Origin of the sequence: Pseudomonas sp. W2Jun17, assembly GCF_023127795.1 — a bacterium.
In the GTDB taxonomy this organism is placed as follows: Bacteria; Pseudomonadota; Gammaproteobacteria; order Pseudomonadales; family Pseudomonadaceae; genus Aquipseudomonas; species Aquipseudomonas synxantha_A.
Map to the genome: position 1 here is coordinate 158,576 of NZ_SPKO01000036.1, position 115,343 is coordinate 273,918.

The 115,343-nt window shown below is 60.2% G+C and carries 88 protein-coding genes, 1 pseudogene and 2 riboswitches; of the genes and pseudogenes, 40 read left to right on the forward strand and 49 right to left on the reverse strand.

From position 1 onward, the window contains the following. Positions 1-155 precede the first annotated feature (155 nt). The 6 genes from pepN to E4O98_RS23475 are packed head-to-tail and all read right to left on the reverse strand — an operon-like array spanning position 156 to position 6,656. Entirely contained in the window at positions 156-2,813 is a 2,658-nt protein-coding gene (gene pepN, locus E4O98_RS23450) for an aminopeptidase N (RefSeq protein WP_032875918.1), read from the reverse strand. A 13-nt stretch (positions 2,814-2,826) separates the two neighbouring features. Continuing rightward, positions 2,827-3,657 carry a DUF2797 domain-containing protein gene (locus E4O98_RS23455; protein WP_005788687.1) on the reverse strand — a complete coding sequence of 277 codons (831 nt, stop codon included), beginning with the start codon at positions 3,655-3,657 and terminating at the stop codon, positions 2,827-2,829. After that, positions 3,654-3,914, reverse strand: a complete 261-nt coding sequence (locus E4O98_RS23460) for a DUF1315 family protein (protein ID WP_005788688.1) — start codon at positions 3,912-3,914, stop codon at positions 3,654-3,656. Before E4O98_RS23460 ends, E4O98_RS23455 begins: the two co-directional genes overlap by 4 nt. Before the next feature lie 14 nt (positions 3,915-3,928). Beyond that, positions 3,929-4,798, reverse strand: coding sequence for a rhomboid family intramembrane serine protease (locus E4O98_RS23465; RefSeq protein WP_032875921.1), 870 nt, complete (start codon positions 4,796-4,798; stop codon positions 3,929-3,931). Beyond that, positions 4,795-5,769 carry a metallophosphoesterase gene (locus tag E4O98_RS23470; protein ID WP_164699547.1) on the reverse strand — a complete coding sequence of 325 codons (975 nt, stop codon included), beginning with the start codon at positions 5,767-5,769 and terminating at the stop codon, positions 4,795-4,797. The genes E4O98_RS23465 and E4O98_RS23470 overlap by 4 nt, the downstream gene beginning before the upstream one ends. Beyond that, positions 5,766-6,656, reverse strand: coding sequence for an NAD(+) kinase (locus E4O98_RS23475; protein WP_248136366.1), 891 nt, complete (start codon positions 6,654-6,656; stop codon positions 5,766-5,768). The genes E4O98_RS23470 and E4O98_RS23475 overlap by 4 nt, the downstream gene beginning before the upstream one ends. Positions 6,657-6,801: 145 nt before the next feature. Between E4O98_RS23475 and E4O98_RS23480 the strand changes: the two genes are divergently transcribed. Continuing rightward, positions 6,802-7,749 carry a DUF1853 family protein gene (locus E4O98_RS23480; protein ID WP_248136368.1) on the forward strand — a complete coding sequence of 316 codons (948 nt, stop codon included), beginning with the start codon at positions 6,802-6,804 and terminating at the stop codon, positions 7,747-7,749. A gap of 114 nt (positions 7,750-7,863) precedes the next feature. Here E4O98_RS23480 and E4O98_RS23485 read toward each other — a convergent pair whose 3' ends face one another. From E4O98_RS23485 to cobW, 4 genes are read right to left on the reverse strand one after another with little or no spacing between them, the layout of a single operon-like run. Further along, positions 7,864-8,466: a VWA domain-containing protein gene (locus E4O98_RS23485; RefSeq protein ID WP_032880973.1), complete on the reverse strand. Its 603-nt coding sequence runs from the start codon at positions 8,464-8,466 to the stop codon at positions 7,864-7,866. Between the two features lie 53 nt (positions 8,467-8,519). Further along, positions 8,520-9,518, reverse strand: a complete 999-nt coding sequence (locus E4O98_RS23490; RefSeq protein WP_148853714.1) for an AAA family ATPase — start codon at positions 9,516-9,518, stop codon at positions 8,520-8,522. Next, a complete protein-coding gene (gene cobN / locus E4O98_RS23495; protein ID WP_148853713.1) occupies positions 9,518-13,279 on the reverse strand; it encodes a cobaltochelatase subunit CobN in 3,762 nt (1,253 codons plus the stop codon). Before cobN ends, E4O98_RS23490 begins: the two co-directional genes overlap by 1 nt. 2 nt (positions 13,280-13,281) lie before the next feature. Further along, the gene (gene cobW, locus E4O98_RS23500) at positions 13,282-14,343 is read right to left on the reverse strand and encodes a cobalamin biosynthesis protein CobW (RefSeq protein WP_032875935.1); all 1,062 of its coding nucleotides are present in this window, start codon (positions 14,341-14,343) and stop codon (positions 13,282-13,284) included. Positions 14,344-14,434: 91 nt separating this feature from the next. After that, a riboswitch (cobalamin riboswitch) is annotated at positions 14,435-14,635 on the reverse strand. Between the two features lie 264 nt (positions 14,636-14,899). On the opposite strand from cobW, the gene E4O98_RS23505 reads away from it, so the two are divergent. The 5 genes from E4O98_RS23505 to cobM all read left to right on the forward strand — a co-directional run bounded on the left by E4O98_RS23505 (position 14,900) and on the right by cobM (position 18,010). Beyond that, on the forward strand, positions 14,900-15,469 hold the full coding sequence (locus E4O98_RS23505; RefSeq protein WP_248136370.1) for a hypothetical protein: 570 nt from the start codon (positions 14,900-14,902) through the stop codon (positions 15,467-15,469). A gap of 118 nt (positions 15,470-15,587) precedes the next feature. Then, a riboswitch (cobalamin riboswitch) is annotated at positions 15,588-15,802 on the forward strand. Positions 15,803-15,898: 96 nt separating this feature from the next. Next, a complete protein-coding gene (locus E4O98_RS23510) occupies positions 15,899-16,087 on the forward strand; it encodes a CbtB-domain containing protein (RefSeq protein ID WP_032875937.1) in 189 nt (62 codons plus the stop codon). Positions 16,088-16,098: 11 nt separating this feature from the next. After that, positions 16,099-16,803 carry a CbtA family protein gene (locus E4O98_RS23515; protein ID WP_032875940.1) on the forward strand — a complete coding sequence of 235 codons (705 nt, stop codon included), beginning with the start codon at positions 16,099-16,101 and terminating at the stop codon, positions 16,801-16,803. Next, positions 16,800-17,192 carry a cobalamin biosynthesis protein gene (locus E4O98_RS23520; protein WP_032875943.1) on the forward strand — a complete coding sequence of 131 codons (393 nt, stop codon included), beginning with the start codon at positions 16,800-16,802 and terminating at the stop codon, positions 17,190-17,192. Before E4O98_RS23515 ends, E4O98_RS23520 begins: the two co-directional genes overlap by 4 nt. A 71-nt stretch (positions 17,193-17,263) precedes the next feature. Continuing rightward, a complete protein-coding gene (gene cobM / locus E4O98_RS23525) occupies positions 17,264-18,010 on the forward strand; it encodes a precorrin-4 C(11)-methyltransferase (RefSeq protein ID WP_078821508.1) in 747 nt (248 codons plus the stop codon). 123 nt (positions 18,011-18,133) lie between these two features. Here cobM and nfuA read toward each other — a convergent pair whose 3' ends face one another. Beyond that, the gene (gene nfuA / locus E4O98_RS23530; RefSeq protein WP_003190728.1) at positions 18,134-18,718 is read right to left on the reverse strand and encodes a Fe-S biogenesis protein NfuA; all 585 of its coding nucleotides are present in this window, start codon (positions 18,716-18,718) and stop codon (positions 18,134-18,136) included. A 414-nt stretch (positions 18,719-19,132) separates the two neighbouring features. Here nfuA and E4O98_RS23535 point away from each other — a divergent pair, with 414 nt between their 5' ends. Continuing rightward, complete coding sequence (locus tag E4O98_RS23535) at positions 19,133-23,314, forward strand: SET domain-containing protein-lysine N-methyltransferase (RefSeq protein ID WP_248136372.1); 4,182 nt, start codon at positions 19,133-19,135, stop codon at positions 23,312-23,314. A 41-nt stretch (positions 23,315-23,355) separates the two neighbouring features. Here E4O98_RS23535 and E4O98_RS23540 read toward each other — a convergent pair whose 3' ends face one another. Both E4O98_RS23540 and E4O98_RS23545 read right to left on the reverse strand, forming a co-directional pair. Next, complete coding sequence (locus tag E4O98_RS23540; RefSeq protein WP_032875949.1) at positions 23,356-24,381, reverse strand: acyltransferase; 1,026 nt, start codon at positions 24,379-24,381, stop codon at positions 23,356-23,358. Positions 24,382-24,462: 81 nt separating this feature from the next. Continuing rightward, positions 24,463-26,754, reverse strand: coding sequence for a fatty acid cis/trans isomerase (locus E4O98_RS23545; protein ID WP_032875951.1), 2,292 nt, complete (start codon positions 26,752-26,754; stop codon positions 24,463-24,465). Positions 26,755-26,921: 167 nt separating this feature from the next. On the opposite strand from E4O98_RS23545, the gene metH reads away from it, so the two are divergent. Then, a complete protein-coding gene (gene metH / locus E4O98_RS23550) occupies positions 26,922-30,632 on the forward strand; it encodes a methionine synthase (RefSeq protein WP_248136374.1) in 3,711 nt (1,236 codons plus the stop codon). Positions 30,633-30,676: 44 nt separating this feature from the next. Here the strand turns inward: metH and E4O98_RS23555 are convergent, their stop codons facing one another. Further along, positions 30,677-37,918, reverse strand: a complete 7,242-nt coding sequence (locus E4O98_RS23555; protein ID WP_248136376.1) for an NEL-type E3 ubiquitin ligase domain-containing protein — start codon at positions 37,916-37,918, stop codon at positions 30,677-30,679. Between the two features lie 179 nt (positions 37,919-38,097). Between E4O98_RS23555 and E4O98_RS23560 the strand changes: the two genes are divergently transcribed. Continuing rightward, positions 38,098-42,945 carry a DUF6543 domain-containing protein gene (locus E4O98_RS23560; RefSeq protein WP_248136378.1) on the forward strand — a complete coding sequence of 1,616 codons (4,848 nt, stop codon included), beginning with the start codon at positions 38,098-38,100 and terminating at the stop codon, positions 42,943-42,945. A 114-nt stretch (positions 42,946-43,059) separates the two neighbouring features. After that, entirely contained in the window at positions 43,060-43,278 is a 219-nt protein-coding gene (locus E4O98_RS23565) for a DUF2970 domain-containing protein (RefSeq protein WP_032875959.1), read from the forward strand. Here the strand turns inward: E4O98_RS23565 and E4O98_RS23570 are convergent. Continuing rightward, positions 43,275-44,342, reverse strand: a complete 1,068-nt coding sequence (locus tag E4O98_RS23570) for an ABC transporter substrate-binding protein (protein ID WP_032875962.1) — start codon at positions 44,340-44,342, stop codon at positions 43,275-43,277. The two genes, E4O98_RS23565 and E4O98_RS23570, sit on opposite strands and share 4 nt — an antisense overlap. Before the next feature lie 424 nt (positions 44,343-44,766). Between E4O98_RS23570 and E4O98_RS23575 the strand changes: the two genes are divergently transcribed. The 3 genes from E4O98_RS23575 (at position 44,767) to poxB (ending at position 48,946) form a co-directional block, all read left to right on the forward strand. After that, complete coding sequence (locus E4O98_RS23575) at positions 44,767-46,425, forward strand: nitrite/sulfite reductase (protein WP_248136380.1); 1,659 nt, start codon at positions 44,767-44,769, stop codon at positions 46,423-46,425. Then, positions 46,409-46,903 (forward strand): DUF934 domain-containing protein, encoded by a 495-nt coding sequence (locus tag E4O98_RS23580; RefSeq protein ID WP_005788729.1) that lies wholly within the window; start codon positions 46,409-46,411, stop codon positions 46,901-46,903. Before E4O98_RS23575 ends, E4O98_RS23580 begins: the two co-directional genes overlap by 17 nt. Before the next feature lie 318 nt (positions 46,904-47,221). Then, entirely contained in the window at positions 47,222-48,946 is a 1,725-nt protein-coding gene (gene poxB, locus E4O98_RS23585; protein WP_248136382.1) for a ubiquinone-dependent pyruvate dehydrogenase, read from the forward strand. 51 nt (positions 48,947-48,997) lie between these two features. Here the strand turns inward: poxB and E4O98_RS23590 are convergent, their stop codons facing one another. Next, a complete protein-coding gene (locus E4O98_RS23590) occupies positions 48,998-49,555 on the reverse strand; it encodes an NAD(P)H-dependent oxidoreductase (RefSeq protein ID WP_005788734.1) in 558 nt (185 codons plus the stop codon). A gap of 227 nt (positions 49,556-49,782) precedes the next feature. Here E4O98_RS23590 and E4O98_RS23595 point away from each other — a divergent pair, with 227 nt between their 5' ends. Further along, positions 49,783-50,019 carry a hypothetical protein gene (locus tag E4O98_RS23595; protein ID WP_032875971.1) on the forward strand — a complete coding sequence of 79 codons (237 nt, stop codon included), beginning with the start codon at positions 49,783-49,785 and terminating at the stop codon, positions 50,017-50,019. 62 nt (positions 50,020-50,081) lie between these two features. On the opposite strand, the gene E4O98_RS23600 is transcribed toward E4O98_RS23595, so the two are convergent. Then, entirely contained in the window at positions 50,082-50,420 is a 339-nt protein-coding gene (locus E4O98_RS23600; RefSeq protein ID WP_032880976.1) for a hypothetical protein, read from the reverse strand. Positions 50,421-50,603: 183 nt separating this feature from the next. Between E4O98_RS23600 and E4O98_RS23605 the strand changes: the two genes are divergently transcribed. Further along, positions 50,604-51,512 (forward strand): LysR substrate-binding domain-containing protein, encoded by a 909-nt coding sequence (locus E4O98_RS23605; protein ID WP_078821516.1) that lies wholly within the window; start codon positions 50,604-50,606, stop codon positions 51,510-51,512. 8 nt (positions 51,513-51,520) lie between these two features. On the opposite strand, the gene E4O98_RS23610 is transcribed toward E4O98_RS23605, so the two are convergent. From E4O98_RS23610 to E4O98_RS23630, 5 genes are all read right to left on the reverse strand, one after another. Then, positions 51,521-52,090: a GNAT family N-acetyltransferase gene (locus E4O98_RS23610; RefSeq protein ID WP_078821556.1), complete on the reverse strand. Its 570-nt coding sequence runs from the start codon at positions 52,088-52,090 to the stop codon at positions 51,521-51,523. A gap of 23 nt (positions 52,091-52,113) precedes the next feature. Then, entirely contained in the window at positions 52,114-54,369 is a 2,256-nt protein-coding gene (locus E4O98_RS23615; protein WP_005788744.1) for an Orn/Lys/Arg decarboxylase N-terminal domain-containing protein, read from the reverse strand. Positions 54,370-54,474: 105 nt separating this feature from the next. Continuing rightward, positions 54,475-55,215 carry a DNA polymerase III subunit epsilon gene (gene dnaQ, locus E4O98_RS23620; protein ID WP_164699548.1) on the reverse strand — a complete coding sequence of 247 codons (741 nt, stop codon included), beginning with the start codon at positions 55,213-55,215 and terminating at the stop codon, positions 54,475-54,477. 84 nt (positions 55,216-55,299) lie between these two features. After that, positions 55,300-55,752: a ribonuclease HI gene (gene rnhA / locus E4O98_RS23625; RefSeq protein ID WP_248136384.1), complete on the reverse strand. Its 453-nt coding sequence runs from the start codon at positions 55,750-55,752 to the stop codon at positions 55,300-55,302. 85 nt (positions 55,753-55,837) lie between these two features. Beyond that, a complete protein-coding gene (locus E4O98_RS23630; protein WP_248136386.1) occupies positions 55,838-56,596 on the reverse strand; it encodes a methyltransferase domain-containing protein in 759 nt (252 codons plus the stop codon). 65 nt (positions 56,597-56,661) lie between these two features. Here E4O98_RS23630 and gloB point away from each other — a divergent pair, with 65 nt between their 5' ends. The 8 genes from gloB to E4O98_RS23670 all read left to right on the forward strand — a co-directional run bounded on the left by gloB (position 56,662) and on the right by E4O98_RS23670 (position 67,472). Then, positions 56,662-57,429 carry a hydroxyacylglutathione hydrolase gene (gloB, locus tag E4O98_RS23635; RefSeq protein ID WP_248136389.1) on the forward strand — a complete coding sequence of 256 codons (768 nt, stop codon included), beginning with the start codon at positions 56,662-56,664 and terminating at the stop codon, positions 57,427-57,429. A gap of 98 nt (positions 57,430-57,527) precedes the next feature. Then, a complete protein-coding gene (locus E4O98_RS23640) occupies positions 57,528-58,928 on the forward strand; it encodes a transglycosylase SLT domain-containing protein (protein WP_005788751.1) in 1,401 nt (466 codons plus the stop codon). 210 nt (positions 58,929-59,138) lie between these two features. Further along, a complete protein-coding gene (locus tag E4O98_RS23645; protein WP_148853705.1) occupies positions 59,139-60,968 on the forward strand; it encodes an extracellular solute-binding protein in 1,830 nt (609 codons plus the stop codon). Next, the gene (locus E4O98_RS23650; RefSeq protein WP_248136391.1) at positions 60,965-62,803 is read left to right on the forward strand and encodes an extracellular solute-binding protein; all 1,839 of its coding nucleotides are present in this window, start codon (positions 60,965-60,967) and stop codon (positions 62,801-62,803) included. The genes E4O98_RS23645 and E4O98_RS23650 overlap by 4 nt, the downstream gene beginning before the upstream one ends. Further along, positions 62,804-63,877, forward strand: a complete 1,074-nt coding sequence (locus E4O98_RS23655) for a microcin C ABC transporter permease YejB (protein WP_005788756.1) — start codon at positions 62,804-62,806, stop codon at positions 63,875-63,877. A 1-nt stretch (position 63,878) separates the two neighbouring features. Then, the gene (locus E4O98_RS23660; protein WP_005788757.1) at positions 63,879-64,898 is read left to right on the forward strand and encodes an ABC transporter permease; all 1,020 of its coding nucleotides are present in this window, start codon (positions 63,879-63,881) and stop codon (positions 64,896-64,898) included. A 1-nt stretch (position 64,899) separates the two neighbouring features. Continuing rightward, the gene (locus tag E4O98_RS23665; RefSeq protein WP_032875996.1) at positions 64,900-66,501 is read left to right on the forward strand and encodes an ABC transporter ATP-binding protein; all 1,602 of its coding nucleotides are present in this window, start codon (positions 64,900-64,902) and stop codon (positions 66,499-66,501) included. Between the two features lie 77 nt (positions 66,502-66,578). Continuing rightward, the gene (locus tag E4O98_RS23670) at positions 66,579-67,472 is read left to right on the forward strand and encodes an AraC family transcriptional regulator (RefSeq protein ID WP_248136393.1); all 894 of its coding nucleotides are present in this window, start codon (positions 66,579-66,581) and stop codon (positions 67,470-67,472) included. Here the strand turns inward: E4O98_RS23670 and E4O98_RS23675 are convergent. Beyond that, complete coding sequence (locus E4O98_RS23675) at positions 67,414-68,001, reverse strand: LysE family translocator (RefSeq protein ID WP_148853701.1); 588 nt, start codon at positions 67,999-68,001, stop codon at positions 67,414-67,416. The genes E4O98_RS23670 and E4O98_RS23675 overlap by 59 nt on opposite strands. A 140-nt stretch (positions 68,002-68,141) precedes the next feature. Between E4O98_RS23675 and E4O98_RS23680 the strand changes: the two genes are divergently transcribed. Next, on the forward strand, positions 68,142-68,279 hold the full coding sequence (locus E4O98_RS23680) for a hypothetical protein (protein ID WP_187432789.1): 138 nt from the start codon (positions 68,142-68,144) through the stop codon (positions 68,277-68,279). Positions 68,280-68,365: 86 nt separating this feature from the next. On the opposite strand, the gene E4O98_RS23685 is transcribed toward E4O98_RS23680, so the two are convergent. Then, entirely contained in the window at positions 68,366-70,435 is a 2,070-nt protein-coding gene (locus E4O98_RS23685) for an EAL domain-containing protein (RefSeq protein ID WP_248136395.1), read from the reverse strand. Between the two features lie 343 nt (positions 70,436-70,778). Between E4O98_RS23685 and E4O98_RS23690 the strand changes: the two genes are divergently transcribed. Together E4O98_RS23690 and E4O98_RS23695 are read left to right on the forward strand one after the other, a co-directional pair. Next, complete coding sequence (locus E4O98_RS23690) at positions 70,779-71,033, forward strand: hypothetical protein (RefSeq protein ID WP_228309798.1); 255 nt, start codon at positions 70,779-70,781, stop codon at positions 71,031-71,033. Between the two features lie 10 nt (positions 71,034-71,043). Further along, a complete protein-coding gene (locus E4O98_RS23695; protein ID WP_032876009.1) occupies positions 71,044-71,373 on the forward strand; it encodes a DUF6388 family protein in 330 nt (109 codons plus the stop codon). A gap of 8 nt (positions 71,374-71,381) precedes the next feature. Here E4O98_RS23695 and E4O98_RS23700 read toward each other — a convergent pair whose 3' ends face one another. The 15 genes from E4O98_RS23700 to tssA are packed head-to-tail and all read right to left on the reverse strand — an operon-like array spanning position 71,382 to position 88,688. Continuing rightward, entirely contained in the window at positions 71,382-72,224 is an 843-nt protein-coding gene (locus E4O98_RS23700) for a serine/threonine-protein kinase (protein ID WP_032876012.1), read from the reverse strand. Next, a complete protein-coding gene (locus E4O98_RS23705) occupies positions 72,221-72,952 on the reverse strand; it encodes a PP2C family serine/threonine-protein phosphatase (protein ID WP_032876015.1) in 732 nt (243 codons plus the stop codon). Before E4O98_RS23705 ends, E4O98_RS23700 begins: the two co-directional genes overlap by 4 nt. Then, positions 72,949-76,317, reverse strand: a complete 3,369-nt coding sequence (gene tssM, locus E4O98_RS23710; RefSeq protein ID WP_223018583.1) for a type VI secretion system membrane subunit TssM — start codon at positions 76,315-76,317, stop codon at positions 72,949-72,951. Before tssM ends, E4O98_RS23705 begins: the two co-directional genes overlap by 4 nt. 16 nt (positions 76,318-76,333) lie before the next feature. Beyond that, positions 76,334-77,194 carry a type IVB secretion system protein IcmH/DotU gene (gene icmH / locus E4O98_RS23715; RefSeq protein ID WP_148853699.1) on the reverse strand — a complete coding sequence of 287 codons (861 nt, stop codon included), beginning with the start codon at positions 77,192-77,194 and terminating at the stop codon, positions 76,334-76,336. A 5-nt stretch (positions 77,195-77,199) separates the two neighbouring features. Continuing rightward, positions 77,200-78,528 (reverse strand): type VI secretion system baseplate subunit TssK, encoded by a 1,329-nt coding sequence (tssK, locus tag E4O98_RS23720; protein ID WP_248136397.1) that lies wholly within the window; start codon positions 78,526-78,528, stop codon positions 77,200-77,202. Position 78,529: 1 nt separating this feature from the next. Further along, entirely contained in the window at positions 78,530-79,015 is a 486-nt protein-coding gene (gene tssJ, locus E4O98_RS23725) for a type VI secretion system lipoprotein TssJ (RefSeq protein ID WP_032876027.1), read from the reverse strand. Positions 79,016-79,020: 5 nt separating this feature from the next. Next, entirely contained in the window at positions 79,021-80,217 is a 1,197-nt protein-coding gene (gene tagH / locus E4O98_RS23730; RefSeq protein ID WP_248136400.1) for a type VI secretion system-associated FHA domain protein TagH, read from the reverse strand. A gap of 11 nt (positions 80,218-80,228) precedes the next feature. After that, positions 80,229-80,360: a type VI secretion protein gene (locus E4O98_RS23735; protein ID WP_078821533.1), complete on the reverse strand. Its 132-nt coding sequence runs from the start codon at positions 80,358-80,360 to the stop codon at positions 80,229-80,231. A gap of 34 nt (positions 80,361-80,394) precedes the next feature. Further along, positions 80,395-81,924, reverse strand: a complete 1,530-nt coding sequence (locus E4O98_RS23740; RefSeq protein ID WP_248136488.1) for a sigma 54-interacting transcriptional regulator — start codon at positions 81,922-81,924, stop codon at positions 80,395-80,397. Positions 81,925-81,932: 8 nt separating this feature from the next. Continuing rightward, a complete protein-coding gene (tssG, locus tag E4O98_RS23745; RefSeq protein ID WP_248136402.1) occupies positions 81,933-82,946 on the reverse strand; it encodes a type VI secretion system baseplate subunit TssG in 1,014 nt (337 codons plus the stop codon). Beyond that, positions 82,910-84,697: a type VI secretion system baseplate subunit TssF gene (gene tssF / locus E4O98_RS23750; RefSeq protein ID WP_248136404.1), complete on the reverse strand. Its 1,788-nt coding sequence runs from the start codon at positions 84,695-84,697 to the stop codon at positions 82,910-82,912. Before tssF ends, tssG begins: the two co-directional genes overlap by 37 nt. Continuing rightward, the gene (gene tssE / locus E4O98_RS23755) at positions 84,687-85,088 is read right to left on the reverse strand and encodes a type VI secretion system baseplate subunit TssE (RefSeq protein WP_248136406.1); all 402 of its coding nucleotides are present in this window, start codon (positions 85,086-85,088) and stop codon (positions 84,687-84,689) included. Before tssE ends, tssF begins: the two co-directional genes overlap by 11 nt. 14 nt (positions 85,089-85,102) lie before the next feature. After that, positions 85,103-86,581 carry a type VI secretion system contractile sheath large subunit gene (gene tssC / locus E4O98_RS23760; protein ID WP_248136408.1) on the reverse strand — a complete coding sequence of 493 codons (1,479 nt, stop codon included), beginning with the start codon at positions 86,579-86,581 and terminating at the stop codon, positions 85,103-85,105. Positions 86,582-86,608: 27 nt separating this feature from the next. Continuing rightward, a complete protein-coding gene (gene tssB, locus E4O98_RS23765) occupies positions 86,609-87,106 on the reverse strand; it encodes a type VI secretion system contractile sheath small subunit (protein ID WP_248136410.1) in 498 nt (165 codons plus the stop codon). 28 nt (positions 87,107-87,134) lie between these two features. Beyond that, positions 87,135-88,688 (reverse strand): type VI secretion system protein TssA, encoded by a 1,554-nt coding sequence (gene tssA / locus E4O98_RS23770; RefSeq protein ID WP_248136412.1) that lies wholly within the window; start codon positions 88,686-88,688, stop codon positions 87,135-87,137. 483 nt (positions 88,689-89,171) lie between these two features. Between tssA and E4O98_RS23775 the strand changes: the two genes are divergently transcribed. Then, a complete protein-coding gene (locus E4O98_RS23775; RefSeq protein WP_248136414.1) occupies positions 89,172-89,687 on the forward strand; it encodes an Hcp family type VI secretion system effector in 516 nt (171 codons plus the stop codon). A 53-nt stretch (positions 89,688-89,740) separates the two neighbouring features. On the opposite strand, the gene E4O98_RS23780 is transcribed toward E4O98_RS23775, so the two are convergent. Next, positions 89,741-90,562: an aldo/keto reductase gene (locus tag E4O98_RS23780; protein ID WP_032876043.1), complete on the reverse strand. Its 822-nt coding sequence runs from the start codon at positions 90,560-90,562 to the stop codon at positions 89,741-89,743. Between the two features lie 106 nt (positions 90,563-90,668). Between E4O98_RS23780 and E4O98_RS23785 the strand changes: the two genes are divergently transcribed. The 12 genes from E4O98_RS23785 (at position 90,669) to E4O98_RS23840 (ending at position 106,199) form a co-directional block, all read left to right on the forward strand. Then, entirely contained in the window at positions 90,669-91,163 is a 495-nt protein-coding gene (locus E4O98_RS23785; protein ID WP_032876046.1) for a DUF1543 domain-containing protein, read from the forward strand. A 107-nt stretch (positions 91,164-91,270) separates the two neighbouring features. Beyond that, positions 91,271-91,552, forward strand: coding sequence for a peptidylprolyl isomerase (locus E4O98_RS23790; RefSeq protein ID WP_005788801.1), 282 nt, complete (start codon positions 91,271-91,273; stop codon positions 91,550-91,552). A gap of 130 nt (positions 91,553-91,682) precedes the next feature. Continuing rightward, entirely contained in the window at positions 91,683-93,542 is a 1,860-nt protein-coding gene (locus tag E4O98_RS23795; protein ID WP_248136416.1) for an extracellular solute-binding protein, read from the forward strand. After that, a complete protein-coding gene (gene yejB / locus E4O98_RS23800) occupies positions 93,542-94,600 on the forward strand; it encodes a microcin C ABC transporter permease YejB (protein WP_248136418.1) in 1,059 nt (352 codons plus the stop codon). The genes E4O98_RS23795 and yejB overlap by 1 nt, the downstream gene beginning before the upstream one ends. Then, positions 94,600-95,622: an ABC transporter permease gene (locus tag E4O98_RS23805; protein ID WP_248136420.1), complete on the forward strand. Its 1,023-nt coding sequence runs from the start codon at positions 94,600-94,602 to the stop codon at positions 95,620-95,622. The genes yejB and E4O98_RS23805 overlap by 1 nt, the downstream gene beginning before the upstream one ends. A gap of 10 nt (positions 95,623-95,632) precedes the next feature. After that, positions 95,633-97,204 carry an ABC transporter ATP-binding protein gene (locus E4O98_RS23810; protein ID WP_248136421.1) on the forward strand — a complete coding sequence of 524 codons (1,572 nt, stop codon included), beginning with the start codon at positions 95,633-95,635 and terminating at the stop codon, positions 97,202-97,204. 22 nt (positions 97,205-97,226) lie between these two features. Next, on the forward strand, positions 97,227-98,630 hold the full coding sequence (locus E4O98_RS23815; RefSeq protein ID WP_248136422.1) for a sigma 54-interacting transcriptional regulator: 1,404 nt from the start codon (positions 97,227-97,229) through the stop codon (positions 98,628-98,630). 280 nt (positions 98,631-98,910) lie between these two features. Beyond that, positions 98,911-100,302: a GntP family permease gene (locus E4O98_RS23820; protein WP_005788811.1), complete on the forward strand. Its 1,392-nt coding sequence runs from the start codon at positions 98,911-98,913 to the stop codon at positions 100,300-100,302. Positions 100,303-100,309: 7 nt separating this feature from the next. Continuing rightward, positions 100,310-101,083: a 3-hydroxybutyrate dehydrogenase gene (locus tag E4O98_RS23825; RefSeq protein WP_248136424.1), complete on the forward strand. Its 774-nt coding sequence runs from the start codon at positions 100,310-100,312 to the stop codon at positions 101,081-101,083. A 162-nt stretch (positions 101,084-101,245) separates the two neighbouring features. Continuing rightward, positions 101,246-103,201: an acetoacetate--CoA ligase gene (locus tag E4O98_RS23830; RefSeq protein WP_248136426.1), complete on the forward strand. Its 1,956-nt coding sequence runs from the start codon at positions 101,246-101,248 to the stop codon at positions 103,199-103,201. A 141-nt stretch (positions 103,202-103,342) separates the two neighbouring features. Next, entirely contained in the window at positions 103,343-105,880 is a 2,538-nt protein-coding gene (locus E4O98_RS23835) for a PAS domain-containing protein (RefSeq protein WP_148853689.1), read from the forward strand. Between the two features lie 43 nt (positions 105,881-105,923). Then, positions 105,924-106,199, forward strand: a complete 276-nt coding sequence (locus E4O98_RS23840) for a peptidylprolyl isomerase (RefSeq protein ID WP_003174397.1) — start codon at positions 105,924-105,926, stop codon at positions 106,197-106,199. A 109-nt stretch (positions 106,200-106,308) separates the two neighbouring features. Here E4O98_RS23840 and E4O98_RS23845 read toward each other — a convergent pair whose 3' ends face one another. The 8 genes from E4O98_RS23845 to E4O98_RS23880 all read right to left on the reverse strand — a co-directional run bounded on the left by E4O98_RS23845 (position 106,309) and on the right by E4O98_RS23880 (position 112,896). Then, positions 106,309-107,214 carry a sugar kinase gene (locus E4O98_RS23845; RefSeq protein ID WP_248136428.1) on the reverse strand — a complete coding sequence of 302 codons (906 nt, stop codon included), beginning with the start codon at positions 107,212-107,214 and terminating at the stop codon, positions 106,309-106,311. 109 nt (positions 107,215-107,323) lie between these two features. Then, positions 107,324-108,532: an amino acid deaminase gene (locus E4O98_RS23850; RefSeq protein WP_005788824.1), complete on the reverse strand. Its 1,209-nt coding sequence runs from the start codon at positions 108,530-108,532 to the stop codon at positions 107,324-107,326. A 9-nt stretch (positions 108,533-108,541) separates the two neighbouring features. Next, the gene (locus tag E4O98_RS23855; RefSeq protein ID WP_032876076.1) at positions 108,542-109,306 is read right to left on the reverse strand and encodes an IclR family transcriptional regulator; all 765 of its coding nucleotides are present in this window, start codon (positions 109,304-109,306) and stop codon (positions 108,542-108,544) included. Positions 109,307-109,473: 167 nt separating this feature from the next. After that, complete coding sequence (locus E4O98_RS23860; protein WP_005788829.1) at positions 109,474-109,863, reverse strand: RidA family protein; 390 nt, start codon at positions 109,861-109,863, stop codon at positions 109,474-109,476. A gap of 15 nt (positions 109,864-109,878) precedes the next feature. Then, complete coding sequence (locus E4O98_RS23865) at positions 109,879-110,661, reverse strand: amino acid ABC transporter ATP-binding protein (protein WP_248136430.1); 783 nt, start codon at positions 110,659-110,661, stop codon at positions 109,879-109,881. Further along, positions 110,658-111,320: an amino acid ABC transporter permease gene (locus tag E4O98_RS23870; protein ID WP_248136432.1), complete on the reverse strand. Its 663-nt coding sequence runs from the start codon at positions 111,318-111,320 to the stop codon at positions 110,658-110,660. The genes E4O98_RS23865 and E4O98_RS23870 overlap by 4 nt, the downstream gene beginning before the upstream one ends. Positions 111,321-111,332: 12 nt before the next feature. After that, the gene (locus E4O98_RS23875) at positions 111,333-111,995 is read right to left on the reverse strand and encodes an amino acid ABC transporter permease (protein WP_005788836.1); all 663 of its coding nucleotides are present in this window, start codon (positions 111,993-111,995) and stop codon (positions 111,333-111,335) included. Between the two features lie 52 nt (positions 111,996-112,047). Next, positions 112,048-112,896, reverse strand: a complete 849-nt coding sequence (locus E4O98_RS23880) for a transporter substrate-binding domain-containing protein (RefSeq protein WP_005788838.1) — start codon at positions 112,894-112,896, stop codon at positions 112,048-112,050. Positions 112,897-113,221: 325 nt separating this feature from the next. Between E4O98_RS23880 and E4O98_RS23885 the strand changes: the two are divergent. Next, positions 113,222-113,494, forward strand: a pseudogene (locus E4O98_RS23885) (thioredoxin family protein); the annotation flags it as partial. A gap of 37 nt (positions 113,495-113,531) precedes the next feature. On the opposite strand, the gene E4O98_RS23890 reads toward E4O98_RS23885, so the two are convergent. After that, a complete protein-coding gene (locus E4O98_RS23890) occupies positions 113,532-115,100 on the reverse strand; it encodes a TerC family protein (RefSeq protein ID WP_032876087.1) in 1,569 nt (522 codons plus the stop codon). Positions 115,101-115,343: the final 243 nt, after the last annotated feature.

Below are 115,343 nucleotides of genomic sequence, written 5' to 3' on the forward strand. Positions count from 1 at the left end.
GCTTTTCCAAAAGTGACCCGCTGTAAAAGCGGAACCAATATCAGCCGTTACCGCAGCAATGGATATGTACTCGGTATAACTGTGTCGGCTGCCTGGCCGCCTTCGCGAGCAAGCCCGCTCCCACATTTTGCCCCCGGAACATCAGGCAGAAAACGTTACGCCAGGCTCTTGCTGACCACCTCATACACATCGCTGGACAGCTCGCCACACGCGAGAATGCGCTCCAGTTGCGCCTTCATCAGCGCCTGGCGTGCGCTGTCATACTTGCGCCAGCGCGTCAGCGGCGCCAGTTGGCGCGAGGCGATCTGCGGGTTCAAGGTGTTGAGCTCGATCACCAGATCCGCCAGGAAGCGATAACCCGAACCATCCGCCGCATGGAAGTTGACCAGATTCTGGCCGGCGAATGCGCCGATCAAGGCGCGCACCTTGTTCGGGTTCTTGATGGTGAACGCCGGGTGTTCCATCAACGCCTTGACCCGCGCCAGCCCGCCCGGCAACGTGCTGCCGGCCTGAACACTGAACCACTGGTCCATGACCAACGGGTTGTCCTTGAAGTTCTCGGCAAACACCGCCAGCGCCTGGGCCTTTTCCGCTTCGAACGGCGAGTTCACCAGCACCGCAAGGGCCGTCAGGCGTTCGGTCATGTTATCGCTGGTGTCGAACTGATCCAGGGTGGCCGCCAATACTTCTGGCTTGCCGCTGAGCATCAGGTACGACAACGCGATGTTCTGCAAGGCACGGCGGGCAAAGTGCTCGGCCTCTGCCACGTACGGCGTTTGCTTGGACAGCTCACGATTGGCCTGGTAGCGCAGCCATAAGCCTTCGAACAGGTTCTCGGCCAGTTGCTTGCGGGCATATTCACGGGCCGCGTGGATCGCATCCACATCCGCCACTTCGCTGATTTCCGTCAGGTAGGCTTCACTTGGCAGCGAGAGCATTTCCGCGACCATGGCCTGGTCGAGACTTTCGTCGCTCAATACCGTGCGCAGCGCATCGATCAGGCGCTGGTCCAGCTTCAGCGGCTGGCCTGCCTGATGCTGGGCGATCAGTTCCTGCAACACCTGCACCGACAGCTGCTGGCCGGCATCCCAGCGGTTGAAGCCGTCGCTGTCGTGCTGCATCAGGAACATCAACTGATCGCGGTTATACGGGAAGCTCAATTTCACCGGCGCCGAAAACCCACGCAACAGCGAAGGCAACGGCTTTTCAGCGACATCGACGAAGGTGAACGTCTGCTCGGCTTCAGTCACCGAGATCACTCGTGAGGTGCCTGCAGCTGTAGCCTCACCGGCCAGGCGCAAGTTGATTGCGGCGCCCTGCCCGTCCAGCAGGCCCAATTCCACCGGGATCACGAACGGCAGTTTTTCGACCTTGTCCGGCGTTGGCGGGCAGCTCTGGCGGAAGGTCAGGCTGTAGGTCCTGGCCGCCGCGTCGTAGGACTCGCTCACCGCCAAGCGTGGCGTACCCGCCTGGCTGTACCAGCGTTTGAACTGGCTGAGGTCGGCGCCATTGGCGTCTTCCATGGCCTTGATAAAGTCGTCGCAGGTCACGGCCTGACCGTCATGGCGTTCGAAGTACAGGTCACTGCCTTTGCGGAAGCCTTCGGCGCCGAGCAAGGTGTGGATCATGCCGACTACTTCCGAGCCCTTTTCGTAAACGGTCAGGGTGTAGAAGTTGGAGATCTCGATAAAGCTGTCCGGGCGCACCGCGTGGGCCATAGGGCCAGCGTCTTCGGCGAACTGGTGCGTACGCAGATAGGCCACATCCTGAATGCGCTTGACCGTGGCCGAGTTCATGTCGGCGGAGAAGCCCGAATCACGGAACACGGTGAAGCCTTCCTTGAGCGACAACTGGAACCAGTCGCGGCAGGTCACGCGGTTGCCCGACCAGTTGTGGAAGTATTCGTGGGCGACGATGGCTTCGACGCGCTGATGGGCGGCGTCGGTAGCGGTTTCGGCGCGGGCCAGCACGGCGCTGGAGTTGAAGATATTGAGGCCCTTGTTCTCCATGGCGCCCATGTTGAAATCGTTGACCGCCACGATCATGAAGATATCCAGGTCGTACTCGCGGCCGTAGGTTTCTTCGTCCCAGCGCATTGATTTCTTCAGGCTGGTCATGGCGTGCTGGCACTTGTCGATGTTTTCCGGCTCGACGTAGATGCGCAACGCGACTTCGCGATGGGTCATGGTGGTGAAGCTGTCTTCGACGCACCACAGGTCACCGGCCACCAGCGCAAACAGGTACGCCGGCTTCTTGAACGGATCTTCCCAGGTCGCCCAGTGCCGGCCGTCTTCGCCAGGGCCACTGGCAATCGGATTGCCGTTGGACAACAGCACCGGGTAGCTATGCTGCTCGGCGATCACCGTGGTGGTGAACACGCTCATTACGTCCGGGCGGTCGAGGTAGTAAGTGATCTTGCGAAAGCCCTCGGCCTCGCACTGGGTGCAGAACATACCGCTGGATTTGTACAAACCTTCCAGGGCAGTGTTGGTTTCCGGATGGATCTTGACGGTGGTGTCGAGGGTGAAGGTCTCACTCTTTGGCTGCACGGTCAGGTGGCTGTCGGTCAACTGGTAGTCAGCGTCCGTCAGCGGCCGGTCGGCCAGGTTGACGCTCAACAGCTCAAGTTGCTGGCCGTCGAGTACCAAGGGCGGCAAACCGGCGCCGCGCTCGGGGTTGCGGCGCAGCACCAGCTGCGCGTGGACCAGGCTGTGGTCCTCGAACAACTCGAAGGTCAGGTGCGTCTCGTCGATCAGGTAGTCCGGCGCCTGATAGTCCTTAAGGTAAATCATCTTCGGTTGTTCGGTGCGCATGCTTGGGATCCTTCTACTGATGCACGGCGAGCTGGTAGGCCGTGTATTTACGAATATTGATGACGCCGGTATCGAAGATCAGGTATTGGCCCTTGATCCCCAGCAGCGTGCCTTCGGCAATCGGGTTCTTGTCCAGGTTGAAGCTGACGATCTTGGTCGGATACTGCTCGACCGGGTAGCGGATTTCAATCGGCTCGATGTCGGCAATGGTTTGGATGGCTTGCAGGCCAAAGCGTTCCTGCAAACCCAGCAAGCCTTCGGCGCAGGAGGCGAACAGCTCATCGCGCACCTGCTTGAGGTCCACCGATTGCGCGTCGCCCTTGAGCAAGGCGCGCCAGTTGGTCTTGTCGGCCACCTGGCTGCGGAACAGGTCTTCGACGAAGCCGGACTGCTGGCGAGTCGACACGCGCATGATCGGCAATGCCTGGCTGGCACCCTGGTCCAGCCAGCGGGTGGGCAGTTGAGTAGCGCGAGTAATGCCGACCTTGACCCCCGACGAATTGGCCAGGTACACCACATGGTCGGTCATGCAGAATTTTTCGCCCCAGCCTGGATCACGGCAGGTGCCGGCGTCGTAATGGCAACGCTCGGGGCTCATGATGCACAGGTCACACTGGGCCAGCTTGGTCATGCACGGGTAGCAATACCCTTGACTGAAGCTGGTCTTGGTCTTGCGCCCGCAATGGCTGCAATGAATGGCACCCAGGTACTCCAGGCGCACATGGGTGCCGATCATCGGATTGACCGGCACCTCGACATCGCCCAGGCGAAACGCATATTGAACGGTCGGCTCACCAAGTTGCGCCGACATTTTGCTGACTGCACCGCGACCAATTTCAATCAATGGATCGCATCCGACTTGAACAGGATGTTCGCCACCGGCTCCGACTTGGACGCGCATTCCTGCGGGCCCATATAGCCGGTACGCTGCTCTTCGGGCAGGTTCTGGATCTCCCAGGCGATCATCGCTTGCAGGGACAATTCGCGCTGTTCGGCGGTGAGCTTGCGGCCATCGGACCATTTGCCGATTTCCACGGCGAGCTTGAGGCTTTCGTAGATATCGGGGGTGATGTTTTCGATCATTTCAGCAAAAGAGGACATTCGGCTCTTCCTTATCAAATAGACGATTTGCGACGGTTGTACAGCCCGCCGAGCAAACCGGTGAGGCAACCGATAACCAGGCCGCCGACATGGGCCGCGTTGGCGATTTGGCCGAAGCCGATCATCGAGACCAGCCCCGACAGGCAGAGCAGCAGCCACACCAGCATCATCACCAGCACCCCCCGGGGCAGGCGATAGGCTGGGTTGGGTGACAATAGTTGAAAGATCCAGCAATGCCCGAGCAGGCCATACAACACACCGGACAAGCCACCGAACAGGCCAGGGCCGCCATAAGCGTATTGCGCGTAGTTGGAGACCAGGCTGAACAACAGGGTCAGCCCCAGCAAGTTGATACTGCCCTGGCGCGCTTCGATGCGCCGGCCCAACTCCCAGTACCACATGCCGTTCATGGCCAGGTGCAGGATGCCGAAGTGGATCAGCATCGGCGTGACCAATCGCCACCACTGCCCTGAAGCGAGCGTGTCGGCCAGCGGTGTGAACTGGATGTACTCGCCCAGCACCCGGAACGGCAGGAACGTCAGCCAGGCCATGGCTTGCAGGTTTTCGCCGAGCAGGGTCACGGCGCCGACAATCAGGCTGGCCAACAGCACCAGCGCCGTGACAGGGCTATGACGCAGCTGCTGGACGAAACCTGGCCGTGCAACTGGCGCCTGTTCAGGAATATCCAGCTGCTGGTCCGGGTCGCCGGCAGGAAAGCGTTGATACAACACGCGCACGTCATCGCTGATGGTTTCAGGCACCCACAACACTTGCTCACCCGCCTCTTCACTGACGCGATGGGGCACTTGCATGCGTTGCAGCAACTTGACGAAACCACCCAGGTCGACACTCAGGGGCAAGCGCAATACGGCTACGGTACTCATGGAATGGCCTCGGGTCGCTCAACGTCGACCCATACAAATTTACGCGGATCCAGTTGGGTTTCCTGGTCGAGTCGATACGCCACCAGCTTGCCGTACAGCACCGCGCTGTAGTCCAGGCAAGCCAGGTTCGGGCGGATCGGCGCCGGTTTGCCACTGCGCCAGTAATGGCCGACGAACAACAACGGCTCGTCGACGCCGTAGCGCAGCAGGGAATTCTTTTCGGTGGACGACAACGGCGTGCGCGCCACCGGCTCTGGCAAAGCGTCGGGCTGGAACACGATGTCACCGTAGGTCTTGGGGTCATCTTCCCAGAACTTGGTGCGGAAGAACGACCGCGTCAAGCCATCGCCGCCGGTCAGGGTCAGGCCGTCGGGCAGGCGCATATCGGTGCCGCGCAACAGCCGATCGAAGGCGTTGCAGGCGAAGCTGCCCGGTACGGCGGCGGCTTGCAGGAAGTGCTGGTCGATGCAGCCATCCGGGAAGGTGGCGCGCAATGGCTGGATGAAGCCTTCATCCCAGCACGCGTGCACCACGCGAAAACGCCCGGCATCGACAAACAGCGGCATGTCGTAGAACCAGCCGAGGAAGTCGTGCCAGTCGGCCGGGTGGTGCTCGAACTGGGTCAGGGTCTCTTGGATCAACCGCGCATGACGTGGGTTGTGCTCGCGCACGAACTGCCTGCCGCTGCCGGGTGGTGCCGGAGTGGTCCAGCCCAGCGCATTGAACTCATGGTTGCCCATGATGCACAGCGCCTGCCCGGCCTCGGTCATATCATGGACGATATGCAGCGCCTCGCGGATACGTGGGCCACGGTCGATGATATCGCCCAGGAACACCGCCATGCGCGACGGATGGCGCCAGGTGCCGCCCTGCTTGTGGTAACCCAATTGGTCGAGCAAGTGCTCAAGGGTATGAGCGCAACCGTGCACGTCACCAATCAGGTCGTAGCTACGCGCGGGATCGAGCATCAGTCGCCCCCACCCCCCAAGCGGCTGCCCCAGCCCAACTTGGTACGGCACACTTCGTAGTAGTTGTGATCCAGCGGGTGGATCAAGCGCAACTTCTGTGCCTTCTTGCTCACGGTGATGGTGTCACCGGGGGCGCAGGTGAAATGGTTCTGCCCGTCGCAGGAGACTTGCGGGTAGATCTGCATGTCTTTGGACACCACGATTTTCAATTCACTGTTGCCATCGACCACAATCGGTCGACTGGACAACATATGGGGGTACATCGGCACGACCACAATGGCATCGAGCTTGGGATGCATGATCGGGCCACCGGCCGATAGTGCATACGCGGTGGAGCCGGTAGGCGTGGCGACAATCAGGCCGTCGGCCTTCTGGCTGCACACAAACTGGCCGTCGATATACAGCTCGAACTCGATCATCCGCGTGGATTTGCCCGGGTGCAGCACCACATCGTTGAGGGCATCGCCCTGGCCGATCGCCTCGCCATGGCGGCGCACTTCGGCTTGCAGCAGGAAGCGGTTTTCCACCAGGTAATGGCCGTCGAGCACCTTGGCCACTTCGACTTCCAGCTCATCGGGGCGGATGTCGGTCAGAAACCCCAGGCTGCCGCGGTTGATCCCCAGCACCGGCACGTTATGCCGCGCCAGCGCCCGGGCGGCGCCGAGCAGGCTGCCATCGCCGCCGACCACGATGACCATGTCGCAGACCTCGCCGAGCATCTTGCGCGACGAGGTCTGCAGGCCGTGGCCCGGGAGGATTTCGGCGATGGTGTCTTCGAGGATCACATGCAGGTGGCGCTCGAGCAGAAACTTCTTCAGCCGGCGGACGGTGTCCAACACCTGGGTACTGCCCAGGCGACCGATAATGCCGATATTGCGAAATTGCTCCATGGGGCTCCTGCGGGATTTGGGGTGCGGCAAAAAAGAACGATTATGGGCGAAAGGCCGCGTCAGGCAAAATCCTTTGTCGCCGCCGCGCCTTGATGACAATGGTTCTCAGGCACCTTCACCCGGCTGAAAAGGCTATGCTCGGACCATGACCGTGTTCCCTGACTTGCACAACTTGCCCCGCCAATTGCGCCACCCCGAGGTGCGCGACCTGGCGTGGGTGATCCTCGCCCCGCCCATGCTGGCGCAAACGCCGTGGCCGCAGCGCCACCCGCTGGCCGGCAGTGACTGGGCGCAGGCGCCACACCGGCTTGAGCATTGGCTGCGTGCGCTTGATCAGGACAGCAGCGCCCTGCAGCAGTGGCTCAGCCTGTCGCGCACACGGCGCCTGGGCCTCTATTACGAGCGCCTGTGGCAGTTTGCCGTGCAGCACGCGCCGGGTGTGGAATTGCTGGCCGCCAACCTGCCGATCCGCCGCGCCGGGCATACCCTGGGCGAACTGGACATGCTGTTACGCGACCGCGATGGCGTGCACCATCTGGAACTGGCGATCAAACTCTATCTTGGCCCACAGGACGGCAATGGCCAGGACACCGCGCTATGGCTCGGGCCGGGCTGCCATGACCGGCTGGACCGCAAGCTGGCGCACCTGGCCGAACATCAACTGCCGATTTCTGCGCGGGCCGAGAGCCGCGACGCCTTGGCGGCGCTGGATATCCAGGTGTTCGATGCGCATTTGTGGCTGGGCGGTTATCTGCTCTATCCCTGGCCTGGCACGGCGCAACCCCCAATCGGCGCCCACCCGCAGCATCTGCGTGGTTGCTGGTTGCATCAGCGTGACTGGTCGGATTTTGTCAGCACCCGCCCACCCGGCCACTGGCAACCCCTGCCCCGCCACGCCTGGTTGGCACCTGCGCATTACACGGCGGATCAAGTGTTGAGTGAAGCGCAGATGCAAAGCTGGCTGAAGGACCTGGATCCGATGGCACCGGCGCAGTTACTGGTTCGGATGGTGCAGAACGGTGAGGACTGGGAGGAAGCGGAGCGGTTGTTTCTGGTGGCGGATCTTTGGCCGAATGTGCCGGGGGCAGGCTGATAAATCCTCGGTGTATTCAAGGCAGCCATCGGGGGCAAGCCCCCTTCCACAAGGTAGTGCGGCGCACTGAAAAATGTGGGAGGGGGCTTGCTCCCGATGTCGATTGCCCAGGCACTACACATCATCGATATGCTGATAATCCAACTGCAACCCCATCGCCAACTCCTGAGCCCGTCCCAACCTGATCGGCCCGCGCTCAATGTCTACCAGTAACCCCGGACACTCCAACGGCGGCAACCCATCAATGGCTTTGAGCCGACCATCAGTGATCACCAGCAATCGCTGTTGCTGCGCCGGGTAACGCTTGCGCCGCGCTTTGAGCCACTGCCCGGCCTCGCTCAAGGCGGCGAGCAATGGCGTACCGCCACCGGCGCCTAACTGCTCCAGCCAACCCGTCAATCCCTTTGCCGCCTTCAAGCCCTGCACCTGCCACTTCGGCGCTGATCCGCTGGCCGTCAACAGCGCCATGCGCGCCCGTTGCCGATAAGCGTCGTCGAACAGCTGAGCCAACAAACCCTTGGCATCGGTCAACGCCCGATGGCGCCGGGTGGACGCCGAGGCATCGACGATTACCAACCACAGTTCCGGCGCCGAACGGCTACGCAGGTGGAACAGCAGATCATCACGGCATTGTGGCCGTCCACCGAGCAACGTACCCGGCCAATTGATCCTGCCTTTCTGTGCGCTGCGCGCCTTGCCCTGCCTGCCGTTGTCCAGTCGCCCCGCCTGGGGCCGGGCATCCGCCCCCGCGTCAGGTCGGGGGCGAATGCCTAGGGCTTTTTTGGCCAGGCCGGCACATCGCGGCGGGCGCCCGTGGGCAAGGCCGGCGCAGGCATATCGCCCCATTGGCCTTGGCCGGGCGAGCTTTCAGACGGTTTCGACGACTGCCCTTGATTCGGCGGTGCGGCCGCGGGCGTTTGCTGCTGACGGCGATGGCGCAAGGCAAACTCGGCCACCGCTTCGATGTCTTGCTCGGCAATGGCTGACGCGCCTCGCCACGCCGCATGGGCCCGGGCACCACGCAGCCAGACCAGGTCGGCGCGCATACCGTCCACGCCTGCGGCAAAGCAGCGTTCGGTAATCTGCGCCAACGCGTGATCGTCCAGGTCGATGCTGTCGAGTCGCGCCCGCGCCTGCGTGCAGCGTTCGCGCAACTCGGCTTGCGGCGCGGCCCACTGCGCGCAGAAGGCCGCCGGATCACTGTCGAAATCCAGACGACGACGAATGATCTGCCCACGTTCGGCGGGCAAGGTCTGCCCGCTCAGCGCCACATTGAAACCAAAGCGGTCGAGCAACTGCGGGCGCAACTCCCCCTCCTCCGGGTTCATGGTGCCGATCAGCACAAAGCGCGCCGAATGCCGATGGGAAATACCGTCGCGCTCGATCAGGTTGGTGCCGCTGGCGGCCACGTCCAACAGCAGGTCCACCAAATGGTCGGCCAGCAAGTTGACTTCATCCACATACAGCACGCCGCCGTCAGCCTTGGCCAACACGCCGGGGGAAAATTGTGCACGGCCTTCGCCCAGTGCGGCTTCCAGGTCCAACGTGCCGACCAGGCGTTCCTCGGTCGCGCCCAGGGGCAAAGTCACGAACTGGCCACTGGCGAGGAGGTCCGCCAGCCCACGGGCCAGGGTCGACTTGGCCATGCCTCGCGGGCCTTCGATCAGCACGCCGCCGATGCGGGGGTCGATGGCGGTCAGGCACAGCGCCAGTTTCAGGTCGTCAGCACCGACCACGGCGGACAGCGGAAAATGGGAAATCTCGGTCATCAGCTGTCTTCTTCTATATCCAGCAAGAGGTTTTCCAGTGCTTCGCGATAAGCCCCCGGCGCCTGCCACATGCCCCGCTGCTGGGCTTCGAGCATACGCTCGGTCATGTCGCGCAGGGCATCGGGGTTGTGCTGCTGCACAAACGCCCGGGTGTCAGGGTCCAGCAGGTAGGCATCGGCGAGCAGTGCATATTGATGGTCGTCGATCAACGCGGTGGTGGCGTCGAAAGCGAACAGGTTGTCCACGGTCGCGGCCATTTCAAACGCGCCTTTATAGCCATGGCGTTTCACGCCTTCGATCCACTTGGGGTTGGCGGCGCGGGCGCGGATCACCCGGTTCAGCTCTTCCTTCAAGGTGCGGATTCTGGGCAAGTCCGGCTGACTGTGGTCGCCATGATAACTGGCGGCCTTGTCACCGCTGAGGGTTTCCACGGCGGCGAGCATACCGCCCTGGAATTGGTAGTAATCATTGGAATCGAGCAAGTCGTGCTCGCGGTTGTCCTGGTTCTGCAACACCGCCTGCACTTGGCTCAGGCGCTGGGCAAACTGCTCGCGGGCGGCGGTGCCTTCATCGGAGCCCCCGTAGGCATAGCCGCCCCAGTTGAGGTAGACCTCGGCCAAGTCCTCGCGGCTCTGCCACAGGCGCCCGTCAACCGCGCCCTGCACGCCCGCGCCATAGGCGCCCGGTTTGGCGCCGAAGATGCGCCAGCCGGCCTGCTTGGCCGCAGCCTCTGCATTCAGGCCCGACTCAACCAGCGCCTGGCGCTCGCTGCGCACCTTGGCGGCCAAAGGGTTCATGTCGTCCGGTTCATCCAGGGCCGCCACCGCCTGCACCGCTGCGTCGAACAGGCGGATCAGGTTGGCGAAGGCATCGCGGAAGAAGCCGGACACGCGCAGGGTCACGTCGACACGCGGGCGATCCAGCAGGCTGATCGGCAGGATTTCAAAATCGTCGACCCGCTGGCTGCCGGTGGCCCATACCGGGCGCACGCCCATCAGCGCCATGGCCTGGGCGATATCATCACCGCCGGTGCGCATGGTGGCCGTGCCCCATACCGACAGGCCGAGTTGGCGCAAATGATCGCCATGATCCTGTAGATGGCGTTCCAGAATCAGGTTGGCCGATTGGAAACCGATGCGCCAGGCTGTGGTGGTTGGCAGGTTGCGTACGTCCACGGTAAAGAAGTTACGCCCGGTCGGCAGCACATCCAGGCGTCCGCGACTGGGCGCACCGCTGGGCCCTGCCGGGACGAAGCGCCCGCTCAAGGCATCGAGCAGGCCGCGCATTTCCGCCGGGCCGCAGGCGTCCAGGCGTGGCGCCACCACGATGCGCAGGCTTTCGACGACCGACTTGACGTCCTCCCAGCCAGGCTCTTCCAACTGCTCGACAGGGCCTTCCAGCGCCTGCTCGATCAAGCGCGTTGCGTAAAGCTCCAGGCGTTCGCGGGTATCGCCGGCGGTGCGCCACAACTGCCCGTCGATCTTTTGCAGTACCAACGGGCGCCGTCCCGTCCATGGTTCGGCCAAGGCGCAATCGAGCGGATCGAAGCCCAGTTCGAAGGCCTTGGCCAGCACCCGCAACAGGCTCGATTGCGGGCCACGGCCATCGCCACGCGGAATGCGCAGCAACGCCAGCAAGGTGTCGATGCGCAAGCGGCCCTCGGGCGACTCGCCAAAGATATGCAGGCCGTCGCGGATCTGCGACTCCTTCAAATCGCACAGGTAGGTGTCCAGGCGCGGCAACCAGATGTCGGCGTCAGTCTCGCTGTCCAGCTCCAGCTCCTGGTCGATGCGGGTTTCGCGCACCAGCTTGAGAATGTCTTTTTGCAACTCAAGGGCGCGGCGCGGGTCGAGCAATTGCGCCTCGTAATACTCGTCGGCCAACAACTCAAGGTTACGCAACGGGCCGTAGGTTTCGGCACGGGTCAACGGTGGCATCAGATGGTCGATGATCACGGCCTGGGTACGCCGCTTGGCCTGGGCACCCTCGCCCGGGTCGTTGACGATAAACGGGTAGATGTTCGGCAGCGGCCCCAGCAATGCATCCGGCCAGCAGTTTTCCGACAGGCCCACGCCCTTGCCCGGCAACCACTCCAGGTTGCCGTGCTTGCCCACATGAATCACGCCGTGTGCGCCGTAGGTGTGACGCAGCCAGAAATAGAACGCCAGGTACCCATGGGGCGGCACCAGGTCCGGGTCGTGGTACACGGCACTCGCGTCCACCTGGTAACCCCGGGCAGGCTGGATGCCGACGAAGGTCAGGCCCAGGCGCAGGCCGGCGATCATCATGCGGCCGTCGCGGAACATTGGATCGTTTTGTGGAGCACCCCAACGTTCCAGCACGGCCTGGCGATTGGACTCGGGCAGTCGATCGAACAACGCCTGGTACTCGGCCAGGCCCAGGCTTTGATGGCACGGGCGCTGGTCGAGGCTGTCGAGGTCGTTGGTGACACCGCCGAGCAGCTCGTGGATCAGTGCGGTGCCGCTGTCCGCAAGCGCCGGCGCCACCGGATAGCCTTCAACCTGCAAGGCCCGCAGGATATTCAGCGCCGCTGCTGGCGTGTCCAGGCCCACACCGTTACCGATGCGACCGTCACGGGTCGGGTAGTTGGCGAGGATCAGGGCGATGCGTTTGTCGGCATTCGGCACCCGGGCCAAGTCAACCCAACGCCGCGCCAGTTCAGCGACAAAATCCATGCGCTCGGGCGCTGCGCGGTAGCACACCACGTCAGACTGGCTGCGCTCGCTGCGCCAGGCCAGGTCCTTGAAGCTGATCGGCCGGCTGATGATGCGCCCATCCAGCTCGGGCAAGGCAATATGCATGGCCAGGTCGCGGGGGCCGAGCCCCTGTTCGTTGGCCTCCCAGCCGGGCTGGTTATCCTGGGCGCAGATCGCCTGGATCACCGGGACGTTGCGCCGAAACGGTCGCAGATGCGGCGCTTCGGGGCTGGATTGGGCAAAGCCTGTGGTGTTGAGGATCACCGCGACTTGCACGTCGTCCAACAGGTCCTCGACCACTGTGAGGCAACCGGGCTCTTTCAAACTGGCCACTGCGATGGGCAATGGGTTCAGGCCCGCTGCCTGCAAGCGCTGGCAGAACACATCGATAAACCCGGTATTGGCCGCCTGCAAGTGGGAGCGGTAGAACAGCACCGCGGCCACGGGAAAGTCGGCGCGCCAATCCGCCTGCCAGTCATTGAGGCGGGCATTGGCTTTGTGCGGGTGATAGATCGCCGTACGCGGCAAGGTTTGTGGCTCGGCCCAGGCATAGTCGCGGCCCAGATGGGCGCTGGCCAGGCAGTGATAAAAGTCCAACGCATTGCCAAGGCCGCCCTGGCGCAAAAAGTGCCACAGACGCTCGCGCTGTTCAGCAGCAACAGTGCTCAGGCCGCTGAGTTCCGGGTCTGGACGATCATCCCCCGGCACCAGGATCAACGTGACGCCACGCTCGGCCAACTCCACCAGGCGCTCGATGCCGTAGCGCCAATAACCAATGCCGCCATGCAAGGAAATCAGGATGACCTTGGCGTGACGCAACACCTCATCGACGTACAGGTCGACCGAGGCGTGGTTCTGCACCTGCATCGGGTTGGCCAGGCGCAGGCTGGGGTAATCCTCGGGCAACTGCTGGGCGGCTTCGGCCAGCAGCGCCAGGCTGGAGTCACCGCTGCACAGGATCACCAGCTCGGCGGGGGTTTGGCCAAGGTCGGCAATATTGTCGTCCGCGACGAAACCACCGGGTTGGGTCCTGAGCAGGTGCATGGTTAAACGCTGAGGGCAGCGCGCAATTGCGCTTCAAGGCCAGCGGCGTCCAGCTCCTGACCGATCAGCACCAGGCGCGTGATACGCGCTTCATCGGCACCCCAGGCACGGTCGAAGTGCTTGTCAAAGCGTGTGCCCACGCCCTGGATCAGCAGGCGCATCGGCTTGTTCGGGATAGCAGCAAAGCCTTTGACGCGCAAAATGCCGTGTTGCACCACCAATTGGGTCAGGGCGTCCAGCAACAGTGCTTCGTCGGCTTGAGGCAGGTCGATGGAGATGGAGTCGAAAGCATCGTGATCGTGGTCGTCTTCGCCTTCATGGTGATGATCGTGATGGCTGTGGCGAGCGTCGATATGCTCTTCGGAGCCGGCACCCAGGCCGATCAGCACGTCCAATGGCAGGCGACCGCTGCTGGCTTCGATGATCTTAACCGCCGGCGGCAGCTCCTCGGCCACTTCCAGGCGCACGCGGGCCAGGTCTTCGGTGCTGATCAGGTCGGCTTTGTTGAGGATCACCAGGTCGGCGCTGGCCAGTTGGTCGGCGAACAGCTCGTGCAAAGGCGACTCGTGGTCCAGGTTCGGGTCCAGTTTGCGCTGGGCGTCGACTTGATCCGGGAACGCAGCGAAAGTGCCGGCGGCCACGGCCGGGCTGTCGACCACCGTGATCACCGCGTCAACCGTGCAGGCGCTGCGGATTTCCGGCCACTGGAACGCTTGCACCAAGGGTTTTGGCAAGGCCAGCCCCGAGGTTTCGATCAGGATATGGTCAAGGTCACCACGACGGGCGACCAGTTCGCGCATCACCGGGAAGAACTCTTCCTGCACGGTGCAGCACAGGCAGCCGTTGGCCAGTTCGTACACGCGGCCGTTGGCTTCTTCTTCGGTACACCCGATGGAGCATTGCTTGAGGATTTCGCCGTCAATGCCCAGTTCGCCGAACTCGTTGACGATCACGGCTATGCGACGGCCCTGGGCGTTATCGAGCATGTGGCGCAGCAACGTGGTCTTGCCCGAGCCGAGGAAGCCGGTAACGATGGTGACGGGGAGTTTGGCCAGTGTTTTCATCGGATGCCCTTTGGGGCGGGCATACGGGACGACAGGCCCTGCGGCGCGCGCAGCAGCGGATTTCGTCACCGGATCACCCCGCCCGGTTGAATTGGAAAATCGGTGACGAGGCAGGTCTCCTGGCTTGGGGCGTGCAGGTCTTGTGACCAACGCTGACTGCGCCTTCCCGCCGTCTCGGCAGTGGCGTGGCAGTCAACTGAACCCTTCACAGTTGCGGGGGCAGCCGCGGCTTGAACCGCGTTCCCTTCTTAGCTCCGACCTGGGCCGAAGAACCTCGAGGGTGCAAGGCTACGCAGTGCAACGGAGCGGGTCAATGTCGCGCCGCCTAAAGCATAAACTTACCCAGCCTGTGCCTTGACCAACTCAGTCTTTGTAAGGCTTGCGCCGATCCCGCAAAAGCGCCCTGCAATATGATGTCATATTCAATACGGAACGGACGCGCAGAACGACACCACGCAGCAGTGCTCATTTCATACAGAGACTCCTGCCATTTCGCAATTAGCGGAGTGTTTTTGAAATGTGGCGAATTTTAATCCATTGGCTTCAGGAATGAATCATGCTGATATCGACTTCTAACGCGCCCACCCCCCTCGCTCTTTTTAACAATACGGGTGCAATCAATAACAAACAGCCCGTCAGTGCTGACGCTGTTGGGCGTGCGCCGCTGGATTCTCAGGACAACCCTCCCGCAGCCCTGAACGCTCGCGGCAACTTACCGCGATTCAAACGATCAGAGCCGCTTATGAGCAGCCTTGTGGAACAAGGGATCAGCAAACTTGGCCCCCTACTCCATTGCTTCCAAGACGATCTGATAAATGGGATAAAAAAGCACTTTCGTGAGTACGCCGCAGGCGAAAACGACCGATTTGTAAACTTTAACGAATTGAAAGAAGCGGCAGGTCAAATACCAACCACCAGAGCTTTTTCCGCCGAGGCAACCCTCTATGCCAAAATACTCCTGCAGAACCCTCGGGTACTTCGTGAGTTAGATATCGGAATTGGTGACCATGGCCGGCCCGGCGCGGAAGATGGGAGATTTGATATTGAAAACATCGAGCACATGTTAACAAAGCCAACTTATATGGGAGAGCACTTTGCGATTTTGCTGGATTACCGACTCACCTGATTAGTTCGGTCAGATACAACACAGTCGGCGGTGCTTGATACAAGATGGCAAGGTTTCGACAGGCAAGCTGCGTTCGTCACTACGTATCAGTTTGACGCACATCACTGCGTCATGCTCTCCTACACATCTTGTTTCGGGTGCCCTTCACAGGGTGAAACGGGAAACCGGTGCGTCATAGACTTATGGCCAGTCCGGTGCTGCCCCCGCAACGGTAAGCGAGCGAAGCGTCAAATCCACTGTGCTGTGCATGGGAAGGAGACGCTTGTCAGGATGGACTCTATCAAGAGCCGCCCCTCGCAAGCCCGGAGACCGGCCCGAAAATATCAGATAACAAACCCGCGGTGGGCGGGCGCTGTTCAGAACCCTGCGTGCCTGGCTCGCGGGGTTTTCATGCGCTCGTTTCACCCTGATACCTGAAAGGGACGCGCCATGTCGATCATCAGCAGCACTTCGCACTCCGCCAGCAGCACTGCCACCTTGAGCCAACGCCTGACCGCCGCCATCGGTGCGTCAATCCTTGGTGCGTGCCTGGTGTATTTCGCCGGTTTCTCCCATATCGAAGCCGTGCACAACGCGGCCCACGATACCCGCCACAGCGCCGCGTTCCCGTGCCACTGAGACCTGCCGACATGATCAAGCGTATTGCCCAAACCGCAGGGTTCACCGGCTTATTGGCCGCCCTGCTGCTGACCCTGCTGCAAAGCTTGTGGGTCGCGCCGTTGATTTTGCAGGCGGAGACCTTTGAAAAGGCTCCAGCTGTTGCCGAAGTCCCCCATGAACATGCTGCTGGCACCGCTGCCCACACCCACGACGCCGAAGCCTGGGAGCCGGAAGATGGCTGGCAGCGCGTGCTGTCGACCACCGGTGGCAACCTGGTCGTTGCGGTCGGGTTTGCGCTGATGCTGGCCGGCCTGTACACCCTGCGCGCACCAACCCGTACAGCTCAAGGGCTACTGTGGGGCCTGGCCGGTTACGCGACATTCGTACTTGCGCCGACCTTGGGCCTGCCGCCTGAACTGCCGGGCACCGCCGCCGCTGATCTGGCGCAACGGCAGATCTGGTGGATCGGCACTGCCGCGTCTACCGCTGCTGGCATTGCTTTGCTGGTGTTCGGTCGCGGCTGGTTGCTCAAAGTGCTGGGCGTGGCGATCGTCGCCGTACCCCACGTGATTGGCGCTCCGCAGCCGGAAGTCCACTCCATGCTGGCCCCGGAGGCCCTCGAAGCCCAGTTCAAGATCGCGTCGCAGTTGACCAATGTGGCGTTCTGGCTGGCCCTTGGTCTGATCAGTGCCTGGCTCTTTCGCCGTAACCGCGACGAACACTACTCGGCATGACCCTCGTCGTCGGCCTGGGTTGCCAGCGGGGTTGTGATGTCCGAACCCTGCTGGAACTCCTTGATAGCGCCCTCGCCGAAGGCGGCATTGAACGCCAACGCATTACCGCGCTGGCGAGCATTGATCGCAAACAGGCTGAGCCGGGGTTGGTGGCCCTGGCCCAATTATTGAGCCTGCCCTTGCAGTGTTTCAGCGCCGAACAACTGGCCGGCTTTGAACATCGGCTGAGCCACAAATCAGACGTAGCATTTAGCCATACCGGCTGTTACGGCATCGCCGAAAGTGCCGCATTGGCCTTGGCCGAGCAACTCGCCCACGGCCCTGCCCACCTGCTCATCACCCGCAAGAAAACCATCCAGGCCACCCTTGCATTAGCCTGCGCCGGTTAAAATCCCGATAATTGCCGCTCTCGATCATGAGCAATCTTCATGCTCGCCCGTTTTTTCAACAGGAATTCCCCATGACCGTCTACTTCATCGGCGCAGGCCCCGGCGACCCGGAACTGATTACCGTCAAGGGCCAGCGGCTGATCCGCAGCTGCCCGGTGATCATCTACGCTGGCTCGCTGGTGCCTGCGGCAGTACTGGAAGGTCATCAGGCACGCCAGGTGGTCAACAGTGCCGAGCTGCACCTGGAACAGATCATCGACGTGATCAAAGCCGCCCATGCGCAAGGCCAGGATGTGGCGCGCGTGCACTCCGGCGACCCGAGCCTGTATGGGGCGATTGGTGAGCAAATCCGTCACTTGCGCGAGCTGGGCATTCCCTTTCAGATCATTCCCGGGGTCACGGCGGTGGCTGCCTGCGCGGCGTTGCTGGAAACCGAACTGACCCTGCCGGACATTGCCCAGAGTGTGATCCTGACCCGTTATGCGGATAAAACCAGCATGCCGGCGGGTGAGGACTTCGACAGCCTGGCCCGGCACGGCACGACAATGGCCATTCACTTGGGGGTCAATCATCTGGACAGGATCGTCGCTGAGCTGCTGCCGCACTATGGTGCAGATTGCCCGATCGCCGTGGTGCACCGCGCGACATGGCCGGACCAGGATTGGGTGGTGGGTTCGTTGAGTGATATTGCCCAGAAGGTCGCGACTAAAGGCTTTCGGCGTACGGCGCTGATTGTGGTCGGGCGGGTGTTGGCAAATGATAGCTTTGGCGAATCCTCGCTGTACCGCGCAGGTCACGCCCACCTCTATCGTCCTTGAAGATATGGACTGAACCACAGCCAATCCAAACTATCAGACAATCATCATAGCTGGCTGAATTTAGAGCATAAAAAAACGGCGCTCACGGGGCGCCGTCTTTTAAGCTCGCAGTGAACACCTTACTCAGTAGTAGGCGTTTTCTTTCTGCGTGTGATCAGTCACGTCGCGCACACCCTTGAGCTCAGGAATACGCTCAAGCAAGGTGCGCTCGATGCCCTCGCGCAGAGTCACGTCCGCCTGGCCGCAACCCTGGCAGCCGCCGCCGAACTTCAATACCGCGATACCGTCATCCACTACGTCGATCAGGCTCACCTGACCGCCGTGGCTGGCCAGCCCCGGGTTGATCTCGGTTTGCAGGTAGTAGTTGATCCGCTCATTGACCGGGCTGTCGGCGTTAACGTTGGGCACCTTGGCGTTGGGCGCCTTGATAGTCAACTGGCCGCCCATGCGATCGGTGGCGTAGTCGACTACAGCGTCGTCAAGGAAAGCTTCGCTGAAGGCATCGATGTACGCGGTGAAGCTTTTCAGCCCCAGGGCGGTGTCTTCAGGCTTCTCTTCACCAGGCTTGCAGTAGGCAATGCAGGTCTCGGCGTACTGGGTGCCGGGCTGGGTGATAAAGACGCGGATGCCGATACCCGGGGTGTTCTGCTTGGACAGCAGGTCAGCCAGGTAATCGTGGGCGGCGTCGGTAATGGTTATGGCAGTCATGGAAACTCCTCACAGGCTTGCCGGCAGTTTACGCCAAATTATTACGCAGGTACAAAGTCCGAGCATTTTTGTCGGAAAAGCCCCCTATCCCCCTGACCGATGGCGAACAACCGCCCCATTGCCCGTGAAAACAGATCGATCGCCAACGCCTGCCTTGCACCTAGTTATATAGGCCTCCCGCAAAATCATGCTGAATATAGTGAATCCTCTTCGGCTATTGGTTGTGAGGATTCAATGAATATTGCTATGCAGAGTTTCCATTTCAAGGGTTTGCCTGAACAGCCAGCGCATCTGGACCATTTGATTGATTACGTGACCGCACGCATCCCACTGAAGTCGTCACCCGCTTCTGATTGTTATTATTACCCCCCGCAAGATTCCGCATTGGGTCGCGAGTGCAAGGAAGCCTTTCGGGTGCTGAAAAAACTGCAGGAGGATGAAGACTTTCAACAGTTCCTCTGCAAGAAACCAGAGCCTGACAATTCCGTACTGGGGCGGGACTTTCTCTACGACCTGCTCTCGACAATGCTCAGCAGCACCCGCCCGCCGATGCCCGCTCTTCCCGAAGTTTTCAGCATCGACGACCACGCCGTGGTCCTTCGACATGTCCCCACTTATTGGTCCATCGACGTCGATGTATTGCTCGACATCAACCGCCGCGTGGGCAATGGACTCAAAGCCGATGGCTCGGTAAGGCTTGATCTGGTCTTCAAGTATTACTCCATCGCCCCCCCACAGCCCAAGACCACCGCACAGTGGAAATCGGTGCTCTATGGCCTGCAGGAGCACCGCGTTCTGCAGCGACTAGGACACGACGGCCACGTAAGCGACTTGGAGCATTTGTTGGATGCACCGGCCGACGAAACTATCAAGGAGGTGACCCGCCAAATCGAAAAGGAAACCGGCCGATCTCTGTTCCGTACAGTATTGCCTGAGCACTATTCCCCATCGCAGCAGGAACTGCTCGCAACGACACCAACGGTCTTGCTTGAGCAGATTCTCAACAGCCCGCAGAACCTGGCACTGGCCGAACGGATAGCCACGGCGTTGGGCTGGTATGGCAGCCAAAAGCACGAAAGTTGCCCACAGCCGGTTCTAGTGAAATTACTCTGGCGCGCGCTATGGCTGACGATCATCCCCGCACCTCAAGCGTCCATTGATAATGAATTGAAGTTGTTCATCTCAGCGGGAACTTATTATTCGTCGATCCGCAATTCTTTGGCCCGGCGCTTTGAAAACGCCCTGTCGATCAGCCCTGAGTCGACACCCTTGGTGATGTGCGTGGCCAAGGCCAATATCGCCAGCGAGGTATGGGTCGCCGATATTCCCCAGGACCTGCCCTACGGTGTCACCACTGCCTGGGTCAACTTCAGAAGCGGTTTCCTTCTGGCCGAAGCGCTGGCACCAGGCTCATCGCGCCACATGACCTTCGAACAATTGCTCAACCTGCCAGCGGCACACTATAGCGCCCATGCCAACAGCCCCGAGCAACAAGCACTGGTAGCGGCCGCCAAGCTCGCGCCGAGCGTTTACTGGGCGCAAGCCAACGGGTTGATTGCCACTCGGCAGTCAGGCCACTCCCGTGAGGAACTTGCCCAAGCCGTAGCCGCCCTCGAGCAACATGAGCATGAGGTGTTCAACGCAGTCCGCGATCTTGCGCTCAAGCTGCCCAGTCGTTGGCGCTCGGCGTCGGATGCCGAGTACGACAAAGCTTTCCGTGAGGCCCTTGAGACGCCCAGGAACGCCTACAAGGTCTTGATCCAATCCCTGCTTGCCCACCTGGGTTCTGACACCCTTAATGTGGATCAAGACGAAATCACGGTGTACTCATTGCGAAAAGCCCTGGACAAGGTTCCGGTCGAATATGAAGACAAACGCAAGACCGATGCCGTTCGTTACCGGGCAGGTTTCATCCTTCGAATCGTAAAACCACGCCAGCCCTTCCAGGCCAACTACATCGAGGTGTTCCCCCTCGCCGGATTGATTCGTCGACGTCCTGACATCAAGACCCTGCCGCTGGACGGCAAGGTCGTAGAACTACGCGATGCGATGAGTTGGTGTAAATACAGGTTGGCCACCGAAGTCCCCTTTGATCCGAATGCCTACAAGGAGAGCAATACCCCTGTTGCAGGCCGCAAGGCCGAGTTGATCGTTGAGCAAGTCGGCGAAACATTGCCGGCCATCGATGCCCTGGGACGTCGAATCGAATCGTTCGCCCCTAATACCCTGTATGCCCCGCGCAGTGAACAATTGGCGAGTATGATCGCCCGAGAGCTGTTTTTCCGCGACGAAGAAGCGCTCCTGGAACAGACCCGCAAAAGCACACGGGAAATGGACATCGGCCGCGATGTACTGGAAGACATGACGTTCTGGGGCAAGGTATTTGTTCCCTTCTGGGCCGGCATTGACGACCTCGCATCCGGGGATCCCCAGCGCATCAAACCGGGGATCGCGAGCCTGACCATCGACTTCGTGTCTTTTGCCTTGCCGGTCGGAAGGTATGTTGCCGGCTCCAGCCGTCTGATCATCCAGGCCGGGAAAACCGGGTTGCGCCTGGCCTTGCCAAAACTCGCAAAACTGACAGGCACGCTGGTGATTTCAGTTCTGCAGGAACTCAACCCCCTGGCGGCGGTACCCAGCCTGCTCAGGCTGGCGCGCTTTGGACTGGTCAAGCTTGGCCGTATTGCCATGCGCCAGACGAAACGCGGGGTCGCCCTCCTACGCGATGGAACCCTCGCTGCCCGCCACATGAAGTCAGTTGACCCCACGACCTGGAAGCCACTTCAGGCCGGCGATCGACTCTTTACCGTCGACGGTTTCCCTGACATTCCGATGCGTAACGTCGGTAGCCTCGACGCGCCAGATTTTCGCCTCATCGATGCCGCGTCCAATAAAGCCTTCGGCCCGCGTTATCGCGAACCGATCACGGTGATCAGCAACAGCAGCCCGTTGATCCGTCAATACGCCGTCGACCCTCAGTTGATCAGCGGTCTCAAACCCGACGCACGCGGTATCTTCTCCCGCGCGGACTACAACCAGAAGTTCATCTGCAATGTCGATGACAAGGGCAAGATCGCGGTGTATCAGGTACGTGACAATTCCTATGGATTTATCCAGGAAACCGCCGCGGGCGCCGACAACAGCTTCTCGGTGGTCATGGTCAACCCGAAGAACAATCGCGACCTGTCGATCACGCTATCCTCCGTAGAACCGGGGCATTGGTACTCAAGCCAGATCAAAGTCACGGGTGGCGCGCCGGATGTCACGAACGTCGTGACCCCCTCGATCCTGCAGAAATGGACCGAATCCAGTGAACACGCCTTGAAAAAAACCCTGGACACCTTCATCAAGACCTACAATCTGGACCCCACCGCATTCCGCCAATTTGTCAAAAGCCGCGACACGTTGACACCCCGAGGGCAACAGATGCTCGACCGTGCGGGAACCGCCCGTACCGCCATTACCCACGACCATCTGGAGCATTGGCGCAACAGCTCGCAACGAGAACGCAACAGCCTTACCCTTGAAGGCTTCGCCGCTGACCATAACCTGGACCCACGGGATTTGGCACAGTACGTCAACCTCGATGGCAGCTATCGCGCCGCCGGCAAAGTGCTCGCCAAGCATGCCAACGGTGGAGAATTCACCGTACTGACACCTGAACACCTGGACGAATGGCACAAGCACTACATTACCCCTGGTTCAAGGCATTCCGTGCTCACGTTTGTCGATGAGAAAAACCTCAATCCGGTGATCTGGAGCGCCTACGTCAATGACAATGGCAGCATGACCCGCGCCGGCAGGGAAATGTTGATCTTCGGGCAGAGGAGCCCGCTGGATCAACCGATCGCCAGGAAACGCCCCGCTCCGCCACCTACGGCAGGCGGCTCGAAACATCCGCGCCTGGATGAAGAGGCCGTCCCTGCCCGCCGGCGCTCCACTTCAATCACGGCGTCCTTTGACCATAAAATCAACAACAACGCACCGATCCTGCAGGACCCAAACGATGTCAGGCGCAGCTTGACCCTGGAACTGGAAGGCCCACTGCAAAACATCAAAATTACCGATGCCAACGGCTTTTTCGATGAGTTCATCGGCATGCAACATGTGGAAGTCAAGGAGGCTGCCACCAAGAGCATTCGCGAATGGATCTCCAAGGAGGGCAACCATCATCGCAAGCTCGATCGATTGCTGGAGGTCAAGAAACTCAACGAGGGCACGGAACGCGGACTCTCGGTCGTGGCCCGCACCGACATCAAGCGGTTCGATGTGCTGGGGCCGTACACCGGCAAGCTGCACTTGGACCAAGCTTCGGTGAATACCGAAATACTTGAAAAGGGTGAAGCGGCGGTCGGCACATATCTATTTCAGACCAACACCAGCGGTGCCAGCATTAGCGGCCACGGCAACAGTAATACGCTGAGCCTGATCAATGCGGTCAAGGTACCGGGCATTACCGATGTCGGTATCGAGAACGTCGGCTCCCTGTGCGTAGGTAAATACATGGTATTTATTGTCGCGTGGCGGGATATTCCGGCCGGGACCGAGTTATTGATGGACTATGGCAAAAGCTATTGGAAGTACTTGAAGCCCTGAGACCGGCCACTTGTAAAGCGCTTCGCCGACCAGATCCCTGGTCACCGAGGCGCTGTCGAAAGGGGTGCCGGAGCATCAACGCCAAACCAGCGTGTGAGCGTGCGGTAGGCAGGCCTCTCCAGCCATTGGTAACTCACAAATGCGCCCAGTCCGATGATGACGATACATCCAGGCAATATGGCGTAAGGGTCGATCCCCGTGCGGTCGGCGATCCAACGCCCGGCGCTGAGCACCAACACGTGGAGTAGATAGACCGAGTAGGAGCAATCCCCGAGCACCTTCAACAAGCGCGCGCCCTGGAAGTAAGGTTCCAGTGCCACGCAACTGAAGACCACTATCGCGCTGGGCACTCCCCACTCCAGGGCTCGGGGTATGTCCGCGCCATGATCAATAGCCACCAGGGCCGCTGCGATACCCAACAATGCCAGCCACGGCTTGGCCCGGCATAGGCCGCGCCGATACAGCATGCCGATCACCACGCCCATCAGGAACTCGAAAATAATGTCCTCATGGTAGAAGCCACTGGCCAGGTCAACGGCGGGAGTGATGATGTAGCACACCAGATACAGCAGCGCTGCTACCACCCACAAGCGATAGGCCGCGGGCACCAGCAAGGCAAAGGCAAACAGGCAATAAAACAGCATCTCGAAATTCAGTGTCCACCCGACATCGAGCAGTGGGTAGACGCCGAAGCCTCCCGGGTTTTGGGCCGGTATAAAGAGCATCGACATGAGTACATGACCGGGTTCGAGCCGAGCCTCTGGAAAGATCGCAGGCACAACGGCAACCACGAGAATCATGAGCAGGGTATAGAACCAATACGCCGGAACAATCCTCGCCACGCGCATCAGCATGAAACGCCCGGGGTTCAGCGCTTTGTCGGCAGTCGCCAGGTAAATCACCAAGCCACTGATGACAAAGAACACATCCACCCCAATGGCGCCTTTGTCGACAAACAGAAATTCCAGCGCGTTGCTGGCTTCAAAGTTGAAAAACCCTTGCATGAAATGGTGGCCCACCACACTCCATGCCGCCAAGGCGCGTAGAAACTGCACTGAAATCAACATCGGTGTCCCCTGTCCAGTCCGTAGGTAGGTATCCGACTGCTTCAGCGCTCACTTGGAGAAATGACCGGACCAATACAGTAGTTATAGATTCTCGTAGCGGTTCATGTCCAATACACCCTCTTCCACTGGCGTGGTTTCACGAATGTACCGCGACAAATCGTGGAAGTATTGCCAGAACTGCGGATGACTGCGGCGTACCCCCCAGCGATCGACTATTTTCTCAAACCGCTTGGCATCCTTGGCCTGCTCCATTTGCGTGACGAATTGCGGCACCTCTTGAGCTGGAATGTTGAACATGAAGTTCGGGTAACTGCTCATCACCCCCGGATAGATGGTCAGTGTGTCGAGGCCCGGCTGGTAGCGATAAGCCTCACCCAACAGGAAAGCCACGTTACTGTGGGCACGGTTACGCAGCATGCTGTAGACCACGCGCTGGCCACTCTGGGTTTCGATGCGCAGCATGGTGGCTTCGGGCAACTGGTCGATCACCTTGAGCCCCGCCGCCGGGCGCGACGTCAGGCGGCTAAGCGCCTGTTCGGCGTCCTGCAAGGCCGGGTCGATACCGGTGCGCGAGCAATAGGCCCCGGTGCAGCGGTTGATCGGGTCCGGGCTGACGTTCAAACCGCCGTAACGCGTCAGCAGTTGGTTGGCAAAATCGCGCTTGGGATCTTTCTCGTCCAGATGCAGCCCCGTGGGCTTGTCGTCATCAATGGCTTCATAGTCCAGCCACAGCTTGAGCTTGCCACTGTTCTGGTACCAGTCGTCAAGGAAGTCCTCGCGGGTGTCGGCCGGCATCAGACGCAGGAAGTTCTGTTCGGCGCCGTTGCGGATCAGGTCGAAGTACAAGCGCGTCTGGGCCTGGTGCGACACATTGCCGAACACGTCGAAGTTGACTGCCAACTGGTAATAAGTGCGCTCCAGCAGTGGGTAATCGAACAGCCACATCGTCTGCGGCACCTCACCGATCAGGCCCTTGGTCACCGAGGCGCTGTCGAAATGGCGAAAGATGGTCAGCAAGGCATTGTCATTACCCGCCCACAAGCTCGACCAACTCGGCGGCGGCACATCTGCGTAGCTATCGCGGCGCAACGCCTCATACTGATTACGCTTGTCGCGATAGGCCAGCCACAGGCCCAGCACACTGCCCACATCATCGTTTTGCCCAGGCATGGCCAACAATGGCGTGGCCTGGCCGCGGTAACGGGCATCGGTGATGTACAGGTCATGGTCCGGCTCCTGGAACAGTGTCCAGAAGTTGTCACGGATCACGTCCGTGGCGATCTGCCCACGGCATACAGGACCGCGGATGAAGGTGCGCACGAAGTATTCGGCGTTATCCAACATGAACTGATAACGCGCCTTGGCCGGTATGGCTTCGAAGGTTTCGAACGGGTTGGCACGGCGCCCCGGTCCGTAGCCCGGCAAGGCGCTCACCTGCCAGTCACCGGAATAGAACAGGTCTTTGATCCGTGCCATTTTCGCCGCGCTGAACGGGTAAGTGATGTGGGTTTTATGCACGATCACGCCCTGTACCGGCCACAGGCGGTAATAGACCTGAGTGCCTGGGTCATCGTTAGGACGACGGGTCGCGATCAAGTCGATCGGCTGCCCGCTCGGCGTACGCGAACGCACCCACTGGAAGTAATGCCCCGGCTCGCCGTTTTCGAAGTAAATGTGGGCGAGGAACAAATGCTCGTACAACCAGCGCGCCACCAGGCTTTGCCGGGCGCCCGGCTGGTTGAACAGGGTTTCCCATTGCTGCACCTGCAAGGCTTCCCTGGTGCTGGGAGCCAGACTCTGCTCATCAATCGGCGCACCGGAGGCCAGCCAGCGTTGCAGGGTCTGGTATTGCTGGTCGGTCAGGCCGGTGACGGCCAGCGGCATGCCCTCCTTGGGATGGGCGCCGGCATAGGCGTTGAACTCGCCGGGCGTCGCGCACATGTTTTGGCGGTTCAGGCCCAATACAATCTCGTCGGGCAGTTTGGCATTGGGTGGCAATGGCGCGTTATGCCCCAGCTCCAGCATACGTGCCATCAACGCAGCCTGGCTGCCCTGGGCATCCAGTACCGAATAGAAGCCCTTCTGCTGCCAGGCTTGTTTGCCGAACGCGTCATAGAACAGCCGTGTAGTCGGTGTGGCCTGGCTACGCTCGCCGTCGTACACCGGCACCTTGCTCGCGCCACGGGCCGCGCCCTCTGCGCTGCCAAGGTTGAGTTGGCAAGCAGAGTCGTAGCAGGCATGGCAGGCCACGCACTTCTCGGTGAAGATCGGTTGGATATCGCGGGTATAGGAAATCGCCGAAGCGCGGCCGTCAGCCTGCGCGGTACTGGCTATCAAGGCCAGGACGGCGCTGACGATCAAACGAAGTGACATGTATCGGGTCCCGATTCAAGGCGTGCGGTCTGTGAAGTGGCGGTGATTCTACCGGGCCATGACTGCCGACAACATGAGCGATATTCATGCAGAACCCTGACATGCTCTAAATCGGCACAGGTTTGCTATGATTCACGCCCTCCGTAATGCCTGACCAGAGTAGTCCCATGCCCGATCGTAGCGCTCGCCTGCAAGCCCTTCACAAAGCCCTCAAGGACCGTATCCTGATCCTCGACGGTGGCATGGGCACGATGATCCAGAGCTATAAGCTTGAGGAGCAGGACTACCGAGGCAAACGCTTCGCCGACTGGCCAAGCGACGTGAAGGGCAACAACGACCTGCTGGTCCTCACTCGTCCCGACGTGATCGGCGGAATCGAGAAGGCTTACCTGGACGCCGGCGCCGACATCCTTGAAACCAACACCTTCAACGCCACGCGGATCTCCATGGCCGACTATGGCATGGAAGAGCTGGCCTATGAACTGAACGTGGAAGGCGCCCGCCTGGCGCGCAAGGTGGCCGACGCCAAAACCCATGAGAACCCCGCCAAGCCGCGTTTTGTCGCCGGTGTACTGGGCCCGACCAGCCGTACCTGCTCACTGTCCCCGGACGTGAACAACCCTGGCTACCGTAACGTGACCTTCGATGAGCTGGTGGAAAACTACACCGAGGCCACCAAGGGCCTGATCGAAGGCGGTGCCGACCTGATCCTGATCGAAACCATCTTCGATACCCTCAACGCCAAGGCGGCGATCTTCGCCGTGCAAGGCGTGTTCGAAGAACTTAATATCGAACTGCCGATCATGATCTCCGGCACCATCACCGATGCCTCCGGCCGTACCCTGTCGGGCCAGACCACCGAAGCGTTCTGGAACTCCGTGGCCCACGCCAAGCCGATTTCGGTCGGCCTCAACTGCGCCCTCGGCGCCAGCGAACTGCGCCCGTACCTGGAAGAGCTGTCGAACAAAGCCAACACCCACGTTTCGGCGCACCCCAACGCCGGCCTGCCCAACGAATTCGGCGAATACGACGAACTGCCATCGGAAACCGCCAAGGTCATCGAAGAGTTCGCCCAGAGCGGTTTCCTGAATATCGTCGGCGGCTGCTGCGGCACCACACCGGGCCATATCGAAGCCATTGCCAAGGCCGTGGCCGGTTATGCGCCCCGCCCGATCCCGGACATTCCCAAGGCCTGTCGCCTGTCCGGCCTGGAGCCGTTCACCATCGATCGCAGCTCGTTGTTCGTCAACGTCGGCGAGCGTACCAACATTACCGGCTCGGCCAAGTTCGCTCGGCTGATCCGCGAAGACAACTACACCGAAGCCCTGGAAGTCGCCCTGCAGCAGGTGGAAGCCGGCGCCCAGGTGATCGACATCAACATGGATGAAGGCATGTTGGATTCGAAGAAGGCCATGGTCACCTTCCTCAATCTGATTGCCGGGGAGCCGGACATCTCCCGTGTGCCGATCATGATCGACTCCTCCAAGTGGGAAGTGATCGAGGCCGGCCTCAAATGCATCCAGGGCAAGGGCATCGTCAACTCCATCAGCATGAAGGAAGGCGTCGAGCAGTTCATTCATCACGCCAAACTGTGCAAGCGTTACGGCGCTGCGGTAGTGGTGATGGCCTTCGACGAAGCCGGGCAGGCCGACACCGAAGCGCGTAAAAAAGAGATCTGCAAACGCTCCTACGACATTCTGGTGAATGAAGTCGGCTTCCCGCCGGAAGACATCATCTTCGACCCGAATATCTTCGCCGTCGCCACCGGTATCGAGGAGCACAACAATTACGCCGTCGATTTCATCAACGCCTGTGCCTACATCCGCGACGAACTGCCGTATGCGCTGACCTCCGGCGGCGTATCCAACGTGTCATTCTCGTTCCGCGGCAACAACCCGGTGCGTGAGGCGATCCACTCGGTGTTCCTGCTGTATGCGATCCGCAACGGCCTGACCATGGGTATCGTCAACGCCGGCCAGTTGGAGATCTACGACCAGATCCCGGTCGAGCTGCGTGACGCCGTGGAAGACGTGGTGCTTAACCGCACGCCGGAAGGCACCGACGCCCTGCTGGCGATTGCCGACAAGTACAAAGGCGACGGCAGCGTCAAGGAAGCCGAGACCGAGGAATGGCGTGGCTGGGACGTCAACAAGCGTCTGGAACATGCGCTGGTCAAGGGCATCACCACGCATATCGTCGAAGACACCGAAGAGTCGCGCCTGTCGTTCGCACGTCCGATCGAAGTGATCGAAGGCCCGCTGATGTCCGGCATGAACATCGTCGGCGACCTGTTCGGCGCCGGCAAGATGTTCCTGCCTCAGGTGGTAAAGTCCGCCCGCGTGATGAAGCAGGCCGTGGCCCACTTGATCCCGTTTATCGAGCTGGAAAAAGGCGACAAGCCGGAGGCCAAGGGCAAGATCCTGATGGCCACGGTCAAAGGCGACGTGCATGACATCGGCAAGAACATCGTCGGCGTGGTGCTCGGGTGCAACGGCTATGACATCGTGGATTTGGGTGTAATGGTGCCTGCCGAGAAGATCCTGCAGGTGGCCAAGGAGCAGAAGTGCGACATCATCGGCCTGTCCGGCCTGATCACGCCGTCCCTGGATGAAATGGTGCATGTGGCCCGCGAGATGCAGCGCCAGGACTTCCACCTGCCGTTGATGATCGGTGGCGCGACCACCTCCAAGGCGCACACGGCAGTGAAAATCGAGCCCAAGTACAGCAATGACGCCGTGATCTACGTGACCGACGCCTCGCGCGCCGTGGGTGTGGCCACGCAGTTGCTGTCCAAGGAACTGAAGGCCGGTTTCGTCGAGAAAACCCGCCTGGAATACATCGACGTGCGTGAACGCACCTCCAACCGCAGTGCGCGTACCGAACGCCTGAGCTACCCGGCGGCCATCGCCAAGAAGCCGCAGTTCGACTGGAGCAGCTACACCCCGGTCAAACCGACCTTTACCGGCGCCAAGGTGCTGGACAATATCGACCTCAACGTCCTGGCCGGGTACATCGACTGGACGCCGTTCTTTATCTCCTGGGACCTGGCCGGCAAGTTCCCGCGCATCCTCGAAGACGAGGTGGTCGGTGAAGCCGCCACTGCGCTGTACGCCGATGCCCAGGAAATGCTCAAGAAGCTGATCGACGAGAAACTCATCAGCGCCCGCGCGGTGTTCGGTTTCTGGCCGACCAATCAGGTGCAGGACGATGACCTGGAAGTCTACGGCGACGACGGCCAGCCCATCGCCAAACTGCATCACCTGCGCCAACAAATCATCAAGACCGACGGCAAGCCGAATTTTTCCCTGGCCGACTTCGTCGCGCCCAAGGACAGCGGCGTGACCGACTACATCGGTGGTTTCATCACCACCGCCGGCATCGGTGCCGAGGAAGTGGCCAAGGCTTACCAGGACGCTGGCGACGACTACAACTCGATCATGGTCAAGGCCCTCGCCGACCGCCTGGCCGAAGCCTGCGCCGAATGGCTGCACCAGCAAGTGCGCAAAGAACACTGGGGCTATGCCAAGGATGAACAACTGGACAACGAGGCGCTGATCAAGGAGCAGTACAGCGGCATCCGCCCTGCCCCCGGCTACCCGGCGTGCCCGGATCACACCGAGAAAGCCCAGCTGTTCCAACTGCTGGACCCCGAGGCCCGTGAAATGCACGCCGGGCGCAGCGGGGTGTTCCTCACCGAGCACTATGCGATGTTCCCCGCAGCAGCAGTCAGCGGCTGGTACTTCGCCCACCCGCAGGCGCAGTACTTTGCCGTGGGTAAGGTCGACAAGGACCAGGTCGCCAGCTACACCGCGCGCAAAGGCCAGGACCTCAGCGTGACGGAGCGCTGGCTGGCGCCGAACCTGGGGTATGACAACTGAGGTTAAACCCCGACCACCCGGTTCGGCGCTCTTAAATTGCCGCTTCAGGGACGCCAGGACGGACCGGGCTGGGGTGACGACGGAGCGGGCGTGGCAGGTTCCATGCCCGATAACCGTTGTATCTCCGCCCGGGACAGCTCCATGCGTTTCTGAGTACGGGCGGCGGCCCGTTCGATCTCCAACTGGCCTATGGCTTGCTCATAGCGCGCCATGCTCTGGGCATCGCCCCGATCACTGTGCGCGTCCTCCAAGGCTTCATAACGGCGTGCCAGTTCGTCCTCAAGGGCCTCGAACTGTTCGGCGTAACGCTCATCCAGATAACGCAACCAGTACTCACGTTGAATCAGGCTTTCGACAAACGCATCGGTACTTTCAGTTGCCAGGATTTGTGCGCGTAACTGTGCCTGTAGCTCGGCATTGATCGGGTTTGCGAACGCCATGTAGGTCGGCTGCCCAGGCAGCTCCAGGCCGTCGGGCCAGCCGCGGGTCAAGCCGATCCGGTAACTCAAGCGCACCTCGGCCCGGTCCATGCCCACCGCGGCGGCTTCTGCGAGTTGATCGGCCCTGCTCAACCGAAACAACTGCCGCGACAGGTTCAGCAGCGCCCGGCCCCTGAGGTCGAGCCGCTGCTGTGGGATATCGCGCAAGGCGCGGTATTCGAACACCCGCACTTCCATCTCACTGAACGTGAGGATGCGGCCATCGATACAGGTGCCATGGGTTTCGGCTTCGATGAACAGGGTACCGCGCAACTCGGCATTTTCTGCGGCCCCCGCGATAACGCCCCATACCCGTTGCGTGAGGCTTGGACGATTGAGGTTGAATTCCGAGGTCAGGCGCAACAGCGAAATGAGGTGGAAAAACCGATCATGATCCTGCGCCTGTGCCAGTTGATTCCACAGCGCTGTTCGTTGTGTCGCCAACTCCGCTGAGGTATCGGCCAACCAGGGGTCAAGTGCCGGCTGCGCGGTATTTTGCAGCGGGTTTTCAATGCTCTCAGCCGGCAGGTAGCCGGCGTCCGGATCACTATCATCGTCGTCAGAACCAGAGCCCGAATCAGCATCGGAGTCGGAGTCCGGGTCCGACTCAGTGTCGGACCCGCCATAATTGCGACGATGGGCGCGGTCGAGTTCTGCTCGCGAAAAGCCCATGACCTCATTGGCCTCATGCGCCTCGGCGTAATTGCGCATTTGTTCAAGGGCTTGCGCGGTCAGGTTATGGTTATCGGACAGGTCCGTACCTGACACCAAGCCGTCGTGCGCGCCTTCGAGTAAAGACTGCGGGAAGGACACCAGCGCATTGCCGCTCAGGTTCAGCCGGGTCAGGTGCTGCGACTCCAACGCACCCTCGGGCCAGCTTGCGATGTCGTTGTAGCTCACGTCCAATGTCTCCAGGCGACTGAAGTCCCGCATATCAAAGGCCTGCAGGTTGTTATGATTCAAGTCCAACCAACGCAAGCGCTCACTGCGCAATCGAGCAGGCAACGACGGCGCTTGCGTGAAGGCGTTGTAGGCCAGTTCCAGACGCTCAAGCTGCTCCATGCGTTGAACGGCTTCGGGCAGTGCTGTCAGCTCATTACCACTGAGTATCAACCGGTTCAATGGGCCAAAGGCGGCTAAAAATCCGTTGCTGCCTTGCGCAGTGAGCTTGACCCCCGTCAGATTGAGGCTGCGCACATGGGTAAACGGCACGGAGAGCGCGGGAAAATCACCAGGTTGGGTCGCCTGCAAGCTCAACGTCTCGACCTCGCCAGCCGGGCGCCCTTCTACCACAGCCCGAACCCAGGATTCGCGGATCGCCTGTGCGGGGGTTACTCGCTTCAGACTGTCGAGACTGTCGCCAAAAGCGCGCGCCTCGCGGGTAAACAACCAACCATTCAACTCACGCGTCAGCACGTCGTGGGTCTGATACCACCGAGCGACCTGCGTATCTATTTGCAGGTCGCTCAGCCCCGTCTCGCGCAGTTGCCTGACCCTGGCCATGGCTTGCTCTTGCGTCGAGAGCGGGCTTAACGCCCTTATCGCATTTTCCGGAACACCCTCAAAGTGTCCACTACCCGATGGCAAGGGCAGCAAATAGTGCGCTACCGAACCTGCGGTGTGCTTCGGGGGAAACACCAGGGGTTCCTGATCCAGCGCAAACCGACTCAACGCTCCCTCAGGCAATCCTTTGGTCGTCTCGACCCGACGCCGCGCTGCATTGAGTACCGTCGTGCCTTCGACGCTCAACGGGTTGCCTGCCAACTCAGTGCGCATCAACACATCTGAATCATCAATCGCAAGCGGTGCAAGGCTCGTCAACTGATTGTCACGTAAGTCCAGGCAAGCCAATTGCGCGAGGTGTTCAGCGCCTTGCGGCCATTCCCGTAGCATCGATTCGCGCAGGTTCAGCGCCGTCAGACGGGTGAGTGCGCTGACGTCGAGGGTGCCCAGCCGGTTGTATTGCAGGCTCAGCACTTGCAGCCTGTTCAACCCATTGAATTGAGCCTGTACTGCCGGGGTCACTGCGATCTGGTTGTCGGACAAGTCCAGGTGTGTCAATTCCGGCAGGATGTCCGCACTGATCGGTACCTCAGTGAGGCGACTGAAGCGCAGTTCAAGGCTTTGCGTTCCGGCGAACGCCTGGATGAAACCACTGAGCTGATCAGGCGGCACATCCTCCAGCCAATTCACCTTTAACGTTTTGACATGCGAAAAGGTACCGGCCGGCAACACCGGCAATTCGCGGATTTTTTCAGCGACCAGGGGATTGGTCGGCGACATCTTTGGATCCGGCAGTTCAAACATCGAAATATCGATATCGGTCGGCAGGCCATAGCGTTGGCATACCGCCCCGCGCCAGCTTTTCTTCAGCAACGCCAGGATGCTTGCATTCTGCCCGTCCCTCCAGCGCACCCGGAGTACGGGGACCAAAGAGGGTTCGTAGAACGGCTTGAAAATGCCGAGGTGTTCTTCACGCAGCGCTTGCACGGCGTTCATCCGCGTTTGTGGTGTGTTCCACAGGCCCATGACCACGTCCGTCATTCGACGGCCGACAGGGACCTCGCCCATCAGCAGGCTCAGTTCTCCGCGCGCAAAGCCTCTGACCATTTCGTCCAGGTTCGCCAGGTGTGGCCCGAACGACCCCGCATAATTCCTGACGTGCTCATAGGCTGGCTTGAAGTCTTCATAGCTGAACGTCGACCAGTCCAGCGATAACCCGCTCCATAACCGCTCGTACCCGCTATAGAGCTCGGCAGGCAACGTGGCAATGGCGGTCTGGGCCAGATCCAGTCGCTCCAGAAGCGGCAGTTTCTGCACATAGGCGGGCCATTGCATTGGCACGTTGGGCGCCACGATCTTCAAGCGTTTCAAGCGTTGCAAGGGGCTTAAATCCAGGCCGTTGAGGACGTGGCCGTCGTAGGCGAAATAACCGAGCTCCAGGTGTTCAAGGCCGGCCAGTGCCGTCAATTGCGACGATAACTGCGCGGTCAACTGATGTGCATCGAAGCTGACTGCCAAATGTTTGAGCCCTGTGAACTGTGCCAACACCTGGGGCACGCGGGTCAACTTCGGGCTGGCATCCGTGGTTTCTACGGTTGGGAAATAGGGCGGCCGCAAGGTCAGTTTTTCGAGAGAGGGAAACTGGCTCAGAAACCCATCGATATTGGTGTCATGCAGGGCCGTACCGAGAACAGATAGTTCACGCACGTATGAAAAGTTCGCCGTCAATGAAGGCAACGGTTCATTGAGGGTCAACGCCAAGGCATCGGCACTCGGCACTTTCCCGGCCAACCAAGAACGGCCCCAGCTACGCTTGAGCGCTTCCCCGGCGAGGAAATTGCTCTGACGATTGGCTACCGACGAGCGATTGACCCAATGATTGAGCGCGTCATGCAGCGCCTGGCGCTCTTCAAACAGCGCTTTCAACCTGCTGACGATTGCTCGGCCATCGTTCCCCGCCCGTACCAGCTCAAGGAAAAACGCATTGATCTGCACCTCATCCAGATCCGGATAGATTATGCGCACCTGATGAGCCAGCAGCGGGCTCACACTCGGCCCCCGCCCACTGGCCTGATAACCTATCAGCGTGTCGTTGATGCGCACCGGCGGCTTGAACCTGGGCACTTTTGGCTCCAGCCACGCCGAGGCCTCCAGACGATGCGCATCGGCTTGCTCGATCAGTTTGCGTTGCAACACGGCGTGTTGGCTGACCTGCGGCACTCCCAGGCTCTGGCGCGCCTCATCGGGCAAGGCATGCATCAGCGAGGCGAAAAAGTTGTCGCCCTCCGGTGCCAGACTGTTGAGTGCTTCGCCCCGCTCATCGAACGCCTGGTAGCTGGGGCCGTGCTTGACCAAGTATTTTTTCTGCGCCGCGGTGGGCGCACCAATGCTGTCGATCAGCGTGCCACGCGTGTGGGTGCTGCGCACTTCCAGGCGCAACGTATCCGGCCAGCCCGGCAGCGTTTGAAGGGCATGCAGCGCCAGCCGTCGGCTGTCGGCCGCGGCAATCGTCTCGCTACGCAGCCCGGCGTAGGCTCGGGCCAACCGTCCTTGTCGCGCATACCAGCGAGCTTCCTCGAGCATGTTCAAGGGTACGCGCGCGGTGGCGGCTAGCCGTTCAAGCTCATCGACACGGGCGTGGTCGAGCACCGTTTGCGCTGCCGCCTTGCTGAGCCCCGGGCAAGTGCGTTGCAGCAGGCTGATACGCTTGTCCAGCGGCTCGGTGCCGCCGTAGATACTGTCGAAAATCGCCGGCCTGCGCTCGCGCGCATAGTCGGCCAGTCGCTGGTTGAACCTCGCCTTGCGCGCGTCGAGGCTGCCTGGGCCGTCGGTGCCGAGCAACTGCACCCGCTCTGAATCGTCCAACGCCAATAGAATCCGCGCAGGCACTTCGCCGCCGAGAATATCGCTGCGCCCCACCTTGATCGGCAGCGCTGCGCGCCCACCTTTAAACGAGCGGTGAGCACCATACTTGACCGACCGGCCGAAGGTACCAGCCCCCTCGAACACTTCCAGTACGCGCCCTCGCGGCCAACCGGGCATTTCAACGATCAACGGCAGCGCATACAGGTACAGGTCATCAATATCACGGGTACCCTCTAGTTGCTCGATCACCCGTGACACATCTGCATCCGCCTTGAACAGGCGCAGCGTATCAATCAGCTCGGGCGGCGCAAGCGTATGGTCCATATGCATCTTGCGCAGCGTGTTGTCGCTGACGCCGCTGACATCGGCGATCTTGAGCAACTCCTGGTCAGTGAATACCTCGGTTTGATGCCCCATGCGCCGCAACAGCGTCAACCGATCCCACTCCAGCGGGCGCTCCAGGGTATGCCGCCAGGCGCCGTGACCGTTGTGCTCAAGCACCGGTTGGTAGGCCTGGGGGTCGGAGGGGTGCTTGATCCGCCACTTCTGAATTGACTCGTCAAAGTATTGCTCGTAAACCTGAGGGCCTTGGCGGATATAGGTCCTGCCCTCTTTCACATACTGCCCTTGGGCGTTGGGGTAGGCGGCGCGGTCCAGGGTCACGGGGTGTTCATAACCACTCAGGCTCGGCTTCCACAAGCGTACCTGGCCATCGGGCCGCTTAACCTCGCTCAGTGCCTCGATCACCGGCTCGGCCTTGGCCGCTCGCCAGCGACTGACGCCCGCCCCCACACCGGCCATCACGGCGATCTGTGCCAGGTTCTCGGCCACGTCAATCAAGTGCGCCTTGGCCGCCTGGCGGTCACCTTCGCCCCATTCAATCGCACCTTCCAGGGTTTCATAGAGCAACTGCCCGGCCATCACCCCCATCATGACCTCGCCCAGCACCGGTACGAACATCGACACCATGTTCAACCCCAGCATGCCGATTTCCAGCAGGTGCGCCAGCTTGGCGTCACGGGCCTTGGCATCCACGTCCGCGGTGGGCACGGCATGGGCCCGTGCATCTGCGATTACCTGCTCGCGGTGTTGCTCGTAGAAGTACTGCCAAGGGTCGATGTTCGCCGCCCAGATCCCTTTACCGCGCCGCGTGCGCGTTGAGGGATCAAGGAAAGGGTCGGGGTTGGGTTCAAGCTTGGCAGGCGCCTCGGGCGGCAACTCCTTGATGCCGGTGATGAAGTGCGGCGTGGTGAAATCCAGCAATTTCTTCCACGGTGAGCGCCAGATGTCGGTGGGTGAGTCGGCGGCTTTCTGGGTGAACTGGCTGAAGTAATAGGGCCGCTTGTCGTAGGGCACGAAGCGACTGAAAAACTGCTGGTACGGCGTCGGCGAGGGATCATTGGCCTTGGCCGGGTCGCGGGCGGTGAACAGGCGCTTGAATTCAGCCTGCATTTGCCGCCAGCGGTAGCGCTTGAGCGGATGCTCAGGGTCCTGGGGCACATAGATGATCAGCTCGTCCGGGTAGCTGTATTTCTTGCAGATCGAGAACACCATGCAGCCGGTCATACGCAGCCGCATCAGGCCCAGGGTCCTGAACCAGACCTGCTTGTCGCCCATCCAGGGATGAATTTCACCCTCGATCACCGACAGCAGCATGCGGTGATCGGCCGGCTCGATATCGCCGGTCAACAGTGCCTGCTCGGCGGCGGCCCTGACGGCGGCCTTCTGATTGGCGATGAACTGGTCACGCAGGGTGACTTGCGCGCTGGCGTCTTCGGGGTAGAAAAATGATTGCAGGTAGGCCTGGTATTTGGCGCCGATATTGAGGTTTCGACACAGCGTCAAAAACTGGCTGACCTTCAGGTTGATCGCCACCGAGTGGTAGGTGCCGGAGGTGCCGGTGGCTTGCATGAACCCGGAGGTCTTGTGGTAAGCGCCCTCCTTGCACTCGTAGGCCTCAAAGTTGTGCAAGGCCGCTTCCAGCAGGGGCAGTTTCAAGAACTCGAAATCCCCCGCCTCGACTTCGGCAATCCCCACCGCCAGCGGGCGGCGCAGGCACAACAGGGTTTTGTCGACATCGAGGTCCAGTCGGTACTGATCCTTCAGGGCTGTGAGCAGCAAGGGCCGGGCGAAGTCGTCGATGCCCTGGAAGGAGGCCATCGTCTTGTCCAGTTGCGTCTGGGTGGTGAGGTTGGCAAGAAAACGGCCGGTCACCTCATTGCGTTGCTCAGGCGTGGCGTTCGCGAGCCACGCTGGCATGACCGTGCTGGCGTCCTTGAGCGCCTGCTTGCGGGCCGGCGTCGCGCTGATCAGCCAATCAGGACTGCTGCGCTCCAGGAAGTCACCGTGCAGGCTTTGGGTGGCGTTGAGCTTTTTCACCGGCTCAGGTACGTCGTTGGTTGGCACGCCCGGCGAAGAAAGCTGGGATGAAGAGTCCATCGTGTCACTCCTTTGAAATGGACTGACAGCACATCACGGCGCCCGCTAGGCCAGGCGGTGCATATATGACGTCGTGCGCGTTCGGGGCGGGGCGCCGGCAGTGGTATTCCTGTACCGCCTGCGGGGTCACCACATTCGATTTCCTGTCGCTTCTCTCAAACAGGTAAAAGGATTTCATCATGCCCACCCCGAGCACCCCCACGACCCTGAGCCAACTGCCCGCCCAGGCCATCCATGCGCATTTCGCTACGCGCCCGGCCTTGTATTCCGTGGTGTTCAATGCCCTGCGCGACCGTATCCTGGAGCGCTATCCATCGCTCAAGCTGGACTTGGCTACCGTCAAGCTGGCCATCCCGCACCCCGATGGGGTGTACACCTACCGGTCGTTGATGGAAGTTGCCATCGCCCATGTGCTCAACCCACAGTTGCTCGACCTACGGCCCAAACACGGAATGGCGTACTACCTGACGCAACAGATTCCCACGATCCTCAAGCCTGATGCCGCGCCGCAGATCGACATGCAGGCAATCGCAAGCATCATTGATGAACTGCCCGAATCGATTCACCTGTATTTCCAGGCTGCGCTGGCCGACTACTGGAGCGAAACCGACAGCCATGGCAGCAGCCGCTGGCAGTGGCTGGGCGAATTTCTCAACGGCCGGATGACGGCAATAGCCGCCAGCCAATCGAGCTTGAACCCGACCCAGCGGGACATGCTCAGGGTCGTCGCTACCTGGCCGGTGCAAGCCGAGCGCCTGCCCCAATCCTCACCCGCCACCTATGTTTATTTGATTGAGAACACATTCACCCATGCCGGCGAACAGGTCAGCCTGCTAACCCCCGACCTGCTGCTGGTGCGCGACAAGCAGGTGCTGCTGTACAGCGTGGCCGGGGATATCCAGGCGTTTGACGGCCTCGATGACTTCGGTGTTGCCTGGGGAGCCAGGATGCAGGCGCGCTTCCAGTTCGACAGCCTTACGTGGCGGCGCAACGAACCGGACGGCAATGTGTTCGAGCAACAGGCCGGCCTGATCCTCAATCAGCAACTGGAAGATCTGGCGACGTTGAAATTTCAGGGCCAGGACGAAAGAACGCTTGAACGACGCCTGGGAAAACTCACCGATCCGGCGCTGCTGTTTACCCAGGTGCCGACAGCCGCTGAGCCGACCTTGCAAAAGGTCAATGAGCAACTGCCGCCATGGCTCGCCCAGGCCAGCGCCACCGACCGTTTTGCCTACCATCGCCACGTACAGGACATGGCGCAGGTGCTGCAACGCAACCAGGGCCGCTCGTTCAACGAGGGCATTGAAAACATCTACGGTTTCAGCCGCGCCGCGCTGCGCAAGCAGATGCAAGCCGATCATGGCGACTGCGACCCTGACGAAGTGGTGCTGGACTTTGCCGTGGCCGCCGGTTATCCAGGCGGCGCCGGTATTATCGAGCATGTGCGCATGTCGCTGACGGAGTTGGCGCTGAAGAACCTGGCCGGCAAACCTAAAGGCACACTGACGCTCTCAGCCAAAGGCTCCCAGGCGCTGCCGACCTGGCTGGACGAAGACTACCTGCTGGGCAGTACCGGGCTGATCCAGCGTGTCGATATCGGCGCCACCTATCCACAAACAATCAAAGACACCTTGTTGTCCGACACGGTTGACGCACGCCGCCGGGAAACCCTGTTTACCCGCGAACTCAAGGTCAAGCTGCCAATGCAGGCACTGGAATACAAGATTCGCGGGCAGCATGGCGTCACCGTCACCGGTTATCGCTACGTCAAAGCGTTGATGGGTGAAATGCCCTCGGACCGAATCGTCGACGAACAGGAGATTGTCCTGCGCCCATTGGCCCTGTGCCGCAAGCCCGGGGCCGCACCGGATGAAGTCAACAACGCGTTCATTATCGAGCCGCGTGATACGAGTGTCGGCCCGCACCTGCTGTACCAGCCGCTGTATGCCGAGGCCCTGCATGAATACCCGACCCGCCAGGCCTTGCTCGACGCACTGGCCGCGCCCGGTGCGTTGCAAGACACGGTGCTGGCGTGGCTGAGCGACACGGCCCGCCCCATCTATGACCATGGCGGCATCAAGGAACCGCACATCATTCGTTTCCTGCCCGGGGATGAATTCAGCATCCCTGAAAAGCCAGCACCTGCGACGCTCGCCGTCGATGAAGGCGCGGGCGAATGGCTGCAATCGCAAGTCAACGGTCAACTGCTCAATCATCTGTTCGGCAGCACGGCACGGGCCTTGGTCGACCTGGCGGACCGCGAGTCGGTGTCCAACCACGAAAGCCGCTGGGCCGTCGTGATGGAAGGCGCGTGGTTGCTGTTCAATACCCTGCTGTTACCGCTGGTACAGGGCCCGGCCATGCTGGCTGGTTGGTTCATGGTGCTGGTCAGCAGCCTGGAGCAGGATCTGGCCGGCCTGGACAGCAACGATCCCACCACCCGTGAGCTGGCCCTGATCGATCTTTTGCTCAACACCGCCATGGTGCTGCTGCACGCCACTGCCCGTTCCGATCGGTCTCGACAGCCGTTGTCGGAGCCCTCCGCGCAGGAGCATGCCCTGCACCTGGAAACGTGGCACCGCTCGGCGGGACTGCCCGCTGCGCAAGAAGCGCCCTTAGTGCGCCATGGCCCAGTATCGCTGCCCGGTGAACCACCGGCGACCGGCCACACGGCCCTGGACTTCGGTCACTCGATTGCCAGCCCTCAAGCCGGCGCGAAGTTGCTCAAGGCGCTGCTCGATGTGCAAGTTCCGTGGCCCACTCCGCTACCCTCCCCTCTAACACACGGTGTTCTCAAAGGGCTGTACTGGATTGACGGCAAGTGGCACGCCAGCATTGGCGGGTTGTTGTTTCAGGCGAACGTGGTGCCGGGTTTCAACGAGGTCTATCTGGTGCATCCGGACCATCCCCAGCATCCCGGCTTCAAGCTGGTCAGCGATGGCCAAGGGCATTGGCGGCTGGACCGGCGTGCCAGGCTGGAGGGTGGCATGCCCAGGGACAGCTTGAGTGGGTGGAAGTCAAAGCGTGACCAGCGTATTCGCACGTTAAAACAAGAATTTGACGCGCTCTTGATAGAGATGAATTCAGAAGTGATCTCTACCGCTGTGTTGGAGTCCATCTTGAATACGACCCGCGCCAATCTGGCCGACCAGGCGACACTTCTGAGAAAGGACTGGCTACTCCTCGGCACCTCAGCCAGCATCCCGCAGCTTCACGCCCAGGTCGCTAGGCGCCACGCGGCCAGGCGAGTCGATACAGCACATGCCAGGGCCCAGTGGGAAACAGCACTCGACAACTACCAACAAAACGGCCGGACATTGATCCCTGTGATGCAGCGAATCGAAGCCAAGGCCGATGAACTGATGCAAGCCGACCGCACAGATTCCACACGCAGGCAAACACGAGATAAGGCCACAAGAATCATCTATAGCTACTGGAGTTCGGTCTTTGCGTGTCTGGCGCAAAAAATGGCCGACACTCTGGTAAGCGACAACGGCGAAAACTCCGACGAGCTCGGTGAGCGCGCCAATCGAGAATTACCGGAAAACATCACCCATGCCTACGATGAGTACATCAACACCAAAAAGCGCCAAATAGCGGCCCTCAATCAAATGATCGAGCCGGCAGAACAGATCGAGACCTTCCTCAAGCAAGCCGACCCTACACTGCGCCCATTACTGTTGGAAGGAGACCCTTCCGATCAAAACATCTCCTCAGTGGCGATCAAACAGCATGCACTGCTAGTGTTCACTGATTTGGTGTTCAATCGAACCCATCGCCCAATGGGGGTGATGGAGTTTCCGTTCATCCGTGTACTCCACGACCCCCAAATCGTCAGCATTGTGCTCGCACATACAGAAATGCGCACCACCTCAGGCTACTCGACGGTGGAGCAAATCAATGTCCTCAAGGGTGCCCTTGAGCGCTATGAGCAACTGGAGAATGCCGTTAAGTCGTTGTACGAAATGAACTCCGGTTTCGTGCGGGAGGCTTATCGCGTGTCGTACCTGGAACACCTGGGTGAGGCACGTTCAAGCCTTGAGGCGCAACTGGCCAACTTGATCCTCGTTGAAGAAAAGATTGCCCCCAGGCCGGCTCTCGACAAAACCAAACGACAAAAATCCACCACCCGGCGGGTGATCAAAACCGCAGACAAGAAGAGTCTGGTGGGCGACATGCGTACGCACCAGCCCAATGAACCGGGCAATTATGTCGACATTGCCGACCCACTCACCGGCGCAATCATCGCCTCTTACCACGAACATCCCAGCGAAGGCGTTTGGAAAATCGTCAAGCCCGAGAGTGTGCCGGCAAAAACGCCCGCGCCTGTGGTTCGCTCATTGAAAAGAATCAAAGCGGATGCACAAACCATCGAAAACGAGCGAACCAGTATCAATGAACGTATTAGCTTCCAACAGCGCAAACTCCAGGAGCCCAGTCAACGCGAGACAGTCAACCCCAGGGATTGGGAGGAGATGCTGAGTCAACATGCGGCAAAATTTTCAGCATTGGCCAAGGAGCTTGAGAGCGCGACTGGCGAAGAAGCCGCTGCCCTGCGCAAGCGCTACGATGACGCGGCAAAAGCTGCCTCTAAACAGGCTCACAAGGTGTGCGCCGAAGGGTATCTGTTACAGCGCCCCAAAGCCTACAAGGTCGATTATTTACACACACATGGTTTTGTTGATATCAACCTGGTGAAGAAAAAAAAACGTATTCCACTGAAGGCCGGTGACTTTCTCACCGAATATGTCATACGTGACAAACGTAAAATCAAACCAGGAATAAAGTGGGAGGAAGCTAACCTGTGGTACGCGCACTTCCATTACACCTCCGTCGACTCTCCCGTCTCACCGCCTAATTACGGCCACCTGAAGACCCCAGCAGAACGCCTGTTTACGCGCAAAGAACTGATGGAGCGGGACAAGGCCAATAACCGCGTCGTGATCTATCTGGATGACGCACGGATCGATGCGCCGCTTGATCAGAAGCTGTTCCTGCACCTGGAGGTGTACGGTCGTTCTTGATCGTTTCCACTCGTGGGAACGATCAAGAAGCAGGGTTCAGAGGGCTGATACAAGCCAGCCGCGTGCTGCCCAATTGTCTATGCTCTGTAAGACAGCCTTGCGCACGAGGGTTTTATGAACGATCCAGCCAACAACAAGCCGCCAACCTTCTGGCAAATGCTCCACAGCGTCCTGGCAGCGGCCTTTGGTGTTCAGAGCGGCAAGAACCGCACCCGTGACTTTACCCACGGCAAGCCCAGCCACTTTGTGATCCTGGGCCTGCTTTTCACGGCGGTATTTGCCTTGACGTTGTTCGGCATCGTCAAGCTTGTGCTGCACTTGGCCGGGGTTTAACGCAGCAGTAATTGCAGGCTGAACGGGTACCGGTAGGATGCCGGCTTGCCTACGGCCGACAGTGCGCGAAAATCCACCGACGGCGTCGACGCCTGCAACTGTCGCGCCTGGTCGGCATCGATCAGTTGGAACAATGCTTGTTGACGGTCGCGCGTGCCGGTCGCGCCGATATCGATACCCTTGGCATGGTCATTGATCAACACCATCGCCCATCCGCCCAAAGTGAAGTGCCCTGCCACCAAGGTACTCAGGCGCCCATCCAAGCGTGCCCTGAGGATTTCTGGCGAGCTATTGAGCGCACTGAACAACACGTCTTTACCCGGCACCCGCCCGCTGTCTTGCAGGGCCTGCATGGCACCCAGTGCCATTTCATCATTGGCCGACCACACCAATGCGGCCTGCGGGTAGCGTTTGAATAACAGTGTGGCCTGCTCAAAGGCACGCTGGCGGTTCCACTCACCGTAGACAAGCTGCCGCAGACGCACTTGGGGGTGCTCGGCCAACGCACGGCGCAAACCTTTTTCACGCAACTGCGCAGCCGGGGTGTTCTTGGCTCCGGAAAACGCCAACAGCTCAAGGGATGCCCCTGGCGCGAGCGGGGCATGGTTGCCTAGCAGGTCGATGAGCATCAGGTAACCGGCCTGCTCATCGTCGGCCACCAGGCTGCCGATCCACTCAGCGTCTTTATGGGCATCCAGCAATTGCACCTGATCGCCGGTCAGTGCGTTATTCACAATCAGTAGCTTGACCCCACTGCCCCGGGCCATGCGCAAGATCGGCGGGGCTACATATTGCTCATTGACCAGCACCAGATAGTCGGGCCGCTGACTGCCTTGCAGCGTCTCACGGGCTTGTGCCAGGGTGTTATCGGCATTCCGCTCGGAATAGCGCACGCGCAAATCCAGGCCGAGGTCCTTGGCGGCGGCCTGCATGAATTGCGCATAACTGACCCAAAAGGTTTCCGTGGACGAGCCTGGGTTAAGAAAAACCACCGACGCCGCCCGGGCCATCGCCCCGTACGTCGATCCTGCTAACCACATACACGTAATCAGAACCTTCAACATGGTTGTTTCGAGCCTGGAATATTGATCGCCATAATAGTGGCAATGCGACAGCAAATCGAGGCTCAGTCAACGCTCTTTTACTGGTGGCTGACCCAGAACACGGCCGTCCCGACCACCAAGATGATCAGGAACAGAATGGCCCAAGCATCCACGGTACTGTCAGGTTTACGGGCTTTGGTGGAATTGCTCATTGCATCGCCTCTTGTCAGTTTTATAGGTGACGGCACTAAGACTCGACCACAGTAAAGACCAGAGTTGCCCCTATGACAAATGTGGGTATGGCGATAACAGTTCTCATTAGTCAGTTTGGTTATTTACATATACCCAAACATCACTTTTGCGCATATACGCAAACTGGTATCGTGCGCCGGCTCCGTTGGGAGTGCGCGGCCGTGCGCGCAGATTTGCCGAGAACAGGACCTATATGTACGTATACGACGAATACGATCAGCGCATCATCGAGGACCGCGTCAAGCAGTTCCGTGATCAGACCCGACGCTACTTAGCAGGTGAACTGAGCGAAGAAGAGTTCCGCCCTCTGCGCCTGCAAAATGGCCTTTATGTTCAGCGCTTTGCGCCGATGCTGCGGGTCGCCGTGCCCTATGGCCAGCTGACTTCGCGCCAGACGCGAATGATGGCCAGGATTGCCCGCGACTTCGACAAAGGCTATGCCCACATCAGTACCCGCCAGAATGTGCAGTTCAACTGGCCGGCCCTGGAAGACGTGCCGGACATCCTGGCTGAACTGGCCACTGTGCAAATGCACGCCATTCAGACCAGCGGTAACTGCCTGCGCAACGTGACCACCGATCAGTTTGCCGGCGTGGCTGCCGACGAGTTGATCGACCCACGGCCGTGGTGCGAGATAGTGCGCCAGTGGACTACCTTCCACCCTGAGTTCGCCTACCTGCCGCGCAAGTTCAAGATCGCCATCAATGGCTCGACCTCGGACCGCGCCGCCATCGAAGTGCACGATATCGGCCTGGAGCCGGTGTACAACGCTGCCGGTGAGCTGGGTTTCCGCGTGCTGGTGGGTGGTGGATTGGGCCGTACCCCGGTGGTCGGCGCGTTCATCAACGAGTTCCTGCCGTGGCAGGACCTGCTGAGTTACCTCGACGCCATCCTGCGGGTCTACAACCGCTACGGCCGTCGCGACAACAAGTACAAAGCCCGGATCAAGATCCTGGTCAAAGCGCTGACCCCTGAGGTGTTTGCCCAGAAAGTCGACGCCGAAATGGAACACCTGCGCGGCGGCCAGACCACCCTGACCGAAGCCGAAGTGCACCGCGTCGCCAAGCATTTTGTCGATCCTGAATATAAAGCCCTGAGCAACCAGAACGCCGAACTGGCCGCCCTTGACCAGCAACACCCAGGTTTCGCCCGCTGGCGCACGCGCAACACCCTGGCGCACAAGAAGCCAGGCTATGTGGCGGTGACCCTGTCGCTCAAGCCCACCGGCGTTGCCCCAGGCGATATCACCGACAAGCAGCTGGACGCCGTTGCCGACCTGGCCGAGCGCTACAGCTTTGGCCAACTGCGTACCTCCCACGAGCAGAACATCATTCTTGCGGACGTCGAGCAAAGCCAGCTGTTCAGCCTGTGGGGCGAGTTGCGCGAAGGCGGTTTTGCCACGCCGAACATTGGCCTGTTGACCGACATCATCTGCTGCCCGGGCGGCGACTTCTGCTCCCTGGCCAACGCCAAGTCGATCCCGATTGCCGAATCCATCCAGCGCCGTTTCGACGACCTGGACTACCTGTTCGACATCGGCGAGCTGGACCTGAACATCTCCGGTTGCATGAACGCCTGTGGTCACCACCACGTCGGCCACATCGGCATCCTGGGCGTGGACAAGAAAGGCGAAGAATTCTACCAAGTGTCCCTGGGTGGCAGCGCCAGCCGCGATGCGAGCCTGGGCAAGATCCTTGGCCCATCCTTCGCCCAGGAAGCCATGCCCGAGGTGATCGGCAAGCTGATCGACGTCTACATCGAACAGCGCACCGAAGATGAACGTTTCATCGACACCTACCAGCGCATCGGCATCGACCTGTTCAAGGAGCGCGTCTATGCAGCGAATCATTAAGAACAACGAAGTCGTCGACGAAACCTGGCACCTGCTGCCCAAGGACGCGAGCTTCGACGGCATCTCCAACTGCGACGACCTGATCGTGCCGCTGGCCCTGTGGCGCGAACACGGCCACGCCCTCAAGGCCCGCGATGGCGGCCTGGGCGTGTGGCTGGACGCCGATGAAGAAGCCGAGGAAATCGGTGACGACGTGGAACACTTCCAGGTCATCGCCCTGAACTTCCCGGCGTTCACCGATGGCCGCAACTACTCGAACGCCCGCCTGCTACGTGACCGTTATGGCTACAAGGGCGAACTGCGGGCGATTGGCGATGTGCTGCGTGACCAGTTGTTCTACCTGCACCGCTGCGGGTTCGATGCCTTCGCCTTGCGCGCCGACAAAGACCCGTACGAAGCGCTGGAAAGCCTCAAGGACTTTTCGGTGACCTATCAGGCTGCGACGGACGAGCCGCTTCCGCTGTTCCGTCGACGCTGAGTATCAAAATGTGGGAGGGGGCTTGCCCCCGATGACGGAGTACCAGTCAACAGATTCGTTGCCTGATCCACCGCTATCGGGAGCAAGCCCCCTCCCACATTTGGTCCTGCTTGGCTCTGCAAATTTAGGTGGGCAGACCAAGGCCAACGTCGCCCCGTGCATTGCGCTGGTACGTGACCAGTGGTTCATCCCCCGGCGCCCCCGCCAATACCGCGTGGCCATGAAGCAATCTTCACACTATAGGGTGAGCATTCGCTGTAATCGAACTGTCCTCTACTGATCAGCAGTTTTTAACCTCACTGACGACTGGAGTTCCTTATGGCGAAAATCAACCTGGCCCAGCAACTGGCGACCACCCTTGAACAGGCGGGTATCAAGCGCATCTGGGGCCTGACCGGTGACAGTCTCAATGGCCTGACCGACGCACTGCGCAGCATGGACAGTATTGAGTGGATGCATGTGCGCCACGAAGAAGTCGCCGCCTTTGCCGCCGGTGCCGAAGCCGCCGCCACGGGGGAGTTGACGGCGTGTGCCGGCAGTTGCGGGCCGGGCAACCTGCATTTGATCAATGGTTTGTTCGACTGCCATCGCAACCATGTGCCGGTGCTGGCGATTGCTGCGCAAATTCCGTCGTCGGAGATCGGCCTCAACTATTTCCAGGAAACCCATCCCCAGGAACTGTTCAAGGAGTGCAGCCATTTCATCGAGCTGGTGAGCAACCCCGAGCAGATGCCCCAGGTACTGCACCGTGCCATGCGCTCGGCAATCCTCAACCGCGGCGTAGCGGTGGTGGTGATTCCGGGGGATGTGTCGTTGCTTGAAGTGGAAGATAAACTCAAGCCCTGGCCAGCTCTGCACGCACCGCGCACCTTACCGGCTGAGCAGGACCTGCAACGCCTCAGCGAGATCCTTCAGGGCAGTGAAAAGGTCACCCTGCTGTGCGGCAGCGGCTGTGCCGGTGCCCACGACCAAGTCGTAGCGCTGGCCGATGCGCTCGGCGCGCCGGTGGTGCACGCGTTGCGCGGCAAGGAACATGTGGAGTGGGATAACCCGTTTGACGTGGGCATGACCGGCCTGATCGGTTTCAGTTCCGGTTACCACGCCATGCTCGACTGCGACACTTTGATCATGCTCGGCACCGACTTCCCCTACCGCCAGTTCTACCCCACCGATGCCAAGATCATTCAGGTTGATCGCGACCCGCAAGCCCTGGGACGACGCGCCACGCTGGATCTGGGCATCGCCGCCGATGTCAGGGAGACCATCGATGCCCTGCTGCCGCGCCTGACCCGCAAGACCGATCGCAGCTTTCTTGAGACCTCGTTGAAGCACTACGAGAAGGCCCGTCAGGGGCTGGATGACTTGGCGCAACCCTCCAAGGCGAATCGACCGATCCACCCCCAGTACGTCGCACGCTTGCTCAGCGAGCTGGCCGACGATGATGCGATCTTCACCGCCGACGTCGGCTCACCCACGGTGTGGGCGGCGCGTTATTTGAAGATGAATGGCAAACGCCGGCTGATCGGCTCGTTCAATCATGGCTCTATGGCCAACGCCATGCCCCAGGCCATCGGCGCCCAGGCGGCATTCCCTGGGCGCCAGGTGATTTCAATGTCGGGCGATGGCGGGTTTACCATGTTGATGGGGGATTTCATTTCACTGGCGCAGTTGAATCTGCCGGTCAAACTCATTGTGTTCAATAACTCGTCCCTGGGGTTTGTGGCCATGGAAATGAAGGCTGCCGGGTACCTGGACACTGGCACCGAGCTGAAAAACCCGGACTTCGCGGCCATGTCCAATGCCATGGGCATCCTGGGGATTCGCGTGGAGCAATCCGAAGACCTCGAGCCGGCTTTGCGCCGCGCATTGGCCCATGATGGCCCGGTGCTGGTAGACGTGGTGACCGCCACTCAGGAACTGGTGATGCCGCCAAGTATCAAGCTGGAACAGGCCAAAGGGTTCAGCTTGTATATGCTCAAAGCGGTGATGAGTGGGCGCGGGGATGAGGTGATTGAACTGGCCCGGACCAACTGGCTGCGTTAAACGAAAAGGTGGGAGGGGCTTGCTCCTCCCACACCTGAGCGCATTGCCCGATCAAGCCTTCTGTTTTTCTACCCATTTGCCGTAGGCATCGATAAATGCTTGCAAGAATGGTTTGGTCTTTTCCGACACCTTGCCCGCCTCATCGAACACACTGCCCGCCCCACCCAGGTAAGCTTCCGGCTGCTGCATGCACCACACATCCAGGAACACCAGTGACTGGCGCAGGTGATGATTGGCGCCGAAACCACCAATGGCACCCGGCGACACACTGATGATCGCACCAGGCTTGCCGCTCCAGGCGCTTTGCCCATATGGACGAGAACCTACGTCGATAGCGTTCTTCAACGCTGCCGGTACGGAGCGGTTGTATTCCGGGGTCACGAACAGCACCGCGTCGGATGAACTCACCTGTTGGCGGAAAGTACTGTAGGCTGCGGGCGGTGTTGCACCGTCGATGTCCTCGTTGTAGAGCGGCAAGTCGCCGATTTCAACAATGTTCAACTTGAGATTGGCAGGCGCCAGCTCGGCCAAGGCCAGGGCGACCTTGCGGTTGATCGACGCTTTTCTCAAGCTGCCCACCAGGACGGCAATCGTGTAGACCTTGCTCATTGAGGTTTCCCGACTTCTGAATAAAGGAGCTTGTAGTTATAAAGGCTTAGCGGCGTGTTCACCAGAGGGTTTCGATGATTACCGGGGCGTTTTCCTTGCAGTAACCTGCGTAGGAAGTGTCTGAAAATATCAGCGAATAGTATTTTTTTCTTATAGGTAAACTACCCCGCTCCCTGACGGTCTACAGAACCGCAAATCGAGCGTTTATCTCCAGAGGTTCTAAACAGATGGCAGCAGTACTAGTCGGACAGTTCCATGCCAGAGACGCGGAAGGCCGCGTATATTCGGTGCATGAGTTCCAGGAATCCAACCCGGCGCAAGGCGACCTGGCTGGCTCGACGCCCACCACCACCTACAAGCTGGCCATTGGCGACCGTGTAGAGAAACTGGAAGGCGATGAATTCAAACTGATCCAGTCGGGGACCATTCTCGTCCGCGAATCGAAAACTACCCTGGCATCATAAGGGTCCCCGTTTGTACACCCGCTCAGTCCTGGCCATCGATGGCGTTGACTGGGCCGGGGCCATCAAGGACTGCGGATCTGCGTCACTTCGATGCCCTGCTCACTTTGTTTGAGCGTCACCACCAGTTGCCCTCTCTCCCCCTCCACCGCGTACATCGAGCGCTTGTAGCCCGACCGGTTGGACGCGGGGTACGCCTCCACTTGCTTGATCAAGGTAACCGCCAACACGGTGCCGACCTGCTCGTTCACTTTTTCCTGGGAACGGATGAACGTTTCAAGTGCAAGGCCTTCGGATGGGTGTTCCGTGGGGTCGTTGAAGAGGTAAGCCGCCACGCATCCCACGGTCACAAGAACCACGAGTTGCTTGGCCGTCACCCCGAAGAACGTCGAGGGTAGAGGCATTTGAGACCAGACCTGTTTTTTGTTGTAAGTACCGGCAAGCCGGCATTGGTCGTTGCTGATCAGACGCACCATTCTAATGAGGTCATGGCCGAGCGCCATAGGCCGGGGCGACCCGCGCAGTCTTTTTTGCGCCTGAGGGCTTGCACCATTGAATACCCATCGCGCTGCACATAGACTCCGGCCATGCGTTTACGTCATATCGAAGTGATTCAGGCCATCTTGCAAACCGGACACCTGGGCACGGCCGCCGAATGGTTGCAACTCTCTGTGGGTGAAGTAGACGCAATCCTGAAGGACGCCGAGTTGCAGCTGGGGTTCATGCTGTTTGCCAGCGTGCGCGGTCGGCTCCAGGCAACACGGGAAACGCTGGAGTTGCAGACGCACATTGCCCAACTGTACGAAGCCTTTGAGCCAGTACAGCGATTGGCCAGCCGTTTGAAACACCATCACGCTCCAACCCTGCGTGCCCTTTGCACCCCGCCCCTGGCCAACCAGCTGTTGCCGCAAAGCATCGCCATGCTGCGCAGACGTTTCCAGGATACGCCGTGCAATCTGTCGAGCCAGCCGACCCGGGAGATCGTCAGGAGCCTGCTGCTGCACGAAGCGGATGTGGGCCTGAGCCTGCATGACCCGGAACATGCGCAAATCCAAAGCACGGTGCTGGCCCAGGGCAAGCTGCAATTGCTCGCGCCCCATGGCTGGCTCAAACCCAGGCAGAAGTACATTGCGCTGCAAGACCTGGCCGGGCAGTCGCTGATCGGACTTGAGGGGCATGACCCGCTCAGCCGCCTGCTGGATGCCAAGCTGCAAGCCCTGCGCCCGCTGCCGGTGGTGCAAACGCGGGTGCAGACGTACCAGATGATGCGCAGCATGGTCGAGGCCGGAGAAGGCTTGGCGATTGTCGACCCCTTTACCGCCTTTGGTGCAAGGGAGGCCGGGCTGGATGTATGCCCGGTGTCGCCCCCCATACTGGTCAGCCTCTATGCACTGACCCTGAAGGACGGTGCGACATCACCAGCCTTGAATGCGCTGCTGGAAATAGTCACCCAGAAAGCCGAAAGCCTGGCTTGCAACGACACCAAACCCTTGTAGAAGCGAGTTCAGACTGCTTCCACCTCGGTCTTGAACAACCGATACCAGAAAATCGCCACCTCGCGTGTTTGTGGATCAATCCCGCGATAACGCAGTTGGTCTATCCCGCCCATCACGTACCCGCAGCGCTCATACAGGCGGCAGGCACCCAGATTATTGTTCTGGGTTTCCAGCATCATGCCCGGTAGGTTTTTCTTGCGCGCCCAGAACTGCGCCACATCCAGCAGCGCCTTGGCCACGCCATGGCGTCGCGCCGGCAACACCACGGCCAACTCATCAACATGCGCAAAACCGTTCCAGTTGGTGCTGACCACAATGTGCCCTACCGCACGGTCATCCAGGTAGGCCATGAAGATCGCACTGTCGGCGGCATCGCGAAAGCTGGCGAACTCTTCCGGGTCGATGCCATAGCATTTGCGATACGGCAGGACGCGCTCAACCGGCCATTGCTCGACGCGCTGGCCCATCTGCGGTATGCCATAGGCGCTGACCTCGAAGCTGAAGTCATTGCCCCATACGTATGCGTCGAAGCCTTCGTCGGCGACGCGCACACTGAGCCCTGGGTACTTCGGGTTCATCACAGCTTGCTGCATAAACATTCTTAACCCTTGATGCAATCGACGGTGTAACGACGGCCACTGCCGTCATCTTCGTGTTGCAGCCCATGAACATCGGCGACAAAACCGGGGAAACTGCTATCGAACGTGCGGGCAAATGCCAGGTAGTCGATGATTGACCGCGTTGATTCAGTAAAGCGCTCGCCGGGCATGATCAATGGAATGCCCGGTGGATAAGGCACCAGCATTACGGCTGCGATGCGTCCTGGCAAGGCATCGATGGATACCGCTTCAACTTCGCCTCTGACCAGTTGGTCGTAGGCATCGGCGGGTTTCATCGCGATCTGCGGCAATACCGTGTACATGCGTTTAAGATGCTTGGCGGTGGCGTTGCTACGGTAACAGCTGTGCAACTGGTCGCAAAGATCGCGCAGGCCCAAGCCCTGATAACGTACCGGCCCCTGGGCGTACACCGAGGGCAAACAACTGGCCAGGCTGACGTTGGCATCGTAACTGCGCTTGAACTCCAGCAACTCGGTGAGCAAGGTGCTCCACTTGCCTTTGGTGATCCCCATGGAAAACAACACGAGGAACGAATAAAGCCCGGTTTTTTCCACCACCAGGCCGCGCTCCCAGAGAAACTTGCTGACCACCGCGGCGGGAATCCCACAATCGCTCAAGGCGCCACCTGCATTGAGGCCAGGCATCACCAGGGTGACTTTGATCGGGTCCAGCAAGACATAATCTTCAGCCACATCGCCAAAGCCGTGCCAATCATCCTGGGGATGCAATAGCCAGTCCGCCGTGGCAACGCGGTCGATACCCGCCACCGACTGTGGCTGCCAGATCGAAAACCACCAATCCTCGGCAGCAATATGCTGGCGCAGATTGGCCAGCGCGCGGCGGAAACTCAGGGCCTCGTCGAACATTTCCTGCAACAGCGAGCGCCCGGCGGGGCCTTCCATCATCGCCGAAGCGACATCCAGCGAAGCGATGATGCTGTATTGCGGTGAAGTCGAGATGTGCATCATGAAGGCTTCGTTGAAACGGTCACGGTCCAGCTGCCGTGCTCCGCCATCCTGCACATGAATCATCGATGCCTGGCTGAATGCGGCCAGCAGTTTGTGGGTGGAGTGGGTGGTAAATACCAGCGGGCTGTCCGGTGTGCGCGAGGTGCCCATGCCATAGCGCCCGGCGAAAAACTCGTGAAATGCCGCATAGGCATACCAGGCTTCATCGAAGTGCAGCACCTCTACGCTATTACCCAATTGCTGCTTGATCAGTTCGGCGTTGTAGCACAGGCCGTCGTAGGTGGAATTGGTCACCACCGCCAGCTTCACCTTGGGTGGCCGGCCATATGCCAACGGGCTGGCGTCGATCTTGGCGCGGATTGACTCGGGGCTGAATTCGCTCAGGGGGATCGGGCCGATGATCCCCAGTTCGTTGCGCTCCGGGCACAGGTACAGCGGGATAGCGCCGGTCATGATGATCGAGTGCAACACCGATTTGTGGCAGTTGCGGTCCACCAACACCAGGTCGTCGCGACCGACCATGGAATGCCAGACGATCTTGTTGGCGGTGGAGGTGCCATTGATGACGAAGAACGTATGGTCGGCGCCAAAGTTGCGCGCGGCGCGGGCCTCGGCTTCGGCCAGGGGCCCGGTATGATCGAGCAGCGAGCCCAGTTCAGGGACAGAAACAGACAAGTCCGAGCGCAGGGTGTTCTCCCCGAAGAACTGGTGAAACGCCTGCCCCACCGGGCTTTTACGATACGCCACGCCACCGCCATGGCCAGGGGTGTGCCAGGAATAATTGGAATCGGCGGTGTGCTGCACCAAGGCCTTGAAGAACGGCGGTAACAGGCCGTCCAGGTAAGTGCGTGCAGAGCGGGCGACCTGGCGCGCCAGGAACGGCACGGTGTCTTCGAACAGATAAAGAATGCCGCGTAGCTGGTTAAGCTCGCTCATCGCATCGGCCGGCGCGTTTTCCAGGGTGACTTGCTCACCCAGGGCAAAGATCGGCAGGTTGGGTGCCCTCACCCGCGCCAGGCGGATCAGCTCGACCATGTTTTGCAGCAGGTGGGTATTTTCCCCGGCCCCTTCTGCTGCGATCAACATGCACGCCAAACCGTGATGGGTGGAAGCCACCAACCGCCCTTCGGCGTAGTCCACCGCAGAAAATATACTGAAGCCCTCTTGTTCCAACTCCCTGGCGATGCCTCGAACCCGGTCACCGGCAACGGTGTCGGCCTTGATGTCACGGTGCACGATAAGAATAGGGAACTTGAGGTCTTTGTACATGAGCGCTCTTACTCCGGAGGGCTTTGCACTCAGGGTAGAAGCTGGAAGCGAATGTGGCGAATGAAGATTTGGCAGCCCATCAAGATCAACTGCACTGCCCCGTGCTTATTGTTGTGTCAATTGAGTCCACAACGCCGGCGCACCCGCCGCCTTGGCAATCGCTTCCAGCCGCGCCACGTGCTCGGCCAGGTCCTGCTCGCTGGCGCGGATGATTGGCGTCGGCTTGCGATCGGCCGGCAGGCGGCGGATTTCCGAAGGGCGATTGCCGGAGCCTTCTGCCGAGCCGCTGCCATCAGAGGCATTACCAGCCAGGGACAGGCTGGTTTGCCCGCCGGTCATGGTCAGGTAAACGTCGGCCAGGATCTCGGAGTCGAGCAAGGCGCCGTGCAGTTCACGGCCGGAGTTATCGACACCATAACGCTTGCACAAGGCATCCAGGCTGTTGCGTTGGCCCGGGTGACGCTCACGGGCCATCATCAAGGTATCGAGGATCGTGCAGTGCTGGGAAATGTCCGCACGGTCCGTCTGCCCCATCAGGGCAAATTCGTTGTTGATGAAGCCGATGTCGAACGCCGCGTTATGGATGATCAACTGGGCGCCGTTGATGAACTCGAAGAACTCATCAGCGACTTCGGCAAAGCGTGGCTTGCCCTTGAGGAATTCGTCGGTGATACCGTGGACGCCGATCGCGCCTTCGTCACTGTCACGGTCCGGTTGCAGGTAAACGTGGAAGTGGCGGCCGGTCAGCCGGCGCCCCATCAGTTCGACGCAACCGATTTCGATGATCCGGTGACCATCGGTCACCGGCATGCCGGTGGTTTCGGTATCGAGTACAACAGATCGGATGGCCATCAGGGTTCAGCTCTCAACGGTGTGGTGTGCAATGTGATGTGGTGAATCAAAGGGCGCGATGTTAACACGTGAGCTGATTCAGCTCTGCTTGTAGCCGCGCACTTCATCCACGCCACGATTGGCCAACTGGTCGGCGCGTTCGTTGCCAGGGTGGCCGATGTGCCCACGCACCCATTTCCAGGTGATGTCGTGACGGTTGCATTGCTCGTCGAGCAACTGCCACAAGTCAGCATTCTTGACCGGCTCCTTGGCCGCCGTCTTCCAACCGCGCTTCTTCCAGTTGACCATCCACTCGTTGATGCCCTTCATCACGTATTGCGAGTCAGTCACCAGCAAGACGTTGCAGCGCCGCTTGAGCTCTTCCAGGCCACGAATAGCGCCCATCAGCTCCATGCGGTTATTGGTGGTATTGGCTTCACCGCCCCACAGTTCCTTCTCCACGCCATTGCACACCAGCAAGGCGCCCCAACCGCCGGGGCCGGGGTTGCCCTTGCAGGCGCCATCGGTGAAGAGTTCTACGCTATCGGTCATCGGTTGTATCCATCAAAACGGGCTGGCGGTAATCGACCGACAGTATCCCGAGGCCGGACAAACCGGCCTGAAATCAAAAAAGGGTTCAGCGTTCGCTTTGCTTGCGGTTGACCTTGGCCATCGGCATCGGCACGAGCTTGCCAATGGGCTGGCGCGCAACCTGACGCACCGGCCGCAACCCGACCACGATCTTGCGCGCTACCAGTAGATAGAAGCCGCCGCCGGATAATTGCCAGGCACCCGCACGGCGTTCCCAGCCCGCCAGGCGGCCCTGCCACTTGGCTGTCGCAAGCGGCGGACGATAGCACCCGAAGCGACGTTTCTCCAGCGCAAAGCCCAGCAGGTTCAGCCAGTCTCCCACCCGCGATGGCGAGATGCAGCGCGCCTGACGCAGGCCATCATGGGCGAATACTCGGCGCAAGCCCCAGCTGCTCCAGGGGTTGATACCGACAATCAGCAAATGGCCACCTGGGCGCACGCTGCTCGCGGCTTCGCGCAGCAACCCATGGGGCGACAGGCAGAAATCCAGGCCATGCTGCAGCACCACCACATCAGCGGCGTGCTCGCTCAAGGGCCAGGCCTGTTCCTCACAGACGATTTCCACCCCCGGCAGCGGCGCGCCCAGGCGAACATTGCGTTGCACCTGGGGCGCCGAAGGCGGCGTCTGGGCCGAGGGGCCGTAATGCACCAGATAGCCGCCAAAGAACCGGCCCAGCTCGTCGTCGAGCATACGCCGCTCTTCGTCCAGCAGAAATTGTCCAATCGGCCCGGACAACCATTCGCGGGCCGCGCTGATCAGGGCCAGCCACTCAGGATCGGCCTGGGCGAACGCTTTATCAGTCATTGCATTCTCCAACTCGCCTAGACGTTCTAAGATGCACCAATGTGTTCAGCTTGGCGAATCGAAGAATGATACAGATCAGTGCCCTACCCGCCTTCACCGACAACTACATCTGGTTGTTACAAGACCCTTCCACCCTGCGCTGCGCCGTGGTCGACCCCGGCGATGCCGCGCCGGTGCTGGCCTGGCTCAAGCAGAACACCGAGTGGACCCTCAGCGACATTCTGGTCACCCACCATCACCATGATCATGTGGGCGGTGTCGAGCAACTGAAAAATATTACCGGCGCCAAGGTCTACGGCCCGGCCAATGAAAAGATTCCGGCGCGGGATGTAGCCCTGCACGACAATGACCGCATCAACGTGCTGGGCTGGGACTTCGACGTGTACGCCGTGCCGGGGCACACGCTGGGGCATATCGCCTTTTACCACCAGGGCGTGTTGTTGTGTGGCGATACGCTGTTCGCTGCCGGTTGCGGCCGCCTGTTCGAGGGCACGCCGGAGCAGATGCATGCCTCCCTGCAGCGCCTGGCTGCCCTGCCTGCCGATACACTTGTGTACTGCGCCCATGAATACACACAAAGCAACCTCAAGTTTGCCCAGGCCGTTGAACCGGACAACATTGATATCGCCGAACGGGTGGAAAATGTTGCCCAACTTCGCGCCCGTGGCGAGATCACGCTGCCTTCGAGCCTGGCGCTGGAAAAACTCACGAATCCCTTTTTGCGCACCGCTGAAACATCCGTTAAACAAAAAGCGGACGAACGGAATGGCCGCGACAACCGCTCTGGGGCCGAGGTGTTTGCTAGCTTGAGGGCTTGGAAAGATAAGTTCTAAGAGGATGCAATCTGATACGTAATTTCTGAATGGTTGACCGGAACCAAAGCGCTTTCTAGAATCGCCCGACATTTTTGCCCGGAACTTACTTCCAGCCAATGTCGTCATCTATTCGTAAATCCATTTCTTCAGACGCATTGACCCGCCTGGCTCAAGCCGTGGCGGTGGCCGTTTCCGCAACTCTGGCGGGCTGCCAATCGACCAATTACGCTGCACAATCCACCGTGCAACCCAAACCCAATCTTGCTGCCAAGATCAAGCAAAAACCTATTTGGCTATCAGAGAAGCCCAGCCCCGAAGTACCCCAGGATGTCTGGGAACGCATGCGTCGGGGCTTTCAATTGCAGGACGGTGTCGGCGTCAACCCACGCATCGAGCAACAGCGTCTGTGGTTCGCCAGCAACCCGTCCTTTCTGGAGAACGCCGGTGAACGCGGCAGCCTCTACATTCATTACATCGTCGAACGCCTTGAAGAACGCAACATGCCTCTGGAGCTGGCCCTGCTGCCAGTGATTGAAAGTGCCTACAACCCGATGGCTTATTCGCGCAGCGATGCGGTCGGCTTGTGGCAGTTCATTCCCTCCACCGGGCGCTACTTCAACCTGCGCCAGACCCGTGCCTACGACGGCCGCCGCGACATTACCGCCTCCACCACCGCCGCCCTGGACTATCTGACACGTCTGCATGACATGTTCAACGGCGACTGGCTGCTGGCATTGGCGGCTTATAACGCCGGCGAAGGTACGGTCAGCCGGGCGATCGAGCGCAACGAAAAGCTCGGCCTGCCTACCGATTACTGGAACCTGCCCCTGCCCCAGGAAACCAAGGACTATGTGCCCAAGTTCCTGGCCCTGTCCCAGGTGGTTCTGGCGCCAGAGGCCTACGGCGTCAACCTGAACCCGATTGCCAACACGCCGTATTTTGAAGTGGTTGAAGTCAAGCAAAGCATGGACCTGTCACGGGTTGCCGCGTTGGCCGAAATCGACGAAGACGAACTGTTCCAGCTCAACCCGGCCCTGAAACAACGCACCACCCTGGACGGCCCCCAGCATTTGCTGGTGCCGACCTCCAAGGCGCAGCTGCTCACCAGCACCCTTTCGACGATGAAGCCGGAAGAATTGCTGAGCATGCGCCCCAAGAAGCCGGTGTTCGACGAAGTCGAGACCAAGTCGGTGGCCGGGCGTACCCGCAGCTACAAGGTGCGCAGTGGCGATAACCTTACCTTGATCGCCAAGGCCAACAAGGTCGACGTGCATGACCTGCAACGCTGGAACAAGCTCAACGGCCAGGCACTCAAGGTCGGCCAGACCCTGGTGATGCAGGACACCCGCAAGGCCGTCGCGAAAAAACCGGTGCAGTACAAGGTCAAGAAAGGCGACTCGTTGTACATGGTCGCCAAGCGCTTCAACGTTGAGATGCAACATCTCAAGCGTTGGAACCCGCGCACCGGCCAGGCGTTAAAGCCAGGGCAGATGCTGGTGGTTTCCGGGCCAAGATAAAGCCCTCAAGAACACCGGAGGCTAATGTGGGAGGGGGCTTGCTCCCGATAGCAGTGGGTCAGTCAGCCTATGTATTGGCTGACATGCCGCTATCGGGAGCAAGCCCCCTCCCACATTGGATCGCCATCGCCCTAACTGGCTTTTTCCAACCGGAACAAGCTGTTACTGTACCGATCATAAAGCCCAAGCCGCCTGGATCGGATCTCTGACTTGAAGCGTCCTCTCCTTCTACTAACAAGTCTGGCCTTGAGCTTTGCTGCGAACGCGACGATTACCGAGAGCCACGGTTACGCGCAGTTCGGCTCACTCAAGTACCCGGCCAAATTCACCCATTACGATTGGGTAAACCCTGCAGCGCCCAAAGGCGGCACGCTGCGGGTTATGGCCTTTGGCACGTTCGACACGCTCAACCCCTATACCTTCAAGGGCACCAGCCCGGTTTCCACCGGCAATTTCCTGCAATACGGCGTCAATGAGCTGAACGAACCCTTGATGGTCGGCACCGGCCAGTACGCGCCGTCGGGCGACGAGCCCACTTCCAGCTATGGCCTGATTGCCCAGTCGGTGGAATACAGCGAGGACCGCAGTTGGGTGGTGTTCAACCTGCGCCCCGAAGCGCGCTTTCACGACGGCAAGCCGATCACCGCCGCAGACGTGGCGTTTTCCTATCGCACGCTGTTGACCGAAGGCCATCCGCAATACCGTACGAGCCTGCAGGAAGTGGCCCGGGTCGATATTCTCAACCGCCACCGCATCCGTTTTGTATTCAAGCGTGCGGGCAACCCGTTGCTGATCCTGCGCCTGGGCGAATTGCCGGTGCTGCCCCTGCACTACTGGAAGAACCGCGATTTCAAGGCCACCACCTTCGAGCCGCCGCTGGGCAGCGGGCCATACCGCATCACCAAGGTCGCCCCGGGCCGACAGTTGGTATTCGAGCGGGTCAAGGATTACTGGGGCAAGGACCTGCCGGTCAACCGAGGCTTCTACAACTACGACAAGGTCGAGGTGGAGTTCTATCGCGACAGCGACGTGGCTTTTGAAGCCTTCAAGGCTGGTGAATTCGACATTTATATCGAGCATCAGGCCAAGAACTGGGCCACGGGCTACAACTTCCCGGCGGTCAATCGTGGCGATGTGATCAAGGCGCAGATTGCCCACCAGATCCCCACCCAGAGCCAGGGCCTGTTCATGAATACCCGGCGGCCCGCCTTCAGCCAGGCCAAGGTCCGCGAAGCCCTGGGGTTGATGTTCGACTTCGAGTGGACCAACCGCACCCTGTTCAGCAGCGCCTACAAGCGTTCGGTGAGCTATTACCCCAACAGCGAATTCTCGGCCACCGGCCTGCCCGTGGGCCATGAGTGGCTGATGCTCTCGCCCTATCGCGACCAACTGCCGGCCGCACTGTTTACCCAGCCGTTCAGCCTGCCGCAGACCGACGGTCGCGGTATCCCCCGCGACACGCTGCGTCGCGCCCTGGCACTGCTCGGCGAAGCCGGCTGGAAACTGTCGGGCCAACGCCTGCTCAACAAGGATGGGCAACCGCTACGCCTGGAGATCCTGTTGGTCAACCCGAACCTTGAGCGCATCCTGCAACCTTATGTCGAAAATCTGACCCGCATCGGCATCGACGCCCGGTTGCGCACCGTCGACCGGGCACAGTACAAACAGCGCCTCGATCAATTCGATTTCGACATGATTCTGATGACTCTCAACCAGACCCTAAGCCCGGGTCTGGAGCAGTGGCAGTACTTTCACTCCAGCCAGGCCACGATCAAAGGCAGCAAGAACTACGCCGGCATCGCCAACCCGGTGGTCGACCATCTGTTGGATCAACTGCTGGCGGCGCAGACCCGAGAAGAACAACTGGCGGCCGGCCGCGCCCTGGACCGCGTGCTGCTGTGGCAGCACTACAGCATTCCCAACTGGTACCTCAACTATCATCGCCTGGCGTACCGCAACCGGTTCGCCTTCGTTACCACACCGCCCTATAGCCTGGGCCTGAGTGCGTGGTGGCTGAAAGCTTCGGAGAAAGCCCAATGATGTCTTTGCGTACTACCCTGCTCGCCAGCCTGTTGCTGTGCACCTCGGCCCAAGCCGCCCCGCAACACGCGCTGACCCTCTACAACGAGCCCCCCAAGTACCCCGCCGACTTCAAGCATTTCGACTACGTCAACCCCGACGCCCCCAAAGGCGGCACCTTCCGCGAATCGGCCATGGGCGGCTTCGACAGCCTCAACCCCTACATCAGCAAGGGCGTGCCGGCGGATAACCTGCCGTTGATCTACGACACCCTGGCCATGCAAAGCCTGGACGAGCCCATTACCGAATACGGGCTGGTGGCGGGCAAGATCGAAAAAGCCCCGGACAACAGTTGGGTGCGTTTCTACCTGCGCCCCGAAGCGCGCTTCCACGATGGACATCCGATGCGCGCCGAGGACGTGGTGTTTACCTTCCAGACCCTGATCAAGGACGGTAACCCGCTTTACCGCAACTACTACGCCGATGTCGACGAAGTCGTGGCCGAAGACCCGTTGCGTGTGCTGTTCAAGTTCAAGCGCACCAACAACCGCGAATTGCCGCTGATACTCGGGCAGTTGCCAGTGCTGCCCAAGCACTGGTGGGCGAGCCGCGACTTTTCCAAGGGCAACCTGGAAGCGCCCCTGGGCAGCGGGCCTTACCAGGTGGCGGAGGTCAAGCCCGGACGCATGATTCGCTACGAGCGGGTCAAGGACTACTGGGCCAAGGACCTGCCGGTCAACAAGGGCTTCTACAATTTCGACACCCGCATCACTGATTACTACCGTGACAGCACCGTGTCCCTGGAAGCCTTGAAGGCCGGGCAATTCGATTACTGGCTGGAGTTCAGCGCAAAGAACTGGGCCAACGCCTACAACATTCCAGCGATGACCCAGGGCCGACTGATCAAGGAAGAAATCCCCAACGGCAACCCCACCGGCATGCAGGGCTTTGTGTTCAATATGCGCAAGCCGATGTTTCAGGATGTGCGGGTGCGCAAGGCGATCAGCCTGCTACTGGATTTCGAATGGAGCAACAAGCAGCTGTTCAACGGCGCGTACACCCGAACCCGCAGCTATTTCGAAAACTCGGAAATGGCCGCCACCGGTTTACCTGGCCCGGATGAACTGGCGATCCTTGAGCCTTTGCGCGACAAGATCCCGCCCGAAGTCTTCACTCAGGCCTTCGAACCTTCCAAAACCGATGGCAGCGGCATGATCCGCACCCAGCAGCGCGAGGCTTACCAGCTGTTGCAAGCTGCCGGCTGGAAGATTGTCGATGACAAGATGGTCGACAGCACCGGCAAACCGGTGACTATTGAATTCCTGCTGGCCCAGACCGAATTCGAACGCATCCTGCTGCCGTTCAAGCGCAACCTGGCCGACCTGGGCATCGACCTGGTGATTCGCCGAGTGGATGTCTCGCAGTTCGTCAACCGCCTGCGCTCACGGGATTTCGACATGCTGGTGGGCAGCTTCCCACAGTCCACCTCGCCCGGTAACGAGCAGCGCGAATTCTGGAAGTCGTCCAGCGCCGACAAACCCGGCAGCCGTAACTACATGGGCCTCAAGGATCCGGCCGTTGACCAACTGGTCGAAGAGCTGATCGATGCCGGCTCGCGCCAAAGCCTGATTGCCCACGCCAGGGCGCTCGACCGCGTACTCCAGTTTGGTTACTACGTGGTGCCCAACTGGCACATCAAGACCTTCCGCGTGGCGTACTGGGACCACTTGGGTCATCCCAAGGTCTCGCCACGCTACGACGTGGGCACGGCCACCTGGTGGGCCAAACCCGATGTCAAACCGGCGGTCTCCCTGGACACCACACAAAACGCCGATGCGGCGAGCGGAGGCGATTGAATGCTGGCCTATATTGTTCGCCGCCTGTTGCTGATCATTCCCACGCTGTTCGGGATTTTGCTGATCAATTTCGTCATCATCCAGGCCGCCCCCGGCGGGCCGGTGGAGCAGATGATCGCCAAGCTGGAAGGCTTCGACGGCGCCACCAGCCGTATTGCCGGGGGCGGGGCCGAAGTTGCGGTGGCCGGCTCCAGCTACCGTGGCGCCCAGGGCCTGGACCCGGCGCTGATCAAGGAAATCGAAAAGATGTACGGCTTCGACAAGTCGGCGCCGGAACGCTTGTGGATCATGGTCAAGAACTACGCCCGGCTGGATTTTGGCGACAGTTTTTTTCGTGACGCCAAGGTCATCGACCTGATCAAGGAAAAGATGCCGGTGTCCATCTCTCTCGGGTTATGGAGCACCCTGATCATGTACCTGGTGTCGATTCCGCTGGGGATCGCCAAGGCCACGCGACACGGCAGCCACTTCGATGTGTGGACCAGCTCGGCCATCATCGTGGGTTATGCGATTCCGGCGTTCCTGTTTGCGATCTTGCTGATCGTGGTGTTTGCCGGCGGCAGTTATTTCGACTGGTTCCCCTTGCGCGGGCTGACCTCCAACAACTTCGACGAGTTGAGCGTTGGCGGCAAGATCCTCGATTACTTCTGGCACTTGGCCTTGCCCGTCACCGCACTGGTGATCGGCAACTTCGCGACCATGACCCTGCTGACCAAGAACAGCTTTCTCGACGAGATCAACAAGCAATACGTGGTCACTGCCAAGGCCAAAGGGCTGACCAACCACCGCGTGCTCTACGGCCACGTGTTCCGTAATGCGATGCTGCTGGTGATCGCCGGCTTCCCCTCGGCGTTCATCGGCATCTTCTTTACCGGCTCGCTGCTGGTGGAGGTGATCTTCTCCCTCGACGGCCTGGGCCTGATGAGCTTTGAAGCGGCAATCAACCGCGACTATCCGGTGGTATTCGGCACGCTGTTTATCTTCACCCTGCTGGGGCTGGTCGTGAAACTGATCGGTGACCTCACCTATACCCTGGTCGATCCGCGTATCGACTTCGCCAGCCGGGAGCATTGAGATGAACCTGTCCCCCCTCAATCGCCGCCGGTTCGAGCGGTTCAAGGCCAACAAACGTGGCTGGTGGTCGCTGTGGCTGTTCCTGATCCTGTTCGGGCTGAGCCTGGGCGCCGAGCTGATCGCCAACGACAAACCCCTGGCCGTACATTACGACGGCGACTGGTATTTCCCGGCGCTCAAGCGCTACCCCGAGACCACCTTCGGCGGCGAATTCCCCCTGGAAGCCAACTACAAGAGCCCGTATATCCAGGAGCTGCTCAAGGCCAAGGATGCCTGGACCTTGTGGGCACCGATCCCGTTCAGCTACCAGAGCATCAACTACGACCTGAAGGTCCCCGCCCCTGCCCCCCCTTCAAGCGTCAACCTGCTGGGTACCGATGACCAGGGGCGTGACGTGCTGGCGCGGGTGATCTACGGCTTTCGCGTATCGGTGCTGTTTGCTCTGACCCTGACCGTGCTCAGCTCGATCATCGGCGTGATTGCCGGCGCGTTGCAGGGGTTCTATGGCGGCTGGGTCGACCTGGCCGGGCAGCGCTTTCTGGAGATCTGGTCGGGGCTGCCGGTGCTCTACCTGCTGATCATCCTCGCCAGCTTCGTGCAACCCAACTTCTGGTGGCTGCTGGGGATCATGCTGCTGTTTTCCTGGATGAGCCTGGTGGATGTGGTGCGCGCCGAGTTCCTGCGCGGGCGCAACCTTGAGTACGTGCGCGCAGCACGGGCGCTGGGCATGCAGAACGGCGCGATCATGTTCCGCCATATCCTGCCCAATGCGATGGTCTCGACCATGACCTTTTTGCCATTCATCCTTACCGGCGCCATCGGCACCCTCACCGCCCTGGATTTCCTTGGCTTCGGCCTGCCGGCGGGTTCGCCGTCGCTGGGTGAACTGGTGGCTCAGGGTAAATCCAACCTGCAAGCGCCGTGGCTGGGCATGAGTGCCTTTGCCGTACTGGCGATCATGTTGAGCCTGCTGGTGTTTATCGGCGAGTCCGCTCGCGATGCGTTCGACCCGAGGAAATGAGATGAATCCGGACAATCTGATTGAAATCCGTGACCTCAGTGTCGAGTTTGTCACCGGTGAACATCACCACCGCGTGGTCAACCAGGTGAGTTTCGACATCAAACGGGGTGAGACCCTGGCACTGGTCGGCGAAAGCGGCTCCGGAAAGTCGGTAACGGCCCACTCGATCCTGCGGCTGCTGCCCTACCCGTTGGCGCGACACCCGAGCGGCACTATCGAATACGCCGGGCAAGACCTGCTGACCCTTAAAGAAAAGACCCTGCGGCATATTCGCGGCAACCGCATTGCAATGATCTTCCAGGAGCCGATGACCTCGTTGAACCCGCTGCACTCCATCGAGAAGCAAATCAACGAAGTACTCGGCCTGCACAAGGGCCTGACGGGCAAGGCCGCCACCCGGCGCACCCTGGAATTGCTGGAGCTGGTGGGCATCCCCGAACCGCACAAACGCCTCAAGGCGCTGCCCCACGAATTGTCCGGCGGCCAGCGCCAGCGGGTGATGATCGCCATGGCGTTGGCCAATGAGCCGGAGCTGCTGATCGCCGATGAGCCGACCACGGCCCTGGATGTCACCGTGCAGTTGAAGATCCTGGAGTTGCTCAAGGAGTTGCAGGCGCGGCTGGGCATGGCGCTGTTGCTGATCAGCCACGACCTCAACCTGGTGCGACGCATCGCCCATCGCGTGTGCGTGATGCAGCAAGGTTGCATCGTGGAGCAGGCCGAGTGCGAGACATTGTTCCGGTCGCCCCAGCACCCCTATACCCAGGAATTATTGGCAGCAGAGCCCAGCGGCGGGCCGGCCGGCAATGAGGTCGGCCCACCGTTGCTGGAAGTAGACGACCTGAAAGTCTGGTTCCCGATCAAGAAGGGCTTTTTGCGCAACACCGTGGATTACGTCAAGGCGGTGGACGGCATCAATTTCAGCCTGCCCCAGGGACAAACCCTGGGCATCGTCGGTGAAAGTGGCTCGGGCAAGTCCACCCTGGGCCTGGCGATTTTGCGCCTGATCGGCAGCAAGGGCGGGATACGCTTCGAAGGCCAGCAACTGGACACGCTTACCCAGCAACAGGTGCGCCCGTTGCGCCGGGAAATGCAGGTGGTGTTCCAGGACCCATTCGGCAGCCTGAGCCCGCGCATGTGCGTCAGCGAAATCGTCGGCGAGGGCTTGCGCATCCACAAGATGGGCACGCCTGACGAGCAGGAAGCAGCGATTATCGCAGCGCTCAGGGAAGTGGGCCTGGACCCCGAATCCCGTCATCGCTACCCCCACGAATTCTCCGGTGGCCAACGCCAACGTATCGCCATCGCCCGCGCCCTGGTGCTCAAGCCGCGCCTGATTTTGCTGGACGAGCCCACCTCGGCCCTGGACCGCACGGTACAACGCCAGGTGGTTGAGTTGCTGCGCGGCTTGCAGGCCAAGTACAACTTGACGTACCTGTTTATCAGCCATGACCTGGCGGTGGTGAAGGCGCTCAGCCACCAACTGATGGTGGTCAAGCAAGGCCAGGTGGTGGAGCAAGGCGATGCCAAGGCGATTTTTGCCGACCCACAACATGCCTACACCCGCCAATTGCTCAAGGCCGCCTTTTTGGTACCTGCCTGACATCACATCAAGGCTGACGCCACTGGCGGTGTGTGTAAAGATCAGCCCTCGATCTCTCAAGGGATGGAGCCACCGCCATGTCGCTGAACACCACTGCCCGCCCCGCTCAGGCGCCTTGTTTCTGGCGCGACGAACGCTTGCCGTTTATCGAGGCGCGCACCATTGCCGACGGGCGCAAAGTCACCTATACCCGGCACGCCCATGAGCACTTTTCCATCGGTGCGATCACCACCGGGCGCAGCTATTACCACTACGACACACAGACGTTCGAGATCAGCGCAGGCACCGTGGTGCTGATGAACCCCGGCGACGTGCACGCCTGTAACCCTATCCAGAATGAGCATTGGTCCTACCATATGCTCTACCTGGACACACCCTGGCTGACCGACCTGCAGCACCAGTTGGGTTTCAGCACCGACCAGGGTTACCGTCCGTTCAGCACCCCCTATACCCGAGACGTCTCGCTGTATAACGGCTTATTGGCGTTGTACCGACTGTTGGTGGATGAGCAGGCCGAACTGCTGCACAAACAGAGCGCGCTGGTAGGTTACTTCAGCGAAGTCCAGCAGCGTTTGAACCCGTCGCTTACGCCGATACGGGAGGTCAATCACAAGCTGGAGCATGCAGCGGACTTCATCCGTGAACACTGCACCGAGGCGTTGAAGCTGGAGGACATTTGCCTGGCAGCCGAGCTATCGCCGTCGTACCTGATTCGCGCCTTCAAGCAGTATTACGGGCTGACACCCCATGCCTTCCTGGTCAATCGCCGTATCCAGTTCGCCCGCGCTCGATTGCGCGACGGCGAACTGATTGCCGATGTCGCCCTGGCCGCAGGCTTTGCCGACCAGGCGCACTTCCAGCGCACGTTCAAACAGCACTTTGCCGCCACGCCCGGGCAGTACCGCGAGAACCTCAAGCCATCAGCAAATAACCCACACTGGCCACCAGCAACGCGGCCATTGAGCGGTTGAACAGGCGCACGCCCTGCGGGTTGTTCAGGTAGCGACGCAAGAACGTCCCGGCATACGCCCAGCACGCCACCGACAGGTAGCAAATCACCAGGTAAAGCGCCGCAAACAGCCATACCTGCCTGGCGTCGCCATCGGCCACGAACAACCCCATCCCCGCCACGCAGGCCAGCCAGGCTTTGGGGTTGAGCCATTGCATGATCGCGCCGTACAGCATTGATGGCGCGGTAGCGGCGCCTTCAGCGTCAAGGCGACCGTCATCCATCGCCAGTTTCCAAGCCATATACAACAGGAAAGCCACCCCGCCCCACTGGATCACCTGAGTCAGTATCGGCCAGCGCACCAGCACTTCATGCAGCCCCAGGCCGATCAGCACCAGCAGTAAAGTGAAGCCGACTGCCGCGCCGAACACATGTTTCTGGCTGGCGGCAAAGCCAAAGCGTGCACCGCTGCTCAGGGCAACCACGTTGACCGGGCCAGGGGTAATGGAGGTGGCCAGGGCGAAAGCAGCCATGGAAATGATCAAGCTCATTGCAGTCCCTTCTTGTTAAGTCAAACACAGGTGACTTCACGGTAAAGGCTCAGACACTGCGGATATTGAACAAAATGCCCCTTGGTGAACATTTGTGGTGATTCTGTAAAGGCGTGATTCCAGGCCTAGACTCACTCTTCATGTCAACACTCAAGCACCTGCTGGTACTGCTCCCGCTGATCATCATGTCCAGTCTGCCCACGCCCAGCCCGACCTGTGCATTGCCCCAACGTGACGAAAAAACGGTCATCGACGAAAACGACGTTGGCGCCTCGTGAGACCATGACGGACCAGCCCTGCCGCTAGCCAATCGCCGAGTGGTGGGGCAAGAGCGTCTGGCTATCCGGTCGTCCCCACCGCCGGATCAAACCACCGCCGCCCGCTCGCGCACAAAGCGCGGCAACTGATCACCCGGCAATGCCTTGCTGAAATACCACCCCTGGATAAACAACTCAGGTCCCGTACTCAAGAACGCCAGTTGCTCGGCAGTCTCCACCCCCTCCACTACCACGCCCAGGTTCAACGCCTCACAAAACCGCAACATGCCGGTCAGCACCTGGGCGCCCTTGGGGTCGCGCTGGGCCACCACAAAACTGCGGTCGATCTTAATAAAGTCCACAGGAAACTGGTGCAGGTAACTCAACGCGGAAAACCCGGTGCCAAAATCATCGAGATACACTTTTGCTCCGGTGGCCTGCAGTTTATGGATGGTTTGGCGGGCGGCGGGAATATCGCTGACCAGCGCATCTTCGGTGATTTCCACCGACACCCGGCCATCCGCCTGGGCAAGAATTTCCACCAGGCGATCACCATAGGCAGCGTCCTTCAAGGTGGCACTGGAAATGTTGATGGTCATGGGCAGTTCAAAGCCGATCTTGCGCCACTTCTGATACTGGCGCACGGCCTGGGACGCCACCCACACGTCCACGTCCGGCATCAGCCTGGCTTGTGCCAGCCATTGCAGGAACTCCCAGGGTGAATGCACCGTGCCGTGGCTGTCCCGGGCGCGCATCAATGCCTCGCACCCGGTGCACAAGCCGGTACGGGTAGACACCTGGGGTTGGAATTCAAGGTAGAACTCGTAATCGCTGATCTGCTGGATCCGGCTCAATTCAACGGCCTGCCGCGCCAGGGTCCGGTGGGAGGCCATTACCGGATCGAACTCCAGCAGGCGGCCTTTTTCTTCGAGTCCGCGAAAGGTCATGTCCAGAGACTTGAGGTAAACCGTGCCACCGTCGATGGACTGACGATGAATGGCCCGCACGTAGGGCGCATACACCAGCGTGCCCATGCCCAACAGCAACACTTGCAGGGCCACAGCCGCCACGTCGCCATGGGTGCTGAGGTAGGCATTGAGCAGCACCGGCGCGGTAAACGGCACGCTGGCCACCGCCGGCGAGACCCAGCCCAATTGCACCACCGTCAAAGCCACCATCGCGTTGAACGCCGGCACCAGTAGAAACGGTATGAACAAACGCGGGTTGAGAATGATCGGCAAGCCAAACAACAGCACCTCGCTGACGTTGAATAACGACAACGGCAAGCTGGCGATCGCCAGTAACCGCATGGAGTGGCTGCGGGAAAACACCAGGATCGCCAGCAGCAGGCACAAGGTCGCGCCCGATCCGCCGATAAACGCAAAACTGCCGAGCAGGCCGTTATTGAGCAGGTATTGGACCGGCTGTCCCGCCGCCAGCGCCGCACCGTTGAGCACCACGGCCTGGTCCAGTACATCGAACAACGGCTGCATGGCATAGACGCCGTGAATGCCGAAGAACCACAGCAGCGAATTCATCAGCGTCACAAACAACCCAGTGCTGTAAGGCGATTGCAACGCATCGAGCACCTGAGGCCCCTGCAATTGCGCCACGTAGGGAATCAGCAACAGCAACGTCAGTATCATCACCAGTGACAACGCCGTGATCGCGCCAGGGATCACCATGTTGATGGTGCCCTTGAGGTTATGCCCAACCAGGTCTTCGTTGACCAGACGTGTCCAGCGAAAACGGTGCAGCCAGGCAATGGCCGGCACATTGATCAAGGGCGAAGGGATGGCAATAAACAGCAGGAAGGTGGCCGACGCCCGGGGATACTCGCGCAATACGAACGTGGCAACCACCACGTGGGCCAGGCACAGGAAGGCGACCGGCAGCTGTGGCAGGCGATGCTGGATCGCCAACATGTAACCGATGGAGGCCGCAACCAGCAAGGGAATCACCGAGCTGATCTGGTTGTGCAACCCCGCCAGGAAACTCACTACCTGAGGGGCGAACCCCAACGCCTGGGCGCACTCGGACAGGATCAGGAATCCGGCGGATACCAACAAACACGGCAGTATCCACAACAACCCCTCGCGAATCGCACGCAACGACTCGGTGCTGGCCAAGACCGCCAGGCGCTGGGTAAGGAAAAGTTTGAACAGCGTTTGCGCCATGAGCCGTCCTCTGCCCGTCACCTATTGCCGCTGGAAGCCAGGGCTGGAAACACACGCTAACGCTACACGCCCTGAGTGCAGGAGCAAAAGACTTTTGCCAAGCCGCACCGCGCTTCTTGGGATAAAACGCACGATAGCTGCACTTATTTCCCACCGAATTATCGAACTTTCTGACTTGAAGCAACCCCTAAGGCTATCTGAGTCGGTATCATCCGCGTCTGTCTGCGTGTTAAAGGATGTTACAACTTGCAAACCAGCAGGTACGCAGTCAGGGAATCAGGCCTGGAACGACAACAGGCACAAAGGAGAGAGCTTCACTATGCAAGACAAGCGGTCAAGCAACATGCGTCCCCTATTTGTCACCATTTTGCTGTGGTTGTGCAGTGTGGTGCTGCTGTTTGTAATCAAGAATGTCATTGAGCTGTTCACCGGGCCTGTCGCTGAAACCTGGGTTGACCTGGCACTGGTGCTAGTCGCTTACCTGATGTTCTTCTTGCTGGCGCCGTTGCAGAACTGGATGCGACGCAGAGCCCGCAAACGTGCGCGCCTTCACCCCAGCGCGCACTCAGGCGATTCCAAGTCCCGTCCTTCGCACTAAGGGCACATCCTTGTCAGCACCCAGCGATACTTACCAGCTCGCCTTGGACAGGTTTTTGCGCGATCAGCCACACATCGCCGCTGAGCTGGACAACCTCAACCCGTTGGCCGCCCAGGCCAGGGGGGAAACCCTGGCGCAGTATCGCGCCGAGCGCTTGCACGAAGCGTTCGAAGCCCACGCGGAGCAGCAACACCTGTTCGCCTGGGAACTGACCCTTAAACTGACGGCCGACTCCACCGAAACCTTCGAGGCCCAGCGCCGCGAAGTGCATAAAGAAGTCGCACAGATGGCCGGTATGGACTGGGTGGAGTATTGCCAGCTGCATGGCCTGGCGGTCTGACCTTTACCCTACAAGTACCAGCGTGGCCGGCTACAGGCCATCACTTGGCGCAATTCGGCGACTGTTACGGTTCGACGCTGCGGATCTATCGCCAACGCCGAATGTAATGCCGGCCAGCAGTGCCTGGGTAATTGCGCGGGCCGAGCCAGCCGGTCAGTGAAAGAGCGTGCGCCGATGCGCTGGCCACTAGCCAGCTCATACACAATGCAAGCCATGCCGTATACGTCCGCAGCGCCGCTCAGCGCACCGCCGTCCAGTAACTCCGGGGCCGCGTAGGCGGGTGTCCAGGCATTGAAACGAGTACGGCTGACACTTGGCAAACCCATCGCCTCCTGCGTCTGAGCATGCCCCAGGCCAAAATCGAACAAACATACGCCCTCCTCTCCCACCATGACGTTGGCGGGTTTCACATCGCCATGCAGGACGTTCTTCTGGTGGATGTAGGCCAAAGCATCCAGCAACTGCAGCGCGATGGGTTGCAGTTCCTGCCAGGGCAAACCATAGGGGCACTCCAGCAGCAGCCGGTCGAGGGTCACCCCTTGCAGCAGCTCCATGGTGAAAAACGCAATTTTGCTGTGGGTGTCGACCTCAAAGGAAAACACCCGTACCACACGGTCATGTCGCAGGCTGCGAGCCAACGCAAACTCGCCGTACAACAGCACATGCGCGTCGGGGCACTGGGAAATGGACTCGCCCAGCAGCTTAAGTGCCACCCTGGAGCAAGGCTGGCCCAATTGCTCATGCAACAGATCGCGCGCGCGGTACACCACACCCATGCCGCCGCTGCCCAGGACGTGCTCAAGGTGATAACGCCCTGCCAGCAGACGGGATGGTGCGACCGCCAGGTTCAAGGTTGCACCACAACTGCGGTCAGGTCATCTCGCACCGGCCTGCGCAACGCCCCGGCGAATAATTGTTCCACCGCCTGCCGGGGCGTTCTCCTGCTCAACGCCCGTCCCACCTCGACATGGCTGAGGGTCTGATACAGGCCATCGCTGCACAGCAGGAATACATCCCCAGGGCGAGTACTGAGCTCCAATACCTCAAGGTCCAAACGCGAGCGCGCACCAACGGCGCGGGTCAAGGCCCTGGCATCGGGGTGCGCCTGGGCTTGCGCCACGCTGATATGACGCTCGTCCATGAGGCGCCGCAGCAGCGAGTGATCCTTGGACAACTGGTACAAGTTCTGGCCCCGCCATAGATAGCAGCGACTGTCTCCAGCCCAGACACAGGCCGCCCGCCCGTTCTCCAACAGCAAGGCAACCACGGTACTGCCCATCGTCGCGCCATCATTTGTGTCGGGCTCTGTCCACGCGCGCCGCAATCGCTGGTTAACGCCTTGCAAACTTTCCCGAACGGCATTGATCCGTTGATGGAGGTTGCCATGAGCCGGCACTGAAGCCAGGTGGCTGACCACCCAACGACTGGCGACATCACCGTGCCGATAGCCGCCCATTCCGTCCGCCACAGCCCAGCAACCGCCATGCGGGTTGTCCAGAAACGCATCTTCATTACGCAGTCGCGCCTGCCCTCGCTGGGTGCGCCCGGCACTGCGCCAATGGGCGCCGGCCTGGCTCACAGTTGCTCCGGCAATCGAAAGGTGCGCCATGTGTCCATATCAAACGGCCCTGGCGTGCGCTGGCTGGTCAGCAGGTAATTGGCGCGCAGACCGGCGAGGTCTGCCTTGAAAATCTGCATATTTGCACCACTTGCGGGTTCTTTCTGCAGCAGATCGAAAAACCGGAACAGCGACCAGGCCCCTGCGTTTTTCTCGATCCCCAACGGGCGCTGCTCCGTACCTCTGTCCAGCACAAGGCTGCTGCGTCCATTCTCTGCCTCGGTGGGCCAATGAAACGGCATGGGCGTGATCGGGCCGTGCCGATATTCCAACTGCTGGTCGCCAAACCGCAGTACGGCTCGGCTGACCGATTGGTCCAGGCTGTAGGGCGCCAAGGTAAATCGCACAGATAACTCCCCCGAGTCCTCGCTGAAAAAGCCGCGGCGGATTACCTGGGTTTTCGTCAGTTGGTCCAGCAGCGAGCGCGAAACCGGCAAACTCTGGCCATCCAACCCACGCAACCTGTAGCGGCTGCCATCGGCGCTGATGAAAGGCCGAAGATATCCCTCATAAAAACGTGCCATTACCCCCTGCGGCTTGAAGAACTCCTGAAAATCATGCAGCGCAACATCACTGCTTGCATGGGCATTGAATGGATAACGTCGGCGAAGGGCCTTGGCATAAAGGCTATGTACGTCGCTTTGATACCGTTGATTGACATGCACATACGCCTGCTCCAGCAAATGCCGCCAACTGTCGTCGGCCACGCCCTCGAACCAACCGGCAAGCGGCAGCGGCAGACGCGCAGCAGCATCACGCAAATTGCCCAGTACATCCTGCTGCCCCTCCATACGCTGTCGAGCCCGCAGGAAGGCCGCCTGTTCTGGCGCACTGTCACGGTTCAATGCCGTGAGTTGCAGGTGCAGCTCACCGAGCAAACGCAACGCCTGGGCCAGCTCTGCGCCGGGGTTGTGCTGCTCATCGAGCAACTGATGCAAGGGTTCAAACCGCTGCTGCAATGCCCGCCGTGGCGCATCGTCAAAAACCGACTGCCCATCCGTCAACGTCGCCTTGGCCAGCCCTGCCAGCTCTCCCGAATGCTGGGACACCTTATCCAGCAGCACATGGCCTGGCAGCAAACGAGTGTTTTCCCGCAACTGCTGCAATAGCCGAATCAACGGGGACTGTGCCGAGGTCAGGCTCATGAGCTGGTCGGCATCCTGGCGCAGGCTGTCGGTCTGTTGCAGCCTGACTCGTCCGAGTACGTCGCTCCAGGCATCGGCATACTCACTGAAGTAGCGTTGCTGCAGTTCTGCCATCAACCGCCGCAGATCCTGTGGCCCCAGGTCGGTGCCCTGCCCCAGCACCCAATTATCCTGAGCGATGGCATTGACCAGCCTCGGGCCCTGCGCCTCAAAGTACTGCACATATCTTTTTGTATAGAAACCGGGAACAGGCGGGTCGATCGTGGCAAATACCTTACCCTCGGCCAGGCGCAACGGTTCCAGGTTGCGCGCTTGTTCGCGCAATACTCGATACACGCCATCGGCCAAAGATTCCCCTCTCAGCACTTCGCGGGCCTGGGCCACTCGTTCATCGTTGAGCGGTGTGACAAACGGCCGTTCAAGCAGCCGTGCCAAGTGCTCTCCCAGACGCTTCTGCGTGGGCATATCCCCGGCAAAACGCACCGACCAAAGGCCTGTCACATGCTGTGCCAGCCAGGTGGCGTCACGGCGCTCGCGCAGATTGAGCATCAAATACGCACGCAGGTTATCCAATAACCGTTCGCGGTCCCCCAGGCTTGCGTCTATCTGTTCTTCAAGCTGCGCGGTTATCCAGACCAGCAGTTGCTGTTGCAGCGCCTGCTCATAAGCCTGGTCTACCCAGGCACGACTCACCTCGCCCTGATACAGGCCGAGGCGCTCGACCAAGCGCACATCCTGCGCCGCCGGAAACACCCGGGTCGCCGCCAACCGCGCATCCAACAGCCCCAACAACGCCGGGCTTTCATCGTTTTGAGCCCCTGTGGCCGGCATCGTCTGGGCGACCAATGCCGCCAGTTGGACCAGGCGTAGCTGGTTGACGCTGTAGCTGTACATCCACAGGCCACCGACACCGCCAAGAATCAGCGCGACTGTCATCGCTTGCAGGCCCTGGCGCTGACGGATGCGCTGCTGCTCCTGGGCTTGCAGGCTGGCAAGACCGGCTTCGGCAAAGATCACCTGGCTGAACAGCCCCCTCACAAAACGTGCATGCCTGTCATCGGCACAGGTCAGGAAGAACCCTCGCAAACCATTGATGGGTTGGTAGCGATGAGCAGAAAAGGCCATTTCAGCGAACAGGCTTACACGCTCACCGACGCGTGCCGCCTGTTGGGGAAACTCCAGGATCTGACCACGACGTTCAACGTTGCCCTCCTGGTGCAGTCGCGCAATCAGCTCACCGTTCAAACGCTGCAACAATCCCTCGACGGCCTCGTGCACCTGAGTAATTTCAGGCATGCCGCTGCCGACGTCCAGTGGCTGCCCCAGCAGACTGTCGGCACTTTCCCCATGGGGTGAATCAAAGAACTCAGCGAATCCCGGCAATCGATCGGCCTGGGTCAACACCAGATAGATCGGCACATCCACATGTAGCGTTTGCCGGATCTCCTGCAAGCGCGCGTGCACACGACGGGCATGGTGATCCAGGTCGTACTCGCTGGTGTTGAGCAACGTGTCTACCGACAGCGCCACCACCACGCCGTTGAGCGGGCGCACCCGGCGGCGCCACCTGAGGAGATTCAGCAGGGTGGCCCAGCCTGCGGCATCCACTGCACTGTCAGGTTGGGTCAGATAGCGCCCCGGGGTGTCGACGAGTACGCCTTCGTCGGCGAAATACCACTCGCAATGAGCACTGCTGCTCGTCGGTCGCCTGTCAGCGTGTTCAGGCGATAACTGCAAGCCGGCTGCCGCCAGCAGCTGCGTCTTGCCACTGCCCGGCTCACCAATCAACAGGTACCAGGGCAACTCATGGCGCCAACGCGCGCTGCGCTCTCCATAACGGCTGGAGGTTTTCAGCAGGTGAACCGCATCCTTGAACCGAGTGCGTACGCAGCGGTATTCGTTCTCCACACGTGTCGACGGCTGCTGGCGGGGCTGGCGCTCAGACCGTGGACGCCGGGCGGCACGACCACCGCCGGCAAGGACCATCACCAACCCCCAAAGCAGAAACACGACACTGATGGTGACCAGGCGAGCCGTCGCGCCCTGCCAAACAGGCTGATCATTCACCGCCAGCAGCGGCCCCCAAAACCACACCACTGCCGCACACGAAAGCGCCAGCAACAGGCTCCAAACCCAAATCCGGCCCAGCACGGCGCCCACACCCTTGAAGAATGCGCTCATTCTTTGCTCCCTGCGTTTACAAGGACGTGCGGATCAAATCCGACGCCGAAAATTGAAGCGGTTGCAGCGCGTTCGCGCGCTCCTTGCTCAGCACCCAGGCAAATCCTGTGTACATTGCCAGCAAGCAAACCAGGGTGAAGATGACCAACCAGGTAACGGGAACAACGCACAACCCCGTACGCCGGCTCGCCCCGTGCATCGCGGGCACGGTTGGCGCCGGCGACGGCTCCCCGCGTACGTGCCGGATCTGGCGATACAAGGCATCGCGAACACCCTCCAGTTGCGACATGCCGCGCTCCATCACTCGGTATTTGCCCTCGAACCCCAGGGATAGGCACAGGTAAAGCAGCTCCAGCATCGGCAGGTTCTTCACCGGGTCGCGTGATAGACGCTCCAGCAGTTGGAAAACTTTTTCGCCCCCGAAGGTTTCGTTATGAAAGCGGCTCAACAGGCTAACCTTCGACCATTCACTCTGTGCCCCCCACGCCGTAGTAACAACCGCCTCATCGATCACACTGCACAACACATAACGCGCAGACATGACTTGGCTGCTTTCAACACCACCCTGCAAGGCGCGGGTTTCGAATTGAGTCACCGTCAATGACAATCGGTCGTTGAGCGTGCCCAGGTCTTCGCGACCAGAGCAGACCCTGAGCGCCACGATCTCGGACAACACCGCCCAAGCCGCAGCCACCAGCGGGTTGAGCCCAGCCTTGAAGCTCGACGCATCGAGCATACGGCCGGCATAGATCATGCGATCTTCCAGCTGCTCATAGCGTGGCGGCGATGGGAAGTCCGTCAATGCCCCCTGTGCAGGCCCATGACCCTCGCGGTCGAGCAGCACGGTTCTTTCATCCTGTGTGTACTCACTGTCCATGGCATTCAATTCCTGATGGCCCAAAAGTTGAGTTCAAGCCCGGCGAAGTCACCGCCTACGTGGAACGCGAAACCGCCCGACTGCTGCAATTGCGCGATTTCGGGGGCACTCATATCGAGGATGAAGTAGGTCTTGCCGGCATGAAACGGAATCTGCCGCGGCGCCACTGGCAGCGGCTTGACCTTGATACCGGCCAGGTGCAGGTTGACCAACTCACGTATGCGCTCTACCGGCCCGACTTTCAGGTGTGCCGGCAGGCGCTGGCGCAGTTCCTCTGCCTCACACTGCGCGGTGGCTGCCAGGATGAACGTGGCCGTGCCGAGCAATTTCAACTCGTTGACCGGGCAGACCAGAACGCCGTACTGGCGTGGTTGCAATGTCAATTCGATCGCATGTTGCTCAAGCACCACCGACAGGACGGCGCGTACGCGCTCCATCAACCCACGAAAACTGGCGCCTTGGTCGCTGTGTCGATAATGCACGTCCAGTTGCGCGCGTTTACTGTCACAGGCGAACGTTGATAGCTCGCCGAGCATCGACACCAACAGGCGGAACAGCGCTTCGGGTCGAACCTGGGCCTGGCTCAGGCAGTGCCGCAGCGCAAGTTCGGTACGATTGATCACCTGCAGCATCAGGAAATCACCGAGTTGTGTGCTTGCAGCCGTGCTCTCGCCACGAATGCGCGCCGCGATGGCATCGCCGCGGCTGGCAAGCAAACCGACGACTTCGTTAAGGCACGACGCCAAGTAGCCATGCTCCTGCACGAAAATGAAGGTCGGGATGAACGCGGTATCCAGGCTCACGCCCCCTTCACCGCTGACGTCCAGTACCTGGGCAACCTTGAGTTTGACGAAGCTCTGATCACCCGCCTGCTCGCCCAATACAAGGCGTAAGTCGGGCCGTGCGCAGCTGATTCGGCAACGCGCATCTACACCCAGGTTGGAGTCTCCCACTTCCACTTCGCATCGCAGGTAACGCGCCAGAACATCGCTCTGTTCAGGCTGGCGGACCTCAAGGTGATTGCCGCTGGCCAGGGGCAGTGCCAGGTAAATGCCCTGCCTGCCCGCATCAGTTGGCACCTGCAACACCAGCGGTTCCATAGCGGCACTCAAATCAAACAAGCTACCGTCCGGCAAGACGCCACTCGCCTGGTTGACCACCAGCTTGCCCAGCTTTAGGTATTGCTCATTCAATTCCAGCGTAAGGAAGCCCCAGGCATCACTGCCCAACAGGCGCGTCTGGTTGAGTTGCTGCTGGTAATAGCGGTCGTTGTGCTGCAAGTGCTGTGGCCGCAGCAACATGCCTTCTTGCCAGATCACTTTATGAACAGGCATCTCAGCGCACCTCCATCCCGGCGAGCGAGTCGACGACGCGTATACCGTCCTGGTCCAGCACCAGATCGGCACGGTTGCGCTGGTGCATAGTCACGGGGATCAACTGCCGCCATTGAACGTGCGGCAAGTCTCGGTAAGCCGCCAACACCCCTACAAAGCGACTGTCGGGACCGATACGGAGTTTGAGCGCCAGGTGGTCACCTGGACGCAGCTCGACTTCTTCACTGCTTACCCAGTCCTTTGCCAGCAATTGCTGCGCCTTGTCATACAGGCTGAAGAAGTCGGCATGTTCGAAGGCTACGCCATGGCGCAGTTCGATCAACTGCACCACCACGGGAGAGGGGCGACCGTGCAGGTCAGGGTTGACGTGCTCGTTGGCGGTCAACACAACGTCCAGCTTGGTCAGCGTGGAAAAAGGCGATACGGCGCTGCAACCCGCCAAGAAACCAAACAAAAGCAACACCAAAGCACGGGTAGCTCGATACATGAATATCATCCTGAAAAATCAATGTGCAGGGAGGAGATCAGGCGCACCTGTTCTTCATAGGCCGTGGCGAAATCGCCGTTCAACGGGCGATCGTTCAACGGCCCTTGCGCCACCAAACGCTGGTAGTGACGCTGGTAAGCACGCCAACGCGCGCCATCGGTGAAAAATCGTGGCGGCTTGCCCTGAGATTCAAAGCACCAGGCCAAATGGTTCGGCTCGAAGGCCGTGTACACCTTGTTCACGGTGCTGCGACACGCAGCCTGCAGCGCGACCTGATGTACCTGCAGCTCCCGATGAGCCAGACCAATGGCCCGCGAGGCGGGCATTTGGCCCAAAGCCCCTGTATCCAGCAGTGCGGATAACGCCGCGTTGGTGTCGCTGAACATTTTCAAAGGGTTCCGGGCTGCGCCCTGACTGTCGAACGACGACCTCCCCCATTCGTGATGCAACTCTTCACGCGTGCGCAGGGCTTGTTGCAGCCCCTGGATCGTCAAGCGAAACAACCCCGCCACCTTGATCGCCAGTACCTCCCTGGCCGCTGGGTCGAGTGCGTCGAGCCCCACGCCCAAGGCCGCCGCGAACTGTGACCAGAACACTTCATCAGTCGAGGGCGCCATTGCACTAACGTGCACCGCAGCAACCTCTACCCCGGGTTCTGCCCGGCGCGGGAATGTCACATGCTCCCTATCGGTCCCGTGGCGTTCGGCCCACACCCCTTGCTCATCAACGGCCTCGCTCAATGCTGCCAGGTCATCCGAGATGGCCTGCTGCTGGTGCTCCAGGTCCAGCGCGTGCAGAGGGTCCAGGGACAGGAAGGCATCATCGGGAATCGGTACTGCCACACTGGCACGCAGCTCGCCGCAAGGTCGTGCGGGTTGCAACAAACGCGCACGTAGCACCAACGCCCCAAGTTCGAATACATCGCCATCATTGATCAATCGCGCCTGCCCCTTGCGCAGGCGTTCAGCACTGCCTGCCACGCCAATACCGTTGCGGCTGATATCAGTCAGGAAATAGCGTCCCTCACGGTAACCGACTAATCCATGGTGACTGGAGAGCACGCGGCTGGGGTCGGGTATCACCCAGTCACATCCGGGGCCGCGGCCAATCACGCCGCCCACTGCGTCAAATACTTTGTGGGCCGAGGGTTCGGCGCTGGCGCTGTCGACCGTACAGACCTCAAACACAAGCTGCATCGTCATGATCCCTCTATTCATCGGCCACGAATAATTGCCTGTGGGTCACCCAGAGGACGGTACTCGGCATCATCGAACACGTAGTTGGCGTTACAGCCACCCAGCAAACACAACACAAGCAACACGGCGTGCCATGGACGGTCAGGCATCAGGTTTCTCCCACAGTAAAAATCAAGTGCACCATTAGCATTTCTCCCTGGCATCGCCGACGGGGATATTCAAGCGTGCAAGACGGTAAAGCAGCGTGCGTCGGGCAACCCCTAGCTCCCGCGCGGTACGGGTGCGATTGCCATGGTTCTTGTGCAAGCAATCGAGCAGGAACACTCGCTCTACTCGTTCCATGCGCTGGCGCAGCGTCACATCGTCGCTCGCGGCCGGCGCCGCAGTCGGTGGCAGCGCCAGGTGCTCCGGCAAGATCACGCCGGCGTCACACAACAACACGGCACGCTCAACCATGCATTTAAGCTCGCGTACGTTGCCGGGAAAGGCGTGGCCGGACAGTTGATCAAGGGCCAGGGTGGACCAACCCACGGGTGACCTCTCCAGCGCCGCGCACGCCTCGTCAGTGAAATAGCGCGCCAGTTGCAGCAGGTCGCCGTCTCGCTCGCGCAGGGCCGGTAACGTGATCGGAAACTGCACGAGCCGGTAATAGAGGTCTTCGCGAAAGCGCCCCTCGGCGACCATCGCAGCGAGGTCGCGATGAGTGGCCGCAATGATCCGCACGTCGACCTTATGCGCCGCGCTGGCACCCAGCGGCCGGACCTCGCCCTCCTGCAAGGCCCGCAGCAATTTGGCTTGCAGTGCCAGCGGCATGTCGCCGATTTCATCCAGCAGCAACGTACCGCCGTGCGCGGCATCAAACAGACCCGCATGATTGCGCTCGGCCCCCGTGAACGCACCTTTGCGATAACCGAAGAGCTCGCTCTCAAGCAGCCCTTCAGGGAACGCTGCGCAGTTCTGCACGACGAAGGCTTTCTCCCGGCGCGGGCCGGCCGCATGAATGGCCCGAGCTACCACTTCCTTGCCGGTACCGGTCTCGCCGCACAGCAGTACGGTATACGGGGTATGCAGGACTTTACTGATCAAATGGCACGTCTGTTTCATCGCCGCACTGGAGCCAATCAATCCGTACTCCCTGGCCAATGGCTTGTTGCACCTGAGCCTTGAATCAACGTTGGGCTGCATACTGCGCAGTACCAGCAGCTGGTTCACGGCGAAGCTGCCCAACTGCGCCAGGGAGGTGGCGTAGCCTTGCAACTGGCCCGGCTGTTGCCGAGCGCACAGCAGCACACCGGCGACCCGCTCACCACGATTGAGCAACGGCACGCTCAACAGCGCCCGCCAGGGCTTCACCGGTACGGGCAGGAAATTAGCGTCATGGCAACTGCTCTGCACATCTTCCAGGCTCAGGACAGCACCTTGGCTCAAGGTATGGTTCAACAGGGGTGGATGGTGCAGATCAGAATCTGCGACCGCGACGACCATCGATGCCGCCTCGGACAAATGTTGGGCAATCAGTTCAAGGCGACCGGTCACTTCATTGAGCAGGTAAAACTGGCTGAGTTCGCACTGGCTCAGTTGTGCCACACCGGCGACGAGCGCGTCAGGCAGCGCCTGTTCATCACGGTACAACGCCAGGCGTGTAAAGCAGGCGGCCAGCGCATTGGCGTATACCAGAGGGTCGGACAATTCGCCTGGCAGGTCCACATTCATCATGATCATCAACCCCTGTGAAAATTGCTGGCAAGCGTAACCACGCCGTCGGCCTGTTCATGCGCCAGCCAGGTGGTCCAGCCCAGGCGGCAAAGCGTGTTTTCGCCGATGTGCAACGGCCTGACCTCGCCCGCCGCCAACGTCAGGCGCAGGTCGTATTCCAGAGGGTCGCGCAGGGTCAGTCGCACCAGCGCGCACAGCCGCTGGTACGCCTCAGCGATAGGCAGAAAATCATGGAAACGCTGCCAACCCAGCGCCAGAAGATGCACCCTGAACTTACCGCTGCGGTCAGCGATGCGATGCCCCAGGACAAGGTCCTGGCCAAGGGCACTGTTGGCCCGCCCCAGATGATTGCATTGCAACTGGCTGACCTCGACCGTGCGCTCCACCCATTGCTCGATAAACAACGCGTCGTGCTTGAAGTAGTAACGCAGGACAGCCTCGATCAGCGCAGCCGAGTGCACTCGCAAACTCAGCAGGCCCAGATAAGGCAGCAGGCGCTTGCAATCAAGCTGCGAAGCACTGCGAATTGCGCTGTCGCCCAGCCCCATCAAGGCAAACATCTGCTCGGAAAACCTGTCGTTAGCACCTGCCCGGAAACACGCCCGATAACGGTATTTGCGCCAGATCGGCAACATCAAGCGCTGCAGGCGGTGATGGAACAGATCAAGGAAATCTCGAGTCGGGTTGCCGCCCGAACGCTCGGCAAACGCTTGCTCGGCGTAAAACGCAGGTAGCGGCGAGCCGGCACCGAATAACCCCAATACGTTGAGACGCAAGCGAGCGCGCAAGGCCCCGCGCTCGCTGAAAAACTCCACACGGTCGATATCGTGCGCGGCAAACCCAAAACCGGGGTTGGCGTGGAACTCCAATTGGTCATACAGCGCCTCGTCATCCAGCAGCGGATGGGCCTCGCGCAGTCGTTCGATGACCTGCACAATCGCCTGAAATAGCGTGTACTCACGAATAACACGGCAAAGTTGAGTCAAAACAGCGGTTGCTGCCCCATCCGGGATGGCCATAGGTACACGTCTCCTTGTGTGCTGATGACCCGCAACTCGTGATACGAATTGAGGCTTGCATAGAGCGCAAAGAACTGATTGAGAACAGAGGCGAATACAAACAGATCGCCCTGACCGACAAAGCCCTGGGAATCAACCGTCAGCTCGACCTGCAAGCCTCGAACAGGCAGACCGCGGTGCAGACGGTCCACTGCCTCATGGCGAATGGAGCGCAAAGCGCTCAACCTTTTCTGACTTACCTTCAGCGCCTGTCGATCGTGATAGCGCGGCAAGTCGTAGGTTTGGAGTATCACTTTCAAGGCATTGATATCGGTCAACGACAGATAGTTGACCGACATATTGCTGATGAGCTTCCACAAAAAATCCTGGTCCAGTGGCGGCGCAAAGCTCGCGGTGGGCGTGGTGATGTTGCAAAACCCCAATGACTCCGGGGTCTGTTCCCCGGGCAGGGTGATTTCGCCTGCACGAAGTTGGCGCGGCAGGTTGCAATTGGTACAGGTCAGTTCGACCGACAGGGTTTCCTGGCCCTGTTCGCGGCGGCTGGGGAATCCGATCCAGGTATCAAGCCCGCCATGCTGTACCGACGAACGCTGGCGAATGCTGTAACTGGAGGGGGCCGCCGTAGCCTCGTGATCGCAGTCATGTTCAAACGACTCGAACGGCACATAGGTCTGGTAGCCCAACCCGCCGGGGCGCCACCCGGTGACCTGGTCCACGGAAAACACACTGGCATTGCCCGGCGTATATTCCCCAGGTATCAACAGGTACTCATCCTGTTTACCGTCCAGGCGAATGGGGATCGCATCCTGTTTGAACAGGTTGACGATGGGCGTGCAATACAGCTTCACGTTGTCCAGGGTGGGACGCTGGGGTTCACGGCCCTGGGTGTGAAGTTCGAAGCGCATCACCATGCCATGCGCCTCCCGGAGCAGCTCGTCAGGCAGCGTGTGCACCACATTCAGCCCTTCGACGTCGACAAACAGGTATTTCTCGGGAAAAGCGAAGTACTCCTGCAGATGCCGATAACCATCAAAGGTGTTCTGCGGATAAGGAATCAGCGCCTGCTCCGGGGAAAACCCCACTGGCTGAACCTGGCCGGCACTGAGGCGCAGCGTTACAGGTTGCCCGTCGCGGGTCCTCACCGGTACACCCTCGTGATCCAGCAGCGACAGGCAGATACTGTCGACATGGCGCAACAGGCTGAGGTACAGGCCCTGACTGATGTAGTGGTCGCCAGCCAAGTGCAGCCTCAGCGAATCAAATGCCAACTCACTGAAGTTACCTTGGGTACTCATGGTCAGTTGCAACTCCAGCCAGGCTCCCTCGCCCTGGCAGCGGTATTCCAGGCCACTGAGTTGCAGGGGCATGATGTCGGTGGCATAGCATGTGCGGAACCGGCAACGCTCACCCTTGATGGGAGCGCTTTCCACGGCGGTGTCCCGGGCCACTCGAACACTGGGGCCGGCACGTTTCAAGGGGTCGAATTGCAGGATGCTGAAGGCCGGTGTTGGCCGCATGTAATGGGGCCATAACAAGTGCATCAACGAATGCGTCAGCTCCGGCAGTTCGTCATCCAGCTTTTGTCGCAGGCGAGCGGTCAGAAATGCAAACCCCTCCAGTAAACGCTCGACATCCGGGTCCTGGCCGGCCTCAGCAAGAAACGGCGCCAGAGCTGGATTGCGCTCGGAAAAACGCCGCCCTTGTTGGCGCAGGCCGCTGAGTTCACTTTGAAAGTAGCGGTTAAACGTCATGGACGAAAACCTCTACCCGCCCGGCTTGCGCAAGACGGGCCTGAAACACGACCGGTTGCAGGACGCCGTCGATAACTCGCTCAGCTTCAATTGCAAATGCCAGGACCAGAGACCCACGCACATCGGGCAACAGCCTGACATGCACATTCGCCAGTCGCGGTTCGTAGGCCTGGATAAAACGCTCGATATGCAGCCGCGACTGAGTCAATGATTCATGCAGGCTCAGTCGCATGTCGTTGAGATCAGGCAAACCATAATCAGCCAGTGTCTGGACACTGCCCGCACGTGTGCTGAGCATTTTCCCCAGATGTGCGGCGATGGACGCCACAGGACACCCTCGCGTCGATGCACCGCATTCAAGACGCTCGAAAAGGCTGTTGTGCTGAACCATGCCCTGGCCTCTGCTCATTCTTTATCGAGCTTGCCAACCAGGGACAAGGTGAAGTCTGCCCCCATGTACTTGAAATGCGGGCGCACCGTCACGTTGACGCGGTACCAGCCGGGCTCGCCCTCGACGTCGCTGACGACGATGCGCGCGGCACGCAGTGGGCGCCGTCCACGCACTTCGGCGCTGGGGTTTTCCTGATCCGCCACATATTGGCGAACCCACTTGTTGAGTTCCTGCTCAAGGTCCGTGCGCTCTTTCCAAGCGCCCAACTGTTCGCGTTGCAGAACCTTGAGGTAATGGGCCAGGCGGTTGACCACCATCATGTAGGGCAATTGGGTGCCCAAGCGGTAATTCAGTTCTGCCGCCCTGCCTTCTTCACTGATGCCAAAGGATTTGGGCTTTTGCACGGAGCTGGCGGAAAAGAACGCTGCATTGTCGCTGCCCTTGCGCATGGTCAAGGCGATGAACCCTTCTTGCGCCAGCTCGTATTCGCGCCGATCCGATACCAGCACTTCGGTAGGGATCTTGGTTTCAATCTCGCCCATGCTCTGGAAGTGATGCAGTGGGAGGTCCTCGACGGCCCCGCCGCTTTGCGGCCCGATGATATTCGGGCACCAGCGAAAGCGAGCGAAACTGTCTGTCAGGCGTGTGGCAAAGGCATAGGCGGTATTGCCCCACAGGTAATGCTCGTGGCTGTTAACCACGTTTTCCTGATACGCAAAGGTCTTGACTGGGCACTCAAAGGGGTCATACGGGGTGCGCAACAGAAAGCGCGGGACAGTAAGGCCAATGTAACGGGCGTCTTCGCTCTGGCGAAAGCTTTGCCATTTGGCAAACTGCGGCCCTTCGAAATGATCCCGCAGGTCTTTCAGGTCGGGCAGCCCGGTGAAGCTTTCCAAGCCAAAGAAACTCGGCCCCGCCGCAGCAATAAAGGGGGCGTGAGCCATGCTGGCGACGCTGGAGGCGTATTGCATCAGCTTTACATCGGGCGCACTGGGCGAGAGAAAATAATTGGCAATGATCGCACCCACCGGCTGCCCACCGAACTGACCGTATTCAGCGCTGTAAACATGCTTGTAAAGCCCGGACTGAGTGATTTCCGAGGAATCCTCGAAATCATCCAGCAGGTCTTCGCGTGAGACATTCAACAGCTCGATCTTGATGTTCTCGCGAAAATTGGTGCGGTCGACCAGCAACTGCAACCCCCGCCAGGAAGCTTCCAGCGCCTGGAAGTCGGGATGGTGCAGGATCTCATCCATTTGCTGGCTGAGCTTGGTATCGATTTCGGCGATCATCCGGTCGACCAGGCGTTTCTTTACCGGTTCGTCACGGTTGTGTGGCTTGAGCAACTCCGCGATAAACGCCGATACGCCGCGCTTGGCGATGCCGTAAGCCTCTTCGTCGGCGCTCAGCAATGTCTGGGCGGTGATGTTGTCGAGGATGCTGCAGGTGTGGATAGTCTGTACCGATTGCAGCTCGTGTTGAATCGTGGTCATGGTATCAGTGTCCTTTTACTGAAAATGTCAGGCGTCTGGGCTGGGCAGCCCAAGCTCGGCCAGAACTCGTGCGCGGGAATCACTATGGGTCAATGCCTGCTCGATCGCCTTGCGAAAGCTTGGGGTGTTGCCCAATGGTCCCTTGAGCGCCACCAGTGCTTCACGCAGTGCCATCAGCTTTTGCAACTCCGGGATCTGCTCGACAAGATTCGCGGGATTGAAGTCTTTCATCGCGTTGATGCGAACCTGGATCGCCAGTTCTTCCACGTCGGCTTGATCCTGGAGGCGATTGGGTACGTTCAGCGTCAGGCTCACTGCTTGCTTGGCCAACACCTCGTCGAGGGTGTGCTTGTCGATACCGATGGGCTTGCGATCTTCCAGCTTGCGCAGGTCCGCACGTTGGGAAAAATCCCCCAGCACCAGCAGCTTCAACGGTAGCTCGACCTCTTCCTGGGCACCGCCGAGGGCGGGTTTGAAGGTGATATTGATACGTTCCTTGGGGGCTACCGAACCGTCTTTGGCCATGGTGCTTTTCCTTTTATTTGATGAGGCGCTATTGAAGTACTGCTTCCAGGTCGAAATGACACAACCGGCGATGCAGGGCATCCTTGCCGTCGCGTATGGCTTGGCTTTGAGGTAGCAGGTCGTAGCAGCGGTACAGGAGCTGAGCGACTTGCAGGGCCAACGCCGGCTCCCAACTTTCCAGGCCCGTGCGCTGTAATTGAAGATCGAGTTGCTCCAGCTGGATCCTGGCCAGCTCGTGTTTGCCGGCCGCCATGCACAGCCTGGCCAGCGCCAGGCGCCAATGAAAACGGCAGCGATCACTGACCGCGCCCTGCAAGCCTTGCTTGATCACACCCACCGCGGCTTTGAGCCCGTCCTTGCGCAGACAAGGCATTACCGCTTCCAACGCCGCGTCCCAGGGTTGGGTCGTCAGGTCGGTCACGACTTCACTGGGCGCAGGCTTGCGCACATGGCGCATCACGTGCAGCGCAATCCACTCGGCTGTCGCAGTGTCGGCAAAGGGGGTGCCGTCGTCGAAGCGGTACTCCGTCAGGTTTGGCAGGCGCTGCAGCAGCAGCGCGAAATGTATCTCCAGTTCGGCCATGGCCAGGTCCGCGTGCAAGCCGTCCAGACACTCCCAGGCCATGCGCAAACCATCGAACCAGAACAACGCACCGGCCAGACTGACTTCCAGTTCGAACAGCACATCGGCGTAATGGCCTTGGCTCAAGCGCTCCTGATAACGCTTGAGCTTGTCGGCGGCCAATGGGCGCAGCGCGGTTATGCGTTCACTGTTGGCGTCGGGGTAGTTGACGAGCATCAGCCACGCCAAGGTTCGGCCCAGGCGCAAAGCCCGCAGGTCGGTGGCGTTCTGGCGCAACCACCAGGCGCATAAAGGCCGGGCCTGTTCCTGTAATGAGCGCAGTAATTTGTGCGCCTCTTTTTCGCTGTTGACCGATTGCTCGGGGGTGGGCAACTGGACCGCCGCTTGCCTCACGCCGGGAATAGCACCCGCGCCCCCATCAGCTTCTGGCGCCCCTTGCGCGGTATCGGCCAGGCGCTCCGCCAATTGCCGTCGAATCGGCAGCAGCACGGGAGCATCACTCCCCAGATGTTGGGCCCATAGTTGGTCCAGATGTTCGAGGTGTTCCAGCAACGCTTGAAATAAAGGCTGTTGATCATTGAGCGAGATTTTTTTTGCAAACGCTTGCTCAAGGCGCGACACCAACCAGCCAAACGCTGCAACGCGGGTACGCAGTTTGCCAGGGTAGACGTGCACCCAATGGTGCTCGCAGAGCTCACGCAGCACACCGAGGCCGGCCAGCAATCCAGCCAATGAATCACGCTGATACAAGGCCCAGGTCAACCAGCAGGCGACACGCAGATCCTTGGAGTGCTCACGCAGCAGGCATTCGCTGATTTCGCTGACCCGCTGCCAATCCGGCAGCCCATTGCCATGAACCGACTGCGCTTTGCCAAGTTCGCCTTCCAGCGCTTCGAACTCGTTGGAAAAGCGCATATCAATGCCCACGAAACTACCTGGCGAACAGGCTGCTCGTGCAAGTAGCAAATAATAGGCATACAGTTCTTTTGAATGACTCATTTTCGGCCGCACACAACCATCCAAGGCAAAATAGGCAAACTTAACGCCATTGAAGTACGTATCAGAGATCCCTTAAGTTCCGTTCAAACATATCGAGACACAGGAACCTTAGCCATGCATAAACCAATCAGCAAGCGACGGACCGAAACTTAAGAAACATCCTACGCGCCGCTATAATATTGGCCTGCGCATCTATTTGCGCACACATTCGAGTAACAACAACTCTGTTAGCTCGGCCAGCCGTATACTTCACCGTAAAAACACGTGAGCAACTAAGTGCGCATCGATGCGCAACTTTTATAACTAAAAACAGCCCATAGCCCGGAATAAAAACCCAATACGCAGCGCACCAAACAGTGCTCGCCCTTATTTCATTGAACTTCACACTTTCAGGCACGCTTCTTGTTATAGGTTATAGGCACCTACCCGTTCAGCCATTTCGCTGTTCGGCAAAACCTACTCAACCCGGCAAGGAAACCAATCATGCCAACACCCGCGTACCTCTCCATCACCGGAGTCAAACAAGGTTTGATCACGACAGGCACATTTACTCAGGACTCGGTAGGCAACATTTATCAGGAAGGTCATGAGGATCAGATACTGGTCCAGGCATTTGCCCATCAGGTGATCATTCCTCGCGATCCGCAATCGGGCCAGCCGACAGGTCAGCGCGTGCACAAGCCGCTGATGATCAGCAAGGTTTTCGATAAATCGTCACCGTTGCTGTTCAGCGCCCTGACCAGCGGTGAAGAAGTCTCCTGCCGCCTCGAATGGCTGCGCACCTCGTCCGCCGGAACCCAGGAGCACTACTTCACCATTGAACTGGAGGGTGCGACTATCGTGGACATCCAGTCACGCATGCCCAACTGCCAGGACCCCGACAACGCCCACTTCACTCATCTGGAGGATGTGCACTTCACCTATCGCAAGATCATCTGGACTCACGAAGTGGCCGGAACTTCCGGCTCGGACGACTGGCGCAGCCCAGTGGCCGGCTAACCACGGCTAGAGCGGGAACAGCTGCCAGGGAAGGCGCCGTTCCTGCTGGCCGGTTACACCATCGCCAATGGGTGCTTACGCTTGGGCGCTGCGAACACACGATCGATAGCGTCCAGGTCATGTTCATCCAACACCAGCTTCGCAGCTGCGGCGTTGAGTCGGATGTGTTCAGGTGTGACCGCCTTGGGGATTGCGATGACACCCTCCTGGCGCAGGACCCACGCCAGCGATACCTGGGCCGGTGTGACCTCATGGCGACGTGCGATCTGCTTGAGGGTCGGGCTCGACAGCAGCTCACCACCCTGGGCGATGGGACAATAAGCCATCAGTGGTAAATGATGCTGTTGCCACCATGGCAACAGGTCGAACTCGATCCCGCGCTCTTCAATGTTGTAGAGCACTTGATTGGTCGCACATGCAGGGGATGCGAGCTCCTGCAGGTCTGCCACATCGAAGTTGGAAACACCCCAGCGGCCGATTTTGCCGGCCTCGCGCAAACGCTCGAACGCTTCGACAGTTTCTTCAAGTGGGTACTGGCCGCGCCAGTGCAACAGATACAAATCAATGTAATCGGTGCCAAGGCGCTGAAGGCTGGCTTCGCAGGCGCGAGGCACCCCCTTTTGGCTGGCGTTATGCGGATAGACCTTGCTGACCAGAAATACCTGGTCGCGCTTGCCACGAATCGCCTCTGCGACCACCTCTTCGGCACCGCCGTCGCCATACATCTCGGCGGTATCGATGAGCGTCAGGCCCTCATCGATACCCAGTTGCAGCGCAGCAACTTCGGCGCGGCGCCGGCTTGGGTCTTCGCCCATGCGCCAGGTCCCCTGGCCGATGACAGGGACGGGAACACCGGCCAGATCAATGGTACGCATGACAACCTCCTGGTGAGTGTGCTGATTAACAATGTGGCATTGAGCGGACAAAAGGGTTCAATCGCAGTATGGTTGCCCTTTCGCCAGTCGCCAGGAATCACCGGTAATGCTGTTTGTCGTCATGCTCGGGGGCAAGCATCCACGGGCAAAAATCGAAGTACACGATGTAGTGTTCGCCGTGGCGGATACGTTGCAGGCCAGCTACCCGCAATTGCGCGACGCCTGGTTTGGCAGCCCCAAGGGTGTGCACATCGACTCATGGATGGCGGTCGACGGCGTCGACGGCTGGAAAGTCGAACTGAGCCATCTGGCGCCTCATGGCGACGCGCCCCGCCTGTACTTCATCAACCTCGGTGGCTATGAAGCCCATAGCTTCGGCGAGGCCCATCACTACCTGCTGGTAGTCGCTCGTAACAAACAGCAGGCCATGAGCCAGGGCAAGCAGCAGATGCTGCGCCACTGGTCCCAGGCCCACACCGACGGCGTGCTGGATATTGACGACTGCCTGCCGATCGACTTGGTGGACGGCCGTTACATCCACCTGGTGCAGGGGCCGCACCAACCGATCGTGCAGCGCAACGACTACATCGTGTTGCCTTGAACCGCCACGCTGAAAAAGGCAGGACTGAACAACAGCGGAACTTTGCCAGGAAATAACCGCCTGAATCCGGTACGCTCACCGTTTTTTTACTCTAGGAGTTATTCCCCATGGCCAAAGCCACCGCCCGTCACATCCTCGTTTCCACTGAAGACAAGTGCAACGAACTCAAGGCCCAAATCGAAGGCGGCGCTGATTTCGCAGAAATCGCCAAAGCCAATTCGTCCTGCCCATCCAGCCGCCAGGGCGGTGACCTGGGTTCGTTCGGCCCAGGCCAAATGGTCAAGGAATTCGACACTGTCGTATTCAGCGCCCCGGTCAATACCGTGCAGGGCCCGGTTAAAACCCAGTTCGGTTATCACCTGCTGGAAGTCACCAGCCGCCAGGATTGATTCAATCGGCGCAGATGCGATAAACAACGGCCCGCCCTTTGGCGGGCCGTTGTGCATGTGATGACTGGCGATGCCCAGGCCGTTAGCGTACAAATCCCTATTCTTCTTAACCCGGCGTTCAAGGCTGATAATGCGATTGGCTTTTTCATCTCTGCTCTGCTCCACCCTGGCCCTGCTGATGGCCAGCACTGCGGCGATCGCGGCCCCGCAAACCTACCTGACGGTTTACGGCGAGCCCGCCAAGTACCCCGCCGGTTTCAGCCACTTCGACTATGCCAACCCCAACGCGCCCAAGGGCGGCAGCCTGCGGCGCTCGGCGCTGGAGGTCGGGCGGTTTGATCATGTGCTGCCGTATATCGACAAAGGTATTGGCGTGTCTCAGGTCGACGGCTGGGTGTATGCGCCCCTGGCGCTGCGCTCGCAGGATGAGCCCTACACCGTTTATGGCCTGGTGGCAGAAAAAATGGAGCGCGCCGACGACGGCCTGTCGCTACGTTTCTACCTCAATCCCAAGGCGCGTTTCGCCGACGGTACCCCGATTACAGCCGAAGACGTGCGCTACAGCTTCGATCTGCTGATGACCCAAGGCAGCCTGCGCTTTCGCACGTTGTTTGCCGACGTCAAGCACGTCGAAGTCGAAGGCGAGCGTCAGGTACGCTTCGACTTCTCCAGCAACGACAACCGCACCCTGCCCCTGGATATCGCCACCTTGCCGGTGTTCCCGGAGCATTGGTGGAAGACCCGCGACTTTGCCAATGGCGGCGGCTACGAAGCCCCGCTGGGCAGCGGCCCGTACAAGGTCAGCAAGATCGACTCCGGCAGCACCATCACCTTTACCCGCGATCCGGATTGGTGGGGCAAGGATTTGCCGGTCAGCCGTGGCCTGTACAACTTCGATCACCTGAGCCTGGAATACTTCGGCGACACCGAAGTGGCGCGCCAGGTGCTGCGCGGCGGCGCCTACGACTTCAACCGTGAATTCTCCGCCACCGGCTATTCCATCGGCTACAACGGCCCGGCGCTGGACGATGGTCGCCTGCAGCGCGCACACCTGGCCAAAGAGATGCCGCAACCGGCCCAAGGCTATGTGTTCAACGTGCAGAAGCCGATTTTCAAAGATCGCCGCGTGCGCCAGGCCTTGGCGATGCTGTGGGATTTCGAATGGGCCAACCGGCAAATGATGCGCAACCTGTACATCCGCCAGCAAAGCTACTTTTCCAACAGCCCGCTGGCGGCCAGCCAATTGCCGACCCAGGAAGAACTGGCGATCCTGGAACCGTTGCGCGGGCAAATCCCGGATGAAGTGTTTACCCAGGTATTCAAGGCCCCGGTCACCGACGGCAGCGGCATGATCCGCGATAAACAACTGCAAGCCCTGGCACTGCTTGAGGACGCTGGCTGGAAACCGGTGGGTGACAAACTCGTCAACGCCCAGGGCGAGCCGCTGGAGTTCACCTTCCTCAACGTCCAGAACGGGCTTGAGCGCCTGTTGCTGCCCTACAAGCGCAACCTGGCGCAGATCGGCATCACCCTCAATATCCGCCGCATCGACTCGTCGCAGTACGTGAACCGCCTGATGGCCCGTGACTACGACATGATCGTCACCGGTTTTCCGGTCACCACCTCGCCCGGCATGGAGCTGTACAACTACTTCGGCTCCGCCGCTGCGTTCGATCCGGGCGCCAACAACTACATCGCACTCAAGGATCCGGCCGTCGATACGCTGATCAACGGTTTGGTGAAGGCCGACACCCAGGCGCAGATGCTCACCTACGCCCACGCCCTGGACCGTGTGCTGCAATGGAATTACCTGTGGATCCCCAACTATTACCCCCCGGGCACCTCCGCCGCGTGGTGGAACCGTTTCGGCCGCCCGGCGATCGAGGCGAAGAATGACGAAGCCCTGGAAACCTGGTGGGAAGTCAGCCCCACGCCACTGACTAACGAGCAAATGCAGGCCGAGCTGAAAAAACGCGGAGGAGCCCGTTGATGTTTGCCTATATCGTACGGCGCCTGCTGCTGATCATCCCGACGCTGGTGATCATCCTGCTGGTGAACTTCGTGATCGTGCAGGCCGCGCCCGGCGGGCCGGTGGAACAGGCCATTGCCCATCTGCAAGGCATTGGCGGCGGCGGTGTAGCGGGCGCATCCGGCGAAGGTATCAGCGGCTCCCGGGCCAGTCGTGGCCTGGACCCGAAGCTGATCAGGGACATCGAAAAACAATACGGCTTCGATAAGTCCGCACCGGAACGCCTGTGGCTGATGCTCAAGAACTACGCCCAGCTGGACTTCGGCAACAGTTTCTTTCGCGGCGCGACGGTAACCGACCTGATCCTGGAAAAGATGCCAGTTACCATTTCCCTTGGCCTGTGGGCGACGCTGATCACCTACCTGGTGTCGATACCCTTGGGGATACGCAAGGCCGTGCGCCATGGCAGCAGCTTTGACATGTGGAGCAGCACGGCCATCGTGATCGGTTACGCGATGCCGGCGTTCCTGTTTGCGATGTTTCTGATTGTGGTATTCGCCGGCGGTACGTCGCTGAACTGGTTCCCGGTGCGCGGGCTGGTGTCGGAAAACTTTGCCGAACTGAGCACCGTGGGCAAGGTTGCCGACTATTTCTGGCACCTGGTTTTGCCGGTGACGGCGCTGGTGATCGGCGGGTTTGCCACCTTGACCATCCTCACCAAGAACTCGTTCCTCAATGAGATTACCCGCCAGTACGTGGTGACCGCCCGTGCCAAGGGCCTGAGCGAACGCCGGGTGCTGTATGGCCATGTGTTTCGCAATGCCATGCTGCTGGTGATCTCGGGGATTCCCCAAGCGTTTATCAGCGTATTTTTTGCCGGCTCACTGCTGATCGAAGTGATCTTCTCCCTCGACGGCCTGGGCCGCATGAGCTACGAGGCGGCAGTGTCCCGTGACTACCCGGTGGTATTCGGCTCGCTGTTTATCTTCACCCTGTTCGGCCTTTTGATAAAACTCATCGGTGACCTCTGCTACACCCTGGTGGACCCGCGTATCGACTTTGCTGCGAGGAACGCCTGATGCTTGACCTGTCTCCCGTTGCGCGTCGGCGTTTCGAACGCTTCAAGAAAAACCGGCGTGGCTGGTGGTCGCTGTGGTTGTTTATCGGCCTGTTTATCCTGACGCTGGGCGGCGAGCTGATCGCCAATGACAAACCCTTGGTGCTCAGCTTCAAGAACGAACTGTATTTTCCGGTGTTCAAGCGCTACACCGAACAGCAGTTCGGCGGGCAGCTGCCGTTCCAGGCGGATTACCGCAGTGACTATGTGCAAAAGCTGATCAAGCAGGACGGCGGCTGGATGCTGTTCCCGCCGATTCCCTTCAGCGACGACACCCCCAATTATGAGCTGACCCGCCCTGCCCCGAGCCCACCGTCGGCGGTGAACTGGCTGGGCACCGATGACCAGTCCCGCGATGTACTGGCGCGGGTGATCTTCGGCGCAAGGGTGTCGATCCTGTTTGCCCTGGCCTTGACCGCCATCAGCGCCGCCATCGGCATTGCCGCCGGGACGTTGCAGGGTTACTACGGCGGCTGGGTGGATTTGCTCGGGCAGCGCATTCTGGAGGTGTGGTCCGGCCTGCCGGTGCTGTACTTGCTGATTATCCTGTCGGGGTTCGTCGAGCCGAATTTCTGGTGGTTGCTGGGGATCATGGCGCTGTTTTCCTGGCTGGCGCTGGTGGATGTGGTGCGCGCCGAGTTCCTGCGCGGGCGCAACCTGGAGTACGTCAAGGCCGCGCGCGCCCTGGGCCTGGGCGACGCCAAGATCATTCGCCGGCATATCCTGCCCAATGCCATGACCGCGACGCTGAGCTATCTGCCGTTTATCTTGACCGGGGCGATATCCACCTTGAGCGCCCTGGATTTCCTCGGCTTCGGTATGCCGGCTGGCAGCGCGTCCCTGGGTGAGCTGATCGCCCAGGGCAAGCAGAACCTGCAAGCCCCCTGGCTGGGCCTGACCGCGTTTTTCACCTTGGCGCTGATCCTGTCGTTGCTGGTGTTTATCGGCGAGGCGTTGCGTGACGCCTTCGACCCTCGCTCATGAGTAATTGCCTATGAACCTGATCGAAATCCGCGACCTGTGCGTCGCGTTCAGCGGCCAGACCGTGGTACGCAATCTGAGCCTGGATGTGCGCCCCGGCGAGTGCCTGGCGCTGGTGGGTGAGTCGGGCTCGGGCAAGTCAGTGACCGCCCATTCAATCCTGCAACTGCTGCCGCAAGCCGGTACCGAAACCACGGGCTCGATCAAGTATCGTGGCCAGGAGTTGATCAGTGCAGCGCCGTCTACCCTGCAAAAACTGCGCGGTAACCGAATTGCGATGATCTTCCAGGAGCCGATGACGTCCCTGAACCCGTTGCACAGCATCGAAAAGCAAATCGGCGAAACCCTGCTGCTGCACAAGGGCCTGGGCGGCAAGCAGGCGCGGGCGCGGATTCTCGAACTGCTGGAGCTGGTGGGTATCCAGAAACCCCAGGAACGGCTCAAGGCCTACCCGCATCAGTTGTCCGGCGGCCAGCGCCAGCGGGTGATGATCGCCATGGCCCTGGCCTGCGAGCCGGAGTTGCTGATTGCCGACGAGCCCACCACCGCGCTGGACGTGACCGTGCAGCGCAAGATCCTGCTGCTGCTCAAGTCTTTGCAGCAACGCCTGGGCATGTCGCTGCTGCTGATCAGCCATGACCTTAACCTGGTGCGCAGTATCGCCCAGCGGGTCTGCGTGATGCGCGCCGGGGAAATTGTCGAGCAGGCTGACTGCCAGACCTTGTTCACGGCCCCACAGCACCCTTACAGCCGCCTGCTGCTGGACGCCGAGCCCACGGGCGATGCGCTGTGCAGCGATGCGCGCGAGACGGTGTTGCAAGTAGACAACCTCAACGTCGATTTCCCCTTGGGCGGCGGGTTGTTTCGGCGCAAGACCTACCTGCGTGCGGTCGACGGCATCAGCCTCAGCGTGCAGCGCGGCAAGACCCTGGGGATTGTCGGTGAGTCCGGCTCAGGCAAATCGACGTTGGGCCAGGCGATCCTGCGTTTGCTTGACTCCACCGGCAGCATCCGCTTCCAGGGCGAGGCCCTCGACCCGCTCAACCATCAGCAGATGCGCCCGTGGCGCAAGCAGATGCAGGTGGTGTTCCAGGACCCCTATGGCAGCCTCAGCCCGCGCATGTCGGTCGAGCAGATCATCAGCGAAGGCCTGGAAGTGCATGCGCCATGCAGCCTGGCCGAGCGAGATGCCCAGGTGATCCAGGTGCTCAAGGACGTGGGCCTCGACCCCGCCAGCCGGCATCGCTACCCCCATGAGTTTTCCGGTGGCCAGCGCCAACGCATCGCCATCGCCCGCGCCCTGGTGCTCAAACCGGCGCTGATGCTGCTCGACGAACCCACTTCGGCCCTGGACCGTACGGTGCAGAAACAAGTGGTGGCGTTGCTGCGTGAACTGCAGGACAAATATGGCCTGACTTACCTGTTTATCAGCCATGACCTGGCCGTGGTGCGCGCCATGGCCCATGACATGATCGTGGTCAAGGATGGCAAGGTAGTGGAGCGCGGTGCCAGTCATGATGTGTTTGATTCGCCCCAGCACCCCTATACCAAAGAACTGCTGGCTGCAGCGCACATCCCTTTGTGATGTTCAACAGGATTCTGCCTCCATGAGTACCAGCCTCAAGGATTATCAACTCGTTCGCGGCCTGGCCATTCAGTCGTTGTTCGAGATCATCGAGCAGTCCAGCGAAGGCACGGTCATCGTCGACCGCGACGCGAACATCGTGTGGATGAACGAGCGCTACGCTAGGCGTTTCGGCCTGCACAGCGCCGATGAGGCCATCGGCCAGCCCTGTGAGCAGGTGATTTCCAATAGCCTGTTGCGCCAGGTGGTGCACAACGACCGGCCGATCCTGCTGGATATCCAGGACACCCCCAAGGGCCCGCTGGTGGTGATGCGCCTGCCGATCCACGATGATGCCGGAGCGGTGATCGGCGCGATTGGGTTCGCACTGTTCGATGAGTTGCGCAACCTGTCACCGCTGATCGAGCGTTACCTGAGCATGCAGCAAGAGCTGGCCTCGACGCGCTCGCTGCTGCGCTCGCGGCAAAGCAAATACAACTTCGCGCATTTTATCGGCACCAGCGCTGCCAGCCTGGAGGTCAAGCGCCGGGCGCGGCGCAGTGCGAGTGCCGAGTCGCCGGTGTTGCTGCTGGGGGAAACCGGCACCGGCAAGGAACTGCTGGCCCAGGCTATCCACGGTGCGTCACCGCGGGCGCACAAAGCCTTCGTGAGCATCAACAGCGCCGCGATTCCCCATGACCTACTCGAAGCGGAGTTCTTCGGCACCGCCCCCGGCGCGTTTACCGGCGCCGACCGCAAGGGTCGCCCCGGCAAGTTCCAGATCGCCCAGGGCGGCACGCTGTTTCTCGATGAAATTGGCGACATGCCGCTGCCGCTGCAAAGCAAATTGCTGCGGGTGTTGCAGGAAAAGGAATTCGAACCGGTGGGCTCCAACGAGATGCTGCACAGCGATGTGCGGGTGATTGCCGCGACATCCATGGATCTGGAGGCAGCGATCAAACGTGGCGAGTTTCGTGCGGATTTGTATTACCGCCTCAACGTACTGCCGATCCAGGTACCGCCGTTGCGTGAACGGCTGGAGGATATTCCGGCGCTGAGCGAGGCGATCCTCGAAGAGCTGCGCAGCCAGCACGAACTGGACCATGGGGCGCTGGCGTTGCTCGCACAACATGCATGGCCGGGCAATATCCGTGAACTGCGCAATGTGCTGGAGCGGGCGGCGTTGCTTAGTGATGACCTGATGTTGAATGCCGCGCAGGTTCGTGCAGCGATTGGTACGTTCAGCCCAGTAGTCCGTGGCCCGGTGGACGCGATCGAGGGTGAAACCTTTGCGGCGGCGCGGGAGCGGTTTGATCGGCAGGTGATTGGTGCGGCGTTGCAGGCGTGTACCGGGAATGTGGTAGAGGCCGCCAGGCAGTTGGGGCTTGGACGGTCGACGCTGTACAAGAAAATGGTGGCGCTGGGACTAACTCAGTCTCCATATTGAGACCAAATTCTCAATACAAAGACAATCCATTGTGAGAGGGGCTTGCTCCCGATAGCAGTGTTTCAGGCTGAGCATCTGTACCTGACCCACTGCTATCGGGAGCAAGCCCCCTCCCACATTAGGTATTTGCTTGTCTCAAAATAGAGATAAAATTTCAAAGCGCTGTTGAAAATTCTGAAAATATTGTTGTTTTTCAAATAGTTAATAACATGGCACACATCTAGCTATAGCCCTCCCACCGCTTCACCCCACAACAATAACAATCCGATGGAGACACACCATGAGTGTGATCATTGCCCTGGCCGCGCTCGCGCTGCTGATGCTGGCTGCGTACCGTGGCTATAGCGTTATCCTGTTCGCCCCCATTGCCGCCCTCGGCGCAGTGCTGCTCACCGACCCCTCCGCCGTCGCCCCTGCCTTTACCGGGGTGTTCATGGAAAAGATGGTCGGTTTTATCAAGCTGTATTTCCCGGTGTTTCTGCTCGGTGCGGTGTTCGGCAAGCTCATTGAGTTGTCGGGTTTCTCGCGCTCGATCGTGGCGGCTGCGATCCGCTTGCTGGGCACGCGCCAGGCAATGCTGGTGATCGTGCTGGTCTGCGCCCTGCTCACTTACGGCGGCGTGTCGCTGTTCGTGGTGGTGTTTGCCGTGTACCCGTTCGCGGCGGAGATGTTTCGCCAGAGCAATATCCCCAAGCGCCTGATCCCGGCAACCATCGCCCTCGGCGCGTTCTCGTTCACCATGGACGCCCTGCCCGGCACGCCGCAGATCCAGAACATCATCCCCAGTACCTTCTTCAACACCACTGCCTGGGCGGCGCCGTGGCTGGGGCTGATCGGCACGATCTTCGTGTTTTGCACCGGTATGCTCTACCTGGCCCGCCAGCGCAACAAGGCCCAGCGGGCCGGGGAAGGTTATGGCACCGAGTTGCGTAACGAGCCGGAAACCGCCGAGAACCTCAGCCTGCCCAATCCCTGGATCGCGCTGTCGCCGTTGATTCTGGTCGGGGTAATGAACCTGCTGTTTACCCACTGGATCCCGCAGTGGTACGGCAAGACCCACAGCCTCAGCCTGCCAGGCATGAGCGCACCGGTGACCACCGAAATCGCCAAGCTCACCGCGATCTGGGCGGTGCAGGCGGCGTTGCTGGTGGGGATTATCGTGGTACTGGTGTTCGGCTTCTCCGCGATCAAAAGCAAGCTGGCCGAAGGCAGTAAAAGTGCGGTCAGCGGCGCGCTGCTGGCGGCAATGAACACCGCCTCGGAATACGGCTTCGGTGCAGTAATCGCCTCGCTGCCAGGCTTTCTGGTACTGGCGGACTGGCTCAAGGGCATCCCCAACCCACTGGTCAACGAAGCAATTACCGTGACCCTGCTGGCGGGCATCACCGGCTCGGCTTCCGGCGGCATGAGCATTGCCCTGGCGGCGATGTCCGAGAGCTTTATTTCAGCCGCCCATGCGGCCAATATCCCTCTTGAAGTGCTGCACCGGGTCGCGGCCATGGCCAGCGGCGGCATGGACACCCTGCCCCACAACGGCGCGGTGATCACGCTGCTGGCGGTCACCGGCTTGACCCACCGCGAAGCCTACAAGGACATTTTCGGCATCACGATTATCAAGACCCTCGCGGTGTTCGTGGTGATCGGTACTTTCTATGCCACCGGCATTGTGTGAGGTTTTCATGACGACTTTGAATGGCAAGACCGCCTTGGTCACCGGCTCCACCAGCGGCATCGGCTTAGGGATAGCATTGAGCCTGGCCAAGGCCGGCGCCAACCTGATTCTCAACGGCTTTGGCGACGCCAGCGCGGTGATCGCCCAGGTGCAGGCGTTTGATGGCAAGGTCGGGCATCACCCGGCGGATGTCAGCGACCCGGCGCAGATCGCCGACATGCTCGCCTACGCCGAGCGCGAGTTCGGTGGCGTGGATATTCTGGTCAACAATGCCGGCATCCAGCATGTGGCGGCGGTGGAAGACTTCCCGGTGGAGCGCTGGGATTCGATTATCGCGATCAACCTGTCCTCGGTGTTCCACAGTACACGTTTGAGCCTGCCGGGCATGAAGGCCAAGGGCTGGGGGCGTATCGTCAATATCGCCTCGGTGCACGGCCAGGTCGGCTCAGTGGGCAAGGCTGCCTACGTGGCGGCCAAGCATGGCGTGATCGGCCTGACCAAGGTGGTGGGCCTGGAAACCGCCACCAGCAATGTGACCTGCAATGCGATCTGCCCGGGCTGGGTGCTGACGCCGCTGGTGCAGAAGCAGATTGATGATCGCGTGGCCAGTGGGATCGACCCGCAACAGGCGCAGCAGGATTTGCTGGCTGAAAAGCAGCCGTCCCTGGAGTTTGTGACGCCGTCGCAGCTGGGTGAGCTGGTGCTGTTTTTGTGCAGCGAGGCTGGCGCCCAGGTGCGCGGTGCGGCGTGGAATATCGACGGTGGCTGGCTGGCCCAATAACCCCCCAGACACCGGAGATCAAAATGTGGGAGGGGGCTTGCTCCCGATAGCAGTGTGTCAGGGTAGACATTTGTAACTGAACCACCGCTATCGGGAGCAAGCCCCCTCCCACATTGGAACGCTATTGTTTGGAAGACCGATACTAGAACAAGAGATTTCGCTATGTCCGACATCCTCTGGCAACCCTCGCCCGAACGCATCGCCAACACACGGATGGACCAGTTCCGTCGCTTCATCAACCAACGCCACGACCTGCACCTCCACGACTACCCTGCCCTGCACCAATGGAGCATCGACCAGCGCCCGGACTTCTGGCAGGCGATTGTGGCGTTCTTCGACGTGCAGTTTCGCAGCCCGCCCAGCGTCACACTGATCGAAGACATCGAGATGCCCAGCGCCCAATGGTTTCCCGGCGCCACCCTGAACTTTGCCGAACACCTGTTGCGCCGCCGCGACAATCATCCTGCGGTGGTGGCTGTCAGCGAAGACGGCCAACGTGAACAACTGAGCTATGCGCAACTGGCGGAACACGTTGCCGGCCTGCAAAAAAGCTTGCGGGCGGCCGGGGTTGGCATGGGTGACCGGGTGGCCGCGTGCATGCCCAACACCTGGCAAACCCTGGTGGGTATGCTTGCCACCACCAGCCTCGGCGCGATCTGGTCATGCTCTTCGCCGGATTTCGGCACCCAGGGCGTCATCGATCGATTCGGCCAGATCGAACCCAAAGTGCTAATTACCTGCGCCGGCTACCGCTATGCAGGCAAAAACATCGACCAGAGCGCCAAGCTCAATGAAATCCTCGCGCGCCTGCCCTCCCTACAACAGCTGATCATCGTGCCGTACGCCCGGCCTCAGGCACAGGTCGACGATTATCTGAGCCAAGCCCGTGTCACGCTGTGGGACGACTTCTATCAGGCCGGCGGCGTGCCCGAATTTGTCGCAGTGCCGTTCGAACATCCGCTGTATATCCTCTATTCCAGCGGCACCACCGGCATCCCCAAATGCATTATCCATGGCACCGGCGGCGTGCTGCTCACCCACCTCAAGGAACACGGCCTGCACGCCGACCTGAGCCGCGAGGACTGCCTGTTCTACTACACCACCTGCGGCTGGATGATGTGGAACTGGCTGGTGTCGGTGCTGGCGATGGGCGCCACGGCGGTGCTGTATGACGGCTCACCGTTCCACCCCGGCCCCGAGCGTTTGATCGACTTGATCGATGCGGAAAAAATCAGTGTATTCGGCACCAGCCCGAAATTCCTCGCTACCCTGGAGAAAGCCGGGTTGCGGCCACGCCTGAGCCACGACCTGAGCAGCCTCAAAGGCCTGATTTCCACCGGCTCGCCGCTGTCACCCCAGAGCTACGACTATGTGTACCGCGAGATCAAGAACGAGCTGTGCCTGTCGTCGATGTCCGGTGGCACCGATATCGTCTCCTGCTTCGTGATCGGCAACCCGGTGCTGCCGGTGCGGCGCGGTGAGATGCAATGCAAGAGCCTGGCCATGGCCATCGAGGTGTGGGACGACCAGGGCCGGCCGCTGATCGGGGAAAAAGGCGAACTGGTCTGCACCCGGCACTTTCCGGCCATGCCCATTGGGCTGTGGAACGACCCGCACCAGCACAAGCTGCGCGCCTCCTATTTCAGCCAGTTCCCCGGCGTATGGGCCCAGGGTGACTATGCCGAGCAGCGGGCCAATGGCAGCCTGCTGATTCATGGGCGCTCAGACGCGGTGCTCAACCCTGGCGGCGTACGCATCGGCACCGCCGAGATATACCGCCAAGTGGAAAAAGTCCCACAGGTGCTGGAAAGTCTCGCCATCGGCCAACGCTGGCAGGACGATGTGCGTGTGGTGCTGTTTGTGCGCCTCGATGACGGCGTCGAGCTGGATGAAGCGCTGCAACAGCAGATCCGCCAGGTGATCCGTGCCAACACCACGCCGCGCCACGTACCGGCCAAGATCCTCGCTGTCACGGATATCCCTCGCACCATCAGCGGCAAGATCGTGGAGTTGGCGGTGCGCAACGTGGTACATGGGGAGCCGGTAAAGAACACCGATGCCCTCGCCAATCCCGAAGCACTGGAGCAGTTTCGCCGACGCCCTGAACTGGATTTTTAGATGAAAGGTTTCAGCGCTGAACCGCTGTTTTGAAGAAAAGCCGTCAATGCGTGCTATTTTTCCGGGGTAGTCATCCATTGATGATCCTTGGGACAATGGATGTGGTCATTTTTCAAAGCGTCGTGTTCAGGGCTTTTTTTCATGAATGGAACATCCACCGGTAGCGAAGCCGCTGCATTGATCAAGCGGCTGGACTGGGCGCAAAGCCCCCTCGGTGAGGCCACTGATTGGCCGCAGAGCCTGCGCACCGCCGTCGATATCGTCGTGCATTCGCCGATGCCGATGGTGCTGCTGTGGGGCCCGCAACTCATACAACTTTATAACGATGGCTTCGCCCAACTGGTGGGCAACAAGCACCCCGGCGCCCTGGGCCAACCTGCGCACCAGACCTGGCCGGAGCTGCAAAGCTTCGCCGCGCCGGTGTACGACGCGGTGCTCGGCGGCCAGGTGCGCACCTTCAGCGAGCAGCGTTTTGTCTTGCAACGCGAATGTCGCGACACCGAAATCTGGCTCGACCTGACCTACAGCCCGGTGCGCGACGAAAGTGGCCAGGTGGCAGGCATCCTGGTCACCGCCATCGAAACCAATGAACGGCGCAGCAAAACCCTGGAACTGCAGCAGCGTTCCGAAGCGAGCCTCAAGGCCCAGCACAACACCGAGCAGCGCCTGCAACTGGCACTGGCGGCGACCGATGCCGTGGGCACCTGGGACTGGGACATCGGTGAAGATCACTTTATCGCCGATGCACATTTCGCCTACCTGCACGGTGTCGACCCGAGTGACGCCGGCCTGCTGCCCATCAGCGCCTATCTGCTCGGCGTGCATCCCGAAGACCGTGGCATGGTCACGCGCAGCATCAAGCATTGCATCACCTTCGGCACTGAATACGCCGAGGAGTACCGCCTGCTGCAAGCCGACGGCCAGGTGCGCTGGGTGTTTGCCCGTGGCCGCTGCTACAAGGACCAACAAGGCCGACCCGCACGCTTCCTCGGCGCCGCGCTGGACCTCACCGAGCGCAAGCACACCGAACAGGCGCTGCGCCAGAGCCAGACCGAGCTGCAACTGATCATCAACGCCATGCCGGTGTTGATCGGCTACGTGGACCATGAGCAGCGCTTTCGCCTGAACAACAGCGCCTACCTCGACTGGTACGGCAAGACGCCCCAGGAGCTGTACGGCAAGACCATCCGCGAAGTGCTCGGTGATGAGGTGTATGCCGGACGAATAGACAAGATCGAAGCGGCCCTGAACGGCAAGGCGTGCAGCTTCATGACCCTCACGCCCCATCGCGACGGCCGCCCGCGCCACGCGTTGATGAAATACCTGCCGCGCTTCAGCAATGACGGTTCGGTGAACGGCTTCTACATTTTTGTGATCGACGAGACCGAACGCAAACTCACCGAGGAAGCCCTGCGTCATCTCAACGAGAACCTCGAAGAGCGTGTGGCCCAGCGTACCCAGGCGCTGGCCGAGGCCAACCAGCGCCTGCAGAACGAGATGTTCGAGCGTGAACGCGCCGAAGACGCCCTGCGCCATGCGCAGAAGATGGAAGCGGTGGGCCAGCTCACCGGCGGTATCGCCCATGACTTCAACAATATGCTCACCGGCATCATCGGCAGCCTGGACCTGATGCAGCGCTATATTGCCGCCGGGCGCAGCGATGAGATTGGCCGCTTTGCCGATGCCGCCGTATCCTCGGCCCATCGCGCCGCCGCCCTCACCCACCGCCTGCTGGCGTTTTCGCGGCGCCAGTCGCTGGACCGCCGCCCCACCGATCCCAACCAGCTGGTGGCATCCCTGGAAGATCTGTTCCAGCGCACCAAGGGCGCGCATATCGCGCTCAAGGTGCAACTGGGCAAGGACATCTGGCCGGTGAACACCGACGCCAGCCAATTGGAAAACGCCCTGCTCAACCTGGTGATCAACGCCCGCGACGCCATGCCCGACGGCGGCGAGTTGCTGATCGAAACCGCCAACAGCTACCTGGACGGCACCGACATCACCACCCTGGAGCCGGTCAAGGCCGGCGACTACGTGATGCTCGGCGTGAGCGACAACGGCAGCGGCATGGCGCCGAAAATCCTCGCCAAGGCATTCGACCCGTTCTTCACCACCAAGCCTATCGGCCAAGGCACCGGCCTTGGGCTGTCGATGATTTACGGCTTTGCCCAGCAGTCCGGCGGCCATGTAACGATCCAGAGCGAACCGGGCCAGGGCACCTGCGTGCGCCTGTACCTGCCGCGCCTGTACGGCACCGCACTGGAAAGCGACCTGCCCGTCAGCCTCACCGAAGCCCCGGTGGCCCTGGCCGGTGAAGCCGTGGTGGTGGTCGAGGACGACCCGGCGGTGCGCATGTTGGTGGTCAACGTCCTCGATGAACTGGGCTATACCGCGCACCAGGCGGCCGACGCCCGTGCCGCGCTGCCGCTGCTGGAGTCGGATTTGCGCGTGGATTTGCTGGTGACCGACGTCGGCCTGCCGGGCATGAACGGCCGGCAACTGGCGGAAATCGCGCGCCAGCATCGCCCCGGCCTGCGGGTGTTGTTCATGACCGGTTATGCCGAGAAAGCCGCTGAGCGCCAGGGCTTTTTGGAAGACGGCATGGACATGGTCGCCAAGCCCTTTTCGATCGACCTGCTGGCCACCAAAATCCGCAGCATGATCGGCGGCGAGGCCTGAGTTCAGGCATAATCGCGCGCCGTCGCACACCTGGTAGAGATCAATGAAAGCCCAAGCCCGTCATATCCTGGTGAAAACCAGCGAAGAAGCCGAACAACTCAAGCAGCGCATTGCCAAGGGTGAAGCCTTTGACGTGCTGGCCAAGAAGTACTCCACCTGCCCGTCGGGCAAGCGTGGCGGCGATCTGGGCGAAGTCCGGCCCGGGCAGATGGTGGGCGCGATTGATGCGGTGATCTTCAAGAAGCCGGTGAAGGTGGTGCACGGGCCGATCAAGAGCAAGTTTGGCTATCACCTGGTGCAGGTGTTTTACCGGGATTGAGCACTTGGCTCCAGACGCTATCGCAGGCAAGCCAGCTCCCACATTTAACGGTGTACACCCGGCAAAATGTGGGAGCCGGGCTTGCCCGCGATCCGCCGCAGGCGGCCATTCACCTCGGTATCAGCGCTCCCGGCAGCTGAATCACCCGACTCGCCAGCCGATGCCCCGCCAATGCAGCCTCTTGCGGCGAGCCACCTTTGAGCCGCCCGGCCAGATACGCCGCACTGAACGAATCTCCCGCCGCCGTAGTGTCCACCACCTTTTCCACCTTCAACGCCGGCACCGCAAAACGCTCTCCCGCACAGCGAATCAAACACGCATCCGCGCCACGCTTGAGCACCACTTCTGCAATCGATGGATAGGCCGCAAACACCTGCTCGCTGTCCTCATAGCCAAACAACGCGTGCTCGTCATCCTCGGTCAACAAGGCTATATCCACTTCGGCCAACACCTTGCGATAAGCCGCACGGGCCGCTTGCACATCGGCCCATAGCCGTGGCCGGTAATTGTTATCGAACACCACCTTGCCACCTCGGCGGCGGGTTTCGACCAGGGTGTGCAGCAAGCGCTCGCGCCCAACCTCGCCCAGCACCGCCAGGGTAATGCCGCTGAAATACACCACGTCATAGTCCGGCAACGCTGCCAGGATCGGCTCGGCCGCAGCCGTGGTAAAGCAGTCACGCACGGCCGCTTCGTTGCGCCAGTAAAGAAACTTGCGCTCGCCACCGGCGTCGGTCTGGATGCAGTACAAACCCGGCAGACGCCCGGGCAGGCGCTGGACCATGCCCAGGCCAAGGCCCTCGGTTTGCCACTGCTGGCACATGGCGTCGCTGAAACTGTCATCGCCCAAGGCGGTGACGTAGTCGACACTGGCGCACTCGCCCAGCTCACGGCGCAGGTACACCGCCGTGTTCAGGGTGTCGCCGCCGAAGCTCTGGTGCAGGCTGCCATCGGCGCGGTGTTGCAGTTCGATCATGCATTCGCCGATAAGGGCGATGCGGGGTTGGGTGGTCATGGCTGCTGTCTCGGTGGGGCTGATGGCCTCATCGGGGGCAAGCCCCCTCCCACAGGGGAATGCATTCCAAATGTGGGAGGGGGCTTGCCCCCGATAGGTGCGACGCGGTCTAGAAACAGGTACGCAGCGACTCGACCACCTGCAACTGCTCATCCACCAGGCAACCCACCTGCCATTTGTCGAAGGTCAGGCAGGGGTGGGACGTGCCAAACGAAATGATGTCGCCAATGCGCAACTCAACACCCGGCGCTACGGTCATGAACGCATGTTGGTCCATCACCGCGGTGACCTTGCACGCGCTCACATCATCACCGTGCGCCGGGACGATCCCGGCCTTGTAGCGCTTGAGCGGCACCGGCAAGCCGGCGTCATAGGCCACGTCACGCTTACCCAGGGCAACCACCGCAAACCCCGGCTCCGGCAGCGACTGCACGTGCGCCCAGACCTCCATCGCCGGGCGCAGGCCCTCGTTGAGGTCGCTGCGTCGGTCGAGCACGCAGCATTGCGCGTCTTTGTAGATGCCATGGTCGTGGGCCACGTAGCTGCCTGGGCGCAACACACTGAGGAAACGACCGGCAGCGTTCTGCGCCTCGAACGACTCGGCGATCAGGTCGTACCAGGCCGAGCCCGACGCCGTGATGATCGGTTTGGGCAGGTCGAACAGGCCGCTGTCTTGCAGGTCCACCGCCAGGCGCACCAGACTGGCAGCGAAGTCACGGATGCCGCTGATGGCGTGCTCGCCGTGGATCACCCCTTCGTAGCCTTCGATGCCGGTCAACGCCAATGCCGGTTGGGCCTTGATTGCCCGGGCCAGTTCACGCACTTCTTGCTCGCTGCGACAGCCACACCGGCCGCCGACCACGCCGTATTCGATCATCACGTTCAGACGCAGGCCGCGCGCGGCGAAGAACAGGCCCAGATCCGCGACGTTGTCCGGGTGATCAACCATGCAATGGAAGTCGAAATCCTGATCGGCCAGCAGGTCGGCGATCAGCGCCATGTTCGGCGCACCCACCAATTGGTTGGCCATCAGCACACGACGCACGCCACCGGCATAGGCGGCGCGGGTTTGTACGGCGTTGGCCAGGGTGATCCCCCAGGCACCGGCGGTGATCTGGCGCTCGAACAGCGCAGGCATCATGCTGGTCTTGCCGTGGGGCGCCAGCTCGGCGCCGCTGTGGCTGACAAAGTCCTGCATCCAGCGAATATTGTGCTCCAGGGCGTCACGGTGCAGCACCAGCGCCGGCAGGCTGACATCGCGGACCAAATGGGCACCGACGGCGGCGGCACCTTTTTCAACGGCATTGAGGGCAGACATGGAAAACTCCTATTCGTTGATGCGCCGGGCCAGGCTGTTGGCGCTGTCGATCAGCACCCGGCGATAGTCGTGGTAGTGCTTGCTGGCATCGGCTCGCGGGGCAACGATGCACAGGGTCGCAATGCTGATGCCCTGGGCGTCCCGCACCGGGGCGGCGAAGCAATGGGTGAAGGTGTCGGCCACACTGTCGAAGGAAAAGAACCCATCGACGGTGGCCTGGCGGATCTGCGCCAGGAAGGTATCGAGCGGCAGGCGCAGGCCGTCCGGCAGGATGAAATCGTCGGGGTCGATCAGCTCGATGATCTGCTGGTCGCTCAAATGCCCCAGCAACAAACGCCCGGAAGCGGTCCACGGGATCGGCGCGTTTTCACCGATATCCGAAGAAATACGGAAATGCCGCTGGCCTTCGCGCATCAGCGCCACCGTGTACTTGCGCCCGTTGAGCAGGCACATCTGCGCGGTTTCGTGGGTCTGGCTGACGATTTCCTGCAGGGCGTGATCGGCCTCGCGGGTCAGGTCGAAGTGCCGCAGGTGCGCCTGGCCGAGGAAATACAGCTGGCGCCCCAGATACACGTGACCGTCCTTGCCCACGGTTTCCAGAATGCGCCGCTCCAGCAGCGACGCGACCAATTCGTAGACCGTGGACTTGGGGCTGCCGATGCCGCTGGCAATGTCATTCGGGCGCAGGGGTTGGCCGATCTCCTTGAGAAAATCAAGGATATCGAACGCACGGTCCAGGCCTTTGGCGCGGCGTTTGATGGTGTCTTCGGTCATGGCAGTGATGGGTCCGGTCAAAGGTGTTTGCTGCACGGTGATCCCCTGTGGGAGCGGGCTTGCCCGCGATGACGGTGGGTCAGTGACAAAGGTGTTATCTGGCACTACGTCATCGCAGGCAAGCCAGCTCCCACATTGATCTTCAGTGATCTCAAGAGTGGGGGCATTCAGCCCTTTTTCTTGTAGGCCACGCAGTCGATCTCAACCTTGCAATCAACCATCATATTGGCCTGCACACAAGCCCGCGCCGGGGCGTGCTCGGGGGTGAAGTATTCGCCGAAGACCTTGTTGAAACTCCAGAAGTCCCGTGGATCTTCCAGCCACACGCCCACGCGCACAACATCCTTGAGCTCATAGCCGGCTTCTTCGAGGATCGCCACCACATTGCGCATGGTCTGCCGGGTTTGCTCGACGATGCCGCCACTGATGATTTCGCCATCCACCGCCGGCACCTGGCCCGACACATACAGCCAGCCATCGGCCTCCACCGCACGTGCGAACGGGCGTGGCTGGCCGCCACCTGCGGTGCTGCCGGTACCGTAACGAGTAATGCTCATAAAAGTTGCTCCTTGTTAAAAACGAATGTTCTTTAAAAATTCCGCCAGTCGCGGCGACTGCGGCCGCTCGAAGATGTCCTTCGCAGTGCCCTGCTCTTCAATGCGGCCCTGGTTCATGAAGACGATCTGGTCGGAGACTTCATAGGCAAAGCGCATTTCGTGGGTGACCAGCAACATGGTCATGCCCTCCTCCGCCAGCCCCTTGATCACGCTGAGCACTTCGCCTACCAGCTCCGGATCGAGGGCCGATGTGACCTCGTCGAACAGCATCAGACTGGGGTTCATGGCAATGGCGCGGGCAATCGCCACGCGCTGTTGCTGACCACCAGACAATTGGCCGGGAAAGTGGTTGCGCCGCTCCAGCAGGCCGACGCGGTCCAGCCACTTTTCGGCCAGGGCCACGGCTTCATCCTTGCCCATCTTCTTGACCTTGAGCAAGCCAAGGGTGACGTTTTGCAGCGCGGTCAGATGCGGGAACAGGTTGAATTGCTGGAACGCCATGCCGGTCATGGCGCGGTGCTGGGCAATCACCCGCTCCGGGTGCCGTACGCGCTTGCCGCCGACCTCGCTGTAGCCAATGGACTCGCCGTCCAGGGTGATCTGCCCGCCCTGGAACTCCTCAAGCAAGTTCACGCAACGCAGCAAGGTGGTCTTGCCCGAGCCGCTGGAGCCGATCAACGTCACCACATTGCCGCGCTGCATCGACAGATCGACACCCTTGAGCACTTCCACCTGGCCGTACTGTTTACACAGGCCACGAATGTCCAGCAGCGCTGGTTTTGTTTGAGCTTGGTTCATGGCAAGGCCACCCGCTTTTCAATGTAGCGCCCGAATAATTCGATGGCGTAGTTGATGACAAAGAACATGAAACCGGCGAACAGGTAGAACTCCAGGGTCATGAAGGTGCGGGCGATCACCTGCTGGGTGCTGAGCAGCAATTCGGCCACGCCGATCACCGACAGCAAAGTGGACGCCTTGACGATTTCGGTAGAGGAATTGACCCAGGTCGGCAGGATCTGACGCAGGGCCTGGGGCAACAACACATAGCCCAACGACTGGTAAAACGTCAGGCCAATGGCCTTGCCCGCTTCCAGTTGCCCACGGGGAATGGCTTGCAGTGCACCGCGCACGATTTCTGACACGTGGGAGCCACAGAACAGGGTTAACCCGAGCGCACCGGCCTGGAATGCACTGATTTTCCAGCCCAGGGCCGGGAGCATGTAGAAACACGCCAACACCAGCACGAACACCGGGGTGCCTCGGATCAGATCGACGTACAGACGAAACGGTGCACGCATCCAGAACTTGCCGTAGGTCAGGATCAACCCGGCGACGATACCGATCAGGGTGCCGAAGATAATCGCCAGTGCCGAGACCGACACACTGGCCTGGAAGCCGGCCCACAGGGTCTCGCGGGCGATCCACAATTCATGCAGCCAACTGGGGGATTCGTACATGCAAACCCTTCCTTAACGACGGATCGCCAGACGCTGCTCCAGGTAACGGAGCAGCATGGCAATCAGGTAACAGGCAGCCACATAGAGCGCGGTCGTAACCAGCCAGGTTTCAATCACCCGGTAGCTTTCAACGTTGATCTTGCGGGCGTAATAGGTCAGCTCCGGCACCGCGATCGCGGCGGCCAGGGATGTGTCCTTGAACAGCGAGATAAAGTTGTTCGACAGCGCCGGCAGCACGTTGCGCAGCATCACCGGCACGGTGATATAGGCACGAATCCGCCATTCGCCAAGGCCGATCGCCAACCCGGCTTCACGCAAGCCCTTGGGAATATTCAACAACCCGGCGCGGAATACTTCGGTCAGGTAGGCACCGGCGTACAGCGACAGGGTGACGATGAACGAAGGGATTTTGTCCAGGCGAATCCCCAAGGACGGCAAGGCGAAATAGATCAACAGGATCAACACCAGGATCGGCGTATTGCGCACCACCGTCACGTACACCGAAGCGAGGATGCGCAACGCGCGGTGCCGGGACAGCATGGCGAACGCCATCAGCAGGCCGATCACGCAGCCGATGGCAATCGACAGCAGAGCCAACTGCAGGCCCAGGCCGAGCCCCGCCAGCAAGGTGTCGAAATCACGCCAGACGGCGGCAAAATTCAACTGATAGTTCATGGTCGGCAATACCTGAGTGAGGCGTGCTCAAGCACGCCCCGGCTGTTCCGGATCATTTGAATTCCACGGGAAAACCGATGGCCGGTTCTGGCAGGTCAACGCCGAACCACTGCTTGAAAGAAGCCTTGTAGGTGGGAAACTCCACACCGGTCATGGCTTCATGCAGCGCGGTGTTGACGAAGTTCAGCCAATCCTGGTCGCCACGCTTGACCGCACACGCGTAGGTTTGCGGGCTCCAGGCGTAAGTGGGGCTGCGGTAGCGACCGGGGTTCTGCACCATCAGGTATTTGACCGAGGACTGATCGGTGGCAGCCGCGTCGGCGCGACCGGAGTTCACGGCCTGGTACATCAGGTCGACACTGTCGTACTGGTCGACCTTGGCTTTGGGCAGTGCCTGGTGCACCAGCTCTTCGGCGTACACGTTTTGCAGCACGGCCACGGTCACGTCATCGCCTGCGGCTTGAAGGTCTTCGATTTCCTTGTACTTGCTGTTGTTGGGCAACAGCAGGCCGACACCTTCGCGGTAGTACGGCAAAGTAAAAGCCACCTGCTGCGCACGGCTGGCGGTGACGGTGATGAACTGGCAGCTCATGTCGACCTTGTCCGTCAGCAGGTTGGGAATGCGCGCATCGGATGACTGCACCACAAACTCGACCTTGCTCGGGTCATTGAACAAACCCTTGGCCACCATGCGGCCGATGTCGATATCAAACCCCTGCAATTTGCCATCCGCTCCCTGGAAGTGCCACGGCGCATTGGTACTGCCTGTACCCACGATCAGATGCCCGCGCTTGAGCACATCATCCAGCTTGCTGTCCGCCGCCTGCACCATGCTTGTGAAGGAAGCCGATGCGGCAACAAGAAAAACACACGCTTTGAATACGGAAGGTCGGTGATGCATGACAAGCACTCCAGGGGCTGTGTATTCCGTTATACCGGAACTTGGTATGTAACAACGGAATAGACAGCAGAAAGTGTGCCACAGCCACGGGAGGAAAAATATGCGGTCGGGAAACTCTTTAGGGTTCAGTAAGATAGGTATTGAAGCGCTTAACGGCTTTGCGCCGCCAGCATCGGGTGTTGCTACGCAACGCCCCACAACGGTGTTACTGCGCCCCCATACTGACCGCCTCGGATCGACGCACACCTGTGAAGGTTGACAGTAGACGGTGGTACCCCACCGGCTTAGCGTTGGCAAAAACCAACACAGCCGGAAGGGGATCGACATGGGAGTCGCCACGCGCAGAATTTCCAGCGCCAAAGAGTTCAATCGGGTACTGAACACCCCGCGCCCGGTGTTCATTCTGTTTGTTTCCGAGCACTGCCCTGCCTGTGCGCAAGCAGGCTCCTTATTCGAACAGGCCGCTTGGAAGCATCCCTGGCTAGTCAGTTTGGTACTCGATTGCGCCCATACGCCGAGGCACCCTGATGTGACAGGCACCCCGACGCTACTGATCTACCAGGAGGGAATCGTGGTAGAAAAACTCAAGGGCTTCGGCCCACTTGAAGAACAAGAGCAGTGCGTAACAGACATCTTCAACCGTTATGACCTGAGCAAGGGCGCAAGTGCACTTGCGTCACTCGACGCTCCTCCACTTCAGCTACCGTCAAACGCCAACCCTCATGTTCCAGGCTATCGCCCACCACCGGCAAACGGTCGAGCAGGCTCATCACCAACCCCGCCAGGGTTTGATAATCCTCGGTCGCCGCAGCCTTGAAGCCCGTGCGCTGACGCACCAGATTGAGGTTCAAGGCACCGTTGGCACGAAAGCCGTCGTTCTGCTCGACGATGTCCGGCCCTTCGATTTCGCTGGCATCGGGCAATTCACCGGCGATGGATTCCAGAATATCGGTCATGCTCAACACGCCCATGAAGTCCCCGAATTCGTTGATCACGAAGGCGATGTGGGTGGACTCCTGGCGCATCTGCTCCAGGGCATTGAGGATCGAAAAGCTCTCCAGCAGGTTGATCGCCCGGCGCGCCAGGTGCTCCAGGTTCGGCTCGTTACCGGCCAGGTACTCCTTGAGCAGTTCCTTCTTGTGCACAAAGCCCAAGGGTTCATCCACCGCACCGTTGCGGATCAGCGGCAAACGCGAGTAGGACGAATGCATCAGCTTCAGGCGGATCGTGTCGGGATCGTCCGCCAGGTCGATGCAGTCAACCTTGGCCCGTGGTGTCATCAGGGTACGAATCGGCCGTTCGGCCAGTTGCAGCACACCGCTGATCATCACCCGCTCACGTCGATCAAACAGCGGGCCCTGTGCAGTATCCGGCTCGCCCAGCAAGTCAGCGACCTCTTCACCCACCTCTTCCAGCGCCAGGCTGCGGCCACCCAATAAACGCATCACTGCATGGGCCGTACGCTCACGCACCGGCAGCACACCTTGTGCCGATTTCTTGCGACGCGAGCGGGCAATCTGGTTGAACACCTCGATCAGAATCGAGAAACCAATGGCCGCGTACAGGTAGCCCTTGGGAATATGGAAGCCCAAGCCTTCGGCGGTCAGGGCGAAACCGATCATCATCAAGAAGCCCAGGCACAGCATGATCACCGTAGGGTGGGCGTTGACGAAACGGGTCAGCGGCTTGCTCGCCACGATCATCAAACCGATGGACACGATCACCGCGATCATCATCACCGCCAGCTCATCGACCATGCCCACTGCGGTAATCACCGCATCGAGGGAGAACACTGCGTCGAGCACCACGATCTGCGCCACGATCGGCCAGAACATCGCATAAGCCACATTGCCCTTGTGCTGGGCCACGTGGCCTTCCAGGCGTTCGTGCAGCTCCATGGTGGCCTTGAACAACAGGAACACACCACCGAACAGCATGATCAGGTCACGGCCGGAAAAGCTCTTGTCGAACACCTCGAACAACGGCTGGGTGAGGGTCACCAACCAGGAAATACTCGCCAACAGGCCCAGACGCATCAGCAACGCCAGGGACAAACCGATCAAGCGCGCACGGTCGCGCTGCTCCGGCGGCAACTTGTCTGCCAGGATCGCGATAAACACCAGGTTGTCGATACCCAGCACCAGTTCCAGCACAATCAAGGTCGCCAGGCCCAGCCAGGCCGTTGGATCCGCTAACCATTCCATTTATAGAGTCTCTGTATTCAAAGTTTTCAGAATGCCGGACACGGCAATGCGCGGTCAGTGGACCGGGACAAGGTTAGCAGTCGGAATACGGGGTGCTTCAGGGGGAACAGCGACAGTAAGTGTCTTGGGGAAAGACGACTGGGAGGCTCCGAGAGGGTGTTCATGCAAGTCCTGAAATAACAAAAGGACTTGAATCCTACAGCCCAAATACACAATTCCCACATAGCAAAACTATTACAAAAC

What these genes read in the sequence shown, in the direction of transcription:
- pepN (WP_032875918.1), bottom strand. Translation starts at nt 2,813, where the DNA reads ATGCGCACCGAACAACCGAAGATGATTTACCTTAAGGACTATCAGGCG.
- E4O98_RS23460 (WP_005788688.1), bottom strand. Translation starts at nt 3,914, where the DNA reads ATGTCCTCTTTTGCTGAAATGATCGAAAACATCACCCCCGATATCTAC.
- E4O98_RS23465 (WP_032875921.1), bottom strand. Translation starts at nt 4,798, where the DNA reads ATGAGTACCGTAGCCGTATTGCGCTTGCCCCTGAGTGTCGACCTGGGT.
- E4O98_RS23475 (WP_248136366.1), bottom strand. Translation starts at nt 6,656, where the DNA reads ATGGAGCAATTTCGCAATATCGGCATTATCGGTCGCCTGGGCAGTACC.
- E4O98_RS23480 (WP_248136368.1), top strand. Translation starts at nt 6,802, where the DNA reads ATGACCGTGTTCCCTGACTTGCACAACTTGCCCCGCCAATTGCGCCAC.
- E4O98_RS23490 (WP_148853714.1), bottom strand. Translation starts at nt 9,518, where the DNA reads ATGACCGAGATTTCCCATTTTCCGCTGTCCGCCGTGGTCGGTGCTGAC.
- cobN (WP_148853713.1), bottom strand. Translation starts at nt 13,279, where the DNA reads ATGCACCTGCTCAGGACCCAACCCGGTGGTTTCGTCGCGGACGACAAT.
- cobW (WP_032875935.1), bottom strand. Translation starts at nt 14,343, where the DNA reads ATGAAAACACTGGCCAAACTCCCCGTCACCATCGTTACCGGCTTCCTC.
- E4O98_RS23505 (WP_248136370.1), top strand. Translation starts at nt 14,900, where the DNA reads ATGCTGATATCGACTTCTAACGCGCCCACCCCCCTCGCTCTTTTTAAC.
- E4O98_RS23510 (WP_032875937.1), top strand. Translation starts at nt 15,899, where the DNA reads ATGTCGATCATCAGCAGCACTTCGCACTCCGCCAGCAGCACTGCCACC.
- E4O98_RS23515 (WP_032875940.1), top strand. Translation starts at nt 16,099, where the DNA reads ATGATCAAGCGTATTGCCCAAACCGCAGGGTTCACCGGCTTATTGGCC.
- E4O98_RS23520 (WP_032875943.1), top strand. Translation starts at nt 16,800, where the DNA reads ATGACCCTCGTCGTCGGCCTGGGTTGCCAGCGGGGTTGTGATGTCCGA.
- cobM (WP_078821508.1), top strand. Translation starts at nt 17,264, where the DNA reads ATGACCGTCTACTTCATCGGCGCAGGCCCCGGCGACCCGGAACTGATT.
- nfuA (WP_003190728.1), bottom strand. Translation starts at nt 18,718, where the DNA reads ATGACTGCCATAACCATTACCGACGCCGCCCACGATTACCTGGCTGAC.
- E4O98_RS23540 (WP_032875949.1), bottom strand. Translation starts at nt 24,381, where the DNA reads ATGTTGATTTCAGTGCAGTTTCTACGCGCCTTGGCGGCATGGAGTGTG.
- E4O98_RS23545 (WP_032875951.1), bottom strand. Translation starts at nt 26,754, where the DNA reads ATGTCACTTCGTTTGATCGTCAGCGCCGTCCTGGCCTTGATAGCCAGT.
- metH (WP_248136374.1), top strand. Translation starts at nt 26,922, where the DNA reads ATGCCCGATCGTAGCGCTCGCCTGCAAGCCCTTCACAAAGCCCTCAAG.
- E4O98_RS23555 (WP_248136376.1), bottom strand. Translation starts at nt 37,918, where the DNA reads ATGGACTCTTCATCCCAGCTTTCTTCGCCGGGCGTGCCAACCAACGAC.
- E4O98_RS23560 (WP_248136378.1), top strand. Translation starts at nt 38,098, where the DNA reads ATGCCCACCCCGAGCACCCCCACGACCCTGAGCCAACTGCCCGCCCAG.
- E4O98_RS23565 (WP_032875959.1), top strand. Translation starts at nt 43,060, where the DNA reads ATGAACGATCCAGCCAACAACAAGCCGCCAACCTTCTGGCAAATGCTC.
- E4O98_RS23570 (WP_032875962.1), bottom strand. Translation starts at nt 44,342, where the DNA reads ATGTTGAAGGTTCTGATTACGTGTATGTGGTTAGCAGGATCGACGTAC.
- E4O98_RS23575 (WP_248136380.1), top strand. Translation starts at nt 44,767, where the DNA reads ATGTACGTATACGACGAATACGATCAGCGCATCATCGAGGACCGCGTC.
- E4O98_RS23580 (WP_005788729.1), top strand. Translation starts at nt 46,409, where the DNA reads ATGCAGCGAATCATTAAGAACAACGAAGTCGTCGACGAAACCTGGCAC.
- poxB (WP_248136382.1), top strand. Translation starts at nt 47,222, where the DNA reads ATGGCGAAAATCAACCTGGCCCAGCAACTGGCGACCACCCTTGAACAG.
- E4O98_RS23590 (WP_005788734.1), bottom strand. Translation starts at nt 49,555, where the DNA reads ATGAGCAAGGTCTACACGATTGCCGTCCTGGTGGGCAGCTTGAGAAAA.
- E4O98_RS23595 (WP_032875971.1), top strand. Translation starts at nt 49,783, where the DNA reads ATGGCAGCAGTACTAGTCGGACAGTTCCATGCCAGAGACGCGGAAGGC.
- E4O98_RS23600 (WP_032880976.1), bottom strand. Translation starts at nt 50,420, where the DNA reads ATGCCTCTACCCTCGACGTTCTTCGGGGTGACGGCCAAGCAACTCGTG.
- E4O98_RS23605 (WP_078821516.1), top strand. Translation starts at nt 50,604, where the DNA reads ATGCGTTTACGTCATATCGAAGTGATTCAGGCCATCTTGCAAACCGGA.
- E4O98_RS23610 (WP_078821556.1), bottom strand. Translation starts at nt 52,090, where the DNA reads ATGAACCCGAAGTACCCAGGGCTCAGTGTGCGCGTCGCCGACGAAGGC.
- E4O98_RS23615 (WP_005788744.1), bottom strand. Translation starts at nt 54,369, where the DNA reads ATGTACAAAGACCTCAAGTTCCCTATTCTTATCGTGCACCGTGACATC.
- rnhA (WP_248136384.1), bottom strand. Translation starts at nt 55,752, where the DNA reads ATGACCGATAGCGTAGAACTCTTCACCGATGGCGCCTGCAAGGGCAAC.
- E4O98_RS23630 (WP_248136386.1), bottom strand. Translation starts at nt 56,596, where the DNA reads ATGACTGATAAAGCGTTCGCCCAGGCCGATCCTGAGTGGCTGGCCCTG.
- gloB (WP_248136389.1), top strand. Translation starts at nt 56,662, where the DNA reads ATGATACAGATCAGTGCCCTACCCGCCTTCACCGACAACTACATCTGG.
- E4O98_RS23640 (WP_005788751.1), top strand. Translation starts at nt 57,528, where the DNA reads ATGTCGTCATCTATTCGTAAATCCATTTCTTCAGACGCATTGACCCGC.
- E4O98_RS23650 (WP_248136391.1), top strand. Translation starts at nt 60,965, where the DNA reads ATGATGTCTTTGCGTACTACCCTGCTCGCCAGCCTGTTGCTGTGCACC.
- E4O98_RS23655 (WP_005788756.1), top strand. Translation starts at nt 62,804, where the DNA reads ATGCTGGCCTATATTGTTCGCCGCCTGTTGCTGATCATTCCCACGCTG.
- E4O98_RS23660 (WP_005788757.1), top strand. Translation starts at nt 63,879, where the DNA reads ATGAACCTGTCCCCCCTCAATCGCCGCCGGTTCGAGCGGTTCAAGGCC.
- E4O98_RS23665 (WP_032875996.1), top strand. Translation starts at nt 64,900, where the DNA reads ATGAATCCGGACAATCTGATTGAAATCCGTGACCTCAGTGTCGAGTTT.
- E4O98_RS23670 (WP_248136393.1), top strand. Translation starts at nt 66,579, where the DNA reads ATGTCGCTGAACACCACTGCCCGCCCCGCTCAGGCGCCTTGTTTCTGG.
- E4O98_RS23675 (WP_148853701.1), bottom strand. Translation starts at nt 68,001, where the DNA reads ATGAGCTTGATCATTTCCATGGCTGCTTTCGCCCTGGCCACCTCCATT.
- E4O98_RS23680 (WP_187432789.1), top strand. Translation starts at nt 68,142, where the DNA reads ATGTCAACACTCAAGCACCTGCTGGTACTGCTCCCGCTGATCATCATG.
- E4O98_RS23685 (WP_248136395.1), bottom strand. Translation starts at nt 70,435, where the DNA reads ATGGCGCAAACGCTGTTCAAACTTTTCCTTACCCAGCGCCTGGCGGTC.
- E4O98_RS23690 (WP_228309798.1), top strand. Translation starts at nt 70,779, where the DNA reads ATGCGTCCCCTATTTGTCACCATTTTGCTGTGGTTGTGCAGTGTGGTG.
- tssM (WP_223018583.1), bottom strand. Translation starts at nt 76,317, where the DNA reads ATGAGCGCATTCTTCAAGGGTGTGGGCGCCGTGCTGGGCCGGATTTGG.
- icmH (WP_148853699.1), bottom strand. Translation starts at nt 77,194, where the DNA reads ATGGACAGTGAGTACACACAGGATGAAAGAACCGTGCTGCTCGACCGC.
- tssK (WP_248136397.1), bottom strand. Translation starts at nt 78,528, where the DNA reads ATGCCTGTTCATAAAGTGATCTGGCAAGAAGGCATGTTGCTGCGGCCA.
- tssJ (WP_032876027.1), bottom strand. Translation starts at nt 79,015, where the DNA reads ATGTATCGAGCTACCCGTGCTTTGGTGTTGCTTTTGTTTGGTTTCTTG.
- tagH (WP_248136400.1), bottom strand. Translation starts at nt 80,217, where the DNA reads ATGACGATGCAGCTTGTGTTTGAGGTCTGTACGGTCGACAGCGCCAGC.
- E4O98_RS23735 (WP_078821533.1), bottom strand. Translation starts at nt 80,360, where the DNA reads ATGCCTGACCGTCCATGGCACGCCGTGTTGCTTGTGTTGTGTTTGCTG.
- E4O98_RS23740 (WP_248136488.1), bottom strand. Translation starts at nt 81,924, where the DNA reads ATGAATGTGGACCTGCCAGGCGAATTGTCCGACCCTCTGGTATACGCC.
- tssG (WP_248136402.1), bottom strand. Translation starts at nt 82,946, where the DNA reads ATGGCCATCCCGGATGGGGCAGCAACCGCTGTTTTGACTCAACTTTGC.
- tssF (WP_248136404.1), bottom strand. Translation starts at nt 84,697, where the DNA reads ATGACGTTTAACCGCTACTTTCAAAGTGAACTCAGCGGCCTGCGCCAA.
- tssE (WP_248136406.1), bottom strand. Translation starts at nt 85,088, where the DNA reads ATGGTTCAGCACAACAGCCTTTTCGAGCGTCTTGAATGCGGTGCATCG.
- tssC (WP_248136408.1), bottom strand. Translation starts at nt 86,581, where the DNA reads ATGACCACGATTCAACACGAGCTGCAATCGGTACAGACTATCCACACC.
- tssB (WP_248136410.1), bottom strand. Translation starts at nt 87,106, where the DNA reads ATGGCCAAAGACGGTTCGGTAGCCCCCAAGGAACGTATCAATATCACC.
- tssA (WP_248136412.1), bottom strand. Translation starts at nt 88,688, where the DNA reads ATGAGTCATTCAAAAGAACTGTATGCCTATTATTTGCTACTTGCACGA.
- E4O98_RS23775 (WP_248136414.1), top strand. Translation starts at nt 89,172, where the DNA reads ATGCCAACACCCGCGTACCTCTCCATCACCGGAGTCAAACAAGGTTTG.
- E4O98_RS23780 (WP_032876043.1), bottom strand. Translation starts at nt 90,562, where the DNA reads ATGCGTACCATTGATCTGGCCGGTGTTCCCGTCCCTGTCATCGGCCAG.
- E4O98_RS23785 (WP_032876046.1), top strand. Translation starts at nt 90,669, where the DNA reads ATGCTGTTTGTCGTCATGCTCGGGGGCAAGCATCCACGGGCAAAAATC.
- E4O98_RS23790 (WP_005788801.1), top strand. Translation starts at nt 91,271, where the DNA reads ATGGCCAAAGCCACCGCCCGTCACATCCTCGTTTCCACTGAAGACAAG.
- E4O98_RS23795 (WP_248136416.1), top strand. Translation starts at nt 91,683, where the DNA reads ATGCGATTGGCTTTTTCATCTCTGCTCTGCTCCACCCTGGCCCTGCTG.
- yejB (WP_248136418.1), top strand. Translation starts at nt 93,542, where the DNA reads ATGTTTGCCTATATCGTACGGCGCCTGCTGCTGATCATCCCGACGCTG.
- E4O98_RS23805 (WP_248136420.1), top strand. Translation starts at nt 94,600, where the DNA reads ATGCTTGACCTGTCTCCCGTTGCGCGTCGGCGTTTCGAACGCTTCAAG.
- E4O98_RS23810 (WP_248136421.1), top strand. Translation starts at nt 95,633, where the DNA reads ATGAACCTGATCGAAATCCGCGACCTGTGCGTCGCGTTCAGCGGCCAG.
- E4O98_RS23815 (WP_248136422.1), top strand. Translation starts at nt 97,227, where the DNA reads ATGAGTACCAGCCTCAAGGATTATCAACTCGTTCGCGGCCTGGCCATT.
- E4O98_RS23820 (WP_005788811.1), top strand. Translation starts at nt 98,911, where the DNA reads ATGAGTGTGATCATTGCCCTGGCCGCGCTCGCGCTGCTGATGCTGGCT.
- E4O98_RS23825 (WP_248136424.1), top strand. Translation starts at nt 100,310, where the DNA reads ATGACGACTTTGAATGGCAAGACCGCCTTGGTCACCGGCTCCACCAGC.
- E4O98_RS23830 (WP_248136426.1), top strand. Translation starts at nt 101,246, where the DNA reads ATGTCCGACATCCTCTGGCAACCCTCGCCCGAACGCATCGCCAACACA.
- E4O98_RS23835 (WP_148853689.1), top strand. Translation starts at nt 103,343, where the DNA reads ATGAATGGAACATCCACCGGTAGCGAAGCCGCTGCATTGATCAAGCGG.
- E4O98_RS23840 (WP_003174397.1), top strand. Translation starts at nt 105,924, where the DNA reads ATGAAAGCCCAAGCCCGTCATATCCTGGTGAAAACCAGCGAAGAAGCC.
- E4O98_RS23845 (WP_248136428.1), bottom strand. Translation starts at nt 107,214, where the DNA reads ATGACCACCCAACCCCGCATCGCCCTTATCGGCGAATGCATGATCGAA.
- E4O98_RS23850 (WP_005788824.1), bottom strand. Translation starts at nt 108,532, where the DNA reads ATGTCTGCCCTCAATGCCGTTGAAAAAGGTGCCGCCGCCGTCGGTGCC.
- E4O98_RS23855 (WP_032876076.1), bottom strand. Translation starts at nt 109,306, where the DNA reads ATGACCGAAGACACCATCAAACGCCGCGCCAAAGGCCTGGACCGTGCG.
- E4O98_RS23860 (WP_005788829.1), bottom strand. Translation starts at nt 109,863, where the DNA reads ATGAGCATTACTCGTTACGGTACCGGCAGCACCGCAGGTGGCGGCCAG.
- E4O98_RS23865 (WP_248136430.1), bottom strand. Translation starts at nt 110,661, where the DNA reads ATGAACCAAGCTCAAACAAAACCAGCGCTGCTGGACATTCGTGGCCTG.
- E4O98_RS23870 (WP_248136432.1), bottom strand. Translation starts at nt 111,320, where the DNA reads ATGTACGAATCCCCCAGTTGGCTGCATGAATTGTGGATCGCCCGCGAG.
- E4O98_RS23875 (WP_005788836.1), bottom strand. Translation starts at nt 111,995, where the DNA reads ATGAACTATCAGTTGAATTTTGCCGCCGTCTGGCGTGATTTCGACACC.
- E4O98_RS23880 (WP_005788838.1), bottom strand. Translation starts at nt 112,896, where the DNA reads ATGCATCACCGACCTTCCGTATTCAAAGCGTGTGTTTTTCTTGTTGCC.
- E4O98_RS23890 (WP_032876087.1), bottom strand. Translation starts at nt 115,100, where the DNA reads ATGGAATGGTTAGCGGATCCAACGGCCTGGCTGGGCCTGGCGACCTTG.